Here is a 115,343-nt window from a genome sequence, read left to right as displayed (position 1 = left end):
AGGTTTTCCTGCGAACTCTGCCACGCGGCAAAGGCCTGACGCCGGTTCGTCAGCGGTCCCTTGGCCAGCATTCCTGGACGTGGTCCCCAGGGCTTGTGGCTGATGCGCTGATCCTCGTAGCGCAGTATCTTTCCCGACTCGGCATCGATATAGACCCGCCAGGCACCGTAAGGAGCGGTGGTGCTCAAATCCACGCGATAGACGGCCCGCAGGCTGTCACCCTCGGTGATATAGACCAGCGTTCCGGCCGGAGCCTCGAAAAGGTTTCCTCGCACGCGGAGGAAATTCCAGGCCCGATCATACGCGTGATCCAACCCAAGGCGCGGGGCATTGCGCGCCAGTGTCATGGGCCGAGGCTGGATGGTGCTGTAAACGGAATAAATGCGATTGTCGCTTCGGCTGATGCTGACGATGATTTCCGCGCCTTCAATTGGCACTCCATTCTGCGACTGCTGGAAGCGGAGGTGCCAGCCGATCAGACTTTCCTGCTGCTTCTGCAGGCTGATCCCATAAAGGTCCGGCGTCAAACCATAGTCGGCCGCCTGCGCCCTTAAATAGGACCAGGCCGCGGCCACGGGATCCCTGGAGGCAAGCGTGAAAGACGACCCTGGAAGGATTTGATACTTGACCGTCTGACGATGATCGCGATGCCATGTCGTGGGCCATTCCTGTGCGTTGGCGAGAGAGACACCCAGACTCAACCAGGCAAAGACGGCCCCTGGCGCGGAAAGCAGACCCATGCTTGCTCCATGATTTGCAGTTGTGTGTTACTGCTTTCATTCTAGGAGCGGGAACTGTTGCCGCACAGGGACGAAATTAGCCTGGTCAGAAATCCACTTTCTGTCGAGTCTTTTTGGTCATCGACCGCGCCTTTTTGTTTTCGACACGGGCTCTTTGGGATGATTTCGTGGGTTTGGTGGGCCGGCGGATCTTGGGCGGCGTGGCCACCGTCAAAATCATGGCTTTGAGTTTTTCCAGGCAGCCTTTGACATTGGCTTCCTGTGCGCGGCTCTCATCGCTGGCAATGACGATGCTCCCTTCGGTGGTCAGCTTGGAGGCAAAGGTCTTGAGAAAGCGTGCCTTCACATCCCAGGGCAGCGACGGGCTATTGGTCACGTCCCAATGCAGGACAGCCTTGCTGTTGGTTTTATTGACATTCTGTCCACCAGGGCCCGAACTGCGGGCAAAGCTGATGTCGAATTCATCGTCAGGTATCGCGATCTTACTGTTCACTTGGAGCATGAATTGGCCTCCCCGGGGCGAGGCGGCAGGCCTCGGTCCTAAAACAGCAAGACTAATGCCAAAAGTCAAGGACAAGCCAAAGACACTTGCCTGCCTTCCCAAAGCATGGGACCCTGAGCGCATGCTGAAAGGAATAGGAATGGCTGAGCCTTTTTGGAAGACAAAAGAACTGGAAGACATGAGCCGCGAGGAGTGGGAATCCCTCTGCGACGGTTGTGGCCGCTGTTGTCTCTATAAACTGGAAGACGATGAAACCGGCTTGATCTCATTTACCAACGTCGCGTGCAAAATGCTCGACGCCAAAACCTGTCGGTGCAGTGACTATAAAAATAGGAAAAAGCACGTTCCTGATTGCCAGGTTTTCAATGCGAAAAAGGTTCGGAAGATTCACTGGCTCCCCTCCACCTGCGCCTATCGCCTGCTCGCCGAGGGCAAGGACCTTCCGCGCTGGCATCCGCTCGTGAGCGGCTCCTCCTCCACCGTGCATAAAGCCGGAGTTTCCGTACGCAACAAAATTGTGTCGGAAACTCACGCGAAGAATTTGGAGGATTTTGTGGTGGACTGGATCTACTGATTAACTAACTTCCTGGCAGATGAATTCGGGGCTCATGACCGTCAGATCCAGGACTCCACCCTCGTCATCGATCATTTTCGTGTAAAAGACAGCCGTACCGGGTGCGCCGTTCTCCATAGTGATCGGACAGGTGGCATGCCGGGTGACAGTATTGGGGCCAGGAATGGTGGTCTGTTGGGGGCAGGCACCGGCGGACACGGTGTCGGGAAGCTCAAAGCCTTTGGCAGCCAGTTGTTCCTGGACCACTTCAAGGCAGTAACCGTGGCCGGTATTGAAATGATAAACCGTTGACTTGGGTTGGCTTTTTTTGGAATCGCTGCCACAGGCAGACGTCAGAAGAATCGCGGCCAAGAGGCTGAAAAGAATCGAGTTTTTCATAGTGGGTCCTTCGTCGGGTTGATGTTGGGAAACATTCTTTCGCCCGAAGGAAGCCCTGAAAGTCTGATTATTGCGCGAGCCTGTTAAAAAAGCCCGGTCAGGCCGGGCTTGCATCCTATTTCGGACTTGAAGGGGCACTCAGGCCGCCCTTCTCCACGTAGTAATCGTAGTTCCCCTCGTAAACACGCAGCTCACCGTCGCGTATTTCAAAAACCCGATTGGCGATCGCTCGCAGAAAGTGCCGGTCGTGGCTCACCACAAGGACGGTGCCATCAAACTCCTGCACGGCTTTCAGAAGCACTTCCCGCGATTCAATATCCAGGTGGTTGGTCGGTTCATCGAGCACGAGGAAATTCAAGGGACTGGCCAGGATCTGAGCGAGCAGCACCCGGCTGCGTTCCCCACCGGACAGCACGCCGATCTTCTTGTGAACATCATCGCCACTGAAGAGGAAGGCACCGAGCAGGTTGCGGATAAAACCAATGGTGGCATCCGGTAGACGCGAGCTGATCTCTTCAAAGATCGTCTGATTGGGATTCAAAAGATCGAGCGCATGCTGACTGAAATAACCGATCCTCACACTGGGACCGATCGCCACGGCTCCGGCCGTGGGTTCCGTTTCCCCGACGATGGTTTTGAGCAGCGTGGATTTTCCCGCGCCGTTCACACCCGTAAGGGCGATCTTGTTCAGGCGCTGAATCACACCGGAGACACCGCGGAACACGGGCCGCTGCGTTCCATCCTCGCGCGACCAGATTTTGCTGAGATCCGTGAGACGGGCCACATCATTGCCGCTGCGGGGCGGAGTGGGAAAGGTGAACTCAATCGTTTTGCTTTCCGGTGGAGCCTCAAGACGTTCGATCTTTTCGAGTTTCTTCACCCGGGATTGCACCTGGGAGGCATGCGAGGCCCGGGCGGCGAAACGCGCGATAAAATCCTCTTCCTTGGCCAGCATTTCCTGCTGACGGCGATGCGCGGCCGCCTGCTGTTCGCGACGCTGCTCACGCTCTCTCAAATAGAATTCATAGTTGCCGGAATAAACGGTAACCTGCCGGTGCGCGATCTCCACGATGCGCCCGACCAGACGATTCATGAATTCCCGGTCGTGGCTTGTCATCATGATCGCACCCTTGTAGGACTGCAGCCATTCCTCAAGCCAGAGGATCGATTCGATATCCAGATGGTTGGTGGGCTCGTCCATCAGCAGCACATCCGGCTGCAGGGTCAGTATCCCGGCCAGCGCAATCCGCATTTTCCAGCCGCCGCTGAACTGTTCCACCGGGCGATGGTAGTCCGCAGGTCCAATGCCAAGGCCGGTAAGAACCGCCTGGGCCCGCGATTCAAGGTCATAGCCATCGCGCTGCTGAAATTCCATCTGCGCATCACCATAGCGCTCCATCAGCTGATTGAAGGCATCCGGGTCCATGTCCGAGGTCGCGCCCGAGGCGAGCTGGGCCTCCACCTCAGCGATAAACGCCCCCAATTCGGAAACCCGACCGGCGCTGGCCATGACCTGCTCCAGCGCGGACCGTCCCCGCATTTCGCCGACGTCCTGCGAAAAGTACCCGACCACACACTGAGGCGGAATGGTGATGGATCCTGCGTCGGGATGATCTTCACCCACGATCAGGCGGAAAATGGTGGTCTTGCCGGCGCCATTGGGTCCAACCAAGCCAATCCGATCACCTTCGCGGATCAAAAATGAAGCGTTTTCATACAGGACCCGCTGGCCCTGTCGTTTGGTCAAGTTTGTCAGATGTATCATGTGTCGAGGACTCGTCGTGGTGTTTACGGACCGTGAGCATATCCTGTTTGGCGAGGGAGAGCCAGAGCCTTCCTCAGGAAAATCAGGTGAAATCCCGGTCGATGATGGCCGTGAGAGCGGTTTCAAGGAATTCGATCTGGGCCACGAGTTCCTTGCCTTTGCCCCGGCTTTGCTGAGGCAGAAGGAGGCGCTGATCAAACCAGCCGGTGAGCAGTTCGAGCGACATGCGCAGACGGCCCTCGGAGAGGCTGTCCTTGCCCATACTGAAGAGCCGTCCTTCCAGGAGGTAATGTTTCAGATCCTGGCGGAATTCCCCGTCCAGGGTCCAAAGCAGAGGATTCCGGCCATAAAGATAAAGGTCCTTGCGAATGGGTTTGGCCATATCCTCGTACACCAGCTGATAGGCTTTCACGAGGCTTTGCACAGCCAGCTGCTGATGCCGGATATTGGTGAAGTTGCCGAGCGCGGTCTGGAGCCGCACAAAGAGTTCGTTGGCAAGATCCTCATAGGAAATCTGTTCGGTCTGCTCATGAGCATTGTGCAGCACCGTACGCATGTCGCGATGAAAGGATTCGGGATTTTCCTGCCGCACTTTCAGTCTTTCGATTTCATCACGAATGACGGCGGCCTGATTTTTCTTGCCGAGTTTTACAAAACAGTTTTCCGTCAACTCCAGGGCCAGGATCTCTTCATCGATCGTGGCTCCATCGTTGCGTGTTTTTTGAAGAAAGCGATAGCAGGACTGCAGAGCGGCGTGGGGATTGGCCTCGAGCAGGATATGCATGAGTCGGCTCATGGCCCCCTGGCGGATATCGGCATCCGTTTCCATGATAAGGACCAGGAAACGCTCCACGAGCACTTCATTTGATGGTCGCTTTTGGATGTGGCCCAGGAATTCCTCTATCCCCGGGTTCGTGCCCAAGGTTAACGACATGCTCTGACTCCGTCTCTATTAATCCTTCAGCTATATCGGCCGATTGGGTCAAAACATTAAGAAGCGGATTATTTTTTGGGGATTCAGGCGGGTTGGAGACACTATTACGGAGAGTAAAAAGGGCTCCCAGGAGCCCCTTTTATCCATTCAGCCTCGATAGAGGATTTGTCTTTGTTCGGCGATATCCGCTCGTTCCAGATATTCTGCATATCCCATTTCACGATCGATCACACCGCGCGGCGTCAGCTCGATGATGCGGGTGGCGATGGTCTCCACCGTTTCCCGGTCCTGGGAGATGAGGAGGATGGTGCCCTTGTAGTTTTTCAGGCCGTTGTTCAGGGCCGTGATGGACTCCAAATCCAGGTGGTTGGTGGGCTCATCCAACAGAAGAACGTTCGGCTGCATCATCATCAGACGCGACATAAGACAGCGGACCTTTTCGCCCCCGGACAGCACGCGGGTTTCCTTGAAAACCTCGGTCCCGCTGAACAGCATCTTGCCGAGAAAGCCGCGGAGGAATTCCTCTTCCGCCTCTTCCGGTTTGGTTGCGTTGCGGCGCAGCCATTCGATAAGGTTCAGGTTTTCTGCAAAATGGGCTTCGTGATCCTTCGGGAAATAACCACGCTTGGTGGTCACGCCCCAGCCGAATTCCCCGGCATCCGCGGCTTTTTCTCCGGCCAGGATTTGCAGAAGCAGCGAAGCCGGATGCGTGTCGCGGCCGACAAAGGCGATCTTTTCACCCTTTTCGACCTGAAAGCTCAGGTTTTTGAAGAGGGTTCGACCGTCCAGCGAGCCGGTGAGGTTTTTCACCTCGAGGAGCTGCTTGCCGGCTTCCCGTTCCTGTTGGAAATGGATATGCGGATAACGGCGCGACGAAGGCTTGATGTCGTCGACGTTCAATTTATCCAAAAGTTTTTTCCGCGAGGTGGCCTGCTTGGACTTCGAAGCATTCGCCGAGAAACGTTCGACAAAGGATTTGAGTTCCTTGATCTTGTCCTCGGTCTTGCGGTTCTGATCCTGCTTTTGTTTCAGGGCCAGCTGGCTGGCTTCATACCAGAAGCTGTAGTTGCCGGTATAAAGATTGATCTGGCTAAAGTCGAGGTCAGCGATATGCGTCGAGACCTTGTCGAGGAAGTGCCGATCATGGGACACCACGATCACGGTGTTCTTGAACTCGCAGAGAAATTCCTCGAGCCACATGATCGAATCGATATCGAGGTTGTTCGTAGGCTCATCGAGCAGGAGGATATCAGGATTGCCGAACAGCGCCTGGGCCAGAAGAACCCGGACCTTCATACCGGCTTCCAGCTCGCGCATCAGCTGATTATGGAAGACCGTGGGGACACCCAGGGATTCCAGCATGCCACCGGCCTGGCTTTCGGCATCGTAGCCACCGAGATCGGCAAAGCGATTCTCCAGCTCACCGGCGCGATAGCCGTCCTCTTCGGAAAAATCCGGCTTTTGATAGAGCGCGTCCTTTTCCTGCATAATATCGTAAAGCTCGCGATTGCCCATCAAAACGGTTTTGATGACCTCGACGTTTTCAAATTCAAAATGATTTTGTTTCAGAACCGCCACACGCTCACCCGGTGTGACGAGCACTTCACCGCGGTCGGGTTTGATTTCACCGGACAGGATTTTCAAGAAAGTCGACTTGCCGGCACCGTTCGCCCCGATCAGGCCATAGCAATGCCCGGGGTGGAATTTGATGCTGACATCCTGAAAGAGAAACCGTTGGCTGAAAGCCAGGGTGACTTGATTGGTGCTAATCATTTAACTAAGTCCATAAGATGAGGTTCCCGAAGGCGCCTACACTAATTCATGAACACCGTTTTGGCTAGCAGAGAATACTTAAGTCTTTCCCAGGGCTTAAGGCCGGCTTGCCAGGCTGTGAGGCACCTGAGACACAAGGCGCAGAGAGAACTGGGGCAGGCTCCGCTCCAGGGACTCCCATTGCTGACGAACGATTTCCGTCATATCGCTGTTCGCCGCGTGGCGCTGCCAGACCCCTTCACCGAAAGAGCGCCAGACTTCAGGGCTGCGCGCCTGACTCAGGCTGGACAGCCTGAGCATGAGGCTGTTCCAATCGAAGGGCAAATAATCCGTTTCCGGCTGGAGCTGCGAACCGCGCACGCCGAATTCTGTGGAAAGAATGGGCAGACGGGCCGCCAAATACTCGAAGATTTTCACATTGCTGCCCGATCCACGCTGAACCGGATTGATGGCAAAATCAGCCGCCTGAAAATACGGTAAAACCGAGGGCACAAATCCCGTGGCGATCATCCGCGCGGAACGGGACGCCGGGGCCATGGAGCCCAGAATCAGAAATTTCACAGCTGCGGCCTGCAGGGCCTCCGCATGCTTGTGCACAAAGTCCTGGAGCTGGGCCAGGGCCTCCACATTGGGGGCATAGCGACTGCCGCTGAAGACGATCACGCGGTCCTGCTCCGCAAAACCCAGCTCCTGGCGCATGGCAGCACGCGCGTCCGCGTCAGGCGCATAGAGAGCGGCATCAATTCCATTTGGGACGAGTTGAATCGGTTTGGCCTCACGATTATGCGCCTGAAAAAAGTCGTAGTCCTCGGTCGCACAGGCCAGAATCCCATCATAACGTTTGGACGCGGTGCGTTCCCATTCCAGAAGAATCGGCGCAAAAAGATGGCGATCCCGGAAACCGCCCTGTTCGAGCAGGCGATATTCAAGATTGTGACTCAAAAGCACCCAGGGTTTTTTACGCCAGGGGCCCGGCACCGGCGGCACGAAAGGCAGATCACAGATGATGCAGTCGGCCCACTGCAAACGATCGCGCAGAGTCGCTGGTATCAGTCCCGAGGCGAGAATGGGATACTGCCAAAGACGAGGCAAACCGAGGCGACGCGCCAGAGTTTGCGCAAGACCCAGGGGCAGGGCGAGATTGATTTCCTCCACCAGACCGGGTTCGATGCTTTGCTGCAGAAGTTGGGAACCACTGCCATAGTCTTCCTTGCGGCCGGCGAGGCTGTAGATGCAAACGTCGTAACCAAGGCGCGCCAGAGCTTTCGCAACGTTTCCGCTGCGCAGGTGTCCACCGGCCTGATTGGGAAACAGACGCAATCCACTGAGGATCAAGACTTTATGAATGCTCTTCAAAGGCCCCTCCAATCCACAACAACTTATACCACAACGGCTCCGCAGGGGGCGGCACCAGAAAGAGAGCAAGGGTCCTGCCAGGAGAGGGCTGGGGCCAGGCTGCGCATTTATCATGTCATTCCAATGGGTTAAAAGTTGGCGCAAGTTGAGTTCAGGTGAGGACTGTCAGATTTTTCGACAGGAGTCGACCGGGAGGGCATGCGGCGGCGGACGCGGGACCGACCGAAACGAAGGCTGCCAGGCCCGGCGCGGACGGAACAGGAAATTCCCTATCGAGCACGGCTTTTATCCTGTGCTAGGGTAAAGGCCACGTTCTTGTCGATAGGTGGAAGCATGCGTACAAAAGTCTTGATCACAGGTCAGCTGCATAACGTGGCGTTGGAAGGGTTCAAACAAATCGAGGGGCTTGATATCGTTTACAAGCCGGATGTGGTGTTTGAGGAGCTGGTGCCCGACCTGGCCAACACCCATGTGCTGGTTTCCCGCAGTGAAACCAACGTGGATCGTCGCTTGATCGACGCCTCCCCGCAGCTGAAAGTGATCGCCCGCGCTGCCGTAGGTGTCGGCAATATCGATCTTGAGTATGCCACCGAACGCGGGATTCTCGTCCTCAATACTCCGGGGAAAAACACAAATTCTGCGGCCGAGCTGACCCTGGGTCTGATGCTCGCCATGCTGCGCAAAATTCCGGAAGCGCAAAATAAAGTGAAGTCGGGCGGCTGGGATCGCCATCGCTACAGTGGCTACGAATTAAAAGGCAAGAAAGTCGGCATCGTGGGCCTCGGCAACGTGGGGCATCGCGTGGCCCGATTCTGCCGGGCTTTTGAGTGCGAAGTGTATGCCTACGATCCCTATATCTCCCCGAACGTTTTTTCCAATCACGGGACGACACCCGTCAATTCCCTTCTGGAGCTGGCTGAAACCGTCGACATCCTCAGCGTGCACGTCCCGAAAAACAAGGAAACAACCTGCATGATTGATCGCGCGGTCCTGCAGGCGCTCGGGCCGCGGGGTTATTTCGTCAACGCCGCGCGTGGTGGTGTCGTGGATGAGAAGGATCTCCTCTGGGCGCTGGACAATCACATCATCGCCGGTACGGCCATCGATACCTTTGAAAAGGAACCGGGTCCCTGGATGGATCTTGTGAAACATCCCCTTGTCTATTGCACTCCGCATATCGGCGCTTCCACCGAGGAGGCCCAGATCGCCATCGGCCAGACCATTGTGGAACAGGTCCGCAAGGCCCTGGAAGGCGGCGTCGTCGATTATCATGTGAACCTGCCGCAGGTCGGTGTGATCGATAAACCAATTCTGAAAGCCTACTCCACCCTCGCGGAAAAATTGGGATCGATCGTCGGCCAGGTGCTCGACTTCAACCCCAAAACCGTGCAGCTGCAGTATCGCGGTGATATCGCCGAGCTGGATAATTCCATCATCCGCCTGAGCTGGATGAAGGGTTTTGCCACGAAGGTGGTCGATGACTACGTGTCCTTTGTGAACGTCAACAAACACATCGAACGCCTGGGCATTGAAGTCACGGAAAGCACCGACCCGAGTTTTACCAGCTACAACTCCGCCTTGAAAATTATCGTCCGCGGCGCCCAGGGGCAGCAGATTACCGTGGGCGGTGTCGTCTTCGAGGAACGGCACATCCGCCTGACCCTTTTCAACGACTTCCACTTTGAAGTGGAGCCGAGCGGCTACCTCCTTCTGATTGAAAACCATGACCGTCCCGGTGTGATCGGTGATGTGGGTCATGACCTCGCGCGTGGCAACATCAACATCAGTTCGTTCAACCTCAGCCGGAATAAAAAAGGCGGGCGCGCGATGGCGATTGTCAATGTCGACAGCCAGATTCCCCCGGCTGAGCTGAAACAGCTCAGGGAACTGCCCAACGTCGTCAGTGCCAAGGCCCTCTTCCTATGAAACCGGAGGAAATGAAAAATCCGCTGACCCGTGAGGGCTGGCAGCGCATCGCGGAAGAGCACCGGCAGCTCCTGGAGGTGGAACGTCCGCGCATCGTCGAGAACATGGCCACGGCGGCAGCGGAAGGCGATCGCTCGGAGAATGCCGAGTACATTTACAGCCGCAAGCGCATGCGCGAGATCGACAAGCGTCTGCGTTACCTGACCGGTCTTTTGAAGGACGCCCAGATCATTGATCCGCGGAATATTCGCAGCGATCGCATCGAATTCGGGGCCACCTTTGTCATCGAGGATGAGGAAGGCCAGACCCGGGAATGGACCATCGTCGGAGTCGGGGAATCCGATGCCGATCAAGGCACCATCTCCTGGAAATCCCCACTGGCCCGGGCTGTCTGGGGAAAAAAAGTCGGCCAAGTGGTCACTGTGCACCGCCCGGTCGGCGACGCGGATTACGAGATCATTGATATTCACTATGCAGGGCGTCGGGTGGAATAAGACGCGTGTGTTGGATTTTTCGAACAGCGTCACCCGCCATAGTCTGTCATCACGACTTTAAAACCCTTGTTTTCCACGCTATCTGACCTCTTTTACGCTTGGAATTGATGGAATGAGTTTTGCTGTTCACGGTTTCGTCACCGTGAACAGCGGTCATTCCAAAAAAATACGAGTGAAGAGGGTCATATCCATGAAGCTGAAGCGTGTATTTGCTGACATTGAGTGCGAAGAGACCAATTCCTGGGGCTGCTTCTGTCCTTCCTGCAAACAGTATCAAAGCTATGAGTGCCCCGAGACCGGTGGAGCGCTCACCAGCTGTCCCGATTGTCATTCCAAATTCATTGTCACTTTCCATCAGTGACAGCTGGGGTCGAGCGGTCGGGATCATTCGTCAAGACGTCGCCCACGTTGGAAACCTTGGCCCGCTCGACCTGAGCCGTGGCAGCACTCCAGCGGCCTCTCCATTCCGGACTTGATCGAGCCTGCGGACTGCACTAGCCTGAAGACCGCACGAACCGGTCGTCCCCCCTTAAGGAGCCGCTATGTCTCATCGTTATCAATTGGAACCCGTCGTGGCTGAGTGGCCGCAGCTCAGTGGAAATATTTATTGCATTGGGCGCAACTACGCCGATCACGCCAAGGAACTGAACAACGAAATTCCCGCCGAGCCGGTGGTCTTTCTCAAGGCGCCATCCGCCCTGCGCGCTCTGGCGGAAGGCCCTTTGGCTTTTCCGGATGAAACCTTTCATCATGAGCTGGAGCTGGTGCTCCTCGTCGGGCAGCACCTCAAGGCTCAGTCCGAGGTCGGCCCGGATTCGGTCGCGGCCGTGACCCTTGGGCTGGATCTCACGCGGCGCGCGGTTCAGGATCAGCTCAAAAAGAAAAGCCTGCCGTGGACGATCGCCAAAAGTTTTGCCGGCTCCGCTGTGCTGGCTCCGTTTGTGAGCGCACGCGGTCTGGATTTAACCCGCATCGATCTGCAGCTGGAAGTGAACGGTGAGGTGAAACAGGTCGGTCACACCCGGGATATGATGTTCCCGTGCTCGACGATTCTGCATTATCTGGTGACACTACAGAATCTGTATCCAGGTGATCTCGTTTTCACGGGAACACCCGCAGGAGTCGGACCGGTGCGGCGTGGGGATCAATTGCGTGTCTTCAGCGATGCGTTGAGGCTGAACGCCAATGGCCGTCTTTAACGGCGCGCCTGACGGGTGCCGGCGGCGGGCGGCACGCGCAGCACAGCCAGCGCATTCCTCTCGTCCATAAAGATTTCGCTATGCACGATGCGTCCCTGGGAAAGAACCAGGGCCTTGTGATTGCTGCCGGGATGTCCCCAGTATTCCCAGTGGCCATCGCCGACCGGAACAGCCTGGAAACCGGCGACAAAGACTTCCGCATGCTTCGGCACCTGACCTTGAATGCGCAGACGGCGTTGCTTCCAACCGATCAGGGGTGGAGCCTCTCTTAAGGACTGCGTGCTGACCATGCAGCGATTTTTTTGGCGAACGGTGGCACAGGGCTGACGGTTGCCGACATTGAGTTTCCAACGCAGCGTGCCGTGCTGCTTCGAGACCATGGCGATCGAAAATTTCTGACCATTGGTATCCGAGAGGGTCATGCCTGATTTCAAACGCCAGAAGGGTTTGACGTCGGCCGATTCATCGATGTACCACTTGCCGTCCTCCTTGAAGGCCCAGTAGGATTTTTTCATGTGCACGCGCAGGAGCGAGGACACGGCCCGAACGGTCTCTTCAAAGGTCTTGGCATAACCGGCCACAAACGCGGTTTTTTCCGCCTCGCCGAAGGGATTTTGCCAGGTGATCTGGCTGCGAATATAACCCACCTGATCGCGCTTCGGGATATAACTGAGTTGCAATTTCCAGGGCGCGTTCTTTTCCACGCGAATGCCGAGAGCCTCCAGATCGTTGGCCAGCATCGGCAGAATGCGGTCCTCAAGGACCTCGGCCTGATGCTTTTCCAGAAGGTTGGACGGCACGCCACGGAAAGGCGTGACTTGCAGCGCAATGGCGGTTAGACCATCATCAAAATAAAGACCAAGGGAGCTGTCGTTCATATCGCTGGGCGAGGCGGCCCGATTCACGTCCACGGTGGCCTTCTGCAGAGGCTCGGGCTGTCGCCGCTCATAGTCCTGGTCCGGGGTTTCCGGATCGGTTTCATCCACCACCTGCTGGCGCTGCTGCTGGATTCTTTCCTTCCTTTTGGAAAGGGACTTGGGCGTGACCATCTCGATGCTGGCCTTCACTTCAAGATCCTGTTCTCCGTTGCGGGCTTTGGGAACCTTCAGGAGCCGCGAGCCGCGATAGGACGGTTCACCGGCCTTGTAGAGTTCCACACTGAGCTGATCACCGGGATGCAGACGCAGATAGCGGCGCCATTCCCCGAAGCTGTCCGTCACGCCCATGGACTTGTTATTGATGGAAACCCTGGCGGCGGTCACCGGATGCCCGGTTTCCTCGATGGCTCTCACCTCGACCAGCACAAAAGGAGCCTGCATATGCGGACGCCTGAGATAACCAAGGGCGGCAAATCCGGCGAGAAAGGTTAACATAAAGAGAAGACCAAGCAGCAGGGGCCGCTTTCTCTTGGAGCGTCGCGCACCAAAGCTCTGCGGTCGATAGACCCCTGGCTGAGGAAAGAGCTCATGAGCCGGGATACGACGATTATTTGATGGATGAGGCTTAGGCGGTGCTTTCGACTTCACGCAAATGCTCCGACTTCCGTCAAAGGGAGTTTCATCCTGAAAGACCTCAGGTGACTGGTTGATAAACCACTCTATTCCCAGTCTAGGGCTGCCTCGATTTGAAAAAAATGGGCAGGATTTTCCCGAGCCGCACTGGGCAAGACTTTGCCAGTTCCGATAAGCGTTCTCGCTTCCCTTGGGCGATAAGGCTATAATGAGGCTTATTGCCAAAAGGTTGAGGATCATGGGCCGACTTACTCGGGTCAGTCTCCTGCTTCTTTGGGGAGCCGGAAGCGGAATTCAGGCACAAATTGCCCAACCGGGGACCATTATGGGACCGGATGGCCGCAATCCTGCGTCTGTCGCTCCGCGCCCGTCCCACCCGACTTTGGAGGAGCAGCTGCAGCGCAAAAAATCGCGCGAAACGGCCCGTCCATTACCGCCTGCGGATGTTCCCGCCACGGCCACCGACGAACTGCTGGGACCCGAGGAAAAGGCCCATATAGAACAGATACAGGAGGAGATGAATCTCAAGGACCAGGATCCGCGTCTCCGTCTCTCTCTCGGTCTGGCCCCAACCCATGCTCAAAAAATTGCCGGCCCCGTGGATGTCTTTCACTTTGATCCCGGCGTGATCTGGCAAACCGCCTGGCGTGTGACGGATCCGAAAAAATCCTTCACATTCTGGACGGGTTTGCATGTGGCGTCCTGGTATGGAACCGCACGCTCATCCACCAGCTTTTCGCGCTTTGCTGCGCTCCATGCCGGACCCTTGCTGGCTTTTGAGTGGCGCGGGAAACCACGGCAAACCCTGGCCTTTGGCCTGGCCGGCAGCAGTCGTCAGGCGGATCCTGAATTTCCCGGTCACGAGCATAAGCTCGCCACCAAACGCTTTGGACTCGATGGCACCGGGCTTTGGCTCACGTATGGTCTTGGTTTTCGCCAGGCTTCCGGCTGGGAGTGGGAGGCCAAGGCCGGCGTGCAGAGCAGTGCCTCGTATCTCTTGTCTTATGTGAGTTGCGGAGTCAGCCTATGGACCGATTGATGATTCTCCTCCTTTGCCTTGTCAGCTGCCGAACCACCCAGGAAAAACCTGATCCCCCGCCGGAGCAACCCATGGAAGAGGCTACGCTACCGGCGCAAGAGGAACCGCCGACCCCGGTCGTGAACGAGGACCTGCCGGAACCCAGTGCGCAGGAACTGGGACGCCTTTACACCTGGCTCGCGGCTCAGGAGACCGGCTTTGAACTGGAGCGTCTTGAGGATTGCGAGGCGCAGCTCCTGGCCCGCGCGGATCGGATTCAAGGCAGGGAGGATATTCAGAAGGCTGCGGACGAACTGGAAGCCGATGTGCGTGAAGCCTTTCCCCTTTATCACTGGTGTTATTTTCATATGATGAGCCGGCTGGAGTATCAGCTCGAACAGCGAAATCTGGGGCGCTCCTATCAGGACAAGTTGCAGCAATTTCTGCGGGAATCCAAGGCTCTCTTTATTGTGGCCGAATGCCTGGACCGCACGCGGCGAACCCGTAACTACCGCAGCAATCTGCAGAAAAAATATATCGCCCTGTCCCAGGTCTGGTTTGGTCGGCACCTTTCCCCCAGGGAAGCTTCCGGCCCAATGCAATCCCCAAAACCGGCGGCGCCTTTTCAGGAACCGTGAGGCCGATGCTCTTCGGATCAGCGGGAAAAACATGCCCAGGGCGAAGGGGCTATAATCGGGGTGATAGGCGTGATTCCATCACCCCGGAGGCTTCGCCCCATGGGTTTCGCTTTCAAACTCCTCCTGGGAAGTCTGCTTCTCGGCATCAAACTTCAGGCTGCTGAACCCCCAAAATCAGCAGGCCGCGGTCCCTATGCGGTCGACGACGAAGGCGCCACGTTTCAAAAAAAGCAGCTGCAGGAAGCCGAGCGCCTGAAGGAAGCCAATCCCAAACAGGTCCGCCTCTTTCATGAGGTGCTCGATGAGCTGCTCAATGAATTCGGCTATGATGTGAAAAGCGGGCAGATTTCCGGCCTGAAAAACCTCTCCATCCGCAAAGTCTCGGTCAGCGAATCCCTGCCGCGCACCTATGAAAACTATGTGGAGCTGCTGGTCGCCGAACGCATCCGGGAAAATTCCAAGATTCGCATGATCAGCTGCCTGCCCTGCAAAACCAAAAACACCCGCATCGTGGATGACAAGCTGCTGATCAGCTCCCCCACAACCAATACGGATGATATGAACCGGGCTGCCAATCAGCTCGGCATTGAAAACTTCATGGATGTGGTGCTGGTCTATCACACCACGCATATGGTGCTGGCGCTGCAGATCTTTGAAAGCAGCAACAAGGAAATGGTCTGGACCCGCACCTACAATAGCGAAACCCTCAAGACGCGCTTTCAAAAACTCGCCATCGACTACAGCCAGATTGAAAAGGCCCGGACCAGTGACGAATACACGCCGGACTTTCGTTATCTGATTGGCTTTGGTGGCGGTTCCATCCCCAATGTTGAGCCAACGGCGCGGGAGAAAAGTGTTCTGACCCTGCACGTGCGCGGCACGGAGAGGTTTGACAATCGCCACAATGAATTTGGTCTTCTACTGACGTTGAACATGGCGGCCAGCGCCTTGCTCAGCGATTACCCATCCGAGGGTCCCGAACCAGAAACGACTGAGCCGGAGGAAAGCACCGAGCGGAAGGCCAAACCCTTCACCAACGCCCTCGGAGTCTTTGCGCTCTATGCCCATAATTTCCTCGGTACGCTCGAATCCTACAATGAAGTTCGTTACGGTGTGAATGCGGCGCTCGGCCTGCATCTGGCGTCGGGCTATATGGCTCCGACCCTGCGTACCGGGCTCGATACCTATCTGGGTCGCCGCTTCTCAGTGAATGCTTCGCTGATTCTGGTGGGACCGGCCAACATCCTTTTGGATGGCAAATTTGTGAAAATATCAGGGGGAGTCGGTGCGGATGTGGCGGTTAGCTACAACATGTAAGGGAGCCCTGCCGCTCCTGAGCCTTCTGCTGGGCAGCTGCCGGCAGACCACCGACCAGTATCAAACCCTGGTCGAAGGCACGATCTCCTACCCTTTTGCCGACGAAACAAGGCCCATCGGCCGGGATGCGAGCAGTGACCGCTTTATCATTCGCAGCGTAAAAGGCGGCGCGGAATACATCGTGGAGATTCCGCATGGCGCCGATGACTACGATATCAGCATTCCCATGACCGCCCTGCCCGTGGAAGAGGACAAGGTGAAAGTGCACAACCCCCAGATCACGGACCGCGAGCTTTTATCCACCATGCCTGGCCCCAGTCAGGATCAGGAGCGCGAGCGGTCCATGCTGGAAGAGGCGATGGGTGTGGGCGCGGCGGAAGGTCCCGAACAGGGTCCGAGTTATACGCTCGGCCTGGCCAGGATCATGGAGCTTTATAAAAAACGTGATTATGAATATGCACTGATCGAAGTGAATCAGCTGCTGACCTTTTATCCGAATGCCGCCCGGCTTTATAAAATGAAGGGCACCATTCTGATGAAAACGGGGGATTTGCAGCTGGCCGAGAGAGCCTGGCTGCGGGCGGCGGAACTGGATCCCAAGGATCGCGCCCTGCAAAAAGGCCTCGAACGCCTAAAAAAAAGGCTGGAGCTGCAACAGAAAGCCGTCCCTGGCAAGCCCCAGTCCAAAGGCAAAAAAAATCGCAAAATTCGCCCGGCGACCGAATTCTGACTCAGGTCACAGACCGAAAGCACGCGAACAATCCCGTCGAGGCCGCAGGCCTTCGCAGCGTTCCTTCACCGCTTTTCTCCCTGCATCATCCAAAACGCGGGCTGACGTCACCTGAAGGCGGAAGGTGTTGCGACCTTCCGCATACAGCTGCGCCTGCACTTCATAAAGTTTCCGGCCTGGCTCCCAGGCATTCTCACGCCCATAAAGACGAACGTTCAACGGCTCATTTTTGGTCGAAAACTTTTGCCAGTTTTGCGTGATCGCCGGCGGTGTATAAATTTCCGGCCGGTAGCCCACATCCGCCTCGGTGGAATCCACGAATTCCCAGTAATCCACGGAGAGTGGATAATAGGCAATCAAGCGCGAGTCCACGGGGATTTTCAATGTCTGGCGAACCAGAACTTCGACATCCTCGGTGCGACTGGGCAGCATGGGACAGGAATTCTGTAGATGAAAGGTCACAAGACTCGGCGTATTGTCGCCTTTCTTATCGATGCGACCACGGCCTCCTGTACAGGGAAAGCCCATCGCAGTCCAGCTGCTTCCACGCTGAAAGCCTTCCTGTCCATCGACGGTTTGACACTTTTTCAGGAAACCAATCACCACGACGGAAGCGCTGCTGATGTAATAAGGCAGCTTGATTCCCGCCGGCAACGCCTGGCAGTCGCCACCAGGATGGGGTATCGGCGCTTCACGTGCCGTCCCCGGTGTCGGCGCCGGCGTTGCTGCCGGACTGGGTCGTTGGCTTTGGGACGAAGCGGGCCCGTCCTCCAAAGGTCTCTTGGTCACACACGATAAGGCCACACAGCATAGCAGAACGAGCAACAACCTGGACATGTATCCTCCGCTTCCTTCAGGCCAATCCACTGCTGCTTCATTCTATCACCCGGTCTGGACCGAGTTGAAGCCGCAAATAGGAGGAAGGTGACAGGGAGGAGACCCCCCTGTCACTCCACAAACATCACAACTGACTGCCCTAAGACAATCCAGCTATTGTGCTTACAGAAGTTTCAGGGCCAGCTCTGGGATGGAGCTTGCCTGAGCCAAAACAGAGGACCCAGCCTGACCCAGAATGCGGTTCTGCGTAAACTGTGCCGTCACTTCAGCAAAGTCCACATCGCGGATGCGGCTTCGGCTGGTCGACATGTTTTCAATCTGTACACCCAGGTTATTGATCGTCGAAGTCAGACGGGACTGCTTCGCACCGAGAGTGGCGCGGTTTCCGGCCACAGTCTTGATCGCGTTGTCGATCGTTGTCAGCTTTTCAGCTGCCGTCTGCCGATCAAAGTCACCGTCGGCTTCCACGGGACCGATTTCCGCTTCAGCCCCCAGCCCCAGAACTTCCGTGTCGAGTTTGACTGAATCAATATCGATGTTGATCGTATCCGTGTTTTCCACCAGACCATCACCGGCACCGACGTGAATCGTGAGATTGCCGATGCCGTTATTTTTGTCCGATCCACCGAGCAGATTCAAACCATTGAATTCCGTGGTATTGGCGATCCGGTCGATTTCATCCACCAGCTGGGTGTATTCCTTGTTGGTGTAGGAACGTTCCAGGTTGCCAATCGTATCGGAAGCGGATTGAGTCGCCAGTTCGCGCATACGGATCAGAATGCTGCTGATCTCGTTCATGCTGCCTTCCGCCACCTGAATCAGGGAAATACCGTCGTTGGCATTACGCTGGGCCTGGGACATGGAACGAATCTTACCGGTCATGGTTTCAGAGATGGCAAGACCCGCCGCGTCATCCGCTGATTTGTTGATGCGTTGTCCGCTCGAGAGCTTTTCCATGTTGCTCTGCATGTCGGCAGTCGTGTTCGAAAGACGACGTTGAGCGATGAGCGAAGGAACGTTGGTCTTGATGCGCAAACCCATGATAAAAACCTCCAGAAAGTCAGTGTGAGTGATTGCCAAAATCCATAACCCTCCTATCGTCGTTCCCCAAACGCGATTGAGAGGTTTCCCAAAAACTGACTTGGTTTTTCATCACGACGTTATTGGTGTAATTTTAAAAACGCGAAAAGTCACCCGTGATATTCAGAGGCTGAAAAAGGGGTCGTGACCGGCGCTGGAGTTAAAATTTACGGCAAAGGATTTCCTCTTTTCATCAAAACCGTCTCTGATGAATTTCCAAGGAAATTTATTTGAATTGGCAAAAAGAGGGGGATTGAACTTCTATTTTAAGGCTTTAAGGAAACGGGTCAGACTGGGAATCCGATCCAGGCGTCCGAGCAGGCTGAGAATCATTTGATAGAAGGCCAGCATCCCGAGGGTCATGAGCACCGGTTCCCAAAGGATAAGGAGGCGTGTGCCCAGCCAAAGGCGTTCTGCGGGTTGCGGCAGGTAGATCAGATCCATAAAAGCGGAGCCCAGGGCCGAGAAGATGATGCCCGCTCCCACCAGATTCACCAGGGGCCTGAGATAGGGCAGCCAGCGGGAGCGCCAGGTTAGAGCCAGGATCATCATGAGTATACCCAGACCCGAGTCACGATCCAGGGGACTTAAAAAACCCCGCAACCACATGCGGATCGCCGAGCCGGTCACGGGCTGCAGCGGCAAGGGTCCGTATTTCCCAACCATGAACTGCACGATAAGCATGATGCCGAGCAGGGCAGCGCCCATGATGGTAAAGGTTTTGAGGGCATTCTGAAAACGCGGCTGACCGACCAGTGGACGAATGCCATCCGGCAGCGGACGAAAGAGTCCCCCGGACAAAGGGGCGTCGGGCGCGGGCCCCAGCGAAAGATTCAGCAGTTCACCCCAACGCTTCCAGAGCTTCACATCACGACTGACCGGTTCCGCCGGCACCACACGGCGCTCCATCTTGCGTCGGAGGATGGGCCGCCAGATCGCGAGAGCCAAAGGCGGCGCGAAACCCAGCAGGGCCGTCCCGGGATCCAAAGTCATCAGCACAGCGACCACGACATAGGACGCGAGATACACCCACCAGGATCCGGAGCGCAGCCAATGCCCAAGGCACATGGCCCAGAGGGCAAGACCCACCGCGATCAGCGCATCACCGGAAATTTGTCCATTCGCGGCGATCAGCCGGCCGCGACTCAGGAGGGCCACAGCCACAATCAAGCCCACGATCCAGGAACGTGCCATCACCCGGGTCAGGAGCACGCACGCGACGAGGCAGGCAATCAAAAGGCCCTGGTTGTAGCGCACAAAGCTGGCCTCATGCAAAACACCATTGCGACAGCTGGCGAGCACCAGTTTTTGATAAACGCGGGAATCCGCCCAGCCCGGCCTTTCCCAACTCCCTTGTGTCGGTTTTTCGGGACCAATTTGTCTGAGACTGAAGGAACGACGGCAGTGGCCACTGGCTTCACTGCGATCCAGAGCGTAACGATTCTGCGGGGCATAAGTGATGACATAGGATCGCAAATCCATCCAGACGAGCCGGAGGAGGATCATACTGAGCAGGGTAACGATGAGGGCGCTTTTGAATTCTGACGAACGCATGCAGTTATTCCCGCCGAAATCCGAAGCCCCTATCCTACCGGGGATAGCCGTTATCGTCCATCGGATCCTGGAATTTTCATGGACCTTTCCAAAGAGCCAAAGGTAACATGAAAAAACAAATTTCAATCCTGGCGGAGACTGAACGTGACCCGAGCCCTCGTTTCTCTCTTTGCGGCAATTCTGCCTCTCGTGGCCATCCTGATGGGCCAAAGTCCCCTTTTACAGTTCCAAAGCCAGTTTCAGCAGGCCCGCTTTCAGTATGAGCAGGCCTTGCAAACAACCCGTCTGCAGCTGGCGGAACTGGGGCGTGAGCTGAAAAGCAATCCCGTGCTGACCCAGGATCTGAATGTTGAGGCTTACGGTGCGGCCAGTCGCATTCTCGGTGGCTATGTCGTTCCCGGTCGCATCGATCAGCTGGCCATCCTCGATCAGGATTGCAAGTATCTCGCGCATTCCGAACAGGGACTGCTCCTCAGCACCGATTGTCCCTTGCAGGATCGCGCACTCACGCAGGGTCAATTTCAGTGGCGCATGACGGACGACCATCCGAATCTGGAATGGGTCATGCCGCTGGGTTTGCTGGGTGACCGCCGGATGTTCCTCTTGATTTCAACCGGTTTGAAACAAAGCTGGATCCTTTCGCACCACGGTTTGCGCGACCGCTTTCGCAGTCTGGAGCTGGGCATTGGAACCCCGCAGGGGGAGCGGCCCGCCTCGGTGGTTTTTGAAGCCAGCCCGGCGGATCTTTATTCCCACCATCCTTTGCTGCGTTTTTACCCAGCGGTCCTGCAGAAGGAGCCGGTGACGTTCATGCAACCGCTTTTGGTGGCGATGGCTCTCTTTCTGCTCGCATTTTATAACGTGATCCGTCAGCTGCAAAAAAGGGAAGCGCAGATCAGAAAGGATGTTGCAAGCCTCAGGCAGTGGGCCAGGGATCTCCATGTGGACACTCCCGAGGGGACTGCGGAAACAGCAGATGCCAATCCGATCACATCCATTCGTGAAAGCCTGAGCCGCATCGTGAAACGCAATTACGATCAGCTGCAGACCTGTCGTCAGCACAGCCACAGTCTTTCCCAGCAGATCGTCGGTCTGGAAGCACGCCTTCTGGATCGGCAGGTGGAGCAGGCCTGGCTGCAGAAGGCCCGTTCCCTGCATCAGCAGATGAATGGTTCCGCCCAGGCGCATCTGGAAAAACTTCAGGATATTCACAGCCTCGGCGAGGATATTTCCCATCTGGCAGCCAAACAGCTGGTCCGTCCCTCCCAAAAACTTTTTGAGCTGGGTCAACGCTGGGCGGATGAACTCCGCACGGTGGCGCCGCGCAAACTGGTTCGTTCGATGGCGGAACGGGTGGATGAACACGGGGAATCGGAGCTGGAAAAAACCGTGCGCATACTGATCGAATCCAGCCAGGATCTCAGCACTCACGCGATCAATGTCACGCTGCTTTCCCAAAAGCTCCTGCAGGATCTCAAGGACAATGTGCAGCTGGCCGAACACTGGCATCGCCTCATGGGTGGCGCGGACAAAGGCAGCAGGTCCCTGCATCGGCTCATCATCGACAGTCAGTCCCTGATCGCGATGCAGGAAAAGGAACTGCAGCTGCATTATGAGAATCTGGCGGAAGACCATGAACTGCATCATCTGCAGATCCCGCAGAGCACGCTGCACTCGGTTCTTTATCATTGTCAGATGGCTCTGATCGAACTGGCCCGTGAGCGGGGCTGGGCCGCACCGACTCTGCATTACCAGTGCAAGAAACGTGACGACAAGATGATTCTGGTGCTCTCGCTGCGCGGACCGACGGATGATGACAGCCTGATCCAGCAGCTGCCACGCGCCGGGGAACAGCACCAGCACCTGGCCATGCAGCTTCTGCAAGGCTATGGCATGAAAATAACCCGGCTGCCCCCTCTGCAGGGCATCCAGGCGATGGCCTTGATCTGGGATGAAAAACCGCTGGTGAAGGCGGCGTCCTCAGGGACGGACCGGACTGCGCACCAGATTTAAAAATTCCTGGCGTGTTTCATTCTTTTGAAAGACGCCCTGCATGGAGCTCGTGGTGGTGAAACTCTCGCGTTTCTCCACGCCACGCATCATCATGCAGAAGTGAAAGGCTTCGATCACCACACCCACGCCCTGAGGCTGCAGAACGGTCTGGATGGACTCCGCAATCTGATGAGTCATGCGCTCCTGGACCTGCAGACGGCGCGCATAGGCTTCCACCACCCGCGGGATCTTGGACAGACCGACCACTTTATTGCTGGGAATATAGCCGACATGAACCTTGCCGTAAAAAGGCAGGAGGTGATGTTCGCATAGGCTATAGAATTCGATATTCCGCACGATCACCATATCCTGGAAATCGACATCGAACAGGGCCTGCTGCAGAATCTTCGGCACATCCTTTTCATAACCACTGGTCAGGAATTGAAAACTGCGCAGAAACCGATGTGGAGTTTTCTGCAGTCCGTCGCGATCCGGATCCTCACCCAGGTCTCTCAGAAGGGCTCGCAGGCCTTCCTGGTGTTTGGCTTCATTAAAATTTCGTGTCATATCTATCCCACTTTACCAATGTCAGACAGCACATCATCGAGTTGTACTTCATCCTCGTCCTCCGTGCCAACATCAATCAGTGGCATGGTCGTGGTGAAGCGTTCCTCCAACCCGTCCAGGATTTCGTGCTGGTCGTCGACCGCCTGCGAACGTGGCTGAGGACTTTGCGTCGCTGTCTTGAGCACCTTGATATTGTGCGACGCATCCGCAAATTCCGGATCAGACTCCGCGGACTTTTCAAAGCACTTGAGACCCTTGTCCAGCTTGCCGGATTTCACATAGCCGATGCCCATGTTGTAAAGAATGCGCGACACGAGCTTGGGTTTTTTGGCAAGGAGCTGCAGGGCTTTCTGATAGAGTTCAAACCCGGCATCATATCGCTTCTGCCGAATGGCAAGAATGGCCGCTGTATTGAAGACCGCACTGAGTTCCCGGGGGCTGGCGAATTCATTGAGCAGACTCAGGGCTTCATTCACCTCGCCCATCAGCATCTTGCTCGTGCTCTTGCCGACCTTGGCTTCCTTGGAACCCGGCGCAAAATCCAGAACCTCCTCAAAGGCGGCTTCCGCTTCCTCGGGTTTGTCGATCTTGAGAAAGATGTTGCCGAGTTCAATCAGCCGTTCGACATTGTAAGGGCTGATGAGCTGGGCGCCCTTCAGCGAAGCGATCGCTCCGTTGTGATCACCATTTTTCATGCGGCAGCGCGCGTAAAGATGCTTGATGCGCGCATAGCACTCTTCGGTATTGATAAAGCGTTTCAGAAGAGTTTCGGCGCGGCCCCAATCATTCTGAAGGATATAGCATTCGGCCAATTCCACCGCCACGCGCTGATTTTCCGGCTGCTTTTCGTGGAGGCGCTCCAGCATTTCCGTCGCCTGCGGCACATGATTCGATTGCAGCGCGGACTCCACGGCCAACAGCATCTTGCGCACCGGGGAAACATGCTGGAAATCCTTGACCAGACCTTTGATCTGGCTGCGGATGGTGTCCATGTTCACCTCGCCGATGGCCACGTATTGAATAAAAAATTCCCGGGCCATGGAGATGATCTTGTCATCCTCGTGGGCCGCGATCAGGAAGACCGGGTGCGATTCCAGACGGCTCTTTTTCCGGTTGTTGATCAGGATCTGGCTGACCTTCTCGGGAGCATACTCCCAATCGAGCACCAGCATGGAGTAGTCGCTCTCTTCGAGCTTTTCGGTGAATTCCTTGTCATCGGTTGCGGAGACAATGGCGCCGGGTTTGATCCCTTGAGATTTGAAAGCCTGCCGAACAGCATCGCGAATATCGCCACGTTTGGTCAGTATAATCGCGTTGACTTCTTCGTTGTTTTCCACGGGATTCTCCTTGCCGCTTTCGCCCACACTCAAAGTATAAGTATACCGGAATTGTAGAAAGCAGCAAAACGCCAGCTGCTTAGACAAATTCTCCGGGCATGACCCGGGCCTTGGTCAGAATTTCCTCCAGCTCCGCTGCGGGATCGCTGTGAATCACCAGACCGCTGCCGGCCGCAAACTCCCAATGGTCCTGATGCACAGCCGTCCGAATGAGGATCGAGGAATCCAGACAGCCGGTCCAGGCATCTTTATATACAATATTACCCATAAAGAGCTGGCGTGGGCGAGCTTCTTTTTCGCGAATCGCAAGCATGACTTCGCGTTTTGGAGCCCCCGTGATGGAACCGCCGGGACATAAGGCCTGCAACAGCGCCTCCATGGAAAGATCAGGACAGAGACGACCTTGAATGCGGGCGATGCGATGATGCACGTTGGCAAAGCTATGCAAGGAACCTGAATCCAGAACCTTGACGCTCGCCGGCTGGCAGACGCGAAAAAGATCATTGCGCAGAAGATCGACGATCATGTTCAATTCCGCGGCATCCTTGGTGCTGGCCATCAGCTCCTCCTGCTGACGCCGATCCTCGTCGGGATCGGCAACGACAGGCCGCGTTCCCTTGATGGGTTCCGTTTCAATCACGACACCGGCTGCATCATGGGTGAGGCGAAAAAAACGCTCCGGGCTGAACGACACCAGCTGCAAGCCGGGAACATCGATATAGGCGGAAAAAGGTCCGCCCATGTGGGAAAGTTGCGCGAGCCACTGGTGGCGTGAGATCGGTTCCGCGGTCGACCAGTAACGCAAAAGATTGAGCTGGTAGTAACGGCCGCGACGGATATCCTCCAGAACATCACGGACCGCAGCCAAATACATGGCATCGGTCCAGGTACTTTCCCAATGGGGCAGCTGGTTAAGGCTTGAGCAGGACGCGGCGGCTTGTGAGGTCCAATCCAGTTGATGCTGGCAGCGAGCCCAATCCTCCTCCTGATGGATGACGGCGCGACGCGCGATGTGATCGATCAAAAGACTGCGCTTGATCCGAAACACCCGGGAGGCCGGACGGTTTCCGGCTGGGGCTTCGTCATAAGCAACGACGGCCAGATGGCCCGTTGTCCAGCGATCTCCCCTGCGGCGGGGAGGGGCCCCCGGTTTTTCGTTTAAAAATTCCGACCAGCTCCCTTCATCCCAGCTTAACGCCACCATGGATTGGCGTGAGCGCCGCCCGCCCAGAACCAAAAGGTTTGGCTCCGGAGCCAGCCGATCGATGGCTGACCAGATATCATCAAACCAGAGACGATCAAGATCGAGATCCAGGCTTTGCAAGGCCATGCGTGAATCCTCCGCCACCGTTTCAAGCGAGGGAACTTTGCCCAAGTGAAGGCCGGAAGTCGAGCAGGAACTCCGTGCACGACACAGACGTCAAAGCCTGATTTTGGCCTTACTGGCGGGCTTCAGGTCGGCTTTGCATTTTCGCCCGCCCTGGGTATCATGAGGCCCTCGTGATTCCCATTTTGTATAGGACTTTCTATGAGTATCGCAGGATTTGACAAAGTCGGCGTGATCGGCTCAGGTCAGATGGGCAGTGGCATCGCCCAGGTTTGCGCCATGAAGGGTCTTCAGGTGACCCTTATCGATATTAAGGATTCCCAGCTCGAAGGAGCAAAAAAAGGCATTTCTGCATCGCTCGGCAAGCTCGAAAGCAAGGGCCTGCTCGGCAGTGAAAGCGCCTCCTCGGTGCTGGCTCGCCTTCAGTTTTCGACCCAGATGCGCGATCTCAGCCAGGCTGATCTTGTGATCGAAGCTGTGAGTGAAAACGAAGCGTTGAAGATGAAAATCTTCCGTGAACTGGATGAAATCACGCAAAGCGCCTGCGTTTTAGCCAGCAACACCTCGTCCATTCCGATCACCCGTCTGGCCGCCGCCACGCGCCGTCCGGATCAGGTCATCGGTATGCATTTTATGAACCCCGTTCCGCTGATGAAACTCGTCGAGATCATTCCCTCGATGACGAGTTCCCCGGAAACCATCGACCGGGTTGTCAAACTTGCTGAGGGCCTCGATAAGGAGGTCACCCGTTCTCAGGATTATCCGGGTTTTGTGATCAACCGCATCCTGATGCCGATGATCAATGAAGCCTTCACCGTTTTGATGGAAGGCGTCGCCTCCGCCGAGGATATCGATAAAGGGATGAAGCTCGGCACCAACCAGCCTATGGGCCCTCTGACTTTAGCGGATTTTATTGGGCTGGATACCTGCCTCGCCATCATCAAAGTTCTGCATGAAGGCCTGGGTGATCCGCGCTATCGCCCCAGCCCGCTGCTCGTGAAATATGTGGAAGCAGGTTATTTGGGTCGCAAAACCGGACGTGGTGTTTACAACTATTCGCAGAAATAAGGAGCTGTCATGACTCAACCGCAACTTGAGACTTTGCTGTGGTCCCGCGAAGGCAACGTCGCCACGGTCACCATCAATCGACCCAAAGTTTTGAATGCGCTCAACGCACAGGTGCTTCGTGAACTGAATCTGATCCTGGACAATCGTGAGCTTACCGCGGGACTGCGCGCTCTGGTCCTCACCGGTGCGGGTGACAAGGCGTTTGTCGCCGGTGCCGATATCGCCGCGATGCGGGAGATGACGACTCAGGAAGCCCTGCAATTTGGAAGGCTGGGTCAGGATACAACAAGACGGTTGGAGTCAGCTCCCTATTTGACCATCGCCCGTGTGCAGGGTTTCGCCCTCGGCGGTGGCTGTGAATTGGCCATGGCATGCGACATCATTGTCGCTTCTGAAAAAGCGTTGTTCGGCCAGCCCGAAGTTGACCTCGGTTTAATCCCGGGCTTTGGCGGGACACAGCGCCTGGCTCGGCGCGTGGGGCTGCCTTTGGCTATGGAAGTTTTATGTGCAGGTCGCAAATTAAATGGGCGTGAAGCCTGGCAACTGGGGCTTATTTCGAGCGTCGCAACGGCTGAAGAGCTCGATGCAACCCTTGCCCAGATCCTGAAAAATGTCGGTCGCGCGGCACCGCAGGCGGTGGCTGAAACCAAAAAGCTGGCCCGTGCTTCGCTTGAAATACCTTTGGAGCATGGACTTGCGGCCGAGGTTACAGCCTTCGCGAGCTGCTTTACCGGCCAGGAAGCCAAGGAAGGACTGAGTGCTTTCTTGGAGAAGCGTAAGGCCAATTTTTCCAACTGAAGAGGAAGGCACGCAGGCATGAGCGCCGAGTTTAACTGGAAATTTGCCGAACGCTCCTTTATGATACCGTGACTCCCGGATCTGATCTTCTGTATTCCTTGGCTGGATAGGCTGTACACGTGAAGCCAGATTCTCTGGGGCTCGTTTTCAAAGGCTCTTTTACAAGGACGATGGGTTATGAATGAGATACTCAATAAGGTACAGGTCGATCTAAATAAGCTCCAAAAAACCCTGGAACGCGAAGGAGAGGTCTTGATCAGCAAAATCAAGGATGCGGCCAACAAAGCTGCACAAAACAAAAGTGTCGTTGAAAAGAAGAAAGAATTCGAAAAGCTGGTTGACACGCAAATCAAGAAGCTCGAACCAGCCTTCGATAAATTCTATAAAGAGCTGAAAGTGACGGCTGGCAAATACGGGGTCAACCTGGAAAGGCTGGAAAAGAGAGTGAAGACGACGACGGAAAAAGCCGCCAGTCGCCTGAACATGCAATCCAAAACGACCAAGGCGAAACCCAAGGCGGCGTCAGCCAGCGCTTCAGCGTCCACTTCGGAAAAAGCGGCAGGCGGTGGGAGCACGAAAAAAAGCACCACGGCCGGCACCCGGAAAAAGAAGGCCAGCAAGAAGGCCTAAGGACTTTATTCATTGACAGTTTCGTCCAAAACGAGCCAGCGGCTGATGCAACACGTTCCCGATGCTGCGATCGGGAGCGTTTTAGTCTCCTGGTATCAAAAAAATAAACGAGCCCTCCCCTGGCGTCAGCGCTTTTTGGAATCCGGTGATCCCTACGTGATTTGGATCAGCGAGATCATGCTGCAGCAGACGACGATTCAGGCTGTTCTTCCCGCCTATGAACGTTTCCTTGGCATCTTTCCGCGATTGCACGATCTGGCTGCGGCCAGTGAAGAGGCGGTGCGACTCGCCTGTCGTGGCCTCGGATATTACCGACGTTTTCGTCTCATGCATGAGGCGGCCCAGGTTCTGGCAGCGCGTGAACCCTTTCATTGGCCGCGCACTTTTAAGGACTGGCGGGAATTGCCGGGGATCGGTGACTACACAGCAGCCGCCATCAGCAGTATCGCATTTGGGGAAGCCAAGGCCGTCGTGGATGGCAATGTCGAACGCGTCTTCTGCCGTCTCCTCGATCGACGGGTGGTGCCGGATCAGAAATTGAAGCGGGAATTTCAGGCGATGGGCGATCTCTTGATTCCAGCCGCCGCACCTGCCGATTACAACCAGGCGGTGATGGAGCTGGGGCAAACGATCTGCATCAAGCAGAATCCGCGCTGTGAAATCTGTCCTATCCAGAATTTCTGCAAGGCTTACGCGGCCGGAAGTCAAAATCTGGCACCGGCACCGCGCAAGCCCATGGAATATGAAGATGTGAAAATGCATCTTTGGCTCCTGATCAAGGGCGGCAAGGTCGGACTCGTCGAACGATCCAAGGGAGCCCGCTTCCTGGGAGGAACGCTGGGTCTGCCGACCGCCCTGGAACATGACGGACAACTCCGCTGGGAGCAGGACGGACCCTGGAACTTCGAACCCGACTCCGTCGGCAGCTTTAAGCATTCGATCACAAGACATAAAATTCAAGCCTTCGTCCACCAAAGGGAATGGCTGGGTGCCAGTTCTCGTGACATCACCTGGGTGCCTTTGCACGAAGCGGAGAGTCAGCTCGTCAGCAACCTCGATCGCAAGGCCCTGCACCTCTTTCTTAAAATCAGTGACCGACACCCGTGACAGCCCGTGCACGATCCTGCCGTCAAGTAAACATGTCATGACCAACAGAAATACAGTTCAAAGAGATTAAGTTTGCGCGTGCGAGACAACCTCACACGCGTATAAATTTCTGAAATGTCCAACCTTCCGTGCTATCGCGCGTGATGATCCCACCTCATTTTCACATATGGCAGGAAACCTGCATTAGCGCCGAGCAAGACATCATCACGGCCGCATTCGACTCTGTCAGGAGCGGTGAATTCTCAGGAGGTATCGGTATGATCTCAGGGCAAGCTTTGGTTTTTCTTTCCAGCATCATGATCACGACACTCGTTGCATGTTCCGGCGGTTCCAAACAGAACGAAGGAAAAACCGACACAGGAACGACCCAAAACGCTGGCTCCGAAACGGGCGGCGACAAGCCAGGTGAAGAACCCGGTGGCGAACAACCCAAAACAGACGATCCGACTAAAACACCAGCGGCGATTAACATCCCGGAACTGATGAACAAGATGGTCTGGAAAGCCGACTTTGGCAACAACGGCAGCGGCAAGATTTTCTCGGGTTTTGGCGGCGGCAAGGTCTTCAAAGTTCTGGTCGACGTTTATGTTTATGGTGAATTGCCTGAAGCGGACGAAGCTGCACTCAGCGATGATCAGCTCGAGGCTCTTTATACCAGCACGGAATATGAAACCAAGATGAAGGCCGAAGCGGCCAAGGTTACTTTCACGGCGGATGCCGCCTTTGTTTCGATGAAAGTTCTCGAGGAATATCCAGCCGGTAAGGTCTATGAATTGACCACTGTGCAGGCCGGAACCACCACGGCCAAGGCCACTTATGGTACCACCGAACTGCCGTTGGCTGTGACCATCACGGCCTATACAGCCGCTCAGATAACGGCCGGTCTTAACCGTTACAACACCGCGAATGGCGCTTCACCAGCCTGCGCCAGCTGCCATCGTCAGGCCACTGGCGTGGATCACTCGCCTTATCTGATGTCACAGTTTAGTGACGCAGCTCTGCTTTCGACGATTGAAACAGGCACCAACTCGGACGATGGTTATAAGACGGAAACTCCGCATATGATGACCTTCGCCAATGCTACCGACAAGGCCGGGATCATCGCTTATCTGCGTAGCCTTGACCCGAACCTGCTCCCCGAGCAGCAGCCGGCTCAGTAAGTCCCTGGCGGCGCCCCGCTGGTGGCAGCGTGTCCTTGGTTTTGCAATGACTTGCAAAACCAGCTAAGCTTAGGAACGGCACGCTTTCCACCCGCCGCAGCACAAGGACTTGTATGGATCCGCTCTTCAACACCAAGGTTGATTTCCTTCTTCTCCTGGGCCGCTCTCTCCACGGTTGTGGAGCCGCGGCCCATCATGTGGAGCGCGCGCTGGTCAAGGCCGCGGCGAACCTGGGTCTCCTCTGTGAACTTCTCGCTTTTCCCACCGGGATTATCGCCACATTTACTCAAGGTGAGCAGCAGAAAACGGTCGTGATTCGCAACGAACCGGGACAGATCGATCTTGCCAAATTAAGCCGGATTGATGAAGCGGCGGATCTGGTGATCGACGGGAAACGCAGCATTCTGGAAGGCATGCAGACGATTGAAAGCATTCACCTCGGCAACCTGGATTTACCCCGTTGGCTGCTGGTTCTCAGTTATGCGATGGCCTCGGCCGGCATGATCACAGCCCTGCGGGGATCATGGACCGATCTGGCCCTGGCCGCGGTGATCGGTCTGATCGTGGGCCTTTTGGATCGGATCGGCAGTCGCTGGGAACCCATGCGACAGCTGTTTGGAGCGATGGCTTCCTTTATTTCCGTACTCCTGGCCCACCTTCTGGCGCCGCATGTTCCCAGTCTTTCCCCGGATAAAGTGATCCTGGCCGGCGTCATCGTCCTCCTGCCTGGACTGGCGCTCGTCGTTTCCTTCGTCGAACTGTCGACCAAGAATCTTCTGGCAGGAACCTCGCGCCTGGCCGGGGCCACCGGTGAGCTTTTAAAAATTGTTTTCACCGTGGCGCTCACCAAAGCCATTCTCAAAGCCTCCGCGCCCGCCGCCTTTGATGTGACGCTCGCGCCCCTGCCCGCCTGGACGGAATTGCCTGGCGTGACCGCACTGGCCTTCGGCTTTCTTCTCCTTTTCCGTGTGCGGCCACGTAACATGCCGTCGGCCTTTCTGGTTTCGATGGCCTCCTACACCATCGCCCGCATCGGCGGCAGCCTCTTCGGAACGGAGCTGACCTTTTTTGTGGCGGGAGCCTTCGTGGCGATGGTGAGCAATCTGCTGGCCCGCATTCTGAAGCGACCCGGTATGATCACGATGCTGCCAGGCATCATTCTGATCGTTCCAGGTTCGATCAATTATCGCGGCTTTATTGCCATGTTCGAACACGATGTCATGGATACCGTGACCACGGTCTTCACCGTCGTGATCATCGCAGTTTCGATCGTGGCCGGCCTCTTCTTCGGCAACACCGTGATTCCACCAAGGCGCAGCCTCTAACGGCCCACTTTTCGCAGAAGAATACAAAGGAATACGAATTGTTTGTCAATGCGCTCGGGCAGGTGCCTGTGATGACCGAAGAATGGTCCATCATACCCCTCGGCCCATGGAGAATCGCATGTCAGGACTTTTGACAAGAATGTTGATGGCTTTGACGGTTTTGACCGCCCTATCCGCCTGCCATCAACAGGAGACGCAGGAACAATCGGGTAACGTCACGGCAGCCGGCACGACGGGACAATTTGGAGAAGGCTCGGTCGCCAAATCCGCTGATGCTATCGCGGGGCAACCCCAGGGAGCCCCTTCGCTCCCCGAGAAAACAGGACCGGAAACCACGGTCGAGCGCGTTCTCAACTGGCGCGCAACCGAAACCAATCCTTTTTCCACCGTATCGATCGATGTGGATACGGCTTCCTATACACGCAGTCGGGCGCTGATTCGCGCCGCCGGTCCTTTCCCTTGGGAACGCGTGCGGCCCGAGGATTTCCTGAACTACTTTCCTTATGCCTATACCGCACCCGCCGATGATCGCATGGTGCAGGTGCATCAGCAGCTGGTGGCCTCTCCCTGGACGCCAGGGGCTCAGGTCCTGTCCATCGGTTTGAAAGCGAAGGACCTTGGACTGGTGGATCCTCCCAAAAATCTGGTCTTTCTGGTCGACGTTTCCGGATCCATGGCGGATGAAGACAAGCTGCCTCTCGTGAAGGCCTCGCTCGTCAAACTCACCGATACTCTGAAACCCGAGGATCGCATTGCCATCGTCACCTACTCAGGCGCGACCGAGGTTCTGCTCGACTCCACGCCGGGATCGGAGAAGGATCTGATCAAACAGGCCATCAATCGTCTCCGCGCAGGCGGCGGCACCAACGGCGGTTCCGGCATCAGCCTCGCCTACGACATCGCCCAAAAACAGTTTGTCGCCCAGGCGGTGAACCGCGTGATCCTCACCACCGATGGTGACTTCAATCTTGGCATCACTGATCCGACGGAGCTCGTCAGCGTCATCCGCAGCAAGGCAGACGCGGGAATATTTCTCACGATCCTGGGCTTTGGAGCCTGGAGCAATGACGCTCTGATGGAAGATGTGGCCCGCGATGGCAATGGCAATTATTTCTTCATCGATACCACGCAGGAAATCGACAAGGTTTTCGGTGTGGATCTGAAGGGCAACATTGTCACCGTCGCCAAGGATGTGAAGGTGCAGATCGAATTCAATCCGCGCCTTGTGAAGTCCTATCGTCTGATCGGTTATGCCGAGCGCCTCTTGAAGGATGATGAATTCAATCAGGATACGCGCGATGCCGGTGATCTTGGATCCGGGCAGACCGTGACCTATCTTTACGAAATCACCCCGCGACCTGCCGAGGAAGTCTTCGCTGGCACCTATCAGCCTGCGGAAGGGGTGGATCCCTTGATTTATCAGGCCGAGGGCGCACTGAATGCCGCCGCGGATCGCGATGAAATCGGGACCTTCAAATTGCGGTATAAAACACCCGAAGGCACGGTCAGTGAAAAGCAGGATGAGCCGCTCGCCAACGCGCTGGCGGCCACACCCTCCGCTGATGTGCAATGGCAGCTCGCGGTGGCGGAAACCGCCGTGGTCCTCGGGAAAATTCAAGGACTGCAGGGCAGCTACCAGGCCGCCCGGGATCGCGCGGCCGCAGCCGTGGGTGAGGATCCCCTCGGTCTGCGCCAGGAGTTCTTGAGCATTCTGGATCTCTTGCTCAAACCTTAGAGATAAAGGTTGAGATCGAGGCGCAGACCAGCGGTGGCATCGCTCGGTGAGATTTTTTTGAGACCCCGCACAGATCGCGGGGTTTAGAGGATTCTTAAGAGAGGAACATTTCAGCAGCACCGACCAAAGCGCGGACGCCGAAGGCACTGCCGCCATTGGTATGGTAACCGGTGGCGCCACAGGTCCAGGCGGTCCCGGCGATATCAATATGCGCCCATTCACAGTTGGAATCCTTGACGAACTCCCTCAGGAAAAGACCACCCATGATCGGTCCGGCTTTCACACTCGGCTTGGCGATATTTTTTAGATCCGCCAGCTGGCTGTTCACTTCCGATTCCAGTTCCGGCCAGAGGGGCAGTTGCCACAGAGGTTCACCCACGCGCTCGCTGACCTTTTTCAGGAAGTCGGCGGTCTTCTGCTCCTTCACCATGATCCCGGCGCCGACATGCCCAAGGCCCATGATCACCGCACCCGTCAAGGTCGCGATATCGAGCACGAGTTCCGGTTTGAATTTATCGCAGATATAAGACAGCACATCGGCAAGCACCAGCCGGCCTTCGGCATCGGTGTTCAGGATTTCAATCGTCTTGCCATTGAAGGCGGTGACGACATCACCTGGCTTGGTGGCCTGAGGCCCCAGCATGTTTTCGACCGCACCCAAAGCACAGACGACATTCACCGGAGGCTGCACCGCGGTGAAATACATCGCCGCACCCAGCACAGCGGCCGCGCCCGACATATCGAACTTCATCTCTTCCAGGCCAGCGGATGGCTTGATATTGATCCCGCCAGCGTCAAAGGTCACACCCTTGCCGACCAGCGCCACGGTTTTCGCAGGGTTTTTCCCGGCAATTTTCAACGCGACGAGGCGCGGCTCGGTGTGCGCGCCATGGGCTACGCTCAGGAACGAACCCATGCCGAGCTGTTCCATTTCCTTGCGGCCGAGCACCACCAGTTCCGCCGATTTTTCAAAAAGATCCTTGGCGATGGTGGCAAACTGGTCAGGGTTGATGAAATTGCTCGGCGCATCCTGCAGCCACCTGGTGAACACCAGGGATTTGGCCATTTCCAGGCGCTTGGTCAATTCCGACGGATCCTTGCTGACCACCGACAATTTTTTGGGATATTCGGTATTGGATTTTGACTTGAAGGCCGCACCATCATCCTGTCCGATCAGGAAACCTTCCAGCACGTCGAGGGCCTTCAGGTTATCCGTGTCCGCGATGCAGAGATCCTTCGACTTGCTCTTGGCCAGCGCGGAAGCCGCGTCCAGACCCAGCTGCCGGGCCACCTGCACCGGATTGGTTTTCACGCTCGATTGCGCGACGAGGAGAAATTTTTTGCCATCGAGTTGAATGCGGATCTGCTTTTCACCTGGCGTCCAGCCCTGCGCTTCCACTTCCTTCAAAAGACGCTCACACATCGGGGAATCGAGCAGACCATTGTTGAGAAGGAGCTTATCACTTTCACTGCGCACGGCGACGAGGTTCCATGCATCCGTGGCAAGTTCGGTGGCGGTTTCAATCTTAAGTTGGCTCAACCACTGAAAAGATTTAGGCAGGTAATCTTTCCAGGAGGAGTACTTTAACATAGGGAATCCTTTCTTGTCTCGATTCCAGCATTTTTGGCTGGACACTCGCGGAATGGGGGAAGCAGATTTCTTGCTTGCGTAGCCTTGGAGAGGTCAGGAATAGCATAGTTTTGCGAAAGGTGTCCACGGGACAAAGCTACACGCAGGGTGGATTTCATGCGCAGGTTGCTTTGATCTTTCAAAGGCTTGCCTTTCGCCTGGGGAAGGGCCAGAATACTCAGCTCATAGACCCGTCGAAGGGTCCCAATTCAGGACTGCTCTTGATTTTCAAGGGATTCGCCTGTCCGCATCACAGGAGCTGGAACATGAGTGTTATTTCGTATGTCAACGCCCGTGAAATTATCGACTCCCGCGGCAATCCGACCGTCGAAGTTGAAGTGATGACTGAGTCCGGTTACTTTGGACGTGCAGCTGTGCCCTCGGGCGCATCGACCGGTCAGTATGAAGCCTGCGAACTGCGTGATGGCGATAAGCAAAGGTATGGCGGCAAAGGTGTCTTGAAGGCCATCGGTAACGTCAAGGATCGCATGGCGCCCAAGCTCCTGGGCATCGACGTCTGCTCGCAAACGGAAATCGATAATTTGCTGATCGAGCTCGACGGGACGCCCAACAAGACCAACCTCGGGGCCAACGCCATCCTGGGCGTTTCGCTGGCAGTGGCCAAGGCCGCGGCGGAATCGGTGGGACTGCCGCTCTATCGCTATCTCGGCGGCGTGCATGCCAACCGTCTGCCGGTGCCGATGATGAACGTCATCAACGGCGGGGCGCATGCGGACAATAATGTCGACTTCCAGGAGTTCATGATCGTTCCCTTCGGCGCGCCTACCTTCCGCGAGAGCCTGCGCTACGGCGTGGAAGTGTTCCACTCGCTCAAATCCGTTTTGAAGGAGAAGAAACTCAACACCGCCGTCGGTGACGAGGGTGGCTTCGCGCCTGACCTGGCTTCGAACAAAGCGGCTCTGGATATGCTGATGGAAGCCATCCAAAAGGCCGGTTTCAAGCCAGGTGAGGACGTCGGTATCGCTCTCGACGTGGCCGCTTCGGAATTCTGGAAAAACGGTGAATACTATCTGGAAGGCGAAAAACGCGGCTTTGATCGTGAAGGCATGGTGAAGTTCCTCGCCGGTCTCGCCCGCGATTATCCGATCATGTCGATCGAAGACGGCCTGGATGAAAATGATTGGGAAGGCTTCCGTCTTCTGACCTCGGAAATCGGCGACCAGGTCCAGATCGTGGGTGACGACCTCTTCGTCACCAACTCCAATCGTCTGCAGCAGGGCATCGAGCAGAATGCCGCCAATGCGATTCTGATCAAATTGAATCAGATCGGCACGCTGACCGAAACACTCGACGCCATCACGCTGGCTACGCGTTCCGGTTACAACAGCATCATCTCGCACCGTTCCGGCGAAACGGAAGACTCCACCATCGCGGATCTCGCGGTGGCTGTGGGCTGCGGTCAGATCAAAACCGGCTCGGCTTCGCGGACCGATCGTATCTGCAAGTATAACCAGCTCCTGCGCATTGAAGAGGAACTGGGTTCAACCGCTCGCTTCGGTTGATCGTTCACACAGGGATGCAGCCCGCTTCGTCCTGAGGCGGGCTTTTTCATGGGAGCTTTCGGTGAAACTTAAAGTCAGAGTCTGGATTATCCTCGCGGTGTTCCTCGGGGTCCTGGCCATCTTTGCCTACAAATACGCCCGCGACAAAAGGGAAGCGGAGTATGCCGCCGCAACACCTTATGAACGCGGCTGGATGCTGATCGAGGAAAAAGGCTGCACCGCCTGCCATCAGCCGGCCTCCGGTTTCCGGGCGCCGGTCCTGAACAACCTCTACGGCAAAACTGTCAAACTCGCGGACGGCAGCGAGGTCCTTGCGGATGCGGATTATATCAAACAATCCATTATCGCCCCCATGACCCGGGTCGTGGCCGGATACCAACCCGTTATGCCAAATTATCAGGGACAATTCACAGACGATGAAATGGAAGCCTTGATCGCGGCGATGAAACCACAGGAGGCGCCCCAGGAATAGGACTTGACCTCGTTGACTCCAGAGGCTTAGCTACAAGGTCACTGCACCCCATTCATTCTTTGATCAGGAGTCAATTATGGATCTTCGTCCCTGCACCAAAGGATTGCTGAGCCTTTGTCTGGCCCTGGGCCCGATGCCAGCGGCGATCCTTGCGGCGTCTTCCACTCCGGCCGCTGAAGCGGTTCAGACGGAACAAAGTCATTGGAATTTGACGGCCCTCTTCCCCAATCATGCGGCCTGGGATGCGGCCGCGCAGGCCCTCGAAAAATCCCTGCCGCGTCTGACAGCTTGCAAAGGCCGGCTGTCGCACAGCGCGCCGCAATTGGCTCAATGTCTGGCCACATACTATGATCTCAATAAACAGTTCGCCCGGCTCGGCGGCTATGCCCATCGCCTCAATGATGCGGATGGCAATGACCCGAAGGGTCAGGAGCTGGTCGGCCGCGTCGCGAAACTCGGCAGCAAACTGTCGGAAGCCGCGAGTTTCCTGAATCCGGAAATCCTCGCCATGCCACCCGCCCGTTTGAAAAAACTGCAGGCGCATAAGGCCCTCGCTCCCTATCGCTTTGCCCTCGACAACATGGTGCGTCTGCGCGAGCACAGCCTCAGCAACCGCGAGTCCGAAATCGCTGCCCAGGCGAGCCAGATGGCGGCCACACCCAATAAAATCTACCGCACCTTCTCCACGCTGAACCATCCCTTTGCCAAGGTGAAACTGAAAAACGGCGACGAGGTGGAACTGACCCACGCGGCTTACACGAAGTACCGGACCCTTCCCGATGCCGAGGATCGCGAAAACGTCTTCAAGACCTTCTTCGGCACCTTCAAGCAAACCCGTGAAACCTATGCGAGCCTTTTTGAATCCTCCATCAACCGCGATCATTTCTTTGCCCGCCTGCAAAAGTATGACAGCGATATGGAAGCCTCGCTGAGCGCCACCAACGTGCCTCTGACTGTTTACAGCACCATGCTGGAGCAGGTGAAAGGTCACAAGAAACTGCTCTGGCGCTACCTCAAGCTCAAGCAGAAAATGCTGGGATTGAAGGAGCTGAAATACTCCGACCTTTATCTGCCTTTGACCACCACCGAGGCGCCCCAATACTCCTTTGATGACGCGAAGAAAATCGCTTATGAAACGCTGAAGCCGCTCGGCAGCGACTACGTGAAGATTCTGGACAAGGCCCTGGCTGAACGCTGGATGGATATCTATCCGAAAAAGGGCAAACGGTCCGGAGCTTACATGGATGGCTCTGCCTATGACGTTCATCCCTATGTGCTGATGAACTACAACAATGACTATGAAAGCGTGTCGACCTTCCTTCACGAATTTGGTCACGCGGGACACAGCTATCTCGCCAACGCCAACCAGCCCTTCCACTATGCGGACTATCCGATTTTCGTGGCGGAAGTGGCCTCCACGTTCAACGAGGCGCTGCTCAAGTCCCAGCTGCTGAAGGATGCCAAGGATGACAAGGCCCGCCTCTTCCTGCTCGGCCAGTATCTGGAAGGCTGGCGCACCACGGTGTTCCGTCAGGCGCTCTTTGCGGACTTCGAGGCTCAAATTCACCGCATGTCGGCCGAGGGCAAAACGCTGACCGCGGACCTCCTGGAGCAGACCTATCTGAAGCTCTTGCGTGAATACTACGGCGAGGCGGAAGGCGTGGTGAAAGTGGATCCGATCTTTGCCATCGAGTGGGCTTACGTGCACCACTTCTTCAACAGCTTTTACATGTTCCAATACACGACCAGCTTTATCGCCTCCACCGCTCTGGCGGAAAAGGTCCAAAGCGGGGAAGCGGGCGCGCGGGACAACTATTTGAACATGCTGAAAGCCGGCGGCTCGAAATATCCCATCGACCTTTTGAAAATGGGCGGCGTGGATATGAGCAGCGCGGCCCCCTACAGCATTGCCTTCAAGTCCATGCTGGACGCCCTCGACCAGGCGGAGAAACTGGTGGAGGGAATGGAGACGACCTGAAAATCCGGGGGGCGCCTGCCCCCTTTTTTCATTCAGCTCCGCCATCTTTCAGAACGGCGCGTCCCCGATCGAACTCTTCGCACAGCCACACTGCCCAAAGCACAGCGTCGATCCTATGTGAAAATCCTTGCCATCGCAGCCAGGCAGAGCACAGAGGTTAATCCCACGGGCCAGCGGCGCGGCGATCCCATCAAAATACTGAGCGGATTTGGTGCGCATCCATTCCGGAGCATCCGGCGTATCCTTCAGTTCCACCAGATTCTGCCAGGTATTGAGCCGCAGATCACGCGGGCCGGGATTGCGGAAATCTTCAAAATAAAGACAGCTGCCCGTACCGCCCGAGTCATGGTAGGAGCCATGGGAATTTTTGCCGACATAGGCGACGGGATGGGTGCCCTCGAAGAATTCGAGATCGTTACCCTGACGGGTGTAATGACCACCATGCTGATAGAACTGCACACGTTCCACCTGACCGTTGCGAATTTTTACCGCCACACGTTCCCAGTCGGCATCATGGGAGCCGAGACTGCCGGTGCAGGTATCCTGATAACCGTAAAAGAACCAGTACATGATCACGGTCGTATCGAGACTGCAATCCTGATACGCGTAGTAGATGGGGATCAGACCATTTTCCACCGAGGAAACATCGGTATTGCACACGCGTTCCCTGGAGCCCGATTTTCTGATCTCGTAATATTGACCAGCATCACTGGGAAAACATTTATCCGTGGCCCCCTGCACCTTATCAAAGCGCAGCACGGGAGCGAAGCGGCGAGCCTGTTCCGCACGGCAGGATTCATCGGTGCAGGCCGGTTTTTCCGTCTGACAGATATATGATTCCAAATTATCGCAGTAACGACCGCGGCAGCGCAGACCTTTCAAATACGTGCCCGAACCATAGTCGATGGTCCCTGAATTTTCCTCAGAAATGGATGGCGCCCAGTAGCAATGATTGGTCTGAACATTTGGAGCGGCAGCGCAGCGTACGGAAACATTATCACAGTAACGGCCGCGGCAGCGCAGACCATCGATCCAGCGCCCTGCCGGACAGACAAATTCATTGTTGCCTTCTTCAGAAAAATAAGGCGACCAGCTGCGATCGCCAAGGGTCGGATTCGGGCTGCATTTCAGGGCCATATCATCGCAATAGCGTCCCGTGCAGCGCAGGCCCGACACCAGACCCGACGAACATTGAGCAGGTGAAGCGTCGCCCTCCTCTTCTGACGTTGCGGGCGTCCAGTCATCCGCCTGCAGGGGAACGCCGCCGCTCAGGGCCAAGAAAAAGCTCAGCATCAGGACGCGGAAACGCCCCAGGACAAGACTCCTACCGTTACCAGACATCATGTTTCCCCCTCGACTGAACGCGAAGGCACGACCGCAACGCGCTTATAAACGCGGCTTTCGCAGATCTCCTGCGTTCGAGCATTTCATGACGAAATGAATGAAAAATTGTTCTTACCCAGGCCTATAGCAAAGTTGCCAGGAAACGACAAGTTGTTGTGAGCGACGTTGTTGTCGCCGAGTTACGCTCAGAGCCGGGACGACGCGAAGGGGGCGGGAATGCTGAGAAAGTTCGGACGCCAGGATCCATGAGCCCTTGCGGCATCGTTTCGCTTTTCGAAAAAGGACGTTTCCTGTACAGAAGTGAAGACGGTTCGGACGGAAAAAGCCAAATTTCTGGTTAAGAAAAATTTACCACAATAGGGTTGGTTCCCTGGAAAGCCGATAAGCTGGTTGCAGACAGGAACGCAAACGCTTGATGATCACGAAAAAACCGCTCAAGCTGGAGCTTAGGCTAAACCTGCAAGGTGCTACAATTCGTCTATCTGTGACGGCTGATGTCAAATCGTGGCCACACAAAGGGCCTGGCAAACCTTGAAATCTGAGATATTAATATCTTATGGTCGGAGGCCCACTGATGAATAAGACCGTGCATCTTCCAGTGAGCGATCGCGAGGTCCGCCCGTCCTGGCACCGTAGCCCCGGGTCGCCCTGTCAACAGTGGTGAGGAAGATGGTCATGTCGCCTGGTAAAAGTATTTGGATTTTGGAAGACGATCTGCAGATGCAGGCGATCTATGAGGATATGCTCGGCCGTAATTATCAGCTGACGCTGTTTTCCAGTCTTCAGGAGTTTCGGACCGGTCTGGAAACCATGACCGCGCCTGACATGATGATCCTTGATCTCATGTGTCCGGATGGAAATCTCCACACTGTGTTCGAAGATATAGCGCCGAAGCTTAAAAATACGCCGTTCCTCGTCGTCAGCGGACTGGACGAGCAGGATGCCATCCGCAACAGCTTCACGGTCGGCGCTCTGGATTTTATTTCCAAGCCCTTTAGCAAGGCGGAAATCCAGGTCAAGATCGATATTTTCCTGAACCGCATCACCCGGCAGGACGCCGACATTTCCTCAGTCAAGCTTGACCCCTTGAGCATGACGCTTTACACCCGGAACGAAAGATCCAGCGAGCTGACCGCCAAGGAATACCGCATCCTCAGTCTCTTTCTGCAGGCCCCCGAGCAGATCGTTCCGCGGCGGAATCTGGTGCTTACGCTGTGGAAGGACATCAATGTTTCAGAAAAAACCCTGGATGTTCACCTCAGCAACATTCGCCGGAAAATCGCCGCTCTCGGCTTGACGATCGTCTGCACCGAGGCAGGCTACGAATTGCAATCCAGTTCCCACCAGGCTTCCCCTCCCTAATTCTTTTTGAATCCCATCACGGCGGGTTGTATTCTGGAAAGAAGGCTTTCCGATTCACCACGAGGCCTCGGCCTGAGGATGGGAACATGAAGTCAGCGGAACCGACCAAAGTCCTGGCCATTGACGATGATACCGACATTGGGCACTACATCCAGGAGATCCTGGAACGCAACAACTGCGTCGTAACCCTGGCCGAACGCGGCCGCGAGGGTCTGCGCCTTCTGGCAACGGAACGCTTTGATATCGTCATGACGGATGTTCGGCTGCCCGACCTCGATGGGGTCAGCATCCTCGAACATGTGCGGCTCTCCAGTTCGGATATCCCCTTTGTGCTGATTACCGGCTTTTCCGAGAACGAACCCATCATCACCAGCATGCGGCTCGGGGCCGTCGACTATATCACCAAGCCTTTCACACCTTCAGATCTGGAAAAATCCCTGGGGCGGGCCCTGGACCGCAAGAAACGTCTCGACTGGAGTCGTCACCTTTATCAGATTTCGGAACATCAGGACCTGACCCTCCATGAAAAGGCCCAGCGCATTCTTCTTTTAACAGCGGACCTTCTGGTCATGGATCATGGTATATGCCTTGATCATTGCCAATCAGCAGGATCTGATCCTGGCCTCGCAGAATCTTTCCAACCTGGGCGCCATGACCCCCGGCATCGTCCATGAAATCGAAAACCAATTGAGTGTAATAGCCGATCGCACCGGCCTGGCGGAAAAGCTGCTGCAAACCGATGCCGCCGGCAGCGCGCCGCGCATCAAAGGGGCCCTGGAATCCATCGGTTCGGATGTGAAACGCATCGATCGCATCGTAAAAAGCGTCCGAACCATGAGTCAAAACCCTGAGGCCACACACACTCAGGAACTCTTGCAAATTCGGTCCGTACTCGACGAGGCGTTGGAACTGTTCCGCTGTCAAATTCAATCGCGTCCCGCGCGTCTCACGATCGCCGATATTTCCCCGCAGTATTATATCAAGGGCAACCCAACCCAGATTCTGCAGGTCTTTCTGATTCTGCTCAACAACAGTCTGGATGCGATCGAAGGCATGGCCACCGAATGGATCCAGGTCGATGCCGCGATCCAGCATCACACGCTTCAGATCACCATCACCGACAGTGGACGCGGGATTCCGGCCCATCCGCATGAAAGAAGCTTCGTCCCCTTCTATTCCACCAAAACCGCCAGCAAGGGCCTCGGCATGGGCCTGAGTCTGGCCCGTCGCCATATGGAATCGCATCACGGCAAGATCTGGATTGACCCGCAAAGTCCGAACACCCGTTTCATCCTTCAATTCACGCAGGTGCTGGATGCTGCGGGGAAGGCCGCCGGCCTTTAATAACGCCGGCCCCACTTGAACATGGCAATGCCCTTGCTCTCATGCGTTTCCTCATCCGTCTCCGCACCTGTTTCAAACGACCAGTTTTCGGTCAAACGTTTGCGCAGAGTCACGGACTGCCGCACGCCTCCCAGGTCCGAACCCAAGGTCAGCGAAAGACCCTGCGCCACGCGCACCCGGGCCCGGAACTGTCCGGTGTAAGGGTTGTAACCGACGCTATCAATCGGCGTCGAGGCCAGGTAGTACATCGACATGAGTCCGATGGCCCCGTCGACCATGGCCGCGCGGGTTTCATCCACGGACCGTAGATTCTCGTCATCCAGGGCCTCAGGATCGCCTCCATACAGCATGATCGACACCAGTTCGGTCGGGGAACGGGGCGGGACACTATCGAGTTCATAGAAGGGTCGATCCACGGTACCCGACAGTCTTAAATTGATTTTCACATCCGGATCCTGGAAGACCACGAGGCCATCCAGCAGCGGCTGCTCTTCATCCGGAGAGAGGATCACACGTATGTGATCCACAAAGGCCTTCTGCTTGAAAAATGTGACCCGATACTGATGAACGCCGATCGTTCCCTGAGGCTCAATTCTGTCCCCTTTCAAGGTCAAATCCATACTGATCGGCACCGGTATCGGCTGCAGGCTGGTGACCAGCGTCATCGGTCGGTCCGGAGGCGTGGTAATGTGCAGATCGAGGACAACCGGCAGAGCATCATCGGCTTTGGCGGCTTCCTTGGCCCGCTCCTCGGCGGTCATGATGCGTTGATCCGGAAAAAGCTGAGGCACCGATCCATTGAGCGCGAGACGTGGCAGTTCAAACGTTAACTTATTCAGACCAATGGCTAGGCGTATCACCGGTTTTTGATCGTCCTCCTTTTCAATCGTACCGCGCGCCTGAATAAACATGGACTGCGTGACCGACGACAGTTCCGTTCCGCAGTCCAAGGGCAGATCCATGATCGCCCCCATCTTGCGGATGCGCCCTTCGATATTGCAGTAGATGCGGCCATCCAGAGTATTGAACGGAGCCGGCACGGCAAAATCGGTTTCCTCCAGACGCTTGACCACCGGCTGGAAGCGATCGAAAGCCAGCTGCGAACTCACGTCGATGGTCGCCGTGATGTCGTCCACTCCCCCCATGACACGCCCGCTCAGCTCCACACTGGTTTGACCACGCAGGGTATAGAGCTGGCTCAAAAGCGGCTGCAGCGTGATCTTCAAGGGAGCTTTGAAAATCGGATTTTTATCCCAGCTGGCGATGCTGATCGGTCCCTGAATGCGGAAATCAAAATCCCGCGGCAGCATATCCTGGAAGGGTTTTTCCTCAGGTGCCGGCACGCGGGTCAAGCCCACCCGGCAATCCAGATTCGACTGCAAAAAAGGCTTTCCCTTCCGCCGCAGAATGCCCTCCAGTTCGCAGCCATTCAGCTCCACCTGCCGCAGGGCATCGACAGGCTGGTTGGCCTGGCCGCTGACCTTGATGGTGAAACGTTCCTGATTCAGTCTGCCGCTGGCTTTCAATTCCTGACGCTTGCCTTGAAAACGGGAGGTCAGGTCCAGTTTAACTTCGCCCCTGTCCTCCGCCTCCAGGCGTCCATCGCCTGCAAGCCGGGCCCAGCCGAGTTTCCCCAAATCCACACGGCCCTTGATCTGGGCCGCCAGAGGCAAAAGGGTGGAACCTTCCGGCAAATCCAGCTGCAGATCGAAATTGGCTTTCCGGGCCGGAATGCCCTTCACCCGATCCGCGCGCACGCTGATGCTCCACCTGTTCCCTTCCTGTCGCCGCAGATTCGCATAAAGCTGCGCTTCCATTTTAGGTTCACCTGGTCGCTGGATCACCAGGCTTTGAAAACCGAGGCGAATCGGTTCAAACCGCACCGCCTGCAGCCGATCCAGCCAGAGCTGATAATCAAAGGGCTTCTCCTCCTTCTTCGGATCCTCCTTCGCCAGCTTCAGGTTCAGACGCACGCCCGAGGCATCGATGGGTCCGATCCCTTTGATGCCGTAACGCTGCGGATGAAAGTTCAGACCGAGCTGCAGGTCCAGATCCGGAATATGCGTTTGCAAAAAATCGGGCATGGTCACATCCAGATTTTCACTGCGCACGACGAGTCGCCTCGCATACCAGTCCTCGTCACTGGTCCTGATCAGACGCGCGTCCAGGGTTTTGAACGTCACCAGAATATTCATGGGCTCCAGCACATGTCCCGCCACCCAGCGCAGGGTCGTTTCCGGGAAGGTGAATTCCTGGCGATTGAGAATGTAAAAGAGCCCACCCAACGCGAGCCCCACTAAAATCACAAGCGTCGTCACCAGACCAAGCAGAAATTTCAGAAAGCCTCGCAGGATTCCCATTAGAATTGCTCTCCTATGCTGGCATAAAATTGCAGAGCGGCCACGCCTTGATATTTTTCCCTCTCCTCGCCCGACACAAAACCATGACCCAGCATGAAGCGCAGCACACCAATCGGTGAGCCCCAACGCAGACCGACACCAGGCGACCAGAAAAGTGTGGGATCGAGGATCAAGGATCGCTGCCCCAGCTTGCCCCAGTCGGCAAAAATAAAGGGCTGCAGTTGATAGGGCAGACTATTGTTCAAGCGCAATTCACTGCCCAGATAGGCTTTGGTCAATGCCCCTGAACCTTCCGTCGGCAGGGCCTTGCGCCCGAAGCCGCGCATGTCCTCCGATCCCCCCAGGGCATACTTGAAGGACGGCGGCAAATCATCATAATTGGTGTCGCGGCCGGGTCGCGTCGTGGCGAAACTTCCGCGAATACCGAAGACCCAGATATTGGGCTCCAGATCCAAAAGATTCCAAAGCCTCGTAAAATCCGCGCTGTATGTGGTGGCGGAAACATTGGAGGCCGCCCCCTTGTCGCTCGTGCTGGCAAACAGATTGAATTTGTAACCGCTCTGGGGAGCCGCCTGATAGGTGAAATATTCATAAAGATGCGACTGCCCGGCGATCCCGAAATCGATCGTCAGAAGACGTGCATTGCGTGGTCCATCGCCTCGCAGGGTATTTTCAAAGAGCAGGGACGGACCCACATAGATATCCCCGCGTATGCCCAGGATATCTCCGGCATAGGCGGGAGCGAAGGAGGCTTTGATTGACCGCGCTTCATAGCGCTTTTCATATTCCCTTTGAATGCGCGCATAGGTTTTCAAATAATGATGCGAAGGCACCGGCAGATAATACCAGTCAAAGGTCGTGAGAATTTTCTGATTGGGATAGGAAAGCGTTGCCGAGACATCCAGCATCGAGGCGGTTTCCGACCAGCGGCTGTTCCGCCAGCCGGCTTTGATCAAAAACAGATTCTCGGAATCAAACCCGATCCCGAAACTCACCAGCCGCGGCTTGCCGGCCAGCGTGCGTTGCTCCACCACCCCGGGCTCACCCTTGCACACCGGGCTATACATGGTGTTCACGACAACTTCCGAGGCCTTCAGACGTTCCGCGGAAATATCGAGAAGGATCGAATCGTATTGATCGCCGGTATCAAAGGCGCGATAACGATCCAGCATGCCGCCGCGTACGCCCGGAATCGGATCGGACTGCACCTCGCGAATGGTCCAGAGATCACCGCGGTCGATCATAACGATGACTTCTCCCGTATCCGGATCACCACGGGTTTCCACGACGGCACAGGGATAGCCCAGCCGCCCCAGCTTGCTGCTCGCCCACTGTTCAATCGTATTCAGCTCGTCCGGAGTCAAAGGTCGTCCCTTCGGCAGCCAGAAATTTTCCACCTCAAGCTCAGGTATGGGCGGGTCCAGCCGCACCGATCGGATCAACGTCGGCACACCAGGTTTTACGTGGAGGGTGCTGCCGGTGATTTTGAATTCCGGATGATGATAGCCACGGGCTGCCAGAAAATTCCGCATATGAAACTCAGCCTGGCGCAACGGAATATATTCCCATGATCTCACCCCAGGGCTGCCGCACAGCAGCCGCCTTTCGGTGGCGGTGAAATTCAAATCAAAATCAAACTCCACCACGACCGAATCACAAAGTCGTGTCTCGGCGGCCCGATACCCTTCAACGTCCTGGGCCAGGCCTAAATCGGCACCTGCAAGAAAACTCATCACCAAAACTACCAGGCTGACTGCCATTCCCCTCATCGCGCCCTTCCCAATGTCTGTCCACCCTATCGTGGGACGCGAGCTTAGCCTCTCGGTCGCTTCCATCCAAGCCTCCATTTCGAAGCCCATTCTGCAAAAAGAGCGCCGATGGTTTCTGAGCCCCAGGCGGGGTTGAAGCGGGGAATGTGGGCATTAAGGAACAGAATGACGGTAACAGGGGGCCTACAACCGTCTCCTTTTCAGGAGACGGTAGGACGGAGCGGATCCAGGAGCGAAATTACTGGGGCAAAGCCTCGATCCAGTAGCTGCCGAGCGTTGCCTGTCCTTTCTGGCTTGGATGGAAGCAGTCAAATGCGAGTTCATCCGGAGCGATGGTCCAGTTGAGAACACCGCTGGCCAGGGAAACCTTGGCCCCCTTGGCCTTCTGAGCTTCAAACGCAGCCTGAATGCCTTGATTGATCCCATTCAGGCGCTCGGCGGCATCCGGCTCATACACGCGCGGGCAGGCCTGTTCACGGAATTTTCTGCAGCTGAGCTCTTCACCGGTAATCTGGCTGATCGCGGGGCCATAGGTAAAGTCGATGCCGGCGAGCTGATGCACCGGTGGCGCCGGGGAAATGATCAGCTGCGCATCCGGCGCCGACTGTTGGATGGCATCGATCTGCTCGTTGAACGCGCTGGAAATCTGCTCGACGGTCATATCCGAGCAGAAATCATTGCCACCGAGGGCCACCAGAATATAGTCCGGTTTCCGCTTGATCGTCTGGCTTTCCTCCTGGTTCCAACGCGCTAACATTTCGGGAATATCAACCGACTTCGCGCCAAATTTCGCGAAACTCACCACCCCGACCTCGGCCGGCGTCAGCCCAGCTTTTGCTGCGATGGCCTGGCGCAGACCATGGTCCGCTTCCGTGGTGGCCGCGGCGAGGGTTGGATTGGAAAGATTGGTTTGAAAGCCAATGGTATTGTACTCACCGGCCTTGATGTAGTTCGCAAGCTGCACGAGAAGGGCGTTGTCGATGTTCTTTCCGAGACTGGTATTGGCCAGCACACCGGTCGAGATACTGTCGCCATAGACCACCAGCAAAGGCTTGTCGGCTGTCACATTATGCAGGTAGATCTCCTCCTGGGGTTCCTGCGGCGGATCCTGGTCCGTGGTGTTCTGAGCCGGTGTGACTTCATTGTCCTTATCTTCATCATCCTGGTTACAGGCCGAAACGCCAGCAGCAGCCATCACAAGGCCGAGAGCACAACCGATGTGGACGAGTTTCATGTGATCTTTCCTCCCATAATTTTGAACTGATGCGGATGGTTTCCGCGTCTGAGGAAAAACACTGCAAAAGTCATGACAAATCCAAAGGGTTACCGTTTCCTGATGACTGGTCTGCCTTAGGGCCCTGGCCCTCCCTGCCGATAAGGATTCCATACCGATCCCCTTCAAGCAGGATACCCGCATGCATAAGTCCTGGTTTCTGTTTCCGGTTCTCCTGTTGTCGGCCCTGGCCTGTACCAAAAGCAAAAACGATTCCCCCGACAGCACGAAGCAACCTGTCACGGCGGAACAGACGCTTTCCAAACTCGTGGTCATCGCCGATCAATTGGAACCGGCCTTCGATCCGTATGTGAATGAATACAGTCTGGCTGGTGGTGAGACCTACAAGAATAAAATCAGTATCAATACAGCTCCGGTGAATCCGAACCTGCATGTTGTGATCAACGGTGTGCCGTTGCGTTCGGATTTCACGACCGATCCCATGCCACTGGTGGCCGGTGCGAATGTTTTCGCCATCGACCTCGTGGACAGCGCCGGGACCACAGTGAATACCTATAAATTGAATGTGCAGCGGATTCAGGAGCTGCCGGATGAAATCCTTGCGGATTTATCCACCTCCGATGGCCTGCTGACCCCTCCCTATTCTCCCTACATGACAAATTATGAGCTGGTGGTGAGTGCCAGCACCAGCGTGCTGACCGTTTCGCCTTTGCCGAACTATCCGGATGAATGTGAACTCGAAATCAATGGGCTGACCATTGAAAAGCAGAAGGGTGGTTATGATGTGACTGTCAATCCAGGAAGCACGACGGTCACCATCATTGTCAAAGGCAGGAGCGGGCGGAGCAAAACCTACACGATAACGGTCACCCGCCCCGCCGCTTAATTTATAAATCCCAGAGGAAGGCTTCCAAAGCCTCGCGATCGGCCCGCGAAAGCCCTTTGTAACGTTTCACGGAGTCAGCGGCCTGACCGCCGTGCCAGAGGATGGCTTCCGCCAGACTCCGGGCCCGACCATCATGCAGAAGTTCGATCGGGTTGCCATCGGACGCCCGCATCGTATCCGTATAAAGAATCTCGATTTTGCCCGGAGGAAATTGATCCTTTCGCACATCGACGGAATGCTTCACGTTTTTCAGACCCCAGAGTGGAGCGGTTCGCCACTTGCGAGCATCCGCTCCCCCGCTGCCGTCCGCCAGGCCTTCCCCCATGTCATGCACAAGAAGGTCCGTGAAGGGTTGAATGGTCTGTCCGGCCAATTCCTTGAACCGGGACGGCCCGGTTTTCAGAACCGGCACATGGCAAACGCCGCAGGCCAGAGTCTCGAAGATCCTGGCGCCGCGCAGCACTTTGGGATCCTGGGGCTGGACGCGTGGGGGAACACCAAGAAGGGAGACATAGTCTTCCATCCGATCGATGTCTTTTTCAGGAAGCTGCCCCTTGCCGGCTGTGCAGCCCGCTCCACAATCCAGTTTGGGTCGCGCCGCAGTTGTCACGCCCATATCAAAATTCAGAGCCGCGATGATCTGATCGCGCAGCGTCTTCTGCTGGCCTTTCCAGCCGAAGCGTCCGCGCCATTCGCCCTTCGAGACCGGCACAAGGGATTTTAACGTCGCCTCAGGCACGGCATTCAAAAGACCCATTCCGATAAGGGCCGGTGTTCGGCGAAGGGAGATCCCAAGGTTATCCGTCGCGTGACGGCTTTCCACGGCAAATTCAGGTTTCCGCAGCGTGATCACGGTTCCATCATCAAGCGTCACCGGTATCTCGGTATAGGACGTCAGCTTCAGCAGACCTTCCGCCTGCGGTCCCTGGGTTTGCAGCTGCTGCCCGAAAAGGGGATGCGGCTCGCCATTGCGTCGATCGAAGGTTTTCGCGAGCGTTGTATGCACAGCCTGACCGGGAGAGGGCAGCAGGCTGGTACCATTGTTCACATGGCAGCCATTGCAGGAATTCATGTTAAAGGCTCCTGCAGCATAACCTTCCCGCGCCACGCGCATCTCATCAAAGAAATTGATCAGCTTGTCATCATCGGGGTCTTTCACATGCTGCCCCGTGATCATGTCGGTGTGAAAGAAGGTGCGGCCATTCAGAAAATTCTGCGCCTGATCGCGGGTCAGGTTCTGAGCCTGCTGCTGCAGAGCCTTCCAGGGTTCCACCCGCACGGTGGGAATCGTGGTCCAGCCGCCGCTGAAACGCAGCACATCCGGTTCCTTGCGCGAATCTCCGAGCGTATCAATCAAAGGGCCGCCTGTCCCGATGCGAATGCGCAAAAACTCGGAATAGTAAGCGGACAAAGTATTTCCATTGAAAATCTTTTCCTTCTGCCAATCCGGATGCGACTCATCCATAAAAAAGCGATACTCGAAGATCAGAATATTGCCGGTCTTTAAAGCGTCCGCAAAACTCTGAAAGGCTTCGGGACCCACCGTGGTCACGAAACGGCGCTTGTCCGCGACGTGTTCCATGCGCTGGTTGATGGCAAATTTACTGCGGACGGTTTCTGAAGCTCCCGCCGGATCACCGGTATAGATCGCCGACAGGTCCGGGCCGCGCGTGGGTATGGCATCCTGAGGCCATTCCGTTTCCAGATGAAAGCGGAGCTTTTTCTCGCCGCGCGCGGTAAAATCCTCGACCTTGAAGAAGGCCAGGCGACCTTCCCAATAGAAGGGATTGTACTTGGAAAAATCCATATCATTTTCATGACGCCGCCGTACCCGTATCACACCTTCGGTGATGATCACGCCATCCTCAATGCGCGTGTTGGGTCGTGGGCCGATATCATCATAGGTTGCGAGTCGCGCCAGTTCAAATTTTGGCGGGTCCGTTTCGGTTTCCGTGGAACCTGGAACGGTCGTCGTGGACCCCGAATCCGGGTCCGTGGCCGTCGGCACCGTGGGCTCCGTGCCCGTCGTTCCCGGTTCATCGGGTCCCGATTTGCCCTGACAGGCCTGCATCAATTCCAGAAAGGAGATAAGAAGAATGAGTTTCCACATCAGAAGGTTTCCTCCGCGATCGGCTTCCACAATTTTTTCAGTTCCTGATATACGGGTCGAGGTTTGCGATCAATGGTCACGAGACCCCACCACTCCTCGTTGAAGACATTATCCGGATAAGGCCCGCTGCCAGGCGCACTTCCACCGGGATCCTGGCGATCGGCCGAACCCTGCTTATCCTTCCACCATTCATCATTCCATTCGAAAACAGCGCCACCGATGCTGACGTTGTCGGCGGATCGGGACGAAAGATGCTGCTCAATTTCCTGGGTCAATGCCACCACGGCCTTGGACTGCGAGGCCTCATCGACGACGGTGCGATTCATCGCATCCGCTCCATACTCACCCAGATACATCGGTTTGTCCGTCAGGGTTCGCCAGGTCTGGAAGCGTGTGCCAAAACTGAGGCCGCTGTAAATGTTCAAACCCCAGATATCGATGCCACTCAGTTCCTCGATCAGCTCCCGGCTCGGCAGCTCACCATGGACTGTGGCGATCGGCAGACGCTGATCCACGCCGCGGATCGTGCTGATGACCTTTTTCACCAGCGACTTCGCCGCGTCCATGCCCAGCGGTGTGCTGGTGCCCACGCTATAGAACTGGTTGTAATTCCATTCATTCCCGATTTCCCAAAGCAGCGTGCCGGGATGATTTTTAAGTTTTTGGACGCGGGAAATGACTTCCACCATGTCTGTCGCAAAATAGTGAAAGACAGGCACGATCATGTGCAGCTGGTGCTTCTGCACGAGGGCCAGCACGCGGTCATCAAGGATGGGTTCATAGGTTCGAATCGTGTTCACGCCCAGGGCCTTCATCATCTGGAAATCCTGCTCGATCTGCAGAAGATCCGCGGCGCTGGGATTCCGGAAGATTAGGCCCTCGGGATGCTGTCCCCCCGGGCGAACCGGGTTCCAGCAAACCGCCCGCATGGTCATGGGGCGGCCGTTCACCAGCAGCTGGCGCCCCTGCAGGCGCAGGCTTTCCTGGTCGACGACAGGGATCACTTCAACATCGGAGCGCCCTCCGGTCTCAGGGTCCGGTTGGGGCTCGGTAACGCCCAGTGGGGGCTCGGGTTCAGGTGCGGAGCCGGATGGCGATCGCTTGGACACATGATCAGAGCCATGACACGACCAGAGAAACAACGCAGCAATTACAGCCAGAATATGCATAAGTACAGTCGCTCCAGGTTGAGGTCGCTGGAAAAAGCGACCCTACAGCAGACCTTGTGCCAGAATTCGAAACCCAGGTTTGATCCGGGTTTTCGTTCCTCGCCGCGGCGGAGGGGATTTAAGTCTGTGGGGATGCAGCGACAGAAAGGGAAGACAACTTGCGGCCGACACCCTCCTTATCCGTTTGAGTGACACCGCTCCATTAATGGCATGGACCCCGGGCGCTAGCTCACTACGCCTTATTCGAAACCACTGAGGGAATTTATCCCGTAAAAATTTACGGAATTTGAGCCTGGTCTTTATTTCATGAGGGCTGTCACAAAAATACCAGTATCTTCCAACGGATATCAAGCATGCAAACTGTGCTATGCGCCGGGCCAGCTCGTCCTGGACCCGGGTTCATGCGATTCCGGCTTCAGCTCCGTTTCACAGGCTGCCAGCTCACACCTTTTCACTGGATTTTTTCCTTTCAAATCTTCTTAATAGGTTCCTATTAAGCATAAGCTTGCAGAACAGCCGCCCCTGTTAGCAGCTTTTCTTTGATTAAAAAAAGGAACGAGGCCTTGAATCGGAAACAACTCTCACGACATGCCAGAATCGGGATCATAAATCGTGGTGAAGCCGCCGTTCGCTTCATCCGGGCAGCGAAGGAATTCAACACGCTGTATGGGACTCAATTTGAAACCGTCGCCTTTTATCTGGATACAGAGAACGACGCCCTCTTTGTCAAGGAAGCCGATCACGCTTTTGCTCTGTCCTCCTTTCCCGGTTTCGGGGACTTGACGGGCAGCGCTTATCTCAATTGCCCTTTCCTTTTGAATGCCCTGCAGCAAACGGCATGCAGTGGCGTCTGGGTGGGCTGGGGCTTCGTGGCCGAGAACGCTGACTTTGCCGCCTTGCTCGAACAGAACGATCTCGTTCTGATTGGTCCCACGGCGGAAGCCATGGATCGTCTCGGTGATAAAATCAAAGCCAAGGAAATTGCCGATCAGTCGAAGGTGCCCACCTGCCCATGGAGCGGCGCGCCTTTGGAAAATCTGGAACATGCCCAGCAGGTGGCCGAGCGCATCGGCTATCCGGTGATTTTGAAATCCGCGAACGGCGGTGGGGGCCGCGGGATTCGCAAGGTCTTTACCCCCGAGGAGCTGCCGCAGCAGTTCCGTTCCGTGTCGGATGAAATTTTCCGCTTCTTCGGCAACCGGGTGATCTTCATGGAAGCCCTGGTCGTTCGCGGCCGTCACCTGGAAGTGCAGTGTCTCGCGGATTATCACGGCAACGTGCATACCTTCGGGGTGCGGGACTGTTCCGTGCAACGCAACAACCAAAAAATTATCGAGGAAACCCCGCCTGCGCACCTGAATCCCGAGCGCATGAAGGAAGTTGAGGCCTCGGCCGCCCGTCTTCTGAAAGCCGCCGGATATCATGGGGCGGGCACGGTCGAGTATCTCTACGACATCGACCGCGAGGAAGCCTTCTTCATGGAAGTGAACACCCGCCTGCAGGTGGAGCATCCCATTACCGAGGAGCTCTTCCAGGTCGACCTTGTGCATCTTCAGCTGCGCACGGCCCTTGGTGAGGTGCTCGACAACGTTCCCAAAAACCCACGCGGTCATGTGATCGAAGTGCGTTTGAACGCGGAAGATCCCGATCAGAAATTTGCGCCCACCCCGGGCCGCATTCGGCGCTTTCTGCCGCCGACCCTGCCGGGCATCCGGATCGATTCGGGCTTTGAGTGGGGCAGCCGCATTCCGCGTGAATTCGATTCGATGATTGCCAAGATCATCGCCTACGGCCCGAACCGTGCGGCAACCATGGCTCGTCTGAATCGCGCCCTTTCTGAACTGCAAATTGAAATTGAAAACGGCACGACCAACCAGGGTTTCCTGCTCGAACTGCTCGCCAATCCCAAAATCAGGGAAGGCGGCGTGCAGACCGACTTCGTCGAAGGCTTCCTCGGCAGCCCGGAACGCAAGGCCGGCAAAAACCAGTGGGACATCGCGCTGCTCGGCGCTGTGATTTATCAGTACGAGCAGGAATATCGGCATGAGTTTGAAAACTTCACCGAAAAAGTCCGCCGCTACAGCTCGCCCCGTCAGATGCCTGACCTCGGCATGGAACTGTCCCTGAGCCTTCGCGGCCACAAGTATCAGATCCACGTGAAAGCCGTGGGTGAACCCTTCTATCACATCAGCATCGACGGCAAGTCCGTTGAAGTGGAATATGTGAACTGGGGTCATGAGATCGTTCTGAAAGCCGGTGGTCGCAAATATAAGATGCAGATTGTTCCGCGTACGAACGCTCTGCAGTGCGAAGTCGAAGGCTTCCCCTATATGCTGCCCTTCGATACCGGTGGCAAGATCGCAGCGCCTTCGCCCAGCGTGGTGCTGACGGTCGATGTCCAGGAAGGCCAGAAGGTGAAGAAGGGTGATCTGCTCCTCACCCTCGAAGCTATGAAAATGGAAATGGCGGTCACGGCCCCCGAGGACGGCATCGTGTGTGGGGTCAACGTCAAGGCCGGTGAGCAGGTGGCCGCGGGTCAGGCTCTGGTCGATCTGGAAACGGAGAGCAATCGCCAGAGCAAGGACAACGCCGAGAAGGAAACCGCCAGCATCATCGACTATACACGCCTGGCCGTCCCGAACCAGCCAGCCACACCGGAAGAGCTGAAGGAAACCTGGACGCATCTGTCCCGGGATTATTCGGCCATCTTCATCGGCTACGATTACACCAAGCCCGTGGGCAAGGCGCTGCAGCGCATTGAAACCTTCCTGACGGATCATCCGGAATTCAAGCCGGCTTTTGCGGATCTGCTGATGAACTCCTTGCGGACCTTCATCACCGTGCAGAAGCTTTTCCAGAATGATCACAGCGACAGTGATGGTTCCCGCACGACGGACGTTTATGAATGTCTGATGCATTACCTCATGCGACGTGAGGATCGGGAAAAGGGTCTGCCCGGTACGTTCCTGAAGCGCCTGGAGCAGGCGATTCGCATTTATTCCTGGGCTGAACCCAAGGATTATGCCGCCACAACCCGCGCCCTCTTCCATCTCTACAAAGCCCAGGCCAACAGCCGGCAGACGATGGACCTGATGCGTCAGAGCCTTTTGACCTTGCAAAAACTCTACAGCGACGCCCGCGAGTTTACCGATGTCGGCGCCTTCTCCGACCTGCTCGGGGATCTCATCAACGTCGGTCGCACCAGCAACTCGCTGGTCGATGCCGCGGTTTATATTCGCTATGAACTGGTGGATCGCCTCTTCCAGGAGCAGATGCAGGCCCGCCGCAAGCAGCAGCTGGTCGAAGTTCTGGAGCCGGTGCTCGAAGGCCACAACAAGGATCCCAAACTCCTGGCCGACATCATCGAGTCCGGTCATCAGATCGTGAGCTATCTTGTGTCGATTTACGACCGTCGTTCGCCGCGGGCCAAAACCATTTTGGAACTGCTCACCCGGCGGATGAACCGCGATCGCATCTTCGATCGTGGTCAGCTGCTGGAACACAAGGGCCAGCTCCTTTATCAGGTGCAAAGCCATAAGCAGGGCCAGAACATCCAGAGTGTGGTGACCATACTGGAAGAGGATGATTTCTTTGGTTCGCTCGACTGGCTGAAAACCGTTTTGAAGCGCGAACCCGGTGAATACCTGGAGTGTCTGATTTTCGTGCGGCGCAGCTCGGGACAGCCGGAGCTGGTTTACAGCAATCACCTGGCGAAATTCCCGCTGCCCGTGGAACTCTGCAGCCTGGGTCTTGTGCGTGAAAGCGATTACGCCTATCGCTCCTTCCATTACGCCAACAACGAATGGTCCGAGGATATCCGCCGTCGCGCCTTCAGTCCGCTGCGCTTCCGTGAATTGCGCCTGGACCGTCTGGTGAACTTCGATCTTGAGCTGCTCTATAACAGCCGCTACGTGCATGTGATGAAGCTCGAGGCCAAGGAGAACGCCAAGGATCAGCGCCTCTTCGCCTTTATCGAAGTCCCCGAGACCAAGATCGATCTGAACGAAGAGCAGGTGATCGAGCGCATCAGCCAGTTCGAATACGGTGTGCTGGAAGCTGTGAAGGTGATCCGCGAGCAGCAGGCCCGCACCAAGCGCAGTTACTACTGGAACCGGATCGTGGTGCACATCGGCCACACGCATCCTCTGCGCCTCGACCAGATCGGCGAATATCCCAAGCGGATCGCCGGCCTCGTGGAAGGCGTGGGTCTGGAAAAAATGGTCATCTACACCAAGGTCCTCACCCGCCAGAACCGGGCGATCGAAACCGAAGTGCTGGTGGAAAACTTCGCCACGCAGTACAGCGTGCGCGGTCGTCTGCCATCCCGGGAAGCCCTGAAACCCCTCGATCCTTATGCGAGCAAGGTCGTCAACGCTCTGCGTCTGCAGAGTCCTTATCCGTATGAAGTGATCAGCATGCTGACCAATCCGTCCCGCACGGAATTCCCTCAGGGTTCGTTCCTGGAATATGACATCCAGTTCGACGCCAGCGGGCAGCAGCATACGGTGGCCGTGGAAGGCCGCGCGCCGGGTCAGAACCACAGTAAAATAGTCTTCGGTCGCATTCAAAACCGCGATCCCGATGGCACTCTGTATGAACGCATCATCATCCTTGGTGACCCAACCCGCGATCTGGGCTCGCTCGCGGAGGATGAATGCCGCCGCGTGATTGCTGCGATTGATATGGCCGAAGCGGAACTTCTGCCGGTGGAATGGGTGCCGGTTTCCTCTGGTGCTGCGATCGATATGAACACCGGAACAGAAAACCTCGACTGGACCGCACGCGTGTTGCGGCGCATCATCGAGTTCACGCAACAGGGCGGTGAGATCAACATCATCGTCGCCGGTATCAACGTGGGAGCCCAGTCCTACTGGAACGCTGAGGCAACCATGCTCATGCATACCAAAGGTATCCTGATCATGACCGAGACGGGTTCCATGGTGCTCACCGGGAAAAAGGCTCTCGACTTTTCGGGCAGTGTGTCGGCCGAGGACAACATCGGCATCGGCGGGGTGGAGCGCATCATGGCTCCCAACGGTCAGGCGCAGTTCCGCGTCAAGGACCTCGCGGAAGCCTATCGTCTCCTCTTCCGCCACTATCGAATTACCATGGTCTCGAAACAAAGACCTTACGGGACGCGTCTGCCGACCAAGGATCCTGCCGATCGTAATGTCTGCACGTTCCCTTACCAGGACAATCTCGGTCAGAACTTCAAAACAGTTGGCGATATCCTTGGCCCGACGAATGCGGAGCGCAAAAAGCCCTTCGATATGCGGCAGGTGATGCTGGCCGTCCGTGACCAGGATGCCGACTGTCTGGAACGCTGGCAGACCATGCGCGATGCGGAAACCGCCATCATCTGGGAAACCCAGGTGTGCGGCTATCCGGTCGGCATGATCGGAATTGAAAGCCGTCCGGTGAAACGCTTCGGCGACTTCCCGAACGATGGACCGGATATGTGGACCGGCGGAACCCTGTTCCCTCTGTCCTCGAAAAAGGTCGCGCGTGCCATCAATGCCTTCAGCGAGCAGCTGCCGGTCGTGATCCTCGCCAACCTTTCCGGCTTCGATGGTTCACCCGAATCCCTGCGGCGTCTGCAGCTGGAATACGGGGCTGAGATCGGTCGTGCCGTGGTGAATTTCAAGGGTCCTTTGATCTTTATCGTGGTCGCCCGTTATCACGGGGGAGCCTATGTGGTGTTCTCAAAAACCTTGAATCCCAGCATGCGTGTCGCCGCTCTGGAGGCCACCTATGCCTCGGTGATCGGGGGTGCTCCGGCTGCGGCCGTGGTCTTCCCACGTCAGGTTCTGAAGAACACCTTCGCGGATCCTCAGATCGTCGAAGCGCAGGCGCGCCTGAAAAAGGATGAGCTGACCAAGACCCAGTATGATGACATCTATCAGACGGTGCATCTGGAGCATCAGGCCAAGGTCGCCCTGGAATTTGAAAAGATTCACACGGTCGAGCGTGCTCTGAAGGTGGGCTCCATTGATGACATTCTGCAGGCTTCACAGCTGCGGCCTTACATCAAGCAGCAGCTTGAGGATGGCATCAAATCCTACCTGTCCCAGTCCCGCAATTGATTTCATGGGTTAAAGCCCGGTGGTTCCAGGTCGTCCGGCCTGGAACCCTCCTCCAAGCCCCCAATTTTATTTGTGAAACCAGCCCTCAAGTTTCTCTCTAAAGTTCCGATCCGTCCTACGATGCAAATCATCATCGTCGGAAAGCAGGGATTGCCTATGGCACAGAAAAAGACTATTAATTTCAACAACCTGCGGTTTGAGATCGCCGAAGAGGCCGACGTCGTGGATTACACGGTGGTCGGGGACATCGACGAAAATTTCAGGCATAAGGACGTTCCACGCATCAGATGCCAGAGCATCCGGATCCATCTCAAGGATGTGGGCAATTTCAATTCCTGTGGTATTCGGGAATGGATTCAGCTGATCAGCGACCTGTCGAAGGGCGGTGCACTTTCCTTTTATGAGTGCAGCGTCTCGTCCATTGATCAGATCAATATGGTCCCGAACTCGCTCGGTGGGGGTGTGGTGGAATCCTTCTTCGCGCCCTACTACTGTCAGTGCGGGCAGGAGCAGATCAAGCTCATCAACGTGCGCGAGCACCTGAGCACGCTGAAACAATTGATTGCACCGACCTTCAAATGCGACTGCGGTCGCACTCTGGAGTTCGATGCCTTGGAAGAAAGTTACTTTCAGTTCATCGTCGCACTGCCACGAGCGGGATAGCAAGGCAGACAAGGAAGGGGCGGGAGCATGGATGCTCTGGTCAAGACCGCGATCGAATCATTGGTGAAAAAAATTCTGCCGCTGCTCGAACAGCAGCTGACCGGCGTATTGCATAAACCCGGTGAGCGCCCCACATCTGAACTCACTTACCTGATCAATGAAAGCCGTGAGCTGCTGGATCTCATGTCGAGCTGGACAGCCTTGCATCAGGGCAAGACCATCCCGCAGACGGCAGCGGCCGAACCGGAACTCAGCGATGAGGAAGCCATGAAACTCATGGCGTCGATGGATGAAAAGGCCGCGGATCTGGAGGCGGAACTCACCGAAGAAGAAGCCGTCGCTCTCATGGCGGAAATGGATGACAGCCCCAAAGCGCCAGCGCCCAAGGATGCCGATGAACTCAGCGAAGAAGAAGCCGTCGCTCTCATGGCGGAAATGGATGACAGTCCCAAAACCAAAACGCCAGCGAATGAACTCAGCGATGACGAAGCCGCTGCGCTCCTCGCCGAGATGGATGAAGCCCCGGCTCCCGCTTCCAGCGATGAACTCAGCGATGAGGAAGCAGCCGCTTTGCTTGCTGAAATGGAAGCGCCCGCGAAAAAACCCAATCTGAAAGTCCAAAGCCCGGCTTCAGCCCAGCCCATGGGGGATGATGAGGCCGCGCGTCTTCTGGCGGAGATGGATGATGAACCAACAGCCCCGGCTGCAGCGTCAGCTTCTGCCGCAAAAACCGCCGCTCCGGCTCCGGCCGACCATGCGGGCGATGACGAGGCCTGTCAGGAAATCGCCGAGTGGGAACCCAACGATTTCCAATCCGATCCCTCGATGCTCAGCGACTTTATCACGAACAGTGATGAGCTGATGCAAACGGTGGATGATGCCATTCTGCGTTTGGAACAGAATCCCACCAACAAGGCCATTATCGAGGAAATATTCCGTGCCGCGCATACTCTGAAAGGTGGCTCGGGCATGTTTGGTTTCAAGGGCATCGAGCGCGTGATGCACCGTATGGAAAATCTCTTCGATCTGATCCGTAAGGATAAACTCATCCCCACACCCGAGACGATTGACGTCGTCTTCCAGGGCATCGATCTTTTGCGCCGCCTCCTGCAGGCCGTGAAGGATGGCTCCCCCTGTGGGGTGGAGACCGCTCCGGTGGTCCGGGCGCTCAGCTATGCCGCGAAAGGCAAGGCCATTCCCAAAAAGGGCGCGGCCGCAGCCGCCGCACCATCGCCTGCACCGGCACCCGCGCCCGTGAAAAAGGAAGCCGCCCCGGCTCCAGTCCCTGCCCCTGCTGCAACCAAAGCCGCGGCAACGGCCGCCGCCGGACCGGATGAGGATCGGAAGGATCCCAAGGGCGCGAAGAAAACCGAGCAGTCCACCATCCGTGTGGACCTTGAACGTCTTGATGTTCTGGTCAACCTCGTGGGTGAGCTCGTGATCGACCGCACGCGCTTTGCGAGCATCGAAGAGGATCTGCGGACCAACTTCCCGCAAATCAAACTCGGCAGCAGTTTCTCAGAAACCGTACAGCTCTTCGGCCGCCATATGAATGAGATCCAGGACATCATCATGAAGGTCCGCATGGTGCCTATTGGCAATGCCTTCAACAAATTCACGCGCGTGATCCGTGATCTCTCGCGTTCCCTCAATAAGAAAATCGACCTGATCATCACAGGGGAAGCCGCGGAACTCGACAAAACCCTGGTCGAGCAGATCGGTGATCCATTGATCCACCTGATCCGGAACTCCTGCGATCACGGCATCGAAACGCCTGAGGTTCGCAAGGCGGCTGGGAAAAATCCAACGGGAAAAATTTACCTGTCCGCCCATCAGGAAGGCAATCAGATCGTCATCAAGATCGAGGACGACGGCAAGGGCATGGACCCCGCCGTCATTCGCCGCAAGGCCATCGAAAAAGGATTGATCAGCGAGGAAACTCAGCTCTCCGATCGCGATTGCCTCAACCTTATTTTCGAAGCCGGCTTCTCCACGGCCGATCAGGTCACCAACATCAGCGGCCGCGGTGTGGGCATGGATGTGGTGAAAAAGCAGATCATGAAACTCAAGGGCATGCTGGAACTCGACAGCGCGCCCGGTCGCGGCACCACGATCACCATCCGTCTGCCTCTGACGCTGGCGATCGTCCAGAGCCTTCTGGTTCGTTCCCGCGGCGAAACCTTCGCGATTCCATTGAACTCCGTGATTGAATCCATTCGCATCGCGCCCAAGGACATTCAAAGGGTTGGTGAGGCCGAGGTCTATAAACTCAGGGAGACCGTGCTGCCGCTGATTCACCTGGACGAGGCCATGACGCTGGGCTCCAAGGATGGCAGCATTTCCGATTTGCTCAAAAACAAGGTTTCCCAGAGACGCAATCGCATCAAGAACGACAGGCTCTTTGTGGTGGTGGTTGGCCAACCGGATCGTCCCACCGGCATCGTGGTGGATCAGCTCCTGAATCAGCAGGAGATGGTGATCAAATCCATGGGTCCTCTGATGCGCAATATCCCCTGCGTGGCAGGCGGCGCGGTCCTGGGCCATGGGGAAGTGGTTCTGGTGCTTGATATCCCTGAACTCGAAGCAGCGAGCCGTGGCCGCGCTCGCATGCAGGCTGCCTAAGGAGGTCCCATGAACATCCCTGGTCTGTCACCTGACATGTTGGATTCTGAACACAGCATGTTCGCCATTCGTGGCGACCTGGATGGGGGCAAGGACAATCAGGATTTCACGGCGGTCAAACAGTTCATTGGCCTTTTGCTCGGCAAGGAGGAATTTCTTCTGCCGATCGAAGTCACCAACGAAATCATCATGATGAATCAGTTGACCTTCGTCCCGCGCGCGCCGCGCTTTATCGAAGGTGTCATCAATCTGCGCGGCACCATTCTGCCCGCCATCAATTTGCGCAAGATGATGGGTCTTCCCAATGAAGAGCCGACTTTGCAGAGTCGTATCATCGTCACGCACTACGAAGACGTCGTGGTGGGTCTTATCGTGGATGGGATCACCTACGTTATCTCTCTGAGCGATGACCAGTTGCAGCAACAGGCCCTGCCCAGCCGTGGCAACGGTTCCGAACTGATTTCAACGATCAGCAAGCGAGGCAATCAGGTTAACGGTGTCATCGATATCGCCAAGGTTCTGGCCGAAACCGGGATCGATTACCAGCGCGATGAATTGGACGATCAGTAGGGTAACACCGCAAAATTTTCTCCCGAATAACAACTCCTACCCATGGTGACTGAGGCCACTGGCATGATGAGTGCAGTTGCATTTTCCTGGTTATTGTCCACTTTCTTGGAGGATACTCACTATGGAAAAAATCGCACTACCCCTCTTGATCTCGGCCGGCTGCCTTGTTTTTTCGCATGCTGCCTTCAGCCAGGACACCACGGGCCCAGCCTACAAGACAGCTCCGACGATGGGTGATCGGAACTGGTCGGCGGGTGTGAACCTTTCGTCAACTGCCGTGGACCTGACGGATGAGAATGTGTTCCAGTTCGGAGTCTTCGGCGACCTGTTCACCTCCGAAAGTCTCTCGGTCGGTCTCTCGCTCGATTACTGGGCCGATGAATTCAATTCCTCCGCGGCGCAGCGGGTGGAGCTGGAAAATGTGATTGTCGGTGCCAACGCCAAATTTCACTTTCCTGAATTCGCTCCCGGTTTGAAGCCCTATGCTCTGGCTGGTCTGGCCGCCCATCGCTTTCAGGTGAGCACCAATCGATTTGATGCCAGCACGGACCCTGCCGATGTGCTGTCCGAATACGATCAGGATCTGCAGGATGTGGAGGGCGAATTGGGGGCCGACTTCGGTGCGGGTTTGAACTACAGCCTGCAAACCGCGATGGATGTGGTGGCCGAGCTTCGTTATCGCCGCGTTCTGGACCGGACCCTGGACCTCGATCAGATGAATTACTCCGTTGCCCTTGCATACGCGATGTAATGCGCCAGAAAATTTTGGCAAGGACTTCCTCTCTCTGCGATCCGGCGGGAGAGGATGGAACCGATTTTGCTTGAGCCCCCGGTGGGTCTGCAAAAATGGAGCTCACTATGAATCCGCAAAAACCAGTCAATTTAGACTCTATTGATGAACGATACCAGGCGCCGGTGGATCCCAATCCACCCCGAACGCCACCCCCGTCTCCGCCGCCACCGACGCGGCCACCTCAGCCGGATCAACCCCCTGCGGACGTGCCGCCGATCGTTCCGGCTCCCCCGGAGGCGCCACCCCCATTTCCGCACCCGCATCCGATTCCTGACCCGACAACCCCTGATCCGGGGCCACCCATTATTATGGCATAATGGGATGATCTGGCGGGCGTGACAAGGTCCCGGCTTCTGCCGGGCCCGCTGGAAATGCCATTATTACATAAATAGTCTCGCGGAAGGCAGGAAGGCCTCTGCCAGGAAGAGTTTCTCTTGCCCATTGGGGGTCACAAATGAAATTATGAACCTGAACCAAATGACCTTCGTCCCGCGGGCGCCGCGCTTTATGGAAGGCGTAATCAATTTGCGGGGCACAATCCAGCCCGCAATCAACTTCCGCAAGATGATGGACTGGCCCTTTGCGCGTCGGCACTGTGCGAAGGCAGGGTTCGTGCGAAAACCGGGATTGATGATCAGGCACATAATGAACTGGACGAACCATACGAGACAGCTTTTCCTGGCGCTGGCCCTTGCCCCTTTTGGGGCACAAGGTCTTGCGGCTGCAGAAAAACCACAGACCCATCACGCGGAATATACCCTCTCGATTCCCATCAAGGATGCTGCCATCGTGCGTGATGGCATTATCGGGGAACCTGTCGGCAAACCCAAACGTGGGAAAATCGGACTGAATGAAGTCACCGTCACGGCCCCTGGCTACGGGATGCGACGCCTGCGCTTCTGGTTGAAAGCCGGAGAAAAGGCGACCATCGAGGCCAACCTTGCCAAGCTTCACAGTCACACCGATCCCGAATGGAAATCGCTCGACAAGGTACTGCCGGCTGCACGTGTCAGCAAAATGCCGAGCATCTGCGCCTGGTATCAGGCAAAAACCAATGATGCCGCGGTCTGTCGTCGCCAATCGTTTTTGGAAGACGTGGCGTTCTCCGAGCCGACTCCTTATGCGACGGATGACATGCGGGCCCTGGCCAGTGCAAAAAAATTGTCTGCATTTCGCGAGCTGGTGAACCGCAGCACGGCCATCGATCCGAACCTGGAAGCCCAGGTTGAGGAAATGTTCCGCCTCTTTCCGAGCAACAGTTCCGTCTTTCAATTGAATGCAGCCCTGGCCATGCAGCGTGGTGACTGCCCGCGTGTTCATACCATCTTTGTCGATGCCCAGCAGGTGCTGCCGAACACGTCCCCTTTGCTGCTTTATAAGGCACTCTGCTTTGAAATTCAGGGTCAAACGGAAGCCGCGAGCATGCTGCTCCAGGAATCCCTCAAAAGCAGACGGGTGCCGGCGCCCTACCTCAGCTATCACCTGGGTCGCCTGCAGCTGCAAAAGAAACCGGATGCGGCGCTGGACCTGGCCAACGGCTGCCTGAAAAGTTTCCGCTTTGATCTCGCCTGTCAGGAGCTGGGTCTGATGAGTGCGCGTCTCGCCCAAAAAGTGTACAAGGTGCAGCGCTTCAACCTCGAGGAAGGAACGTTCAAGATCTTCCGCAACCTTGAGGAGGGGCTGCCCAAGGGTCACGCGGAAGCCTTGTTTTTCAGCGTCATCTCTCTGGTGAACAGCTACCCGCACAGCCTGGAATTTTATCTCTTCCTGGCCTGGATTGATTCCGTGCAGAAAATCGGCGGCGGACTCGACTATTACGCGCGCAAGATGCAGGTCGGCGGGATCCTCGCGTCCGGTGGCCTGGATATGGCCATCGAGAGCCTGGAAAAGCAGGACCTTTCCCATCTTCTGCCGGCCGTGTACCGTGCCCGGCTGCGCCATGCGCCTACGGATCCCAATCTTTGGCTGCGTTTGATCCGTGCCTATTCCCGCGCCGGTCAATGTCCGGAGGTTATTCAAACGGTTGAGGAAGGTTCTGGCATTCTTCCGCGTTACAACACGCAGCTCCTGCAAATGGAAGCGAGCTGTTATGTGGAGCTCAATCGACTGGACGATGCTCTGGAGGCTTATCTCAAGGTGCTGACGGCCCAGCCCAACGTCTGGTCCACGTACTATAACCTTGGCTCGACGTATGATCGTCTGAAGAAGCGGAAGGAGGCGCTGGAGAACTACCGATCAGCTCTGCAGCACAATCCGCCGCCGGAGATTCGCGATAACATCAATGCCCGAATTCTGGAGCTGCAAGCGGCTCCGCCTTCCGGCAAAGCCAGAGAAAGAAAGCTTTGAAAGGGGTTCAGGCCTGGGAATTGGACGCGTGGCCGTCATACTTGAACGTGCCATGCATCTTGATGGGAATGACCTCTTCCGTTTCCTCATCCTCATCCAGAAGACCCACCTGCTCGGCTTCAGCCAGCCAGTGGGCGCGATCCGGCAACTCAATCCCGAGCGCGGTCGCATAACCAAGCGACTCCACACCGAGGAAGGCCAGCTCACTGGAATCCGGCATCGACCGCGCGATCGCATAGTTGCGTTCGAGTCCATGACGGTCAAACGCCCGGCAGTAGGTCAGGAGCAGTCCATAGGCCACGTTCTCGTCTTCACCATCGGCAAGACGCGCGGCATGTTGCAGAGACCTCTTGAAGGGCATGCGATAGAAGAGGGAATTGGTGACGAGGCGATATTCATGATTCCGGCGCGGGAATTCATCGATCACCTGCTCGATGATGGCTTCGTCCTGCAAACGGACCAGCGCTTCCTCGGCGAATTCATTCAATTCCGCGAGATCACTCTTCACCAGAGTTTGCAAAATCAAAGGCCCCGCATCCCGACAGTTACGCTGCGAAAGGATCATACAGGCCAAGGCTTTGAGCCAGGGATTGGAATCATCGGTGAGAATATTTTTCAGTTCGGGATTTTGCGGATACGGCCGCCGCGCGACTTCACGCGCCAGCGCTTTCACCGTTTCCTTAATGCGCCTTGGAAACATGGGATATTTTGTGAGAGCCACGGACATGCTCCGGAGCTTTTCCCAGAGACTATCCGAGGAGGCGCGATAAAAACCAATCGCCTCCTTGATCAGTTCATGCTCAATACGCGTTAAATCCGGCAGCCTGAGCAGCGATTTTTCAATCGGCAGGAGCAGGGATGGGGGATGCAATAAAATAAGATCCAGGGCCAATTTATGGCGATCGGATTCCATGGAACGAGCCATTTCCAGGCAGGGGTCCAGGGTCGCGGCATCCAGCGCAAGATGTTCCAAATCACGCCGTTGCCAACCCGAACTGGCCAAGCCACGCTCGCCGAGGCGGGCAATGACACCCAGTGTCAGATCAGCGTCCTGTATCGATGACTCTCCAATCGTTTCAGCCGCAGCTCTCCGGACCAAAAGGTTATCATCACCCAGAAGTCCAGTTAACCACTTCAGCTGAAAAGTCGAAAACGCGCTCATTTTTTGGCTCACTTCTTCAACGTCTGCCGAATCAAGTCGGGCCTTATTTGGTCATAGGCTGAAAGGAAGGTATTGTAAAGTAAATCTACAATGCCGTGATGAGTTTACACCCACATGCGGTGGGCACAGAAAGATGGGGAAAGCCGCATTTTTTTCGAGGTTTAATGCGTTCTGCCCTTACAGGACTTCTGAAGCTCCAGCGGCTCGCACACGCCTTATCTCCTTTTCCCAAAGCATGGGGAAAAGTTGAGAACCTTGACAATCGAAGCATGATACGACGCAAAGCCACGAAAGGGAAGCGCTTGGCTATATGCGCCAACAAGGATAACAAATGTTACTAGGGGTAGAATTCTGAGACAGGTCTGCAATTTGGTTTGGCCGAGTCTGTCCAAGGGATCATTCGGGAATTCTTACCTTTTCCGAAGCATGGGTAATGGACTGATAAGACTATGGAAATCGGTGCAAAAGATCCATGACGCCTCACGGGATTTTAAGAAGAGGAACCGATAAGTCTGTCTATCAGACCATAAGGATTTTTGTGAAGACTCGCAGCTCCATCGCTCTTGCATCCACGGCATTCCTGGCAATGTTGATCCTTATATTAGCGGGCAAATTCTTAAGAATTCAGCTGGATCCTGATACGGATCTTGTCTCTCCATCCATCGACGCGCAAACGATGACAGATCTGGAAAAAGCGACTGTTCATATTTTCAATCTGAAGGGAACACATCTGGGTCGTGGGTTTATGACAGCATCTCAGGAATTGCTGCTTACCGCGGCTCATGTGATCCATGCGGAATGCCCGACTCTGGATTGCCAGGATCTTGCGTTCAAGGTCGTGGATTCCGGATTCCACTTTCGAACATTCGTGATGCTGATCCATAAAATCCACTGCTCGCGTTGGCTGGATATCTGTGCCTTGCATTCAAGCCCCGACGCGTCCCAGGCTGTTTCTGAAATTCACTGGGCTCACGAGAACAAGGAATCCTACCTGGTTCCCTTGGCGAACCGGGACGAACGATGGCTCAAACGAGCTGAATTCAAACGCCTCTCCTCACTGGGGAAACTTTTGACGGTTAACAATCGCTCGGGCTACAGCGGAAGCCCCTTGTTTGATGCGAAGGGTGCCTTATACGGTATTCTGTCCTCGGGCACGGAAACCAATGCGCTCCTTGCTCCAGCGTTTATCATCGCGGATCTCCTGGGCTATGAAGACGCTTATTTTGGTGAGTCCTATGTTATGGGCGGGGATGAGATTCAGGCTGTTCTTTCCTGCAGGGCTGCCAACGGGGATTGTTTCAAGGTGGAAGGGGAGCTGCTGACGAAGCGTTTTATGGCTCTGGCGGGGAATGCTGATGAATGGGAGCTCTTTCTTCAGGACAATTCCATATTCTGGGACGAGTGGTCGGATCAAGCGCCAGCATTTTCCTGGGACGGGTCGTTTTCTGATACCTGGCTGCTGGCGGCATTGAACCAGTATGTCAAGACTCAGGATAAGACGTTACAGGAACACCACCGGAAGGCGATATTAGCGCAATTGGAATCTCAGGATGGCGATCGATATGGGTTCGTTCAGAAGAGACTGAGAGCCTTAAAGCACCCCTAAATTCTGACTTTTCGGTCAGACCCCTCAATTGATTTCAGCTCAAACCAAGGTTCGCCGAAAAAAAAGGATAAGCTGGACGGCCTATTCGGCCGCTGTTGGCTAAACCAGGTCCTACGTTGCATGACTCTTTCTTAGGATATTAGAATGAAAAAGCCACGAATCCTGATTCTTCTTTTGGCCCCTTTGCTGCTCAGTTCCTGTCTTTATCAGCCCCTCAGCCGCAAATTCACTCAATGGTCATCCGATATCTGCGGACGGAAAACCTTTTTCGAGCGCCTTTGCACGGGAGTTGTCGTTCTTCTGATGTTTCCCGTCCATCTGGGTGCCATCCTTATCGATATACCGCTCTCCATGTTGGAATTCTTCTTCGGTTTTGCCCCGTTCAAGGACCCTTTGGTCAAGACATCGTCCATTGACTTCAAGGAGCACCGCTTTCCCGGGGTGAAGGACGGCGAGGAATGGCTGGTCCAGCGCCTGGTTGAGATGCCGGACCGTTTCCATGTGCGGAGGCTGGTTCATAAGCAGCTGATCGAGGAATATGTGATGATGCCTATGGAAGGTGGCCAGCTTAAAGTCTATGCAGGCGCAGACTCAACAGTGAGCCGCTTGATCCCGCGTGAGTACCGCGTCGCAGCACTGCCGGAATCCAATGTTCCGGCACCGGGTCCAGCGGCTCGCTGAATGAATCAAGGGCCGCAAGTTACCTTCGAACTGACGAAGCAGACTTAAGCCGTGCCCAATCCTGCGGGCTCACCCCTGCCGGCTGAATAGGCTGGCTCCTTGTGATTCGATTGGGGCTTTCCTTTGTCCATAAGGCCAAGGAGGCTGCCTGGGCCGCAGGGTATTCGGTTTTGCTTTGCTCCAAGGCCCATCGTTTCGAAACATAAAGGCGACCGCCTTTGCTTTGGTTGAAGACGAAGCGCACGCCCATGACTTGATCCAAAGGAAAAGGCTTCCCATTGACGTCGGGCAATTTGCCAACCATCTCCTGAACCGGCAGACTGATCGTATCAAACAGGAGAGGTATATAGGTATTGAAGGGATCCGTGTTGCGATTCACGATATTTCGCAGAGGCGCAAACTGTCCTGCCTTGAAGGGCATGGATAGATTCCCATCCACATCGACCAGTTGCAGGGAAAAGTCCATCGCCTGGCTGGGACCGCAGTTCTCCTGAGCCAGCACGGGATCGCAGATTTCCCGGCGTGCGATCGGAATGTTGATGGATGCGACCTGAGACAAATCCTTTCCCTGTTCCCAAACATTCGATTGATACCAGGTTTGTTCATTTGGACTGTTCCAGTTGACTTCGGTCAGACTTCTGACGAGTCCCTTGGTAAAAATATCATACTCATTATAATCAGAGCCCACAGACCCCTCCGACGAGACTTCATCCACAATCAAGCCCGTGCCGAAATCCAAAAACTCCCTTTGAATTAACGCCATATCCGCCAATTTTTTAGGCAGGACGTAGCGGGAGTCGAGCAGTCTGTTCAGCGACGGATCCTTTTTGATTCCGACATTCGCACGAAAGAAGGCGGTGACAAAGGCCTGAGCCACAGTTCTTTGCCGCGCCGAGCCTTTCACTCCTTTTAAGGCTGTGGCTTGATAGAGAGCCCCTTCGGTGCTCAAAGGCGCCTTGTAATCCCAGAGTTCCTGTTGATCGCCTTCACAGATCCTGGCATCGGTCGTCTGCCACTCGGTGTTGAAGTAGTTATGGTTGGCTCCTGTCAGAGTCACAATGGAAATCATGGACGTGCTGGATTTCTGAGCCCACATCCTTCGGTAGGGATGGATGCCCTGGAACGCTGTGACATCACCGTCACAGGCTCCAATCATGACGCCCCACGGGACTCCTGGAGCATCAAACGATTTGCCGGACCCGCTATCGATTGGTGCCAGCTCATAGATGGCCCGAACCTGGAATTCGCCAGGCTCTTTGTAAGTATTATAGAAAGCGCGCATGGTGTCGCCTCCCCTCGAGTGTCCCAGAAGACCGAGCTGTTGAAGGTCCAGGGAATTCGCGCGTGCAAAGCCGCTTTTGAGATAGGTGATATGCTTTCTCAGCAGAGCCGCTCGGGCCAAAATATAAGAAGGATCGATCGGGCTGTTGAAGTTATTAATGCCTTGGATGCCGCGATTGGGATTGACCGAGATCACAGCGTAACCATAGCTTGTCAGGACATTCGCCAGGTACTCATAACCTTTATGGCTAGGAGCCTCGATCATACCTGCGGGGCAGGCTCCTGTGAGTCGGAAGTCGTTGTTAATGTCCACTCGCGGATCATTCGGATCGGCAGGGAGGATGCCGCAGCCGCTATGATTACCGGTAAAGACGATAATGGTCGGAAACTTTTCATTGGGATCATTCGACTTGGGAAGATACGCGATGCCCCGGACATCGACAAGGGTTCCATCGGGCATGACATTCGTATCCGCAGCAGCTGGGAGTGCATATTCAAGCGTATCATAACCCTGATAAGGGCCTAATTTGAGTGGGTCCATAGCCACATAAAGATCGCTTTTGATTCTTATCGAACCGAAGTCGAACTTCGGTGACTCGGGTACAGAGTCCATGTTTTTGGGAACATCAGGAGCTTCGGCGGCAGCCTTGGTCACGCTCGTTGAGCCTCGATAGCTTCCTTCGTATTCGGGCTTCTTTCCGCAGCTTTGAACAAGCGTGATGGACACCAGCAAAAGTGCGAACGAGCATCCAGGCCTCATGAGCTTCATGTCGATATCCTTTCCTTCAGGGTTCTGAGTCAGCATTGCAAGAGTGCGAGAGATACTACAAATATCGATCCATCGCTTTCCCCTGGATCTCACTGGAAAAATCAGGCCGTGGCCTGCCCAGGCCGTGGATCGCAGCGGCCGTTCTTCCCCCGGGTGAAGCATATAACTAATTAATATTATTAAGAATAATTCCGTGGTCAAACGTTGAATGGCATTTTCGTTCCCTAAAATCACCAAAGAAGGCTGTATCCGGTCATTATCCAAGGAAAAATTGTCCCGCGAGGGGCAAAGGTGGGCTTCCGTCAGACGCGACAAAATTCTATAATAGCCTCGCATTCATGAGTTTGAGAATTCAAGGCAAGGAGCGCCTGATGAGACTTTGGCAAGTGGTCTTGGTGTGGATCGCACTTTACGCAACCATGGGGTGCAAGCGCCTCTTCTCTCCACAATCGAATTCAGAAACCACCACAGCGACGTCGAGCCAGGACTTTGCATCGGCAGCCGGAAAACCTGATAAAACCTCAGAAGAACCGACGGGCCTGCCGGGGTACCCTCTGCTTTGCGATTGGGCGAAGGCTCCTGCCGAGGATCCTGAGGCACGATTGAACTGCTTTCTGGCCGGTGAGGATAAGAAACCTGTGAAAGAGGCAACCTGGGAGTTCGTCAACAAGCAACCCGCTGTTCAGGTTCGCCTGGAGGCGCAAGCGGATGGGCACCAGTTGGTCATCCTGAATGGTCAAACCGCTAATGCCGTGATGCTGGCCCTGAATGAATTGGAGCTTATCGTTCGTTATCAACTTAACGGCCCAGTCGTGACCCGGGCCCTGGGCCGCGATCTGATCAAATCAGCCCCCGGAGCCATGCGGATAGCGGGGCATTGCCGTGATCTTATGACGATCATGGCGTTCTCTGAAACGGGTGAATACCAATTCACGCAATTCCCACGCTTCGATGGTTGCGAAACCCTGGCCGCAAACCTACTGAACATTCAAGTACCGGATCCAGCGTTCAGCTCACTCCTGCCTCAGTCGCGGACCATCCTTGCCGTCTGTACCGATGGAATTCTGAGTATTTCTGTCAATCAACCTGTCTACCAGGGCACGAACTCCCTGACGCTCAATTCAGCGCGAGCCTGCCAGGATCTGGCGGCGTTTATTAATGCGCAGGCGATTTAACAGGAGTGGGCGTGGACATTGAAGCATCCACGCCTTGTACACAGCCATTGGAAATGCATATCGTTCTTGAAAATCAAGAACGTCTCTGTCCTCGGCTTCCAAGTGTGAATTGCAGGGTGTACCAAATAACTTCACGTATCGGGTTCTTTTACCCTGAAGCGTCGGAAAATTTGGCCGTCCATAGCAGGTCATAAATAACTCAGAGCCGACAACCTTGGTGTATGTCGCGTCGCTGTAATAAACGCGCTCAACTTCATTGGGCGGCAGCCCGGACTCCTAGAGTATTTTATCCAGTCTTAGCGTTCCTATCCTGCGATATTCGTTTGTACCTTCTAAAGGCGGAGCATAGTAGTTTCCGACCATCTGGTTAAGTGATCGACTTAGAAAAAACTGATAAAACGACGGATTTCCATCTCCATCTTCTGAGAATAAATTTGGATTATCTATTTTTTCATCTGTAAAAAAGCTGCTAATTGTACCATGATACTGGCTATGGCTGATGACTTTGCCAGCTTTATCAATAACCTTTACCTCAATATCGCCTACAAATTGTCCTTCGACCTTTTCTCCTGATATTTCTACTTCCGCATCAAAAACAGCTGGCTCTATCGTAAAATAACTACCGTGAGTAGCCATTTTTCCTTGAAACTTACCGACAAATTTCTGAATGTATTCATTGTCTTTTGCCGATAATTGTTTTAGATCTTTTTTATAATTCTTTATCTTTAACGTATCCATACTGAACTTGCTCAAATATTGAGTCAGTTGTTGGTCAGTAATGATCTCAAACATCTCCGGCTCTTTGTCCGAGGCCTGTATTATTCTATCCTGGCCAGGGTGGTCAGCCATGGTTTGCTTGCTTTTCTCTGTTATCTGCTCATGGTTTCTTGGATCAATATCACTATCTATTCCAGCCTTTAACCCCTTTTCTTCATGAGATGATGAATTTTCATCTTTATGAGATTTTGATAGATCAGATACTTTATTTTGAACGACCTCAGAATTCGCCGTTTCATCGGAATTAGGATATGACTTTCCGAGACTATATAAAAGCAACACAGCTAAAGTAATAAAGACGATAGTTCCTGTCTTCTTTTTCATATTGTCTCAATCTCCAAATCGCTTTCCATAAAGGATTTTATGTGTGACATAGTAGTGAGCAAGTCTTCGCAATACACTGATGGATTTCTGAAGTTGTTTGTCTTTGAATTCCATCTATGAGGTAAATATCCACCCCCACAGCTGATATTGAACTGACAGCTAATACATTTACTGTTTAATGTTAAAGCTTCTCTTAATATTTCTTTATATGCATCACTGTCATAAATGTCCTCAATAGAGTTAGTTAATACATTCAGCCCCAGTGATGGTTCAAATCCTTTGCATATTTTTAGAGTATCCAGAAGCATGATTTCGCCATCTGAATCGATCGTGACAATGTTATTCACAGAATAACCAATTGTTTCTACTCTTGAGCCTTTTCCTAATATGGATGATATAATGTTTTCAAAAAATCTAATTCTCCTGCCTTCATTGGCATATTTACTTACCCATACGTCAAATAACCTTTTGTAGTAATTAGAAATATTTTGAGGTTTTTCATCGTGGGTTATGTCAGGAATAAGGATGTCCAATCCTATCAAATTCAATTCTTCAAAAAAAAATTTGAGCGCGATCTCTGGATCAGACGCGGGATCACATACGCTTAAAATTCCAAAGGGAACGTCATTATCCCTCAACAATTTTAGACCTTTGATTATCTTATCAAAGCTGCCACATCCTTTAAAATCTCTTCTTGATGAATCATGAACTTCCTTTGGCCCATCAATAGATATTCCTAAGCTCACATTATATGTTTTGAATGTTTCGCACCAATCCCGTGTTATCAAAGTTCCATTTGTCTGGATGGATGTTCGTATTGGAACGCTTGTATCGATGGACAGGGTTCTTATTTTCTCAAGTAATGCTTTTGTCCGTTTCAAACCCAAAAGCATAGGCTCTCCGCCGTGCAATGCCAAAGTAAAACAATCAACACCTGAAGAGATAATGTAATCTCCAAGTTTGGCAAGAAGGACATCTTCAACATCTACCGGCATGACTGATGGTTTTGAAAAAGCAGTTTTATCTTGAAACCAATAGCAGTAGGTACAGGCCAAGTTACACCTATTGGCTACTTTTAGAATAAGCGTTTTCACTTGAAATTGAGAGTATACTTGATCCCATGTCACATTCATATCTTATATTCCCGTGGAAAAACAAACCGCGAGGCAACAAGCCGAATCCCCTGTTCATCCAAGATCCGCCTCTGAAAGATGCGATCTTAAAATGAAGCATGCTGTCGCTGTCGTTCCCGTAGCTAGGGTCACTTGCTCACCCTTCGCGGCGTGCATTACATCCTCGGCAACATGCTTCGAATACTTGGGGTTCTCGGATATACTGCTACTTCGTTGTTTGCCCCTTCTCTACTGCTAATTTGCAAATTGCTTCATTACAAAAAGTTTCTTTTGAATAACTACCACCACCTGTTACAGACCCCGAAATAGGCCCCTTCCCACCGGTAACACCACCATTACCTTCTGACTTGCTGTGACATTTGGCACAAGGATCAGCATATGCCGTGTGGCTTTCCTCTATTAGACTGAGCAGTTTGCTTAAACTGCCTGAACGGGAGAGCAATCTTTCAGCTGACTCAGGAATGCTTGGATAAATACCATTCGCTAATGCAAAAATCGCGGCTACAGACAGTGTTTTCTTGCTCATTCACGACTCCATGTTGATCAGATTACAATCCTTTAATGCAATAATATAAAAGTATTGCAAGATTCCTATTAACCTATAGACCTCAGCCTTTCAAGCCTCTTATAAGCCTTTCTTGGGCATACTGTTAAAAAACGTTTTCAAAAGACGACTGTTAATAGAGATGAAACTCACAATGAATAGTCAGTCACGAGGATTTGCCTAATGATACTGGGAACAATCTGCAAAAGTAATTGCTGAACGTTAGGCGTATGGAGAGCTTCTATCATACGCTAAAGATTGAGCGTGTTCTTTCTTTGGGACTTTAAGAGTATCAAAAGATGCTAAACCAAGCCACTTTGAGTATTTCGAGGGGCGGTGGAGAACAGCCTTACAGGAAAATTCTGCGGCAGGCTGACTTCAATGGTCAGTTTATTAATGAAGACTTTGTTGGGAAAATCAGCATCGTGCTCAAGGACAGCAGAGGCTCAACCCTCACTCAGAGTGAATCCGGCAATAGCAATCTAGGCAGGGTTGTCCGGTATGATCCCAAGCTTCGTTCCATGTTGATCAGATTTCACAGGAAATCGTGATATATCTTTCGAATCTTTGAGACCGATTCCAAGGTTTTCCTTCTGGGAAATATCTATGACGACACCCCGGAACGCGGCTTCAGGATCTTTGGACGTTTCATTAGCTATAGGATGTGAGTACGGAATCAGTCGATAAGCTCCCGCTGGATGGCATTATCAAGATTCCGGATCCACGAATTGTAATTCTTGTGAATTTGCCCTTGATAGTAGTCCAGGTTCTGGCTGGATTCGTAGTTGATGCTGTATTCCTTCTCTTTGAACGCAATCAGTACAACCGCCTGGTGGCTTCGTATGTTCAGAGTTCCCCGAATGGTCCCGAGGCTTATCACGTTCATCTTCCAACCCAGCCCAAGACCTGAAGTGGCCTCATTTCGCCTGTATCTCAGCGGCCAGCATCCCGAGGCGGCGTCTTTTGCCATCGAGCGTGCTGCGAAGGCTAGTCGATCGCCCTTGATTGATATAAATTTTAGCCCGTTTTGGCAAGAGAAGGCGCTGGCCGTTAAAAAGCCCTGTTTCCCAGGCGTCGAAGTGAATAAGAAGCCTAATCGTCGCCTCCTGCCACCAAAATTGCTTCGCCATAGGCAGATTACTATACGTCATTTCAAGGCCTAACTTTTACAGGGACTGGAGCTTGGTCACCCCGTTGACCGCGCTATTGCTTCGGGAACTTTGCACGCAGTATCTTGCCGAACGATCCGCTGTGTTCCTGCGCCAAAGGTTATTCCCATGCTGCGATAAAAAAGCTCATGCCTTATCACTTCCCGAATGATAATGAGCGATACCTTGCGAAGTTAGCCCATATCACAAGTGGGGTCGCCGTCCCACTTCGCTCTTTTAAGGTGCTTGGCGACATACTGACGATTTTGCCGGGAAAAGAATGGGGGAGGCACATTATCCTCCGTCTTTGGCAGCGACCTGTACCAACTCGCAATCATAGTCTATTGCAAAAAAACGTTCTCCAGGGCTCAACCAGCTGCAATAAAACCTGACAACAACAGTGCCGTCTGCTAAAAACAATCCCGAGAATGTTAAGCCAAAAAGACATGAACAGCATAACGCAAACCGGGTTCAACACATGAGAAATTTCAGTCTGCTTTGTCTTGTCGCTTCGCTCCTCTTGTCCTGTTCGCTAGTGAACAATCATATTGATGAAGACGTCTTGGAATGCGGCCCTGAAGCCGAAGATAAGGGCGCGTCCTGGGTCAGAATTTTGAGTCAGGATGGTTCGCCTTTAAGCTACGAACAGGTGCAACACCTCGATGTTGATTTTGTCGGCAAAGATGCTGCCGGGTATATGCCCAGTCTGAGCAGCAAAGGATGTATCAGGCTTTCATCTCACTCCGGCCTCCTCTCTGTGCGCGCTCCCAACCTAGTTCAAGTCTATAGTGGAACGATTGAACCACAGGCTCTCCAAACGGTACGTTTGCAAGCCTATCCAAAGATGGAAGCACAGCTCAACTGTCCCATGAGCGGGATGTTCGCTCATAAAAGTTTTCCCAATGTCTGGACCTTAAGAGCGAGCGGCAACACCGCTGCGACAGCTTTTGCGATCAAAGCTGAGAATGTCACCACCAAGACTGTTTTTTCCCTTTATACGAAGGGTCGCGGCAAGCCTTTGGACGACGTCCCGAGCCGCCTTTCGACCATCGATCTCCCTGAAGGAATGTATCGCCTGGAAGCCGAATATAGCGACCCTGCTGATGGCTGGCAGGCCCCGCCGCGCCTTCTCAATCGAGGCCAGGAATGTCTGCTGACCGTCTTGCATCAACCACCAAACCTGCCTGAGCATACGGCTTTGGCCAAAGTTAAGACCAATGAAATCGTACCTTGGAATCCGCAAGGACGGGAGGATATGTTCAGCTGTCTGGAAGAGGCAGGGGCAACATCGAATGATACCAGCTGTCGCGCGGCGGGTGCCTGCGGCGAACCCAAAAACTTTAAAGCCGGGTCCACCTATGCTCCGAGCAAGGCAGGCGTCTATAGGGGATTCTATTTCGTGCAGGACAAGGCTGGCAACCGGAGCACTGAAGCCTGTCAAACACTGATCGTGAGCAGCGAAGCACCTCACCTCAAAGTCTTATGGGACACCGACAAATGGAATCGGGATCCTTCGGTGATGGATTTTCCTTCACCTTCGGCTCGGGCTCATATCTATACGCAACACGCGGTCTTAAGCGAGGCAGAAGTCGAAGCTTCGCTGCAATGCAAAGTCGATTTCATAGTCCAGGGCAAGGCTCTGATCACGGGGGAAAACGTAACCTGTGAAAGCGGTCGTTGCAAGGATATGCCGATGAAGGACTTTGTCCCTTGTGACAGAGTGATTGATCTTTCGCTGACCACAGTATGGTCACAATGGAATATCAGCTCTTCGGTCATGCGCTTGCACGTCAAGGCTGATGACGGCGCCGGGCACGTTGCCGCAACCATGCGAACGATCGGAATCAACGAAAGTCGTTGGCAAATAGATGAATTCATCTATAACCCCGGGGATGCCATGGAGGAACCCAGCAAGATAATACCTCTCAAGGGTGGTGGCTTCCTTTTCCTTGGCAAGCAAAATAGTTTTGCCCGCTGGCGGGACGGTCAGTGGACACCGATACCGGGCCTCGTTGCGGTCTCCAAGTACGTGAAGGCCTATGGAACGCCTGATGGATCGGCCTGGGGTATTTGGCAGAGAGCGCCTTCTGATGATCAGGAGGATCCTGGAGAGACCTTCGTTGGTCGCCTGGAAGACGATCACTGGATACCATTTGTAACTCTCAAAGGCCTTTTCAAGGTCTTCGAGACCCCTGGCATGAGCACCCCGTATTTGCAAAGTGCTACTCAGCTCGTGCACCTGCGGCCATCGGGTCCCATCGTTATGCCATTGCCTCCTGGCAACTTGGAGCCGAATATCAGTTCTATTGAAGCCATGCTTTATCAGAGAGGACCTCTTTACGATCGAACACGAGATAAAACCTATTACGTGACGGATGATCAGATATTTGTCTATCGCGGCACGCAATGGGAAATTGTCGAGGGATATGACAAGCCGGCCAACGAACGCTATCATTTTGCCCTTATTGATACCAAAGGCCGTATCCTGGCAAGTCTTGCCCTGGTGGGGAGCTCGACCTCCACACAGTCCAACAAGATTGCGGTCATCGATCCTATAAAGAAGTCATCAAGAATCCATCAGTTTAGAAAGGTCAACGGATATACCCCCCAAGGCGATGAAGTATATTACCCCAACTTCAGGTTACAGCATGCTTCCGTCTTCTCACAGGATTCGACCGGAACCATCCGGGCCGGTTTTGCCTACTGGGACGTGAATCGAGACACGTGGATGGATGGCCAGGCTGAGAATCGCGCATTCGTGAAGGATCCATTGTTTCCATACTCCGCGCGAACGAGCAATACCACTCCGCTTTGGTCATTTTATGAAAAAGATATTGGGCCTATTGTTCATACAGGTAAAGACGTCTTCTTGTTGCCTGAGCATGTGCTGGGACGAATCTACATTAATAGTGTGGACAGGGATTTGGCCAATGGCGATCTCTATTGGATAGGAAAGTCAGTACAGACCGGCAAATACTCCGTTCAGCGGATTAAGAAACGGCGAAGTTACTTGGCCAATTTCTTTCCCTCGAATGTTAGTAAGAGTTTCTGGGCTGACATGTGGCTTTCGACGGATGGACACATCCGAGCGAGGTCCACTGGCTATGAGAACGTGTGGAAATTCCACAACAACAGTTGGGAATCGCTTCCTTTTTTTGTCGACGAGTCCGTGAGTGTCACTAGAGCCGTTGAGTTGGACAACGGTGATGTGGTTTTCGTCACCGACGGAGGTGTTCGCTTGGCACGTGGTGGCAAGCAGCCTTATGTGTCCTTATCGAATGAAAAAAAACCTCTGACATTGAGCCAAGGGATCTTCAAGGATGATCACGGACAAGCTTGGTATCGAAACCAGAATTCTGATTACGGACGCAGGATACTCCGCATTCAGGACGAAAAGGTCCAGAATTTTACACTGCCATCGGAGGCTCATACTATCACGGGTCTGTTCTTTGTGGATGGCTTGGCTGTTGTTTCGACTCGGAGCTTTGAGTTTTACGGAAAGTCGGCGAGAGGCGAAGACGGCTTCGTGAAGCTTGACCCAACGAGATTGGGGCTTCAAGATTTTGTGAGCCATCGGGATCCCGCAGAGGAGCTGCACATCAGCCAGTTGCCAGCTGGAGACCTTGTCCTGCAGACATGCAATAAGCCTTCGCATGACCCTTTAACCAACTGCGAGCGGACGGGGAGCTCCCTTTGGAGAAAACGAGATCATTCCATTCAAGCCTTCGACCTTCCTTGGTCTCAGATAGTCTTTGATATTGATAACAGCTTCGATACGACACCGGCGGGAGATCTGGTAGCACCAGGAATTCGTGGCGATCCGAAACTCTATAAACTGGTCAACGGTCAATGGGAAACACTTGTTGATGTGAGATTGGAACAACCATCACTCCCGACTGACTCAGCTGACTCGTATATCAGCTACTATTTTTTTGATAAAGACGGACGTATTTGGATCGCTATGAGTGATCCCTTTAATGTGCTCGTGTACGATCCTTAAGGCGAATATTTTAAGCTGAATAGGATCCAAAGCCAATAAACTGGAGGCGGCTGCGCAGGCCTTCGTGACGTCGCTAGGCTCCGATTTCAGGAGTGAAAGTCTTGCTGAATAAAGCCTTCATGTGCTGGGCTATGTTTACTGCAATCGCTGAGTACTTTACTTCGTTGTAGAGGCAAAAGGGGCCCATAACTGGGCCCCTAATAAAGTCTTAAAATGAGTTTGGCATGTTCGTCACTGTTATTCGCAGGATTCAGTCACTTCGACAAAAACCAAAGCCTGAGGTGTTTCATCAATTCTGCGAACAGTAAAAGTTTTCAAAACTTTGCCGTTTTCATCTGTTACTTGAACTGTAGTTACGTCCAATAGGTCTGAAAATTCGTCGTCTGGGATAAACTTCAGATCTTCAGGAATATCGGTTTCTTTCTCGAAATCTTTCGCGCTCAATGGCAGCAGCGTAAACCGTTGCAATTCAGTTTGCTCTAGAAGATGCGAAGTGAGCTGCAGACGGGTTTTGCCCATTCCTCCACCACCTGCGATAACGCCAGCAGTAGCAGACAAGGAGAAAGCCAAACCCATAACGACCATTAATTTTGCGACGAATTTCATTTCTGGACCCCTTCAGCTTTAGTGATCTGGGCATCAAACCGACCGCATACAATGCTTAGAAACATTCGATGCTTTCCCCATTTGGTCGGATCTTTTCTTAGTGCTTCGACCTTGGCAAAAGCCTCTTTCACAATAGAAAGGACTTCCTGAGCACCCTGATCATTATAACCTTCCACAAAGTTGACTATTCCTGAATACTTATCTGCAGCCTGGAAACTATCCAAGTTGTAGCGTATTGTTTGGCGGGCTTGCTCTTCGTTTGAGCCCATAGTTTCGAACAACAGATCTTTAATTGTTCCGTCTCGGCGCTCAGCGAGGATTTCTTCCTCCAGCAGAAGGTCGAGCGCTTCCACTCCGACACGCCCGTACGTTTCTTTTACTTCAGTACGGGTCGTACCCAGAGCTGTCGAAGCCATCGAATGCACAAGATAGAGCATCTTCGTCTGAAGCACCAGGTCCAGAGCTTTATCCAGTTTGGATTCATTTTCAACAAAATTCTTATCCTGCTCAATCAGCGGAGAAAAGTTCGGAAAATGCTCCACTAAGATCGACTTAGCTTCATCCGGCGCCACAACTTTCAATATCTGATAAGCGTTCCGAAAGGTGCAGTTATGCGCCTCGCGGCTGATGATTCGATACACTGAGCTATAAGGCAACCCCACGCGCTGGGAAAGCCAACGCACGCTTTCATCCCGGGGCTCTATATAGGCCATCATCTTTTCACGGAGAATGTCGCAAATACCGTGTTTCATGTGTTCCGTCCTATTCCCATCTGTCTATTGAGGAGGATTCACTTTGGTTTAACATATCCCCTAGCGCCTGTGTTTTGTCAAGCCTGGAGTCGAGCCGATAAACCGCGTGAAACCCTTGAAATCAATGCGTTTGGTTGCCACGATGAAGTGAGTGCCTCTCACCGTGATGAACTGATCTTGTGAAAGTAAACGCCGTCGTTAACCGCCACGAAAGATTATGTAAGTCCAGGCACTTGGAAACGCTTGCAGCCTCCTTCAACTCATGCCACAGTCCACCGCAGATTCGGGCAACATCACTTGCATCCCGGAAGAGCAAAGACTCTCACAACCTGAGAGCCTCGTGACCGCGTGGCTGTCTTCTCTCATATTCCTGCCACTCCCCCACCATCGTGCGTAAGCACGTCGTTATCCCATCCTTAATCTTCGCCATTCAATCGAGGGAAACGCCACGCTTATGCTCTCATTTAGGCTACTGAGACCTTTAACCGCCTGATTTTATTCAGGGACCTGCATGGACAATTTCAGTCAATCATAGAGAAGACGGAGAGTTGCCGGAATTATTGCAAAAAAATGCAGATGGCCCTGCATTTTGCAGCCGAGGGCTTCCTGCATAAAATCGTGGATAATTGGCCCGCTGTCCAGTTCTTTTAACAGAACGCAAGACAGACGGTTCCAATGGGTTATTTTTCCTTGTGCTGGAACTTGAGGTCGGCAGTGAAGGCAATCAGGGTTCGAATCGAAGCCGACTGATTCACCAAAGCCAAGGGGCTGATACGATCGGTGAGCAGGTTGGTATTGCTGATGGACTCAATCACCCCAACCAGATCCAAACTTTCAGCCATATTCAGGCGATAGATTTGATCCACATAGACACCGACGATCTTCGTGATCTTATCCGGAGACAGGGACCCGACTTCCACAAAGAGCTGCTCCAGGTAATCACGATCCGCCTGCGAGAGCATCAGCTTCAACGCATCCTTTTCCATACCGAGCATGCGCTTGAAGGAATCGACCCGATTCTGCTCCAGCGAACGGCGGCATTTCATCAGGAACGGGAAGAGGTCATTGCTCGGGCTCAGGTGCAGATACGGATAATAATCCACGCTCACCGCGCGAATCAGAAACGCGAGCCGATGGAAAAGATGCGTCGGCGGCACGCTCAAATAGTACTCACGGTCGATGTAAATCTCCCGCTTCTCAAAATCAAACTGGAAGCGATCCTCCAGCTTCGCCATATGGAAGAGGTGGTAGTTGTTTTCGTTCAAAAACTTCACATAGTAGCGCAGACCGCAGCGCTGGATCACCTCATCCTTCCACTCCAGATGGCGGCGGATCTTCTGCAATTCATCCGAACGGAACTTCAGACGCTCGGCGATACCTTTGATGTTCATATGGGACGCGAACTGCTGCACCACAATCGGATGCAGCGTTTTCAAAAGCCGCGCCAGAGGACTCTTGATTCCAGGATGGAACATCTCGCGTCCCATGCGGTCGGTCCATTTCAAATCATAAAAATAATCCGTGGGCTGACGCCAGACCTGATAACGCCACTGCTCGAGAAGCGGAATGTTCTCTTCAAATACGGCCGCAATTTGCACAGCCATGTGCTGTTCGGTTTTATCCGGCAAAGGATTGGCCAGGAGCCACTGACAAAGCCCCTCGCGAGCCCGTCCCTGGGTGGCTACAATCCGCCACTCATCCGGTTCAAACGTGATCTGCAGACGCTCATCCGGTTCCATGGAAGGCGGTGACGGATATTCGATCTGGGACGTCATGTCCTTATGGATCGCCGTGGCTTCCATCGATTCCCGGGGCCGAATCACGGTGTTGCGCGGCCCTGTGAGATCCGGACGCGGGGCCACCACCGTTGCGAGTCGCGGCTCATCCGCTTCCACACCATCCGGCAGCACAGGCACCGAGAAGCTGCTCGGCGGCCCGTCCATGGGTGGCGGCACCGGCAGACCCATGGGATGCTGGGCCACCTTGGTATCCATGGGACCGGGCTGCGCGTTATAGACAAACTTTTCAAAGTTCAGCGTACTGTCGGCCGAAGCCTCATTGTTGGACATGACCACAGCGGAACGTGGCCGCGTTTCAGCCGCACCACCCGTCTGAAACTCCGGAATTTCCGGCATTGGGGTCGGCGGCAGCGGCGGCGCCACAGCCTCGCCAAGGTCCAGGGCTTCCGGTTTGGCGCGAACCTGCGTGCCTTCCGGGCCCATGCCCCGCACGGATTCCCCTGCACCACCAAACTGTAAATCAACAGGCAGCGTGAAGCTGATATCCACATCGGTCGGTTCGGGTTTGATGCCCAGACGCTCACCGATCGTGATCAGATCATGTTCCAGGGCCGGCAGATCAAGATTGAAGCGCTCCACCGTTTCCCGATCCCTGCGCAGACGCGGCAGGATCCGGTGCAGGATTTCATAAAGGTCCGTGTCGGAATTGAATTCCGAATACAGGACGAGCAAGGGTCCCCAGGCGCGGACCTCATCCATATTCGCGGCGTAAACCTGTTCGAAGAGCGACAGGGCCTTGCGGCGATCCTTGCCCGACGCATACAGATGCTCAGCATGGAAGAGGCGCATTTCACGCTGCACTTCCACAGGGAAGCGAGCCTGCTTGTTATGATCGAGCAGCTCAGCGATGGTTTCAAAGAGGAAACTCATCATGCCGACTTCCTGCAAAAGATCCTTCGAGTAATCGAGCAGTCGTGACGTCTGCTCCGCGTTTTCCAGAAGCTCAAGGCTATGCAGCCAGTACCGCTCCATGGCGACCGTATCCCGCCGGTTGGCGAAGTATTCAAAGGCCGCCAGCGCCGTCGACTGTCCGATCAGACCCGTGGGCAGCAGGAAATTCAGATAATAACGCAGATCGTTTTCCCGGTTGTCATCCATCAGGGATTTCAAAATCGGGCTCACGATGCCTTTGATCAGATTGGTTTCCTGCCAGACGTCCAGCATCTGCTTCAGCAGGATGGTGGCTGCCTTCTGATGCTCCCAGAACGATTTGTCCCGAAGCATCTGCACGGCATAATCGCGGCTATGCAGGTCATCATCAAAGCCGATGCGTTCCAGCCAGATCGTCTTAAGCCCGTTCTGCTGCTCAGGGCTCAGATGGACAATGGCATCATGAATGAGGTCCAGATCCAGGGAATCGACCGTTGCCATCGCCAGGAATTCGGAAGCGAGGTGAAAGAGCTTGTCACGCATGACTTCCGTGCGAGCGAGAGGGATCTGCAGCCCAAGGACACGCAGAACATGCTGTGTTCGTCCCGACTGTCGGATCGTTTTCACAAATTCGCTCAGCTCCTCGTCCGTCAGGCTCGTGTGCTCGGCGAGGCGCTGCAGAATCTCAAGCCTTGTGCTGAGCATGCCCTGCACATTACGGGCGATGCGGAAGGCATGACGTTCATAGTTCACGGCCTTATCGATATCGCTGGCTGCCGAAGCCAGGCGCATCAAAAGATCGACCTTGATGGCCCCATCATCCAAGACCTCCACCATCAGGTCGGGTTCCAGATCAGGCACTTCGCCGATGCTTAATAGATATTCCAAATAGGGCTTGGCAAAAGCCTTATGCGGATCCGACCAAAGGTAAGTCAAGGCCATGTGCGCATGTTCACTGCGCTCCATGCCAAAGAGCAACAAATGTCGTATCAGCTCATCCATATAACGGTAGCGGGTGTCACCGGGTGTGGACTGCAGAGCCTGCAAACCCTTGAACAGAAGCGGTGTCAGGGCTTCGGTATCTTCAGTCGCTTCCACGGCGCTCTGGAGCAATTCAAAAATGCCAGGCGCGTTGACCTGCATTTCATAAAACGCAATGCGCTCCTCGAGAGGCCCGACATCATCCGAGTCCAGGGCAAACATTTCAATGGAGAAATGATCCCTTTCCGCGTCCGACACGCCATCATCGAAGTAATAGAGTTCCCGCAGGATCACCTTGCGATCGGCTTCATTGGCCGAGTTCAAGCGGTTTTTAAGAAGCTCAAAGCGCTGCCGGTTGAGCCCGTTGCGCGCATAATGCACATCCAGATAATCGAAAGCCGCCTCACTCAGATGGCCATGTTCAAAGGCACGCTCGTAATACTGCCGCGCCCGGTTGTTATCCTGAATATACTGCCGCGCGATATCGCCCATCAAAAGGAGATAATGCCCGCGCAGACTTTCATCCAGAAGATTGAGCTGCCAATCCATCGCCTGCAAAATCTTGTCATAAGGCAGACTCAGGTTCGGCCTCTGCAGTATGCTTTCAATCTGATTCACGTCGAGCAGCGAGCAGGTCAGAATCAGGCTGTAGAAGCGCCCCAGCTGTTCGCTGTCACCCACCTCATCCGCCAGAGCCAGAAGGGATTTGACGATCTGATCCGCGCGCTCATGCTGCCCGGCTTTGCTCGCGCTTTGCAGAGCCTGCATCAGCAGGTCACCATAGAAGACGGGATCCCCCAGGTTTTGAGCCAGGGGCAGGATCATATCAAAGGCTTCCGCTGTATCACCGGCCAGCTCACGGGCGCGTTCCAAACGCTCCTGAGCGAGATCCAGACGATGCAGTTCGTTCAACCAGATGGAGGAAATTTTCAGCTCCAATTCCACGCGCGACGACAAGGGCTCGTCCGGCGCAAGAAACTCGCAGGTCTCGACCAGAACATGCACCGCTTCATGAGCCCGCTGGAGCGCGATCAGAAGATCCGCGGCCAGCATCGCATATTTCACCTGACTGCGGTTGGTCTGCCAGCTCTTGAGAGCCCACTTGACGGCTTCCTCCTGATCCTCACCCTGTTTGATTTCGGCCAGACGGAAATAGATCGCGGCCCGGGTGCGGATCGGCACCTCACAGGACAGCAGACGATCCATGTAACCTTCCTCAGCCGCGGAATCATCGAAGTCACGCATCAAACGGATCAGCTTCACCAGGATGCGTGGCACTTCCCCACGGGTCTGCAAAACCCTTTCATAACAGGCCACGGCCCGTTGATCGTCCTTTTCATTCCAGGCATCCCCCAGCATCTCGGGCAGGGTGAGACTGGTGATATCAATGTCGGCGAAATCCAGGATCGCCTGCCCCAGGCTGTTGCCGAGCCGGGAGAGGTTTTCCAAAAGCACATCCGAATTCATCTCCGCGAGGCTCTTGCGAATCCACAGCGAAAGCGTCATCAGGTTGGCTGGATCATACTTGGACATCAAATCGAGATACGCCTGGTCAAAGGACAAACCGCCCCAAAGGGTCAGGAAAGCCCAGCGGCGCACAAGGTAGAGCGAGGACGGGTACTTCTGCAGATACTCACGGCACTGCGTGATGGCTCCTTCGTAATCCTCGAGCAGAATCAATTCATCGAGCTTTTGGAAACGGCGGGCCACTTCCTTCTGCTCCAGAACCTCGATCGGTGGAACGACCAGCTCCGGCAGTTCCTCTTTCTGACTCCAGGCCAGAGACCAGGCCGCTTCCCGAAAAACAAGCCGGACCTGTTGGAAGGGGCTCTCGGCCTTTTGCTGATCCTCATGGATCCACTGCATCAGAAAATCCGGCAGAAGACTGGCCTGAATCAGTGCCTTGCGCAGATCCTCAGCCGCCGCTGTCGTGATATAGGCATTGAAGTTGGCCTGGCCTTTCAGCGTGTCGCCGAACAAAGCCTCGGTCATGATTTTGGGAAATTCGATCAGAAGTTGACCGGGAACATTACCCAAAAAGAAATGTTTCGTCATGAATACGGAGAGCTGACCCAGAGCCTGGATCACGGTCAGATGGAGTCCCGCCATGCCGTGCGGCAGCTGGCTCCTCTGCAGGTCCTCCTGCTCGATCAAACGACTTTGGTCCGCATCCAGATCGCGATCGAGGAATTCAAAGAGCAGCCAGAAGCCGTCCTCGTTGTCATCCTGCAAGGCAATGGCGCGGAAAGATTCGAAGCGTTCCCGCAAAAGGTCTTCACAGTTTTGAACCAAAGATTCGCGACGCAGCTGGGCTTCGAACTGCGTTTGCAGGAGTTCCTGGCCATGCAGCTCCAGGGTCCAGTCCACAATTTGCCAAGGCAGCTGCTTGCGGTGGGGCGCACGCCCTTGATCCGCAGCCCACGTGAAGACATGTTCATCCTTTTGGATAAAGCCTGTGTCTTCCAGGTAGGTCTTCAGGTTTTGTAGGTTCTTCGCCGTCATGCCGCCTCGAAATTGTCACCTGATACAAAAACAGAATCTCTATCTGCGATCCAGCGTACTTGGACTGAATTTAATTTTGTCCACTTATGAGTCTCTCTGTCTTGTCGGTACAATGGGGGATAAGTTTAAGGAGATGACTATGGACTTTGTCAGAAGCGCACATCGCAAAGCCTCCTACCTCGATCAACAGGGCCTCGGCTCCCTGCTGCTTAAACTCCAGACAAGAATCCATGGTTTCCTGATGCAGGAACATGATCTACGACTCTTCAGTCCGGCACTCTCACGGTCTTTGACTTTTGACTTGACCTATCTCCTGATACGGCAGCGTGCCTGGCATAACGCCCCGATCCTCTCTGAGCTTTCCATCGATTTTTTATGCAGTGAGTTCCAGATCCCCAGACACCTCGGCACCCAACTGGTGGAAAACAGCCTGGATCTGCTGCATTCTTATACTCCGATTGAAATCGACTGGACCGCGGAAAAATATGAAGAGGAATTTCTCGAACACCTCTTTGTCTGTTCCACCCTGGCCACGAATGACGAGGAGCTGGCCGATGACATCGGCTTTGGGCGGAATCTGATCGAACTTTTGCGCACGGCTGTGCGGCTCGACCAGGACGCCGAAACCGCTGGACTCTTTCAGTTCGCCCCGGAGCTGGCCAGCAAACTCTATCGCATTATGAGCCGCATCTTCATCGAGCAGGAAGCCTGCCCATGGATCCTTGACCTGTATCGCCTGAAGAATATACTGCAGCGGGAACCCTACACGAAGAAAAAGACGCTGACGCCGGAATACCTCAATCGTCTTTTTAACATCCTGCTCTGCTGCAATTGGCAAGGCAATGATGCTAAAACCATCGCCGGCAGTGGCATTGGCGAACATCTGAGCAGCGATCTGGGTACACTAAGCCGTTGTGGACTCGTGTATGAAGAAAGCCGTCGCCGCCCTCTGCCCAGCCTGATTCGCTTGAGTGCCAAGGGTTTGGAGCTGACACGTGCGGCCTTCGCCTTTGCGGCTTGTGCCGTTCGGCATCCGGCACTCAAGGGGCTGCCCGCCATTTATCAGGCTGCAGTCCTGGAGCGATTGCTTAGCCATCCTAGCGAAGACCGGATGACCTGGATGAAAAATCAAACGCCCCTTCTGACTCCAGAGGCTTTGCGGCTGCTGATTGAAATTTTAAAACAACAGCAAAAAGACGAGACTTTGCTAGAGGTTTTCGAAAATTTGCTGCATAATCACGCACACGCGTGGATTCGCGCGGAGATCTGCGAAGCTCTCCCCCTTGCGGATAAGCCGGATGTTTCACAAAATCTTCTGCGACCTTTGGCCTCCCAGGATCCATCCCCGATGGTCCGGCAGGCGGCACGGGCCGCGCTCAAGAGACAGGCACGGATGGCAAGCAAGGTCTAGAAAGCGGCAATCCATGGCGTGTTCAAAGGTAGGAACAACAAGGGGCCATGGAGTTGCGCTATGCTTAAAGGAATGTCAGTTGCTGAAATCCGCGACCTCAATCTGGATGTGCATGATATTCAGATTCATCAGCAGCGAATCACGGAAGGTGTAAAAAATCGGGATGATCTTTTCATCCCTGTCGAGGATACCTGTCGACTGGAAAACGGGGGCATTCTTCCCCCGCGTTACCTGCATCAAATCCATCGCGATAAAGCCCAGGGTTTTGCGGCCTTCGTTCCGGCCGCAGGGGCGGCGAGTCGTTACTTCAAACCTCTGATGGATTTGCGTCAGGCTTTGGAGGAAGGCGACCAGGAAAAGATCGAGGCCCAGCATCGCAGCCTGCGACAGCAGGACGCAAGCAGCTGGCCTCTGCCTCTGCACCTGACGCAATTTATTACGCAGGAGCGTTGCCCCCGCATCAGCGCGGAAGAGGCCAAGGACATCATCACGGAAATCGATTTGCCGAAGGCACTTCTGCCTTGCTGGAAGGATGGTCCCACGTTTCTGCAGATGAAGCAGCAGGAGCATGAAAAAATCCACGGGATCATGGCGGAATATTACGTCGCGCCTCTGGAGCAGTCTGGTCTCTTCGCCGAGCACCTCGCCGGTAAGACCCCCGAGGACGCGCATCCGCTTTATTTTTTGGAGCAAGGGGAACAGCTTTCCACGCTGCGCTTTCGTCCGGATGGAATGCCTTACCGCACGCCCGAGGGTAAACTTTCCATCGTGCCTGCGGGCCACGGCATGCTCGTGAAACTCTTTCAGGATGTTCGGCAAAAAACTCCCACCGCGCACTCGCTGTTCATTCGCAATATCGACAACGTCAACGGCTGGAGTCGCGAGGTGCAGGACGAAACCGAACTCTTCCTCGTGCAGCACCAGATGGTTCTGGCCACCGTCCGCCGCATTCGGCAAAGTTTGCACAGCGATGATCTGACAACAGCGGCCCAGCTGGCGGACGAACTCCTGCAGAATATGGTCAACCCGCGGCCCATACCGACCGGCTCGTGGCTCAAGGAGTTGGAACGCCCCTGGCTGCCGCTCTGGAAACTTCTGGTGCAGGGCTTCCATTGTCCCGAGTCGCATGCGCTCCGGATGCGCCGCAATCATCAGGACAAACGCGCGCTGAAGGAACTCTATGATCGGCCGGTGAATACCTTGGGCCAGGTTCCAAATAGCGGCAAAGACATAGGCGGCACACCGGTTTTCGCCCACACCAAAGACGGCGAAGTCAGCATCTGTCTGGAATTGCCGCATGTGAGCGCCGTGGATCGCAAACGGTTTTTGGAGGATCCGACCAAGGCCACGCATTTCAATCCGGTCTTTGTCGCGGCGGAGATCCCGGAACATTCCCGCGCCTATGATCTTGAAAATTGTCCGTTCTGGATCCTGGCGGAAAAAACCATGCATGGGGAACCCGTGGTTTATCATGAAATCGTGCTCTATGAAGTGATCGGCAATAGTCTGACGGCCAATGTCCTCTATCCGGAAATTTCCCGGAAATTGTTCCATCCGCACAAGACTCTGCTCGATGGCGTGAAACCCATGTCATGAGGTTGAACGGCGGACATCAGGCCCGATCCATACGAGGGGTTTTCGGATAGGGCGTCCGCCAGTCCTTTGACGAAACGACAATCCCCTGACACCACAAACCCGCCAGGACCCAGGCAGCACGCACCCTGCGTAGCACCCGTACTGCAAGGTTTACCCGTTGAAGAACACCGTAAACCCTCCCTAGAATGGTAATAGATAACCCCAACCATTCTCGGAAGGAGTTCTTTCATGGGTCCGCAAGTCGGCAAGTCGGTCTTCAAAAAAGCTCTGGTGGAGCTGGGTCACGACCCAGGACAATACGAAGGCAAGCGTGTATCTCTGGGTGGAATGTGCGAGCTCTATGAGCTGGACCAGGACTTTGTGCTGGATGCCATCGAACGCAAGGAAATCGCGGCCCACTATGACTACTACCACGACACCATTTGGGTTGATGCTTTGGATGCTGCTCATTTCTACTACTGCTATCTGAGTCGTGAGAAACTCTTTAATCCATGAGGTGGGCCGGGTTCATACCCCTGCTTCCTCGGGAAGAAACCTGCTGACATTTTAGGACGCTCGAGGTATATGAGATGGTTCCGCCCTTGGCAAAAGGGCGCGGAATCCTGCCGGCCAACAACTGAGGTCAACGTATCATGTCTTTGCTTGCCAGGCTCAACCTCAATTATCTACGCATTTTTCTCGTAGTGTATCGGACTCGCAGTATGACTTTGGCAGCCAAGCAGTTGCACTTGACTCAATCAGGAGTCAGTCAGCAGATCAAGTCACTCGAGGATACACTCGGTATCATTCTCTTTGATCGGATCAACCGCAAAATCATCCCAACCGATGAAGCTGAACAGCTCTATGCCGAGTGTTCCCGGCGCCTGGACGATCTGGAGAATACGCTGCGGCAGATTTCCAACCAGGACAATGAGCTGCAGGGTCGTGTCAAAGTTGGAATCTCACCTTCCCTTCGCGAACGTCGGATTACGGAGCTGCTGGCTCAATTTGGACGCCAGCATCCGAAAGTGAAGTTCGACATGCGGGTGGGATTGGCCAGTGAGCTGAGCACCTGGTTCGAGAAGGGTCGTCTGGACTTTGCCTTTGCCGACGCATTTGTCAACGAGCCCAATATCGAATTCGATGAAGTGGCCAGCGATCCGTACGATCTCATCTGTCACGAGGATTTCGTGCAGCAGTTCAAGGAGTCCGATGAACTCTTTGACAACTACTGCCGTCTGCCCTTTGTGAATTATGTGGAAGCACCTGAACTCCTGAACGCCTGGTTCAAGAAAAACTTCAACCGCCTGCCGAAGGAGCTCGATATCCGCTGCACCGTGATGGATCATCACGCGGTGGCCGACTTCGTGCGGGAAGGCATGGGGGCCGGGCTCCTGCCCGAGGCCAGCCTGAAAAGTCTTCTGAACCGTGAGCCCAAACTGCGGCGTCTGCATGTGAAGGCCACCGTTTCCAATCGAATCCGCGTGGCTTACCTACGCAAGCGTACCATGGGCCTGGCGGCGAAGATCTGCCTGCAGTGGATCTCAGAGCAGATGGGACAGACTCCCTTGCCCGCGCCGGACAAGACCGAAAAGTGATGGGTTGCGGACTCTGGGATGAGTTGGCTTGCGGAGAAGGATGCGGTCTCTGAGGATGAGTTGGCTTGCGGAAAATTGACAAGCAATAAGGCGAGCTTATTACAATTACCAAGATTAAATAATTTCACAGCATTATGAAGCAACGATAAAGTGGCCTAAGAATGAACAAGAGGGTTGGAAGGCGGCCACCTTTACTCCAAAAAAGCTCTCCGGTATACACATGTTCTCCCGACAGATCCCGATATCATCTGCCCCTTCCACCCTCATGACACATCCGTAGCACCTCCCCCATAATTCTCTTGATTCCCCGCCCGGAATCGAAGCATTTCCATAAAGCAAAGCTGATCCCTGCACATTTAACGTGAAAAAGGGTTTCCATGTCGTCTTATCGTTTGATCGTCGATGCCACACGATCCTCGCTCTTCAAGGGTTTTGATCCCCCACAAACTGTCACCGATTTGAACCTTCATGTCTATGCGCATCAGCCGGGACCCATTCCCGGCCCGGTTCGCCAACAGGTCCTGGGGATCAACAGTGCCGGCAACACCGCCCTGGTTGTTCCGGAACGCCCGTGGAAGGCTGTGTTCCTCGATATGGATTCCACGGTGATCGCCGAGGAATCGATTGTCGAATTGGCCCGGGCCGCGGGTCGCGAGGAGGAGGTGCATCGCATCACGGAGCAGGCGATGGCCGGCCTTCTCGACTTCAAGGAGGCGCTGCGGCAGCGTGTGGCCATGCTGCGCGGGGTCCCGGCCACAGTCATCGACAGCGTGGGGCAAAGGCTGACCATCAATCCCGGCATGCACGAGTTCGCCCGGGCGGCTCGTGCACGCGGCGTGGAACTTCATCTCGTCTCCGGCGGCTTCAACCCGCTGGCGCAAAAGATCGTTAGCGAGCTGGATTTTCAGGGTTTCCGCGCCAATGAACTGGCTGTGGCGAACGGTCAGCTGACCGGCGAACTCATCGGTGAGATCGTGGACGCCGAAGTCAAAGCCGGGTATCTGGATGCGATCTGCCGGCAGCGCGGATTCGCTCATGAGGACGTGGCGGCTGTCGGCGACGGTGCCAATGACCTGCCCATGCTGCTCAAGGCCGGTGCTGCGATCGGCTATCACCCCAAGGCCGTGCTTTTGCCTCATATCCACGGCGCCAATCTTCACGACCATCGAGTGCTCGTACATGCCCTTCTTTAGTGGTACAAATAGGAATGAATGACGATCAGGTATCAACAGGGAGGTGAGGCCAGTCTGGCTTCGCCTCTCCGTTTTCGATGAGGTTTGCATGCATCTGAGGTTTCTGAACAGCACCAAAGGTATTCTGCCTAAAAAAGGTGCTGTCTTCATGGTCGGGTCTCTCAAGGCTTTTCAAAACAAACTGCATGAAAAAATTCTGCCGGCCGAGGTCGCAGCCTTGTTTCAGGAAGCTCTGAAAACCCCCCGCCTCGGACGCACGCCCATCAGCTTTCAAACCCTGACCGGTCTCACGAGCCCCCACAAGGTGGTGATGGGCATACTTCCCGAAAAAGTGGCCAAGGATAACAGTCCAACCCGCCGGGAATGGTTTTTTCAGCAGCTCGACGCTATTGAAAGCGAGGAGCATTCCCTCGTGGTGCTCTATCTCGATCGGCCCGAACATTATGTAAGTGTGGCCACCGCAGTGGCCCGGCGTCTGCGCCTTGTGAACCGCCGCAGAAATGCCAAACCGCGAACCATTCATGTCATCGCGCTCGATCACAAAGGACATGTGATCGAGGCCAACGAGCGCGTGCGCAGTCTCAGCGAGCAGGTGGTCTGGGCCTGCCAGGTCGTGGATCTGCCGCCCAATGAACTGACGCCGGATGCCTTTGCGGATGAGGTGAAGGATAAATTCAAGGGCATTCCGGGCTGCACTTATAAGGAAATCGTCGGGAGCCGCCTGAAAACGGAAGGTCTTTTGGGTATTCACGCGGTCGGCAAAGGCGCGGCCGAGCCTCCGCGCATGGTGATCCTCGACTATAAACCCAGGACCGCGAAAAAAACGGTGGTGCTCGCCGGCAAAGGAGTCACCTTTGATACCGGCGGCCTGAGCCTGAAACCCGGAGCCAGCATGGTCGGCATGAAGGGTGACATGGGCGGAGCCGCGGCGATACTCGGGGCCTTTCATTATCTGATCCTGAACAAGTGTCCGCATCGCGTGATCGCCTGCGTGGGCCTCGTGGAAAATGCGATAGGTCCGCATTCCTTCCGCAACGATGATGTGATCAAAATGCATTCGGGCAAAACGGTGGAAGTGAATAACACCGATGCCGAGGGCCGCATTGTGCTCGCCGATTGCTTATCCTACTGTGCCCGCAAATATAAACCGGATCTGATCATCAACGCGGCCACGCTCACGGGCGCTCAGATGGTGGCCACCGGACTTCTGCATGCCGGCGTCGTCTCCAACCGTGAAGATCTGGAGCAGCTCGCGAAAAAAGTCGGCCTGGAAACCGGTGACATGGTGGTCCCCCTGCCCTTCGCGCCGGAGCTTTATCAAAATGAATTCAAAAGCCAGATCGCCGACATGGTGAACTCCGTGAAAAACCGCAGCAACGCGCAGCCGAGCTGTGCCGCCCAATTTATCTATAGCCATATGGATGACCTGGATATTCCCTGGCTTCATATCGATATGGCCGGCCCATCGAATACGGCGGGTGGCCTCGGTACGGGCTACGGAATTCAACTCATATCGCGGCTGACTCAGGAATATGTTTAAATCATCGGCCGCAAAGCCAGGACCAGACTGCCCTATAAGCTTGACCCCGGGGTGCTCATCCTGTAACAAGGGTGAACCTTTGTGAGCTGTTTATTTTCCCACCTCGGAGTCCGGTATGATCTCTTATCTCGGCGTTACCTTTGACGAACTATTGCAGGCCTTTGAAGATTCCTTTGCCTTTTCCGACGATCGCCCGGAGCGACTTCTGGAAGAACCCATCGAAGTTTCAGAAGCTGACGCGGATGATGAAGATGACGTGTCCGATGAGGACGAGGACGAGGACGAAGATGCCGAAGCCCTGGAAAGCGATGGCATCCATATCGACGAGGACGGGCAGCTCCACGCCTATGGCGAGACTGTGTCCGACGCGGCCGAAACCGCACTTGCATTTTTGACGGACTACATCGTTGCGGACGACATGGACGAGACCTGGCTGCCTCTGCATGAAGCCCGCGGTGCTCTGCTCGCCCTGCAAAGCCTGATGGATGAGCTGGATGATATTCCCGAGGTCGATTGCGCTTATCACTTTGTGATTACCCGGGCCCCTACGACCGGCTACCCGGATTTTGTCACCATGCGCCCTCTCAATGGCGAAACAGCGCCAGCGGAATCCTTGACCCGCACCGACAAGGCCTACGAGGGTGTGGTGAACGACAATACGGCCCTCACGGAACTCTTTGCCAAAGCCGCCATTCCCGAAGATGAGCAGGAACTCCTGGCTGATGTGATTTCCGAGGCGGTCGCCTCTCTCGCTGAGGAACAGTGTGCTGTGGTTCTGGATGTCAAAGCCTTCTGTCGGGCCTTGTCCAGCATGGCTACGGCTCATCGTGGAGAGAATGCGCCTCTATAAGATGAGGCCAGCAAAAGCCTCCATCGAAGGCGATGGAGGCTCATAGGAATTTAGAAATTCTCGACCTGAACGCGCAGGTCATCCAGCAGAACACCAACCGAGTCATCCGCAGCGCCGACATCGACCCATTCGATCTTGGTCAGACCGCTGGCGGCCACAAACTCAAAGCTCACGTCCTGCCAGGCATTCGTAAAGGCACGAAGATCGCGAACCACCTGGCCGTTGATCTTGACCTGAAGACCCTGAAGGAATGGACCAACTCCACCCGGCAAAGGCTGCTGACGGACTTTGAAACTGACCCGATACACGCGACCGGCATTCAAAACAAGTTCCTTGCGAATCGCAAGATTGCTCGCGCCCCGTATGGGGTCGATGGCATCCTCGGGCCAGCAGGCGCTGTCTGTGTCGACAAACTGCTGACCTTCGGCGGCGCCGATGTTATCCACGCCACCTTCCAGCGTTGCGAAACGCATCGCCTCAAAGAGGGGCAGACCACAGGAAGGAATTTGCGTCGTGGGGTTCACCCAGTCGATGACCGTGGTCATCACAAATTCCTTCAGTTCATGATAGAGATAGGAATCGAAGTCGGGGAACTGGGTTCCTTCAAAGCCTTCATTCCAAAGCGGAACAAGACTCGCCGTTTTGTTGGCATTCACGGTTGCAAGACGACTGTCCGCAGGGACAAGGTCGGACACCACGCCTCCAAAGCTATCACCGCTATCGACCTTAACAGTCAGGCGCGCTTTACGGATCGACTGCTTGAGGGATATCAAATCAGACGCCTGGAACTGCACTTCAACGAGACTCGCGGATCCTGGTGACACGGCGCGCAGGACGGCCGTGGAGCCGGTCAGCTGCCATTGGTTCAGCAAGGTGACCTGCATATTGGTGTGACCTGGTTCACGGTAAACACCGCACTGCAGCGTGGCGTTTTGTTGAATATTATTGCCAAGCTCCTCTTTCTCGATACAGGCGAGATAGGAACCAATGATATTGCTGGGCGGCGAAACGCGTTCGGCCTCAGCATCATCCTCAGTCTGCTTATCAGAAGGATCTGTTTTCTTATCTGCTGGACGCACGGGCCCCTGCAGAGGGCCATTCTGTTGACAGGCGATCATCTGCGAAAAAAGACCGAGCAGTAGCACCCACGACCGAAGTCGTAGGACAAGCCAATCCTGATTCATGGTATGCCTCTAATTGCAAGTGCAGACGCTATCGGAATTTCGAGTGAAAACTTTACCGATCCGTACAAATTTAGACTTCCCTCAAGTTTTTCCTTAATTTAGCCGATAAGGCAGCGATTCGGGTAAAAACACACAAACCTCTTACGATAGGATTAGCCATGAGGAAATGCCATGTACGCGTCATTGCTCGTGATTTTGATCCTGTCGATGATCCCTTCCGCCTGCTCGTCCTCCCGGTTACGCGGTAAATCCGCCAGCGCTGATACGGACATCCCAGATAAAACTGTGGAGTCTTCGGAGGCCACGATCACGGCGCCCTTTTCCGGCATCCATGATTGCAAGGTATCGGCACCCCCACGGGTCTGTGGGCTGGCCTCGCTTGCGGCTGAGCTGCAAACGGTCGATAGTCTGGGAAACTCCCAGACATTGCACGGCATTCGCCTCGCCTCCCGGAAAACCGATCAACAGGCCTGGCAGGATCTGACCCTGCAGGCGTCATGCCTGTCGGAAAATTCCTTTGTCCAGGGACAGTGGGATCGCGCAGTCTTTCAAGGCAGTGAAATGATCCTGACAGAACTCTCGCGCACGGCCTGGCGCCAGGCCAGCTTTAAGGATTCCGATCTGAGGCTTTCCCACTTTGCGGATGCGGATATTACGGAATTGAATGTGAAGAATACCTGCCTGGCTGCCGTCAACTGGAGCGCCACCCGTTTTCAGGATGTGAGCATCGAGGATTCGGCGGCTGATTTCGGCAATTTCTCCGCCATCGTCAGCCAGGGTCGTTTCGCTTTTGTGCGAGGCCGGCTGATCGATTCCAACTTCAGTTATGCCTCCTTTGAAGGTGACGTGGATTTCCAGGATAGCGACATGCGCGGCGTGAACCTGACCGGCGCCACCTTCAATGGAACTGTGAACTGGCAGGGAGCCCAGCTCAGCGGCGCCCTCTGGATGGACGGTCGCGTCTGTGCCGAGGGCTCCATCGGTCAATGCAATTAAGGATTACCAGGACCAGTTACGATACTCCTGCCTTAGCTCGGTTTTCTTGAATTTCCCGGCTGACGTTCGTGGAATGGCGTCCACAAAAACAAAGGCATCCGGCAGCTGGAATTTCGCAAAATGCGGCGCCATATGCTCCTTCAATTCGTCGGAACTGGCTTTGGCTCCTGGTTTCAGGACCACCACGGCCAGCGGTCTTTCACTCCATTTGGGGTGCGGCACGCCGATGACCGCAGCCTCCCGCACCGCCGGATGACCCATGATTACGTTTTCCAGCGTCTGGCTGGCAATCCATTCACCACCGGATTTAATCAGATCCGCGGTGCGATCCGTAAGCTGGATGTAACCGAGGGCATCGCGGTTGGCGACATCACCCGTCTTAAAATAACCATCCGCCGTCCAGCGTTGATCGACTACACCGGACGTATAACCACGGGTAATCCAGGGGCCTCGGATCTGCACCTCGCCACTGGTTTTTCCATCCGCTGGCACTTCACCCTTTTCATTGCACACCCGGATTTGAACCAGAGGCGCCGGACGCCCCTGTTTCGCGCGCAGTTTATACTGCTCATCCAAAGGCAGGTTCCGGGCGGCCGGTGAAAGACGCGACACCAGACCGACCGGTGAGGTTTCTGTCATGCCCCAGGCTTGAATCAGCTGCAATCCCATGCGATCAAAATCGCGAATCAACTGCTCCGGCGCCGCCGCTCCGCCCACCACCATGCGAGCGTTCAGGTTGCGAGGTCGGGCATCGAGTTCCTCGCGAATGCCCAGCCAGATCGTGGGAACCCCGGCCGCTACGGTGACCTTTTCCGCTTCCATCAGATCCAGAAGACTGGGAGCATCGAGGAAAGGTCCCGGCAGGACCTGGCGCGCGCCGACGAGCACGGACGTATAAGGCAGCCCCCAGGCATTCACATGAAACATCGGGACCACCGCCAGGAGGCAGTCATCCTGTGACAAATCCAGGCAGTCGGGCAAGGCTGTCACCAGGCTGTGCAGAATGGTGGAACGATGGGAATATACCACACCCTTGGGGCGACCTGTGGTGCCGCTCGTATAGCAGCATCCCAGCGGATCATTTTCCTGAATTTTAGGCAGGGTGATCTGCGGGTTGCCCCGCTCCAGAAAATCTTCATAAGGAATGGCATCCGGGGGCAGCGGCTTCGCGGTTCCGACCACGATCACTTTTTCAAAGTGATGTTTACCACGGAACGCTTCGAAAAGTGGCAGCAGGACGTCATCCACAATCAAAAAACGATCCTGCGCATCGGCAGCGATATAAGCGATTTCATCCGGATGCAGACGCAGATTCAAGGTATGAATCACCGCTCCCGCCAAAGGAATTCCAAGATAGCATTCCAGATGCTGGGAATGATTCCACATCAGCGTGGCCACCCGATCCCGCGGCTTGATGCCGGCGTCAATCAACGCCCGGGCCAGTCTTTCCGTTCTTTCAGCGATTGCGCCGTAAGTGGTTTTATGAAGTTGTCGATCCGGAAGCCGGGACACGACCTCCACGTCCGCCGCCGTGGACCGGGCGCGGTCCAGAATCATTTCGATTGTTAAAGGAATGTCCATCATGGTGGATTCAAACACGCGAGCCCCCTTGTGTATGATTTGGAATGAAGCTCGCAAATTTTTTTTGGATAGGAAAGCGCAAAATTTGCGATTATCCTGACGTGAGTATTCACCCGTGGAGTCTGCCATGCCTTTGAGCTATATGCCGCCGGCTGTTGTGAAAAATTTTCAAGGCATGATCAGTTCATCCCCATCCATGTTTCAATTTTTTGAAATGCTCAAAAAGGCCGCGAACACCGAGGCGCCGGTTTTGATACGCGGTGAATCCGGAACGGGAAAGGAGCTGGCCGCACGCGCCATTCACACCCTCAGTCGGCGGGTCCAGGGTCCGTTTCACGCCTTGAATTGTGCAACGCTGACCCGTGAACTCGCCATATCGGAACTCTTTGGTCATGTGAAGGGTGCGTTTACCGGAGCCTCCCAGAATCGCAAGGGGCTCTTTGAAGTGTCGCACAAGGGTTCGCTCTTTCTGGATGAGATCGCGGAAATTCCGCTCGATGTGCAGCCGCGTCTCTTGCGCGTTTTGCAGGAACAAACGTTCACGGCCCTGGGATCCACCACACCGAAAGCCGTGGATGTGCGATTGATTTCCGCGACGCACGAATCGCTCCGGCAGGTGGTCGAGGAACAAAGATTCCGCGCGGACCTTATGTATCGCGTGCGAGTCATTCCCCTGTTTCTGCCGCCGCTTCGGGAGCGTGGGCAGGATATTACCATGCTTGCGCATCGCTTTCTGGAGCAGCTCAATCAGAATGCATCCCGTCAGGTGCTGCGCATTCAGCCCAAGGCCCTTGAAGCCATGCTCAGTTACCCCTGGCCCGGCAATATCCGCGAGCTGCGCAATGTCATGGAGTATGCGCATGTGATGGGTGAAGGGCCTGAGGTGACACTGAATGATTTAACCCCGGAGCTGCGCGGCGAATCTCCACCCGGTACCGAGGACAATATCAAATCGCGGGAACGCAAAAGCATCCTGGATGCGCTCGAAGTCTCGGGCGGTTCCCGCCAGGAGGCTGCAGAAAAGCTCGGCATGAGTCGCGCCACGCTCTGGCGGAAAATGCGGGAATATCGGCTGGGGTGAATGGTTCCGCCCGGATGGTGCGCATGCACGAGCCATCGCCTCGTCAACTCCGGCGTGCGAGCACAAAAATCTCCCGATTGCCTTCACGGCCGGTGACCTGACTATCAACGCTTTGGATATATTCCAAACCCTCCCGCTGCATGGCCTGCAGGGCAATGTTCAGCGCCGTTTGACGGCTGGCGTCATCGGCGACCACCCCACCGGCTGGAACCGCGTCTGCAGCGAGTTCAAATTGCGGTTTCACCAGGATCAGAAAATGGACAGCATGAGCCGGGACAGCGCCACAGAGCGCGGGCAGCAAGCGATCCACGGAATTGAAGCTGATATCGGCGACGACGAGATTGATGGTTTCATCAATAACCTCTGTGACCTGCCGGATATCGCACTGCTCCTTGACCACCACGCGCGGATCGGTGCGAAGCTTCCAGGCCAGCTGATTATGGCCGACATCCAGGGCATAAACCTTTTTGGCTCCAAGCTGCAGACAGCAATCAGTAAAACCGCCGGTCGAGGCTCCACAGTCGAGCACCGTGGCTCCGGCCACCAGCGTTTCGAGCCCCATATCCTGAATGGCTCCCCAAAGTTTATCGCCTCCCCGGCTGACGAAACGTCTCTGATCCTTCAAACGCAGGTTCTGGCCATCCCGGACCAGCTGCCCCGGTTTGTCGATTCTTTGCTCGTCGACCAGGACCTGCCCGGCCATGATCAGGGCCCGGGCTTCGGTCAAATCCGGGACGAGACCCAGGCTGACAAGGCGTTCATCCAGGCGATATTTATCCTTTTTTTCCGATTTCGCCATGCGTCCTTGGGAACCTCCTGAATTATGCCCATTCCGCAAGTTTTCCCATGGTTTACCGTCAAGTTCAAGTTTGGACTCAATATTTTGAAGACTCTGCCGATGATTCATCATCTGATGTTGACTACAGCCCCTGTCGGGAGGATCGGTGCATTATGTCGAAGGGAACGCTTAAAATTCTATTTGTTGACGAGAAGCGGATCACATCCGACCTGGAGAAGGCCGGCTACCGCAAGGTCGGAGCCCACATCAGCCAAGCCACCAACTTCGGCCAGGCCAAGGATATGCTCCATAAGGAACCGGCTGATGTCATCGTCATTAACTTTGACTATGCAGAGATCGATGCGGTTGCCATGTGCGAGCATTTCAAAAAGCAGCCTGAAACCGCCGCGATTCCGGTGATTTTTACCAGCGTCCAGCCGCTGCCCAAGCGCGTGACAGCGCGGGAGAATGGTCCGGATCTTTTCATCGAGACGCCGGTGCCGCGTGAATTCTTCATTGAGCAGGTTCGTAACCTCCTCGAAGAGAAAATCCGCGGGACGGAACGTGTGAATCATGAAGGTTCAGTCTCGTTTGAGCATGAAGGCAAGACTTACGAATGCAGCATTCAGGACGTTTCCAAGTCCGGCATTCTTCTGACCACTGAGTTGGATATTCCGGCTGGCACCAAGCTGAGTCTCAGCTTTTCGCTGCCTGGTTATAAGAAACCCATCAAGGTGGAAGGCGAAGTCGTGCGCCGGATCAATGCCGATTCGCGGAAGAATACGCCGGCCGGATTGGGCATTCGCTTTGAAGATTTCAACGGTGACTCGCAGAAGCGTCTGGAAAAGTATATCGCGAAGAGCCAGCACGATGATCCCAAGCTGGTCTACTATCTATAATTGCTGATGATCCCGTGGTGAGCAGGCAGATGGCGTGGATGGAACGATCCGCGCTGGAGGCCAGGCAATGGCGTGGATGGAACGATCCGCGCTGGCAGCCAGGCAATGGCGTGGGCTTAACGATCCGTGCTGGCAGCCAGGCACCATCGCCCCTCACACGGCATCTCCCTCAACCATCCGCGCCTTCTTATATTGCTCCAGATAAATCAGTGAATTCACAAACTGGTCGCGGTAACGCACGGCCGTGAACATGACCTCACGCAAGCTTTTCGGAACACCCACGACCCGACCGCCAATGGAGATCTCGACGTTGGGATCCGCCACCCCGCGGACGATAAGGATGGCCATATCATTCCAACGGATTTTGGCCCGGGTGGTTTCCGCCAGCTTTTCAATCCTTTCGAGCAGCTTTTTGCCTTTGATCAGCCGTTTTTCCACTTTTTCGATGCGCTCCCCGACCGCTTTCTTTTTGGTCAGATCATCGAACTCATACTGCCGATCGGCCACGAATCGCTTGAGCTTGGCCTCCCGCCCACGCAGGATACTGATGCGATGCTCAAGACGCCAGTCACTGCCCACGCGGCATAAGGTTTTCTCGCCATCCGCGAAGCCAAGGTCCTGGGTGCGAATACCGGTTTCGCTCACCACGATCCCGCCCCCAATCAGCCCTTTGGCGGTGCCCTTGATCACAATCTCACCGGCCACCTTGCAGTCGCTGTTGATAATCGACTGCTCCACTTCCAGGGTGCCTTCCACCAGCACGCGGCTGTTCTCAACAAACAGAGCGTTCACATCCCCACCCGCATGCACCATGCCCTCGCGTGAGGTCACGATACCTTTGCTGACGCTCAGATCCCCCCCGCAGCGGATGCGGGAATGACCAATCCCGCCACGGACGATCAAATCACCCTTCGCGTAAACGCGCGCGCCGTTATCAATATTGCCCTTCACTTCCACCGTGCCGTCGAAGTTAATATCACCCGTTTTCAAGTTGACGTCACCCCGATGGACATACACGTTGAGACAGGAGACCTTATTTCTCTCAATTTTCGGCATGCCACGCAAAAGCGCATAAAACCGGCCATCCTCCCGCCGCTCCACACCCGGTCCGGACGTGATCGTATTGCTCGTTTGCTTGACCGTGGCATGCAGGACCCGACCGAAGACATCCGTCCCGGGCTTGCCATTACGGAAACGAAGTTCGGCGACGGCGTCTCCATTATCCACCACACGTTTGTTCTGAGCCGAGCGGAGATCGATGACGTTCTCGTGATCTTCAATGGTTTTGTCCAGATACAAAGGATGCAGATAAACCTGATCACCCGGCATGGGCGCGACGCCGCGGGCTACGATCTGATTTTTGATGCTCTGACCGAGCGCCACAAGACTCATGATCTTGGCGACGAACATCTCATGCCCATAGCAGATGCCGGCTTCCTGAATGGCCTTATCCAGCCAGGTTTGATCCTGATCGTAAGTTCCACCCTGCAGTTTGTTGTCATCCGCCCATTTGATTTGAGCTTCCAGACCATCCGGACTGATTTCGATTTCAATCAGGGGATCCGCGGTCTGGGAAGCTTTTTCCGGAGCTTTGGCCACAGGGGCCGCTGCCGCGCGCGTGCTCTTGAAGACATCCTTCGCTGCGGCCTGGGATGCGGCTTCTTTTTTCACCGTACTGGCGACGGCGGCGCTCTTCAAGGCCACGGGGATGCCGAGCGGCAGACCATAGCCAAAACTCTCCGGCATCGCGCTCAGCTCTTTCAAAAGCTCAGTGGATTCCCGAGTCAGAGGCGTATAATCCGGCAGCGCCGCCTTGTTTTTTTCGAGAAAGGCCTGGACCTGGGCCTGCACTTTCTTTTGACCGTTGGTCTGAATCAGATCCGCGCTATTGATCCAAAGGATCAGAGTGCCCCTGGTTTTATCGAGAGAAAACTTCAGCGGCGGCAGTTCTTCATCCAGGGGCGTGGCGGCCAGCACCCGATTCTGAATTTTCTCGCCCCGCAGCGCACGCCAGTAGCATTCCAGAATTAGCGTATGAAGCATAGGAGTAGCATAGGGTTCCAGGTTCATCTGTTTTTGCACAAAGGCATGAAACCGGGGCCAGCCGATTTTCGTCAGGACCTCGGGACTGGCCGTCACGGTCAGGTTCCACTCGCGTCCGCCGCCCTTCACCTGGATGTCCTTGTAATGGCGGAAACCCTGCGCGATGCAGAACATCACGTTTTTATCCGCAAGTTCATCCTCATTCCGCAGATGATTCCAAAACTGATTGAAGGCATTTTCATAGATCACGTAGGCTTCGATATTGCCCTTGCTCAGCTCATCCTCGAGCTTCGCCTTGGCTCTCTTGTAGAGATCCTTGGGGGGTTTACGATCTTCCTGCACCAGTTCCACGGAAAAGCTGACGCGAACCTGATTGCTGACTGCAGCGTACACCAGTCGGATGTCCTGCTCCACGCATCACTCCTTGCCGAGGCCTGCCCATTTTTTCGATTTTGTCTCTGTTTATGATAGGACTTTGGGAGGAGGATGCGCAATCAGGATATGGTGACAGGTTCGGATAAAGGGCTGGTTTTTCTTTTTTCTGCATTCACGACGAGCTGCCCACAGGCCGCAGCAATATCCTGGCCCTTGCTGTAGCGGATCATGACCCGCACACCTGCGGCGTTGATATGATCCCGGAAGCGTTCCAGGGATTCCGGTTCAGGGCTCTGAAAGCGGCTGGGTTCCACCTCATTGAGGGGAATCAAATTCAATTTCACGGGCACGCCCTGCAGAAGTTCCACCAGGCGATCGGCGTGATCCAGGCTGTCATTCACGCCGCGAATCACCGTGTACTGCACGAGCAGGCAGGAATCGCCATCACGCTGCTGATAGAAATCACGCAGATAATTCAGGATGGTGCCGATGGGCCAACGGCGATTGATCGGCATCAGCTGCGAACGTTCGCGTTCCGTCGTGGCGTGCAAACTCAAGGCCAGAGAGACTTTGGGGAAACGTTCCAACAGAATTTTCAGACCGTCCAGATGCCCGGCGGTCGACACCGAGATTTTACGCAAAGCCAAATTCAAACCCAGGGGATCGGAAAGAATACGCAGAGCCTGGGACACGCCCTCGATATTGTCGAGCGGTTCCCCCATGCCCATAAAGACAATATTGGAAATGGATGCAAACCAGGGATAGCCGCGTTCCTCGCGCCAGGAGGCATGCTCGCGAATCCAGCGCTGGGCCAAAACCACCTGCACGGCAATTTCTCCGGCGGTGAGATTGCGCTTGAGGCCCATGCGTCCCGTGTGACAGAAGGTGCAGGCCATGGCACAACCGACCTGACTTGAAATGCAGAGCGTGATGCGCTTTTTCTCGGGCATCAGCACGGATTCCACCAGGGAACCATCGTCCATACGCACCAGGAATTTCACGGTTCCGTCATAGCGTGAGAGCGATTCCTGGGCGATGCTGGCCTCATTGCAGCGCATGTCGACGCGCAGCTGCTCAGCCAGAAGCACCGGCAGTCCCGGCGTATTCCAGGGCGCGGTATCGAAATCCTTAAACAGGCGACGATACAGTGTTTTGGCATGAACTGCAGGCACGCCAAGGCGTGTGCAATACTGCTCAAGATCGGCTAGGGATTGGCTGTACATGTCCTGCATGACGGGTCTTCCTCGTAGGCCCCTACCATAGTGAGAAAACCCGGGCCATGCAAGACAAAGACAATGAAATCAGGAACCCGAAACCCAGTCGGTGGCCCCATCTTGCGCCATAGAGCCATGCCGACGTTCCAGATGCTCGGCCATCTCATTCAGGGCCACGACCAGCTCCTGCATCTCATCCCCTTTGCGGATCACGATGCGATGGCTGTACTCACCGCGGGTGACGGCTTCGATAAACTTTTGAACCGACACCAGGGGGCCCGAATACTTGTGGCGGGAACGGATGATCAGGATCACCATGGCCACGATATAGGCCAGAATGGAGATAATCAGGAAGATCACATTCCGCATCAGAATGTCATTGAAGACCAGTTCATGCTTCAGCTCGGGATTCACGACCTTGAAGATTTCGGCAACATTCTGATACTGCTGCTCAAAGGCCTGATAAATGAAGAAACTTACGCAGCCCAGGAAGATGAGGGTGGTCGCAATCACCTGCACACCAAAGCGTGAGTGCCAAAAAAATTCCGTCAGCATCGGAACGAGGCGACGACCATGATCAGCAGGGGAAAGGTTCATACAGCGGGGGCCTCCGAATGGGTCAGGGCTTGGATTGTGGCACATTGACAGTGTGCCCTGAGCGGCGAAAAGGGGGCAAGAAAAATCTTGCCTTTTTCCCGGAAGGCCGTTAGGCTCCTGGCTCCGGTCACAACCTTAACGTGTGGAGTGGACATTGCACGGGTCAAGACATAGAAGAAAGCATCCCAAAGGTCGTCGTAAAGTTGGTCGTAAGAAGCGTCGTATGATGCGCCTGCGTCGATCATTGCGGACCAAATAAAGTGTGATGCGCCTTCGCTCTACGGTCTCTGGGCCGGGAGTGAACGCCAGTCGCAGGTCAAGAGCAGCCGGAAGAAAAGGGGGTCCCCTTGTTTTTCCGGCTGCTCTTTATTTTTTTGGTTTTATTCCCAAGATTTCGCAGGGTCTTGAGGAATCTGCAAAACGCCTCCTTTGCTGAATCCTGAAGTTCAAGAAAAAGGAGACAACTCTTTCCATAAGATGCCTCACACCGCATGTCCGCCGCTACGTCAATCTCTTCCAAAAATTTTGCATTTCACTCGGCCAGGCCGTAAGCTGTTTTAAAGAGCAAAACTCAACAAGACAAAAGCGTACAAGCGCTGCGTTCCTCATTTCCCTTTAAGGAGGCGACGATGCTGGACTTTATTCTCGAATTGGAAGCGGTGCTGAAAATCTGGCCGGATAGCGTCAAATGGAGTCTGGTCCAGATCGCTGAGCAAACCCATACAAAAGTCCCGCACGTCGTTGAGTTCCTGACGGATGCTCTGAACAAAAATCCGGATGTGCATGATCCCCTGAGTTACAACGAGGTGCATAAGGCCTTTGTTGTGCTGCGTGATCGCCACAAGGTTCAGCTTGAAGCTCTGCAGGAGCGCGAGCGCAAAGCGGTCCAGAACGCAGTCGATGCGTACAGCCAGGTGATGGAAAAAGTCCGTTTGATGGAAATGTCCCGCAACCGTCGCGGCGCCTATCGCACTTTGAACTACACCTACGGCAACTATCTGGAGCTTCTGCCCCCTGATATCAAAACGCAGATCTGCAATGACTGTCTGCGCATTGGTATCAAGGAAAAGATCAACTTTCAGGAACTCTCGCAATGGCTGCAGCGTGGCATCCAGCATCTGATGGAACAGCCGAGTAAGGATTCCGTCGAAGACGCGCTTGACTTTCTTGATGCCTACGGAGACTATTTTCTCACGGAAGCCCATGGCAAGGGTGAGAAGTTTCTCACCAATCTCCTTTTGAGATTGAAACCAGCGGCGATGGAGTTTGACCTTTCTCCCAAGCTGAATGAAGTGGCGGGAGACTTTAAGCTCGTCGAAGTCATGGATGTGTTTGTATGATGCGTTGATGCCTGCCAGGAGGCGAGAATTTCTCGGGCACGCGTTGACGTTTTAATGCGCCAACGCTGACGAGGATGAGCCACCCCCCTCCAATCATCCTCCCAGCCGAATTTGGCGTAGGGAGTTGAACTGACCTTGAAGAAGAAAACCAAGAAGCCAGCCAGAGCCAGCAAGTCCGCACGCAAAAGCCCGGCAAAAAAAGCCCTCACCCCAGAAACAACTGCGCGGCTGCCCGAAGCTTTGTCGGCGGATCAGGTCTATGCCAGCTGCCCGACCGAAATATTTAAGTTCAACACCACGGATGAACTGGATAGCTCGAATGACATCATTGCCCAGGATCGTGCCATTCGCGCGATCAACATGGGCCTGAGCATCAAGCGTCCCGGTTACAATATCTATGTTGCCGGCATTGAAGGCACGGGCAAGACCAGTGTCATCCGCCAATTCCTCGAAAAGTGGGCGGCGGATTCGCCAGCTCCCTATGACTGGGTTTATCTCTATAACTTCTCCGATATCGAAGTGCCGCGCGCCATCAAACTGCCTCGTGGCGAGGGCCGCAAACTCAAGAAGAATATGGAGCAGCTGGTCAAAGCCCTGCGCTCCGAGATTCCCGTGGCCTTGCAAAGCGAGGACTATGAGAACGCGGTCAACACCTATATTTCCTCGGCCAATGACATCAAGTCCAAGCTCTACAGCGAGCTGGAAAAGCTCGCCAAGGCCAAGGACTTTGTGATCAAGTCCACGCGCATGGGCATTGAGACGATTCCGATCGTCGATGGCCGCCCCCTCACCGAACGCGACTATTCCAAGCTGGGCGAGGAGGAGCGGCAGGAAATCGAGGGCCGGCGTTCTGAACTGGAGCCCGAGGTCCTCGACTTCGCGCGCAAGGTTCGGGCGATCGACAAGGAGACGAGCGAGCAGCTGGAGAATCTCCGGAGTTCGATCGGTGAGCAAATTATCTCGGCTTTGATCATCCCCTTGCTGGAAGAGTATGGGGAATTTAATGAGATTCTGGAATACATCGAGCAGGTTCGCGAGGATGTGAAGGAAAACCTCCTTGAATTCGTCGAGGATGAGCAGCCCAGTAATGAAGAAGCCCTCTTTATCGAGGACAAGGACAAGTTCACCAAATACAAGGTGAACGTCTTTGTCGATAACAGCAAGATCGAGAAGGCACCGGTCATCATTGAAAACAACCCGACCTACTACAACCTGTTCGGCAAGATTGAAAAGAATGTCGAGCACGGGATGTACCTGACCGACTTCACGATGATCAAGCCCGGCTCGATCCACAAGGCCAACGGCGGTTACCTCGTCCTGAACGCGATCGATATTTTCCGTCCCGGCAATGTGTGGGAATCGTTGAAGCGGATTCTGCGCAACCGCATGGGTTTTATCGAGGACATGGGCGAGCAGTATTCGCTGCTGCCGACCTCGGGTCTGCGCCCGGAGCCGGTGCCTTTGGACTTGAAGGTGATTTTGATCGGCACCGATGAGATCTATCACATCCTTTATCAGCAGGACGAGGAGTTCCAAAAGATCTTCAAGATCAAGGCTGACTTCGACTTCAAGATGGAACGCAGCGATGACAACATCATGAGCTACGTAGGTTTTATCGCGACCCGGATGCGCCGTGAGCAGCTTCTGCCGTTTGACAAGTCGGCCGTCGCGGCGATCGTGGAATATGGTTCGCGCTTGATCGAGGATCAGAATCTTTTGTCCACCCAGTTCGGTGAGATCAAGGATCTGACCATTGAAGCGGACTTCATCGCCAAGGAACGCGGGCGTGAGATCGTGCAGCGTGAGGATGTTGAGGACGCGCTCGATTTGAAATATTACCGTTTGAATCTGCAGGAGGAGTATCTGCTCCGCCTCGTCAAGCAGCAGGATATCCTGATCTCGGTCGATGGCATGCGGGTGGGTCAGATCAATGGCCTCGCGGTCTATGATTATTCGGATTATTCCTTCGGGAAAATCGCGCGGATCACCTGTACGACTTCGCCGAGCAAGCGCGGGATTTTGAATATTGAACGGGCGGCGCGTCTGTCCGGGAAGATTCATGACAAGGCTGTGATGATCATTGCCGGCTACTTCAAGGCCGTGTTCCCAAGGAACAAGGCCCATGCGTTCACCGCCAGCGTCTGCTTCGAGCAGAACTACGGAATGATTGATGGCGATAGTGCCACGCTTGCCGAAGTGATTGCGATTATCAGTTCGCTGGCACGCGTGCCCGTGCGGCAGAACCTTGCGATTACGGGGTCGATGAACCAGTTTGGGGAAGTGCAGACGATCGGTGGCGTGAATGAGAAGATCGAAGGTTTCTGGAAGATCTGTGATCTTGTCGGTCGCAGCGAGAAATATACGGTGATCATTCCCGCAGCCAATGCGCAGAACCTGATGCTGCATCGCAAGACGCAGGACGCCGTGAAGGCGGGACGTCTGGAGATCATTCCCGTCACGCACATAGCCGAGGCGTTTGAAATCGCCACCGGCGTGCCGCTTGGGGTCCGTGATGTTCATGGGGATAGTCTCCTGCTGAAGGACAGTGCGCTGGATCGCGCCCTGAGCTGGATGGACAAGGCCGAGGGCGATGCGCACCACGACTGATAAACAAAGTCTCATTCGCGCCCTGAAAGCCCGGCAAACGGCGCAGGACGCGATCCACCAGTTTTTTCGCAGTCGCGACTATCTGAGCCTCGACACCCCGATTGCCGTGCGCAGTCCGGGGACCGAGGTCCATCTGGGCTATTTCGCCACCGAATGGCAGGATTTTCGCGGGGAGCGGACGCCGCTTTATCTGCGTTCGAGCCCTGAGCTGCATCTCAAGCAGGCTTTGGCCCTGGGGCTGGAGCGGGTGTATCACCTCGGGAAATGTTTTCGAAATCAGGGGGAGCTGGCGGACTGGCATCACCCTGAATTCACCATGCTCGAATTTTATCAGAACGGCATCAGCCTCAATGATTTCATGACGCTGACGGCGGACCTTGTGCAGTTTGTGGCGGTCACCCTGCAGGCGGCAGGCTATGCCGTTCGCATGCCCAGGGCGCGACCGGAGCGTCTTTCGATGTTCGAGGCCTTCACACGCTGGGCGGGTCTGGAGCTGGTCGATGGGGATCCCGAGCTGGCCCGCAAGGGTTTGGCCAAGGGTTTTCCTTCGCTCCGGCCGGATGATGATTTTGAGACGGCTTACTTTAAAATCCTGCTGGATATCATTGAGCCGCGACTGAAGGATCAGGAAGCCATCTTTCTTTACGACTATCCGGCTTCGCAGTGTGCGCTGGCCCGGGTGGTCGGGGGTCGTGCGCAGCGTTTTGAGCTGTATTTGCTGGGTGTGGAACTTTGCAATGCCTTCGATGAGCTGCTGGATCCGGGCGCGAATCGTGAGCGGATTCGCAGCAGCAACGAGCAGAGGGAAAAACTCGGGCATGGGGCGGTGCCGGAGGATGAGGATTTCTTTGAGGCGCTGACGCAGAATTTAAGACCCTGTGCGGGGAATGCGCTGGGTTTTGATCGATTGCTGGCGCTTTTGCTTGGGGAATCGAATCTGGATCGCGTGGTGCCCTTTCGGTGGAATAAGCCCTGGTCACGTTCTATTCCTTGAATTCCGGGGGCAGCGTGGCCACCTCCATTTCCAATTTCTGCAGGCGGAGCAGGAGATAGACATGACTGTCCGCCGCGCTCTCAACATTCCAGCGAAATAATGCACCCACGATGGGAATGGCGCCGAGCCAGGGGATGCGGGATTCCTCGAACCCGGCCGTGCGGGCCTGGATCTGCCCAACCATCTGGAGTTGATCCAGGGTCAGCCAGGTTTCGGTTTGCATGCCGGAGCGATCCAGGGCTCTTTGCCCTTCGCGAGGTCGGCTGATCTGTAGGTTCAAGGAAACCTTGACGGTATCCGCCCGCTGTTCGACGAGTTTCACCTGAAGCATGAAACCGACCGGCTTCCATATTTCCAGGGTTTGATCCCGTTGCGGGGCTAGCGTGGCGATATCCATGCCGTCGCTGACTTCGAGCGTGCTGCCGAGGTTCAGGGCCAGACGAGGTCGCGCCAGGATTTTTGTATTGGCTCGATGGGAGAGCCCCTGTAAAAAGACGTCGATATTTTCCTGTGGCAGAAGGCGGATGGGTCCGAAGTGAAGAGGGTTATCCAGATCGGAGTCACTGGATTTTTGAGCGACCGCGACCACTTCCAGTCGGTAGCGCCCATCGACCTCTTCCTGACACCGCACCTGGGCCGGAGCCCCGTAGCGCTCTTTGATCCATTGCCGCCACTGTTCATCCCGCTTGGGATCGGGGACAAGGCAGACACTTTCAAGAAAGACGAAACCGTCTGCGTCCACAAAGGTTTGATGGGCTTTCAAGTCCAGTGAGATCCTTTCCGCGGTCAGACGCTGGGCTGCACTCGACAGGGTGGCCCGAAAGCGGCAGGGCGGATTCTTGTCACATATTTCGCGGGCCTTGTGCAGCCAGGCGAGGGAATCGGTTTGTCCGGTGACGGTTGAGGAACTGTCATCGCAGTGAATGCCGGGTTCATTGCAGACCAGGTTCTTCCAGCGCTCCACTTTTTCGGATTCGCTGCGACTGGCCACATTGATAATCCAGCTTTGCTGCACCGTACCTTTTTCATCAAGGGCTCTGAGATAAACCAGCCCGGAGCGCAGGGCCACGACCTGCCAGACCCCTTTCCCCTGTTCTTCCACATCCAGGATATGCTTCTGGCTTAAACGTAAACTCCATTTGGCATTGACCTTGAGGCGTCGGGCTTCACCCATCTCCATGTCCCAGCGTTCGGGCAGAGGATTCGCCAGACCGAGGGTGGAACATAAGAACATCATGGCAGCAAAAAACCTAATCATACTGAATGCCACGGGACGCGACTGGGCCTTCAGTCTCGGCTCCACAGAATGCGAAATCCTTCCCATCCGCTGTCAGCACGGACTTCTTCTGTAAAAGCTGCTGCAGGCGTGAAGCAGAATTCGCACCGGTCGGCCAGAGCAAATAAAGACCTCCACGTCGCCCTGGAGCTTTCCAAAGGCTTAATTCATCATCCGAGCTGCGGCACCAGGCGTCTCCACGACGCTGCAGCACCGTAATTTTCTGTGTTTCCTTCCAGGGTTTCCCATCCGCCTCCAAACGCCCGAGTTTTTCCACAGGCACCAGCACTTTGCCATCCGGCACCCGCATCCCGGCCTCTCCCTGCTGCAGGACCAGGGTCCCTACGATAAAAGCCAGGGAATGGCTCAAAAGCGGCGGCCATCCCAGAAGGCTCAATTGCATCGGAAGCTTTTGCCAGGTGCGGCGCAACCAAAACGTGAAACGATGTAACATAAAGCCTCAGCATCCCTTTCGTGTTTATCATCCGCCCCAAAATCCAAGCGCGGCGCGGGCGCGGGCCAGGTCTTCCCCAGGGCGACAAATTCCTTGAATTCCAGCACTTCATCCGGCTGCACCGGATCCATGGCCTCATAGGCCTCACCCACCTGCTCGCCGACACGCCGCTCCAGTTCCCAAAGTCCCAGCTGGAGAAACAGCATGAAAAGCAGCATGACAAGCAGCTCCGTACTGCCCTCCTCATTCATACCGCACGACCCAGTTCGGATAGTCCTCATCCAGATCCGGATTCCTCTCCCGGTGCAGTCTCACCCGCATCGGTCCATCGTCACCACAATCCTCCAAATCCCTACCTCCATAGTGCTCACGCCACTCCAGCAACACAGTCTCCACCTCTTCCTCCGCGGGCAGATCCTCCTCCCCCGCGCAGCCCAATTTACGCCATGTTGTCACGGCATCCCGCAGATTCGCAGCCATGGCCTGATACCGTCCACACACCATCAGCTCATAATCCACCCGAAACGCTTCAGCCCACATCCCGGAGGCTTCCCCGACCAGCCGAATTCCAAGCAGCAGCTGCCCCACGATCCCAATCCAAAGAATAAGCTGTAGAGCCTGCCCCACTCCCCTTTCCTCCTTCTCACTCACTCTGCCTTTTTCAATTTTTCAGCACCAGGGACATCGAAATCTGTTACCATGTCCAAGGCCCTCATAATCAAATCACGGGTGAACCATGAAGACGCAATTCCTTCTCATTTCGATGCTTCTGCTCTGCGCCTGCCGCACCACCACCGCCGGCCCCAAGGAAAGAGTCGATATGTCGAAAACTTCGGCTGCGCAGCCTGAAATGCTTTTGCAAAAAATTATTGGTGGGTGGGATGAAGAAGAAAAGAAAGAGAAGGATCAATATTTTGAATGTAAAGTGATGAGCGACATACCTGAAGCAGCAGACGTGAAAAAGTGGATAGCTGAGCTGTCAGGTGACCTCGTCATGGGATACCATATTGTGGCGACATCACCTTCCATTCAGCTCTACGCTTTTCGAGGCTCAGAGAAGAAGACACTCTACAAGGATCAGAGCCAAATTGAGAAGGCAAAAGAAGAAACAGCAGTCGAGGCACTAAGAAAAATTATCGAAAAGTATTGCCCAACGCCAAACAAAACCAAATAAATCAAGACACCTCGCCCCAGCCAATCGCGTAGCTCTGCTCATCGCGATCATTAAAAATCACGCACAAATCGGAGCCCTTCAGATACTGGAAACGGTACTGCCAGGCGCTCCGTGGCGCCTTCTCAAGGCACTTGATTTCAAACACAGCCACGCACTCACCCCCGACAAATCTGGCACTTGGGTAAACCAGAGTATCGCAAGGGTTCTGCAATATATACGCATGGGAAGCCGCATGATCGGTCCGATCCATAATCTTTTCGATATCAGGGTGCTTCGTGATATCGACCGCCTGCGCATCGTCAACCCCAACCGTAAATGTCGTGCGAGGCTCACCACTGCCACTCGGCGTGGGAAGATGCCGGCGTTCTCTCATAAAATAAAAAGATGCCTCATGGATCGAGACATCGAGAGACCGCGCTCCATAGAAGACATTTTTCGTGTAATACGGCGGCCGGAAACGTGCGGCGTATTCAGGCGGAACAGGCGGATCATAGCGGAAGGGAGTGTAGATCAGAAAGTGATAACCCGACCTTTGCGCGGCAGCCACCACCGAGCGATTGGCTTTCGTTTCCTCAACAAATTCCTCAAGCAGTCCAATATCATCAATATCCCCTGGCACCTTACCTTGAAGTGCCCAGTTGCCATCACGCTCCACTGTCCTCCAGATCTCGCCTTGCAGATGCATCAGGCACCTCGCCCACGCACATAATCCAGATAGCGACGTACCTGGATAAGCCCTTCCATCGACCCTTTCATAATCTCCAGCGGCGCATCCACAAGCTCAGGATGCGCCGTCTTGATCCAGGCCTCCCGGTCCTGAGCGCTTGAAAACATCGCCGCCAG

93 protein-coding genes (2 of these 93 only partly in view) are annotated in these 115,343 nt (G+C 54.8%); 47 read left to right on the top strand and 46 right to left on the bottom strand.

What is annotated here, in order from left to right; all coding sequences use genetic code 11:
* On the bottom strand, positions 1-740 hold the beginning of the coding sequence (locus OLTU_RS09695) for a proprotein convertase P-domain-containing protein (RefSeq protein WP_141732562.1). It extends 1,753 nt beyond the left edge of the window; only the first 740 of its 2,493 coding nucleotides appear in the window; it begins with the start codon at positions 738-740; the stop codon falls past the left edge of the window.
* 85 nt (positions 741-825) lie between these two features.
* On the bottom strand, positions 826-1,242 hold the full coding sequence (arfB, locus tag OLTU_RS09690) for an alternative ribosome rescue aminoacyl-tRNA hydrolase ArfB (protein ID WP_141732561.1): 417 nt from the start codon (positions 1,240-1,242) through the stop codon (positions 826-828).
* A gap of 139 nt (positions 1,243-1,381) precedes the next feature.
* Between arfB and OLTU_RS09685 the strand changes: the two genes are divergently transcribed.
* Positions 1,382-1,816, top strand: coding sequence for a YcgN family cysteine cluster protein (locus OLTU_RS09685; RefSeq protein WP_141732560.1), 435 nt, complete (start codon positions 1,382-1,384; stop codon positions 1,814-1,816).
* On the opposite strand, the gene OLTU_RS09680 is transcribed toward OLTU_RS09685, so the two are convergent.
* The 5 genes from OLTU_RS09680 to OLTU_RS09660 all read right to left on the bottom strand — a co-directional run bounded on the left by OLTU_RS09680 (position 1,817) and on the right by OLTU_RS09660 (position 8,022).
* Positions 1,817-2,194, bottom strand: coding sequence for a hypothetical protein (locus tag OLTU_RS09680; RefSeq protein WP_141732559.1), 378 nt, complete (start codon positions 2,192-2,194; stop codon positions 1,817-1,819). It lies immediately after the preceding gene.
* 115 nt (positions 2,195-2,309) lie between these two features.
* Positions 2,310-3,959, bottom strand: a complete 1,650-nt coding sequence (locus OLTU_RS09675) for an ABC-F family ATP-binding cassette domain-containing protein (RefSeq protein WP_141732558.1) — start codon at positions 3,957-3,959, stop codon at positions 2,310-2,312.
* An 82-nt stretch (positions 3,960-4,041) separates the two neighbouring features.
* Positions 4,042-4,893 carry a hypothetical protein gene (locus OLTU_RS09670; protein ID WP_141732557.1) on the bottom strand — a complete coding sequence of 284 codons (852 nt, stop codon included), beginning with the start codon at positions 4,891-4,893 and terminating at the stop codon, positions 4,042-4,044.
* Between the two features lie 147 nt (positions 4,894-5,040).
* Positions 5,041-6,666 carry an ABC-F family ATP-binding cassette domain-containing protein gene (locus tag OLTU_RS09665; protein ID WP_141732556.1) on the bottom strand — a complete coding sequence of 542 codons (1,626 nt, stop codon included), beginning with the start codon at positions 6,664-6,666 and terminating at the stop codon, positions 5,041-5,043.
* A 96-nt stretch (positions 6,667-6,762) separates the two neighbouring features.
* A complete protein-coding gene (locus OLTU_RS09660; RefSeq protein ID WP_176736479.1) occupies positions 6,763-8,022 on the bottom strand; it encodes a glycosyltransferase in 1,260 nt (419 codons plus the stop codon).
* 333 nt (positions 8,023-8,355) lie between these two features.
* On the opposite strand from OLTU_RS09660, the gene serA reads away from it, so the two are divergent.
* Together serA and OLTU_RS09650 are read left to right on the top strand one after the other, a co-directional pair.
* Positions 8,356-9,948, top strand: a complete 1,593-nt coding sequence (gene serA, locus OLTU_RS09655; protein WP_176736478.1) for a phosphoglycerate dehydrogenase — start codon at positions 8,356-8,358, stop codon at positions 9,946-9,948.
* Positions 9,945-10,442: a GreA/GreB family elongation factor gene (locus tag OLTU_RS09650; protein WP_218109950.1), complete on the top strand. Its 498-nt coding sequence runs from the start codon at positions 9,945-9,947 to the stop codon at positions 10,440-10,442. Before serA ends, OLTU_RS09650 begins: the two co-directional genes overlap by 4 nt.
* 49 nt (positions 10,443-10,491) lie before the next feature.
* On the opposite strand, the gene OLTU_RS32290 is transcribed toward OLTU_RS09650, so the two are convergent.
* Positions 10,492-10,797 (bottom strand): hypothetical protein, encoded by a 306-nt coding sequence (locus OLTU_RS32290; RefSeq protein ID WP_218109949.1) that lies wholly within the window; start codon positions 10,795-10,797, stop codon positions 10,492-10,494.
* Positions 10,798-10,984: 187 nt separating this feature from the next.
* On the opposite strand from OLTU_RS32290, the gene OLTU_RS09645 reads away from it, so the two are divergent.
* Positions 10,985-11,641 (top strand): fumarylacetoacetate hydrolase family protein, encoded by a 657-nt coding sequence (locus OLTU_RS09645; RefSeq protein ID WP_141732552.1) that lies wholly within the window; start codon positions 10,985-10,987, stop codon positions 11,639-11,641.
* Here OLTU_RS09645 and OLTU_RS09640 read toward each other — a convergent pair.
* The gene (locus OLTU_RS09640; RefSeq protein WP_218109948.1) at positions 11,638-13,014 is read right to left on the bottom strand and encodes a hypothetical protein; all 1,377 of its coding nucleotides are present in this window, start codon (positions 13,012-13,014) and stop codon (positions 11,638-11,640) included. The genes OLTU_RS09645 and OLTU_RS09640 overlap by 4 nt on opposite strands.
* Before the next feature lie 376 nt (positions 13,015-13,390).
* Between OLTU_RS09640 and OLTU_RS09635 the strand changes: the two genes are divergently transcribed.
* From OLTU_RS09635 to OLTU_RS09620, 4 genes are all read left to right on the top strand, one after another.
* A complete protein-coding gene (locus OLTU_RS09635; protein WP_141732550.1) occupies positions 13,391-14,191 on the top strand; it encodes a hypothetical protein in 801 nt (266 codons plus the stop codon).
* On the top strand, positions 14,179-14,808 hold the full coding sequence (locus tag OLTU_RS09630; RefSeq protein ID WP_141732549.1) for a hypothetical protein: 630 nt from the start codon (positions 14,179-14,181) through the stop codon (positions 14,806-14,808). Before OLTU_RS09635 ends, OLTU_RS09630 begins: the two co-directional genes overlap by 13 nt.
* A gap of 99 nt (positions 14,809-14,907) precedes the next feature.
* Entirely contained in the window at positions 14,908-16,125 is a 1,218-nt protein-coding gene (locus OLTU_RS09625; protein ID WP_141732548.1) for a hypothetical protein, read from the top strand.
* Positions 16,100-16,855 (top strand): tetratricopeptide repeat protein, encoded by a 756-nt coding sequence (locus tag OLTU_RS09620; RefSeq protein WP_141732547.1) that lies wholly within the window; start codon positions 16,100-16,102, stop codon positions 16,853-16,855. Before OLTU_RS09625 ends, OLTU_RS09620 begins: the two co-directional genes overlap by 26 nt.
* A gap of 6 nt (positions 16,856-16,861) precedes the next feature.
* On the opposite strand, the gene OLTU_RS09615 is transcribed toward OLTU_RS09620, so the two are convergent.
* From OLTU_RS09615 to OLTU_RS09605, 3 genes are all read right to left on the bottom strand, one after another.
* Positions 16,862-17,692: a hypothetical protein gene (locus OLTU_RS09615; RefSeq protein WP_141732546.1), complete on the bottom strand. Its 831-nt coding sequence runs from the start codon at positions 17,690-17,692 to the stop codon at positions 16,862-16,864.
* A gap of 162 nt (positions 17,693-17,854) precedes the next feature.
* Positions 17,855-18,733, bottom strand: coding sequence for a flagellin N-terminal helical domain-containing protein (locus OLTU_RS09610; RefSeq protein WP_141732545.1), 879 nt, complete (start codon positions 18,731-18,733; stop codon positions 17,855-17,857).
* Between the two features lie 300 nt (positions 18,734-19,033).
* Positions 19,034-20,326, bottom strand: coding sequence for a hypothetical protein (locus tag OLTU_RS09605; protein WP_141732544.1), 1,293 nt, complete (start codon positions 20,324-20,326; stop codon positions 19,034-19,036).
* A gap of 144 nt (positions 20,327-20,470) precedes the next feature.
* Between OLTU_RS09605 and OLTU_RS09600 the strand changes: the two genes are divergently transcribed.
* The gene (locus tag OLTU_RS09600; RefSeq protein WP_141732543.1) at positions 20,471-22,339 is read left to right on the top strand and encodes a hypothetical protein; all 1,869 of its coding nucleotides are present in this window, start codon (positions 20,471-20,473) and stop codon (positions 22,337-22,339) included.
* Here the strand turns inward: OLTU_RS09600 and folE are convergent.
* From folE to OLTU_RS09585, 3 genes are all read right to left on the bottom strand, one after another.
* Positions 22,307-22,885, bottom strand: a complete 579-nt coding sequence (gene folE, locus OLTU_RS09595; protein ID WP_141732542.1) for a GTP cyclohydrolase I FolE — start codon at positions 22,883-22,885, stop codon at positions 22,307-22,309. The genes OLTU_RS09600 and folE overlap by 33 nt on opposite strands.
* A 2-nt stretch (positions 22,886-22,887) precedes the next feature.
* Positions 22,888-24,222: a tetratricopeptide repeat protein gene (locus OLTU_RS09590; protein WP_141732541.1), complete on the bottom strand. Its 1,335-nt coding sequence runs from the start codon at positions 24,220-24,222 to the stop codon at positions 22,888-22,890.
* Between the two features lie 79 nt (positions 24,223-24,301).
* On the bottom strand, positions 24,302-25,552 hold the full coding sequence (locus OLTU_RS09585) for a chorismate-binding protein (RefSeq protein WP_141732540.1): 1,251 nt from the start codon (positions 25,550-25,552) through the stop codon (positions 24,302-24,304).
* 198 nt (positions 25,553-25,750) lie between these two features.
* Between OLTU_RS09585 and OLTU_RS09580 the strand changes: the two genes are divergently transcribed.
* The 7 genes from OLTU_RS09580 (at position 25,751) to OLTU_RS09550 (ending at position 33,372) form a co-directional block, all read left to right on the top strand.
* Entirely contained in the window at positions 25,751-26,617 is an 867-nt protein-coding gene (locus OLTU_RS09580) for a 3-hydroxybutyryl-CoA dehydrogenase (protein WP_141732539.1), read from the top strand.
* Between the two features lie 9 nt (positions 26,618-26,626).
* On the top strand, positions 26,627-27,415 hold the full coding sequence (locus OLTU_RS09575) for an enoyl-CoA hydratase-related protein (RefSeq protein ID WP_141732538.1): 789 nt from the start codon (positions 26,627-26,629) through the stop codon (positions 27,413-27,415).
* A 252-nt stretch (positions 27,416-27,667) separates the two neighbouring features.
* Positions 27,668-28,045 (top strand): hypothetical protein, encoded by a 378-nt coding sequence (locus OLTU_RS09570; protein WP_218109947.1) that lies wholly within the window; start codon positions 27,668-27,670, stop codon positions 28,043-28,045.
* Positions 28,046-28,090: 45 nt separating this feature from the next.
* Complete coding sequence (locus tag OLTU_RS09565) at positions 28,091-29,152, top strand: A/G-specific adenine glycosylase (RefSeq protein ID WP_141732536.1); 1,062 nt, start codon at positions 28,091-28,093, stop codon at positions 29,150-29,152.
* A gap of 257 nt (positions 29,153-29,409) precedes the next feature.
* Positions 29,410-30,312 (top strand): cytochrome c, encoded by a 903-nt coding sequence (locus tag OLTU_RS09560; protein WP_141732535.1) that lies wholly within the window; start codon positions 29,410-29,412, stop codon positions 30,310-30,312.
* Between the two features lie 113 nt (positions 30,313-30,425).
* Positions 30,426-31,637: a threonine/serine exporter family protein gene (locus tag OLTU_RS09555; protein WP_141732534.1), complete on the top strand. Its 1,212-nt coding sequence runs from the start codon at positions 30,426-30,428 to the stop codon at positions 31,635-31,637.
* Positions 31,638-31,755: 118 nt separating this feature from the next.
* The gene (locus tag OLTU_RS09550; RefSeq protein WP_176736477.1) at positions 31,756-33,372 is read left to right on the top strand and encodes a vWA domain-containing protein; all 1,617 of its coding nucleotides are present in this window, start codon (positions 31,756-31,758) and stop codon (positions 33,370-33,372) included.
* Between the two features lie 94 nt (positions 33,373-33,466).
* Here OLTU_RS09550 and OLTU_RS09545 read toward each other — a convergent pair whose 3' ends face one another.
* Entirely contained in the window at positions 33,467-34,912 is a 1,446-nt protein-coding gene (locus OLTU_RS09545) for a leucyl aminopeptidase family protein (protein ID WP_218109946.1), read from the bottom strand.
* A 356-nt stretch (positions 34,913-35,268) separates the two neighbouring features.
* On the opposite strand from OLTU_RS09545, the gene eno reads away from it, so the two are divergent.
* The 3 genes from eno to pepF all read left to right on the top strand — a co-directional run bounded on the left by eno (position 35,269) and on the right by pepF (position 38,975).
* Positions 35,269-36,525, top strand: coding sequence for a phosphopyruvate hydratase (gene eno, locus OLTU_RS09540; protein ID WP_141732531.1), 1,257 nt, complete (start codon positions 35,269-35,271; stop codon positions 36,523-36,525).
* Positions 36,526-36,586: 61 nt separating this feature from the next.
* Positions 36,587-36,997 carry a c-type cytochrome gene (locus tag OLTU_RS09535; protein ID WP_141732530.1) on the top strand — a complete coding sequence of 137 codons (411 nt, stop codon included), beginning with the start codon at positions 36,587-36,589 and terminating at the stop codon, positions 36,995-36,997.
* 76 nt (positions 36,998-37,073) lie between these two features.
* Positions 37,074-38,975 (top strand): oligoendopeptidase F, encoded by a 1,902-nt coding sequence (pepF, locus tag OLTU_RS09530; protein WP_141732529.1) that lies wholly within the window; start codon positions 37,074-37,076, stop codon positions 38,973-38,975.
* Positions 38,976-39,023: 48 nt separating this feature from the next.
* Here pepF and OLTU_RS09525 read toward each other — a convergent pair whose 3' ends face one another.
* Positions 39,024-40,319, bottom strand: coding sequence for a Vps62-related protein (locus OLTU_RS09525; RefSeq protein WP_141732528.1), 1,296 nt, complete (start codon positions 40,317-40,319; stop codon positions 39,024-39,026).
* A 675-nt stretch (positions 40,320-40,994) separates the two neighbouring features.
* Here OLTU_RS09525 and OLTU_RS09520 point away from each other — a divergent pair.
* The 3 genes from OLTU_RS09520 to OLTU_RS09510 all read left to right on the top strand — a co-directional run bounded on the left by OLTU_RS09520 (position 40,995) and on the right by OLTU_RS09510 (position 43,025).
* Positions 40,995-41,681 carry a response regulator transcription factor gene (locus tag OLTU_RS09520; RefSeq protein WP_176736476.1) on the top strand — a complete coding sequence of 229 codons (687 nt, stop codon included), beginning with the start codon at positions 40,995-40,997 and terminating at the stop codon, positions 41,679-41,681.
* An 86-nt stretch (positions 41,682-41,767) separates the two neighbouring features.
* The gene (locus tag OLTU_RS09515; RefSeq protein WP_141732526.1) at positions 41,768-42,355 is read left to right on the top strand and encodes a response regulator; all 588 of its coding nucleotides are present in this window, start codon (positions 41,768-41,770) and stop codon (positions 42,353-42,355) included.
* Positions 42,258-43,025 (top strand): sensor histidine kinase, encoded by a 768-nt coding sequence (locus tag OLTU_RS09510; RefSeq protein WP_141732525.1) that lies wholly within the window; start codon positions 42,258-42,260, stop codon positions 43,023-43,025. Before OLTU_RS09515 ends, OLTU_RS09510 begins: the two co-directional genes overlap by 98 nt.
* Here OLTU_RS09510 and OLTU_RS09505 read toward each other — a convergent pair.
* From OLTU_RS09505 to OLTU_RS09495, 3 genes are all read right to left on the bottom strand, one after another.
* Positions 43,022-45,385 (bottom strand): translocation/assembly module TamB domain-containing protein, encoded by a 2,364-nt coding sequence (locus OLTU_RS09505; protein ID WP_141732524.1) that lies wholly within the window; start codon positions 45,383-45,385, stop codon positions 43,022-43,024. The two genes, OLTU_RS09510 and OLTU_RS09505, sit on opposite strands and share 4 nt — an antisense overlap.
* Positions 45,385-47,118 carry a BamA/TamA family outer membrane protein gene (locus OLTU_RS09500; RefSeq protein WP_176736474.1) on the bottom strand — a complete coding sequence of 578 codons (1,734 nt, stop codon included), beginning with the start codon at positions 47,116-47,118 and terminating at the stop codon, positions 45,385-45,387. The genes OLTU_RS09505 and OLTU_RS09500 overlap by 1 nt, the downstream gene beginning before the upstream one ends.
* 274 nt (positions 47,119-47,392) lie before the next feature.
* The gene (locus tag OLTU_RS09495; RefSeq protein ID WP_176736473.1) at positions 47,393-48,388 is read right to left on the bottom strand and encodes an SGNH/GDSL hydrolase family protein; all 996 of its coding nucleotides are present in this window, start codon (positions 48,386-48,388) and stop codon (positions 47,393-47,395) included.
* A 181-nt stretch (positions 48,389-48,569) separates the two neighbouring features.
* Here OLTU_RS09495 and OLTU_RS09490 point away from each other — a divergent pair, with 181 nt between their 5' ends.
* Complete coding sequence (locus OLTU_RS09490; RefSeq protein WP_141732521.1) at positions 48,570-49,274, top strand: cadherin-like beta sandwich domain-containing protein; 705 nt, start codon at positions 48,570-48,572, stop codon at positions 49,272-49,274.
* 1 nt (position 49,275) lies between these two features.
* Here OLTU_RS09490 and OLTU_RS09485 read toward each other — a convergent pair whose 3' ends face one another.
* Together OLTU_RS09485 and OLTU_RS09480 are read right to left on the bottom strand one after the other, a co-directional pair.
* Positions 49,276-51,414 carry a di-heme oxidoredictase family protein gene (locus tag OLTU_RS09485; RefSeq protein WP_218109945.1) on the bottom strand — a complete coding sequence of 713 codons (2,139 nt, stop codon included), beginning with the start codon at positions 51,412-51,414 and terminating at the stop codon, positions 49,276-49,278.
* On the bottom strand, positions 51,384-52,493 hold the full coding sequence (locus OLTU_RS09480) for a glycoside hydrolase family 2 TIM barrel-domain containing protein (RefSeq protein WP_218109944.1): 1,110 nt from the start codon (positions 52,491-52,493) through the stop codon (positions 51,384-51,386). Before OLTU_RS09480 ends, OLTU_RS09485 begins: the two co-directional genes overlap by 31 nt.
* 623 nt (positions 52,494-53,116) lie before the next feature.
* Between OLTU_RS09480 and OLTU_RS09475 the strand changes: the two genes are divergently transcribed.
* The 5 genes from OLTU_RS09475 to OLTU_RS09455 all read left to right on the top strand — a co-directional run bounded on the left by OLTU_RS09475 (position 53,117) and on the right by OLTU_RS09455 (position 63,242).
* Entirely contained in the window at positions 53,117-58,636 is a 5,520-nt protein-coding gene (locus tag OLTU_RS09475) for an ATP-binding protein (protein ID WP_176736472.1), read from the top strand.
* Between the two features lie 156 nt (positions 58,637-58,792).
* Positions 58,793-59,299 (top strand): hypothetical protein, encoded by a 507-nt coding sequence (locus tag OLTU_RS09470; protein WP_141732517.1) that lies wholly within the window; start codon positions 58,793-58,795, stop codon positions 59,297-59,299.
* Positions 59,300-59,326: 27 nt separating this feature from the next.
* Positions 59,327-61,921 carry a chemotaxis protein CheA gene (locus OLTU_RS09465; protein WP_141732516.1) on the top strand — a complete coding sequence of 865 codons (2,595 nt, stop codon included), beginning with the start codon at positions 59,327-59,329 and terminating at the stop codon, positions 61,919-61,921.
* Between the two features lie 9 nt (positions 61,922-61,930).
* Complete coding sequence (locus OLTU_RS09460) at positions 61,931-62,491, top strand: chemotaxis protein CheW (protein ID WP_141732515.1); 561 nt, start codon at positions 61,931-61,933, stop codon at positions 62,489-62,491.
* A gap of 121 nt (positions 62,492-62,612) precedes the next feature.
* Complete coding sequence (locus OLTU_RS09455; RefSeq protein WP_141732514.1) at positions 62,613-63,242, top strand: outer membrane beta-barrel protein; 630 nt, start codon at positions 62,613-62,615, stop codon at positions 63,240-63,242.
* Positions 63,243-63,380: 138 nt separating this feature from the next.
* Here OLTU_RS09455 and OLTU_RS32875 read toward each other — a convergent pair whose 3' ends face one another.
* Positions 63,381-63,584, bottom strand: a complete 204-nt coding sequence (locus OLTU_RS32875; RefSeq protein WP_218109943.1) for a hypothetical protein — start codon at positions 63,582-63,584, stop codon at positions 63,381-63,383.
* Between the two features lie 84 nt (positions 63,585-63,668).
* On the opposite strand from OLTU_RS32875, the gene OLTU_RS09445 reads away from it, so the two are divergent.
* Complete coding sequence (locus OLTU_RS09445) at positions 63,669-65,630, top strand: chemotaxis protein CheW (protein WP_369696378.1); 1,962 nt, start codon at positions 63,669-63,671, stop codon at positions 65,628-65,630.
* A 7-nt stretch (positions 65,631-65,637) separates the two neighbouring features.
* Here OLTU_RS09445 and OLTU_RS09440 read toward each other — a convergent pair whose 3' ends face one another.
* Positions 65,638-66,792: a hypothetical protein gene (locus OLTU_RS09440; protein ID WP_141732511.1), complete on the bottom strand. Its 1,155-nt coding sequence runs from the start codon at positions 66,790-66,792 to the stop codon at positions 65,638-65,640.
* 538 nt (positions 66,793-67,330) lie between these two features.
* Between OLTU_RS09440 and OLTU_RS09435 the strand changes: the two genes are divergently transcribed.
* Positions 67,331-68,398, top strand: a complete 1,068-nt coding sequence (locus tag OLTU_RS09435; protein WP_141732510.1) for a hypothetical protein — start codon at positions 67,331-67,333, stop codon at positions 68,396-68,398.
* A gap of 144 nt (positions 68,399-68,542) precedes the next feature.
* Entirely contained in the window at positions 68,543-69,079 is a 537-nt protein-coding gene (locus OLTU_RS09430; protein ID WP_141732509.1) for a hypothetical protein, read from the top strand.
* Positions 69,080-69,098: 19 nt separating this feature from the next.
* Here OLTU_RS09430 and OLTU_RS09425 read toward each other — a convergent pair whose 3' ends face one another.
* Positions 69,099-71,129, bottom strand: a complete 2,031-nt coding sequence (locus tag OLTU_RS09425; protein ID WP_141732508.1) for an alpha/beta hydrolase — start codon at positions 71,127-71,129, stop codon at positions 69,099-69,101.
* Positions 71,130-71,500: 371 nt separating this feature from the next.
* On the opposite strand from OLTU_RS09425, the gene OLTU_RS09420 reads away from it, so the two are divergent.
* Entirely contained in the window at positions 71,501-72,304 is an 804-nt protein-coding gene (locus tag OLTU_RS09420) for a hypothetical protein (protein WP_141732507.1), read from the top strand.
* Here the strand turns inward: OLTU_RS09420 and OLTU_RS33155 are convergent.
* From OLTU_RS33155 to OLTU_RS32285, 6 genes are all read right to left on the bottom strand, one after another.
* The gene (locus OLTU_RS33155; RefSeq protein WP_369696377.1) at positions 72,251-72,571 is read right to left on the bottom strand and encodes a DUF6289 family protein; all 321 of its coding nucleotides are present in this window, start codon (positions 72,569-72,571) and stop codon (positions 72,251-72,253) included. The two genes, OLTU_RS09420 and OLTU_RS33155, sit on opposite strands and share 54 nt — an antisense overlap.
* A gap of 9 nt (positions 72,572-72,580) precedes the next feature.
* Complete coding sequence (locus OLTU_RS09415; RefSeq protein WP_141732506.1) at positions 72,581-73,405, bottom strand: hypothetical protein; 825 nt, start codon at positions 73,403-73,405, stop codon at positions 72,581-72,583.
* On the bottom strand, positions 73,402-74,538 hold the full coding sequence (locus tag OLTU_RS09410) for a radical SAM protein (RefSeq protein WP_141732505.1): 1,137 nt from the start codon (positions 74,536-74,538) through the stop codon (positions 73,402-73,404). The genes OLTU_RS09415 and OLTU_RS09410 overlap by 4 nt, the downstream gene beginning before the upstream one ends.
* Positions 74,539-74,743: 205 nt before the next feature.
* The gene (locus tag OLTU_RS09405) at positions 74,744-75,064 is read right to left on the bottom strand and encodes a hypothetical protein (protein WP_141732504.1); all 321 of its coding nucleotides are present in this window, start codon (positions 75,062-75,064) and stop codon (positions 74,744-74,746) included.
* Between the two features lie 694 nt (positions 75,065-75,758).
* Positions 75,759-75,968 carry a hypothetical protein gene (locus OLTU_RS09400; protein ID WP_218109942.1) on the bottom strand — a complete coding sequence of 70 codons (210 nt, stop codon included), beginning with the start codon at positions 75,966-75,968 and terminating at the stop codon, positions 75,759-75,761.
* A 31-nt stretch (positions 75,969-75,999) separates the two neighbouring features.
* Positions 76,000-76,212, bottom strand: coding sequence for a hypothetical protein (locus OLTU_RS32285; RefSeq protein WP_141732502.1), 213 nt, complete (start codon positions 76,210-76,212; stop codon positions 76,000-76,002).
* 496 nt (positions 76,213-76,708) lie between these two features.
* Here OLTU_RS32285 and OLTU_RS09390 point away from each other — a divergent pair, with 496 nt between their 5' ends.
* Entirely contained in the window at positions 76,709-80,230 is a 3,522-nt protein-coding gene (locus OLTU_RS09390) for a hypothetical protein (protein WP_141732501.1), read from the top strand.
* A gap of 237 nt (positions 80,231-80,467) precedes the next feature.
* On the opposite strand, the gene OLTU_RS09385 is transcribed toward OLTU_RS09390, so the two are convergent.
* From OLTU_RS09385 to OLTU_RS09375, 3 genes are all read right to left on the bottom strand, one after another.
* Positions 80,468-80,836, bottom strand: coding sequence for a hypothetical protein (locus OLTU_RS09385; protein ID WP_141732500.1), 369 nt, complete (start codon positions 80,834-80,836; stop codon positions 80,468-80,470).
* Entirely contained in the window at positions 80,833-81,588 is a 756-nt protein-coding gene (locus OLTU_RS09380; RefSeq protein ID WP_141732499.1) for a hypothetical protein, read from the bottom strand. The genes OLTU_RS09385 and OLTU_RS09380 overlap by 4 nt, the downstream gene beginning before the upstream one ends.
* Positions 81,589-82,268: 680 nt before the next feature.
* Positions 82,269-87,740 (bottom strand): hypothetical protein, encoded by a 5,472-nt coding sequence (locus OLTU_RS09375; RefSeq protein WP_141732498.1) that lies wholly within the window; start codon positions 87,738-87,740, stop codon positions 82,269-82,271.
* A gap of 139 nt (positions 87,741-87,879) precedes the next feature.
* Here OLTU_RS09375 and OLTU_RS09370 point away from each other — a divergent pair, with 139 nt between their 5' ends.
* The 7 genes from OLTU_RS09370 (at position 87,880) to OLTU_RS09340 (ending at position 95,907) form a co-directional block, all read left to right on the top strand.
* Positions 87,880-89,151: a HEAT repeat domain-containing protein gene (locus tag OLTU_RS09370; RefSeq protein WP_176736470.1), complete on the top strand. Its 1,272-nt coding sequence runs from the start codon at positions 87,880-87,882 to the stop codon at positions 89,149-89,151.
* Positions 89,152-89,211: 60 nt separating this feature from the next.
* Positions 89,212-90,747 carry a DUF4301 family protein gene (locus tag OLTU_RS09365; RefSeq protein ID WP_141732496.1) on the top strand — a complete coding sequence of 512 codons (1,536 nt, stop codon included), beginning with the start codon at positions 89,212-89,214 and terminating at the stop codon, positions 90,745-90,747.
* 228 nt (positions 90,748-90,975) lie between these two features.
* Positions 90,976-91,242, top strand: coding sequence for a hypothetical protein (locus tag OLTU_RS09360; protein WP_141732495.1), 267 nt, complete (start codon positions 90,976-90,978; stop codon positions 91,240-91,242).
* 137 nt (positions 91,243-91,379) lie between these two features.
* Positions 91,380-92,324 (top strand): LysR family transcriptional regulator, encoded by a 945-nt coding sequence (locus OLTU_RS09355; protein WP_141732494.1) that lies wholly within the window; start codon positions 91,380-91,382, stop codon positions 92,322-92,324.
* A gap of 377 nt (positions 92,325-92,701) precedes the next feature.
* Positions 92,702-93,517: a phosphoserine phosphatase SerB gene (gene serB / locus OLTU_RS09350; RefSeq protein ID WP_141732493.1), complete on the top strand. Its 816-nt coding sequence runs from the start codon at positions 92,702-92,704 to the stop codon at positions 93,515-93,517.
* Between the two features lie 88 nt (positions 93,518-93,605).
* The gene (locus OLTU_RS09345; protein WP_141732492.1) at positions 93,606-95,057 is read left to right on the top strand and encodes a M17 family metallopeptidase; all 1,452 of its coding nucleotides are present in this window, start codon (positions 93,606-93,608) and stop codon (positions 95,055-95,057) included.
* Between the two features lie 115 nt (positions 95,058-95,172).
* The gene (locus OLTU_RS09340; RefSeq protein WP_141732491.1) at positions 95,173-95,907 is read left to right on the top strand and encodes a hypothetical protein; all 735 of its coding nucleotides are present in this window, start codon (positions 95,173-95,175) and stop codon (positions 95,905-95,907) included.
* 50 nt (positions 95,908-95,957) lie between these two features.
* Here OLTU_RS09340 and OLTU_RS09335 read toward each other — a convergent pair whose 3' ends face one another.
* Positions 95,958-97,091: a hypothetical protein gene (locus OLTU_RS09335; protein WP_141732490.1), complete on the bottom strand. Its 1,134-nt coding sequence runs from the start codon at positions 97,089-97,091 to the stop codon at positions 95,958-95,960.
* Positions 97,092-97,262: 171 nt separating this feature from the next.
* Here OLTU_RS09335 and OLTU_RS09330 point away from each other — a divergent pair, with 171 nt between their 5' ends.
* Positions 97,263-98,087, top strand: coding sequence for a pentapeptide repeat-containing protein (locus OLTU_RS09330; RefSeq protein WP_141732489.1), 825 nt, complete (start codon positions 97,263-97,265; stop codon positions 98,085-98,087).
* A 3-nt stretch (positions 98,088-98,090) separates the two neighbouring features.
* Here OLTU_RS09330 and OLTU_RS09325 read toward each other — a convergent pair whose 3' ends face one another.
* Positions 98,091-99,686 (bottom strand): long-chain fatty acid--CoA ligase, encoded by a 1,596-nt coding sequence (locus tag OLTU_RS09325; protein ID WP_218109941.1) that lies wholly within the window; start codon positions 99,684-99,686, stop codon positions 98,091-98,093.
* 109 nt (positions 99,687-99,795) lie between these two features.
* On the opposite strand from OLTU_RS09325, the gene OLTU_RS09320 reads away from it, so the two are divergent.
* The gene (locus tag OLTU_RS09320; RefSeq protein WP_141732488.1) at positions 99,796-100,749 is read left to right on the top strand and encodes a sigma-54 interaction domain-containing protein; all 954 of its coding nucleotides are present in this window, start codon (positions 99,796-99,798) and stop codon (positions 100,747-100,749) included.
* A 43-nt stretch (positions 100,750-100,792) separates the two neighbouring features.
* On the opposite strand, the gene OLTU_RS09315 is transcribed toward OLTU_RS09320, so the two are convergent.
* The gene (locus OLTU_RS09315; protein WP_176736469.1) at positions 100,793-101,548 is read right to left on the bottom strand and encodes a TlyA family RNA methyltransferase; all 756 of its coding nucleotides are present in this window, start codon (positions 101,546-101,548) and stop codon (positions 100,793-100,795) included.
* A gap of 152 nt (positions 101,549-101,700) precedes the next feature.
* Between OLTU_RS09315 and OLTU_RS09310 the strand changes: the two genes are divergently transcribed.
* Entirely contained in the window at positions 101,701-102,426 is a 726-nt protein-coding gene (locus tag OLTU_RS09310; RefSeq protein WP_176736468.1) for a PilZ domain-containing protein, read from the top strand.
* Between the two features lie 153 nt (positions 102,427-102,579).
* Here OLTU_RS09310 and OLTU_RS09305 read toward each other — a convergent pair whose 3' ends face one another.
* The 3 genes from OLTU_RS09305 to OLTU_RS09295 all read right to left on the bottom strand — a co-directional run bounded on the left by OLTU_RS09305 (position 102,580) and on the right by OLTU_RS09295 (position 106,655).
* Positions 102,580-104,883 carry a flagellar assembly protein A gene (locus OLTU_RS09305; RefSeq protein ID WP_141732485.1) on the bottom strand — a complete coding sequence of 768 codons (2,304 nt, stop codon included), beginning with the start codon at positions 104,881-104,883 and terminating at the stop codon, positions 102,580-102,582.
* 80 nt (positions 104,884-104,963) lie between these two features.
* On the bottom strand, positions 104,964-106,076 hold the full coding sequence (gene rlmN, locus OLTU_RS09300) for a dual-specificity RNA methyltransferase RlmN (protein ID WP_141732484.1): 1,113 nt from the start codon (positions 106,074-106,076) through the stop codon (positions 104,964-104,966).
* A gap of 69 nt (positions 106,077-106,145) precedes the next feature.
* Positions 106,146-106,655: a HAMP domain-containing protein gene (locus tag OLTU_RS09295; protein WP_176736467.1), complete on the bottom strand. Its 510-nt coding sequence runs from the start codon at positions 106,653-106,655 to the stop codon at positions 106,146-106,148.
* A 629-nt stretch (positions 106,656-107,284) separates the two neighbouring features.
* Between OLTU_RS09295 and OLTU_RS09290 the strand changes: the two genes are divergently transcribed.
* The 3 genes from OLTU_RS09290 (at position 107,285) to OLTU_RS09280 (ending at position 111,596) form a co-directional block, all read left to right on the top strand.
* Complete coding sequence (locus OLTU_RS09290) at positions 107,285-107,995, top strand: hypothetical protein (protein WP_141732482.1); 711 nt, start codon at positions 107,285-107,287, stop codon at positions 107,993-107,995.
* Positions 107,996-108,130: 135 nt separating this feature from the next.
* Positions 108,131-110,602 carry a Lon protease family protein gene (locus OLTU_RS09285; RefSeq protein ID WP_141732481.1) on the top strand — a complete coding sequence of 824 codons (2,472 nt, stop codon included), beginning with the start codon at positions 108,131-108,133 and terminating at the stop codon, positions 110,600-110,602.
* Positions 110,586-111,596, top strand: coding sequence for an amino acid--tRNA ligase-related protein (locus OLTU_RS09280; protein WP_141732480.1), 1,011 nt, complete (start codon positions 110,586-110,588; stop codon positions 111,594-111,596). The genes OLTU_RS09285 and OLTU_RS09280 overlap by 17 nt, the downstream gene beginning before the upstream one ends.
* Here the strand turns inward: OLTU_RS09280 and OLTU_RS09275 are convergent.
* Genes OLTU_RS09275 through OLTU_RS09260 form a run of 4 tightly spaced genes read right to left on the bottom strand, consistent with a single transcriptional unit; the run spans position 111,586 to position 113,953 of the window.
* A complete protein-coding gene (locus OLTU_RS09275) occupies positions 111,586-112,854 on the bottom strand; it encodes a secretin GspD/PilQ domain-containing protein (RefSeq protein WP_218109940.1) in 1,269 nt (422 codons plus the stop codon). The two genes, OLTU_RS09280 and OLTU_RS09275, sit on opposite strands and share 11 nt — an antisense overlap.
* Positions 112,847-113,326 (bottom strand): hypothetical protein, encoded by a 480-nt coding sequence (locus tag OLTU_RS09270; protein WP_141732478.1) that lies wholly within the window; start codon positions 113,324-113,326, stop codon positions 112,847-112,849. The genes OLTU_RS09275 and OLTU_RS09270 overlap by 8 nt, the downstream gene beginning before the upstream one ends.
* Positions 113,266-113,577 carry a hypothetical protein gene (locus OLTU_RS09265; protein WP_218109939.1) on the bottom strand — a complete coding sequence of 104 codons (312 nt, stop codon included), beginning with the start codon at positions 113,575-113,577 and terminating at the stop codon, positions 113,266-113,268. Before OLTU_RS09265 ends, OLTU_RS09270 begins: the two co-directional genes overlap by 61 nt.
* Complete coding sequence (locus tag OLTU_RS09260; protein WP_141732476.1) at positions 113,570-113,953, bottom strand: hypothetical protein; 384 nt, start codon at positions 113,951-113,953, stop codon at positions 113,570-113,572. Before OLTU_RS09260 ends, OLTU_RS09265 begins: the two co-directional genes overlap by 8 nt.
* A 109-nt stretch (positions 113,954-114,062) precedes the next feature.
* Here OLTU_RS09260 and OLTU_RS09255 point away from each other — a divergent pair, with 109 nt between their 5' ends.
* A complete protein-coding gene (locus OLTU_RS09255; protein WP_141732475.1) occupies positions 114,063-114,500 on the top strand; it encodes a hypothetical protein in 438 nt (145 codons plus the stop codon).
* A gap of 1 nt (position 114,501) precedes the next feature.
* On the opposite strand, the gene OLTU_RS09250 is transcribed toward OLTU_RS09255, so the two are convergent.
* A complete protein-coding gene (locus OLTU_RS09250; RefSeq protein WP_141732474.1) occupies positions 114,502-115,185 on the bottom strand; it encodes an RES family NAD+ phosphorylase in 684 nt (227 codons plus the stop codon).
* Positions 115,185-115,343, bottom strand: partial view of an antitoxin Xre/MbcA/ParS toxin-binding domain-containing protein gene (locus OLTU_RS09245; protein ID WP_141732473.1) — the 3' portion only. Its footprint extends 246 nt past the window's final position; 159 of the gene's 405 nt are visible here — the last part of the coding sequence; its start codon lies beyond the right edge, outside the window — the gene reads right to left on this strand; it ends in the stop codon at positions 115,185-115,187. The genes OLTU_RS09250 and OLTU_RS09245 overlap by 1 nt, the downstream gene beginning before the upstream one ends.

Origin of the sequence: Oligoflexus tunisiensis, assembly GCF_001748245.1 — a bacterium.
Lineage (GTDB): Bacteria > Bdellovibrionota_B > Oligoflexia > Oligoflexales > Oligoflexaceae > Oligoflexus > Oligoflexus tunisiensis.
The sequence above is the reverse complement of the archived record's forward strand: the minus strand, read 5'-3'. Positions and strand labels throughout refer to the sequence as shown.

Bases quoted from the DNA above. Each gene is read 5' to 3' on its own strand.
- arfB (WP_141732561.1), bottom strand. From the start codon at position 1,242: ATGCTCCAAGTGAACAGTAAGATCGCGATACCTGACGATGAATTCGAC.
- OLTU_RS09685 (WP_141732560.1), top strand. From the start codon at position 1,382: ATGGCTGAGCCTTTTTGGAAGACAAAAGAACTGGAAGACATGAGCCGC.
- OLTU_RS09680 (WP_141732559.1), bottom strand. From the start codon at position 2,194: ATGAAAAACTCGATTCTTTTCAGCCTCTTGGCCGCGATTCTTCTGACG.
- OLTU_RS09675 (WP_141732558.1), bottom strand. From the start codon at position 3,959: ATGATACATCTGACAAACTTGACCAAACGACAGGGCCAGCGGGTCCTG.
- OLTU_RS09670 (WP_141732557.1), bottom strand. From the start codon at position 4,893: ATGTCGTTAACCTTGGGCACGAACCCGGGGATAGAGGAATTCCTGGGC.
- OLTU_RS09665 (WP_141732556.1), bottom strand. From the start codon at position 6,666: ATGATTAGCACCAATCAAGTCACCCTGGCTTTCAGCCAACGGTTTCTC.
- serA (WP_176736478.1), top strand. From the start codon at position 8,356: ATGCGTACAAAAGTCTTGATCACAGGTCAGCTGCATAACGTGGCGTTG.
- OLTU_RS09650 (WP_218109950.1), top strand. From the start codon at position 9,945: ATGAAACCGGAGGAAATGAAAAATCCGCTGACCCGTGAGGGCTGGCAG.
- OLTU_RS32290 (WP_218109949.1), bottom strand. From the start codon at position 10,797: ATGGAAAGTGACAATGAATTTGGAATGACAATCGGGACAGCTGGTGAG.
- OLTU_RS09645 (WP_141732552.1), top strand. From the start codon at position 10,985: ATGTCTCATCGTTATCAATTGGAACCCGTCGTGGCTGAGTGGCCGCAG.
- OLTU_RS09640 (WP_218109948.1), bottom strand. From the start codon at position 13,014: ATGTTAACCTTTCTCGCCGGATTTGCCGCCCTTGGTTATCTCAGGCGT.
- OLTU_RS09635 (WP_141732550.1), top strand. From the start codon at position 13,391: ATGGGCCGACTTACTCGGGTCAGTCTCCTGCTTCTTTGGGGAGCCGGA.
- OLTU_RS09630 (WP_141732549.1), top strand. From the start codon at position 14,179: ATGGACCGATTGATGATTCTCCTCCTTTGCCTTGTCAGCTGCCGAACC.
- OLTU_RS09625 (WP_141732548.1), top strand. From the start codon at position 14,908: ATGGGTTTCGCTTTCAAACTCCTCCTGGGAAGTCTGCTTCTCGGCATC.
- OLTU_RS09620 (WP_141732547.1), top strand. From the start codon at position 16,100: ATGTGGCGGTTAGCTACAACATGTAAGGGAGCCCTGCCGCTCCTGAGC.
- OLTU_RS09615 (WP_141732546.1), bottom strand. From the start codon at position 17,692: ATGTCCAGGTTGTTGCTCGTTCTGCTATGCTGTGTGGCCTTATCGTGT.
- OLTU_RS09610 (WP_141732545.1), bottom strand. From the start codon at position 18,733: ATGGGTTTGCGCATCAAGACCAACGTTCCTTCGCTCATCGCTCAACGT.
- OLTU_RS09605 (WP_141732544.1), bottom strand. From the start codon at position 20,326: ATGCGTTCGTCAGAATTCAAAAGCGCCCTCATCGTTACCCTGCTCAGT.
- folE (WP_141732542.1), bottom strand. From the start codon at position 22,885: ATGACACGAAATTTTAATGAAGCCAAACACCAGGAAGGCCTGCGAGCC.
- OLTU_RS09585 (WP_141732540.1), bottom strand. From the start codon at position 25,552: ATGGCCTTGCAAAGCCTGGATCTCGATCTTGATCGTCTCTGGTTTGAT.
- OLTU_RS09580 (WP_141732539.1), top strand. From the start codon at position 25,751: ATGAGTATCGCAGGATTTGACAAAGTCGGCGTGATCGGCTCAGGTCAG.
- OLTU_RS09575 (WP_141732538.1), top strand. From the start codon at position 26,627: ATGACTCAACCGCAACTTGAGACTTTGCTGTGGTCCCGCGAAGGCAAC.
- OLTU_RS09565 (WP_141732536.1), top strand. From the start codon at position 28,091: ATGCAACACGTTCCCGATGCTGCGATCGGGAGCGTTTTAGTCTCCTGG.
- OLTU_RS09560 (WP_141732535.1), top strand. From the start codon at position 29,410: ATGATCTCAGGGCAAGCTTTGGTTTTTCTTTCCAGCATCATGATCACG.
- OLTU_RS09555 (WP_141732534.1), top strand. From the start codon at position 30,426: ATGGATCCGCTCTTCAACACCAAGGTTGATTTCCTTCTTCTCCTGGGC.
- OLTU_RS09550 (WP_176736477.1), top strand. From the start codon at position 31,756: ATGTCAGGACTTTTGACAAGAATGTTGATGGCTTTGACGGTTTTGACC.
- eno (WP_141732531.1), top strand. From the start codon at position 35,269: ATGAGTGTTATTTCGTATGTCAACGCCCGTGAAATTATCGACTCCCGC.
- pepF (WP_141732529.1), top strand. From the start codon at position 37,074: ATGGATCTTCGTCCCTGCACCAAAGGATTGCTGAGCCTTTGTCTGGCC.
- OLTU_RS09525 (WP_141732528.1), bottom strand. From the start codon at position 40,319: ATGATGTCTGGTAACGGTAGGAGTCTTGTCCTGGGGCGTTTCCGCGTC.
- OLTU_RS09520 (WP_176736476.1), top strand. From the start codon at position 40,995: ATGTCGCCTGGTAAAAGTATTTGGATTTTGGAAGACGATCTGCAGATG.
- OLTU_RS09515 (WP_141732526.1), top strand. From the start codon at position 41,768: ATGAAGTCAGCGGAACCGACCAAAGTCCTGGCCATTGACGATGATACC.
- OLTU_RS09510 (WP_141732525.1), top strand. From the start codon at position 42,258: ATGGTATATGCCTTGATCATTGCCAATCAGCAGGATCTGATCCTGGCC.
- OLTU_RS09505 (WP_141732524.1), bottom strand. From the start codon at position 45,385: ATGGGAATCCTGCGAGGCTTTCTGAAATTTCTGCTTGGTCTGGTGACG.
- OLTU_RS09500 (WP_176736474.1), bottom strand. From the start codon at position 47,118: ATGAGTTTTCTTGCAGGTGCCGATTTAGGCCTGGCCCAGGACGTTGAA.
- OLTU_RS09495 (WP_176736473.1), bottom strand. From the start codon at position 48,388: ATGAAACTCGTCCACATCGGTTGTGCTCTCGGCCTTGTGATGGCTGCT.
- OLTU_RS09490 (WP_141732521.1), top strand. From the start codon at position 48,570: ATGCATAAGTCCTGGTTTCTGTTTCCGGTTCTCCTGTTGTCGGCCCTG.
- OLTU_RS09470 (WP_141732517.1), top strand. From the start codon at position 58,793: ATGGCACAGAAAAAGACTATTAATTTCAACAACCTGCGGTTTGAGATC.
- OLTU_RS09465 (WP_141732516.1), top strand. From the start codon at position 59,327: ATGGATGCTCTGGTCAAGACCGCGATCGAATCATTGGTGAAAAAAATT.
- OLTU_RS09460 (WP_141732515.1), top strand. From the start codon at position 61,931: ATGAACATCCCTGGTCTGTCACCTGACATGTTGGATTCTGAACACAGC.
- OLTU_RS09455 (WP_141732514.1), top strand. From the start codon at position 62,613: ATGGAAAAAATCGCACTACCCCTCTTGATCTCGGCCGGCTGCCTTGTT.
- OLTU_RS09440 (WP_141732511.1), bottom strand. From the start codon at position 66,792: ATGAGCGCGTTTTCGACTTTTCAGCTGAAGTGGTTAACTGGACTTCTG.
- OLTU_RS09430 (WP_141732509.1), top strand. From the start codon at position 68,543: ATGAAAAAGCCACGAATCCTGATTCTTCTTTTGGCCCCTTTGCTGCTC.
- OLTU_RS09425 (WP_141732508.1), bottom strand. From the start codon at position 71,129: ATGAAGCTCATGAGGCCTGGATGCTCGTTCGCACTTTTGCTGGTGTCC.
- OLTU_RS09420 (WP_141732507.1), top strand. From the start codon at position 71,501: ATGAGACTTTGGCAAGTGGTCTTGGTGTGGATCGCACTTTACGCAACC.
- OLTU_RS09415 (WP_141732506.1), bottom strand. From the start codon at position 73,405: ATGAAAAAGAAGACAGGAACTATCGTCTTTATTACTTTAGCTGTGTTG.
- OLTU_RS09410 (WP_141732505.1), bottom strand. From the start codon at position 74,538: ATGAATGTGACATGGGATCAAGTATACTCTCAATTTCAAGTGAAAACG.
- OLTU_RS09405 (WP_141732504.1), bottom strand. From the start codon at position 75,064: ATGAGCAAGAAAACACTGTCTGTAGCCGCGATTTTTGCATTAGCGAAT.
- OLTU_RS09400 (WP_218109942.1), bottom strand. From the start codon at position 75,968: ATGAACGTGATAAGCCTCGGGACCATTCGGGGAACTCTGAACATACGA.
- OLTU_RS32285 (WP_141732502.1), bottom strand. From the start codon at position 76,212: ATGGCGAAGCAATTTTGGTGGCAGGAGGCGACGATTAGGCTTCTTATT.
- OLTU_RS09390 (WP_141732501.1), top strand. From the start codon at position 76,709: ATGAGAAATTTCAGTCTGCTTTGTCTTGTCGCTTCGCTCCTCTTGTCC.
- OLTU_RS09385 (WP_141732500.1), bottom strand. From the start codon at position 80,836: ATGAAATTCGTCGCAAAATTAATGGTCGTTATGGGTTTGGCTTTCTCC.
- OLTU_RS09380 (WP_141732499.1), bottom strand. From the start codon at position 81,588: ATGAAACACGGTATTTGCGACATTCTCCGTGAAAAGATGATGGCCTAT.
- OLTU_RS09375 (WP_141732498.1), bottom strand. From the start codon at position 87,740: ATGACGGCGAAGAACCTACAAAACCTGAAGACCTACCTGGAAGACACA.
- OLTU_RS09370 (WP_176736470.1), top strand. From the start codon at position 87,880: ATGGACTTTGTCAGAAGCGCACATCGCAAAGCCTCCTACCTCGATCAA.
- OLTU_RS09365 (WP_141732496.1), top strand. From the start codon at position 89,212: ATGCTTAAAGGAATGTCAGTTGCTGAAATCCGCGACCTCAATCTGGAT.
- OLTU_RS09360 (WP_141732495.1), top strand. From the start codon at position 90,976: ATGGGTCCGCAAGTCGGCAAGTCGGTCTTCAAAAAAGCTCTGGTGGAG.
- OLTU_RS09355 (WP_141732494.1), top strand. From the start codon at position 91,380: ATGTCTTTGCTTGCCAGGCTCAACCTCAATTATCTACGCATTTTTCTC.
- serB (WP_141732493.1), top strand. From the start codon at position 92,702: ATGTCGTCTTATCGTTTGATCGTCGATGCCACACGATCCTCGCTCTTC.
- OLTU_RS09345 (WP_141732492.1), top strand. From the start codon at position 93,606: ATGCATCTGAGGTTTCTGAACAGCACCAAAGGTATTCTGCCTAAAAAA.
- OLTU_RS09340 (WP_141732491.1), top strand. From the start codon at position 95,173: ATGATCTCTTATCTCGGCGTTACCTTTGACGAACTATTGCAGGCCTTT.
- OLTU_RS09335 (WP_141732490.1), bottom strand. From the start codon at position 97,091: ATGAATCAGGATTGGCTTGTCCTACGACTTCGGTCGTGGGTGCTACTG.
- OLTU_RS09330 (WP_141732489.1), top strand. From the start codon at position 97,263: ATGTACGCGTCATTGCTCGTGATTTTGATCCTGTCGATGATCCCTTCC.
- OLTU_RS09320 (WP_141732488.1), top strand. From the start codon at position 99,796: ATGCCTTTGAGCTATATGCCGCCGGCTGTTGTGAAAAATTTTCAAGGC.
- OLTU_RS09315 (WP_176736469.1), bottom strand. From the start codon at position 101,548: ATGGCGAAATCGGAAAAAAAGGATAAATATCGCCTGGATGAACGCCTT.
- OLTU_RS09310 (WP_176736468.1), top strand. From the start codon at position 101,701: ATGTCGAAGGGAACGCTTAAAATTCTATTTGTTGACGAGAAGCGGATC.
- rlmN (WP_141732484.1), bottom strand. From the start codon at position 106,076: ATGCAGGACATGTACAGCCAATCCCTAGCCGATCTTGAGCAGTATTGC.
- OLTU_RS09295 (WP_176736467.1), bottom strand. From the start codon at position 106,655: ATGAACCTTTCCCCTGCTGATCATGGTCGTCGCCTCGTTCCGATGCTG.
- OLTU_RS09290 (WP_141732482.1), top strand. From the start codon at position 107,285: ATGCTGGACTTTATTCTCGAATTGGAAGCGGTGCTGAAAATCTGGCCG.
- OLTU_RS09280 (WP_141732480.1), top strand. From the start codon at position 110,586: ATGCGCACCACGACTGATAAACAAAGTCTCATTCGCGCCCTGAAAGCC.
- OLTU_RS09275 (WP_218109940.1), bottom strand. From the start codon at position 112,854: ATGATTAGGTTTTTTGCTGCCATGATGTTCTTATGTTCCACCCTCGGT.
- OLTU_RS09270 (WP_141732478.1), bottom strand. From the start codon at position 113,326: ATGTTACATCGTTTCACGTTTTGGTTGCGCCGCACCTGGCAAAAGCTT.
- OLTU_RS09265 (WP_218109939.1), bottom strand. From the start codon at position 113,577: ATGAATGAGGAGGGCAGTACGGAGCTGCTTGTCATGCTGCTTTTCATG.
- OLTU_RS09255 (WP_141732475.1), top strand. From the start codon at position 114,063: ATGAAGACGCAATTCCTTCTCATTTCGATGCTTCTGCTCTGCGCCTGC.
- OLTU_RS09250 (WP_141732474.1), bottom strand. From the start codon at position 115,185: ATGCATCTGCAAGGCGAGATCTGGAGGACAGTGGAGCGTGATGGCAAC.